Source organism: Acinetobacter sp. YH12249 (assembly GCF_013417475.1).
Taxonomy (GTDB): Bacteria; Pseudomonadota; Gammaproteobacteria; order Pseudomonadales; family Moraxellaceae; genus Acinetobacter.
The window spans coordinates 56,456-147,912 of sequence record NZ_VPDX01000007.1 but is presented as its reverse complement, the minus strand read 5'-3'; the positions used below and the strand labels follow the sequence as shown (position 1 = coordinate 147,912).

Genomic DNA, 91,457 nt, shown 5'->3' with positions numbered 1-91,457 from the left:
TTAAAGCGAAATTTATGAGCGACTTTTGAGTGTTCATAGTATTTAAGCAACTTGTAAAATAGCTGTTGATACAAGGCAGCAGGCTGCTGCTCATTGATTCGTGCCAGCGTGCTTCGGGGAATAGACTTTGCTCCGAGATGACTTAGCTTTTCCTGTTGGCACTCCAAATTGGATTGAATATCTCTCAGACTTTGCCTACAAGAGAATTGAGACATCAATATGGCAATAAACTGATCCCACCGGGAAGCCGCTCTAAATTTCTGTCCAACATGGTGTACTTTAGCAAGTTGTTCAAAATCCTGTCGCACAACAGGTTTAATTAGCTCATGAAATACGGTATTCTGATGTGACAAAACCTGAATCCTGGTCGTTAAAGTGTTTGTTTGCACTCATATTTTAACTGTTAGGACTCAGGTTTTTTTATTTAAAGCAAACTATGGGACAGCAGTGGGCTTAAGGCCCCTTTTCTTCATCCTGAATCTTTAAATCAAGCTTCTGCCGGATTCGTCAATTCTGTCATTGGCCAACGTGGAGTTGTGGTCACAGCCAAACCATCTTGCTGTCCGGCTTTTAGACGTTGATAACCCGCAAAGGCAATCATCGCACCATTATCGGTACACAGCGCAGGTTCTGCATAGTACACGGTGGCTTTGATTTTCGCCAAGTCTGCTTCCAGGCGTTCACGTAAACGCTTGTTGGCACTTACACCACCAGCAATCACCAGACGTTTTAAGCCAGTCTGTTTCAATGCCTTCACTGATTTTTTAACAAGTGTATCGACAATGGCTTCCTGGAAGCTCGCAGCGATATCTGCATCACGTCTTTCTTCACCGAGTTTCTTCATTTGAACAGAAACTGCAGTTTTTAAACCACTGAATGAAAACTCCAAACCTTGATGCAGCATTGGACGTGGGAAAGCAAAGGCGTTCGGATCGCCCTGCTCAGCTAGTCTGGAAATATTCGGGCCGCCCGGATATGGCAGACCCATCATTTTCGCAACTTTATCAAATGCTTCACCCGCCGCATCATCAATCGATTCACCGAGTAATTCATATTGTCCAATACCATAAGCGGCCATGAGCTGTGAGTGACCACCAGACACCAGTAATGCCACAAATGGAAATTCCGGTGGCGTTTTAGAAAGTAATGGTGCCAGCATATGACCTTCCATATGGTGCACACCAATTGCCGGTTTATTTAAGGCAAAGGCCAAAGTCCGACCAAACAGTGCGCCAGTCATTAACGCGCCCATCAGGCCCGGACCACGGGTATAGGCCACCGCATCAATTTCTGATTTTTTGATGCCACTTTGTTCAAGCAGTTCATTCAGTAAGGGAATGAGTTTACGCACATGGTCGCGCGAAGCCAGTTCTGGTACGACGCCGCCATATTCAGCATGCAGTTTAATCTGGCTGTACAGCACCTGTCCGCGCAAACCCAACTCGCTGTCATACAGCGCAAGTCCTGTTTCATCACACGACGTTTCCAAGCCTAAAACGATCATTAAACTGCCTATAACCTGTATCAAATCTATTGCAGCAACTATTATAGACTTGTGATATGAGATGTAAATGAGTAAAATACTGACCTTCACTTGTGATCGAGGGCAATTCGGCCCTGATCTTATCCATAACTTAATGAGGATTCTTCATGCCACAAGTTAAATTGAAAGAAGGCGAACCAGTAGACGTAGCTATCCGTCGTTTCAAACGTTCATGCGAAAAAGCGGGTGTTCTTGCTGACGTTCGTAAACGTGAATTCTACGAAAAACCAACTCAAGAACGTAAACGTAAAAAAGCTGCTGCGGTTAAACGCTACCAAAAGAAATTGGCGCGTGAATCAGTACGTACTACTCGCCTTTACTAAGATTAATTTGTGATTGACTGCTTGGAATAAATAATGACTACTTTAAAAAACCAGATTACTGACGTATTGAAAGCCACCATGCGTGCCAAAGATATGTCAAAGTTGACGGTCATTCGTAGTCTGCAAGCAGCAATTAAGCAAATCGAAGTCGATGAGCGTAAAGAACTTGACGATGCTCAAGTTCTTGCGGTCATTGAAAAGCAAATTAAACAACGTAAAGAATCGATCAAAGCCTTTGAAGGCGCTGGTCGAGATGATTTAGCTAGTAAGGAACAAGCCGAAGTTGAGGTTCTCTCTCAATTTCTACCAGAAGCTATGACTGAGGAAGAACTTGATTCCCTGATTGCGCAAATAATTGAAGCGCAACAAGCTACTAGCATGAAAGATATGGGTAAGGTGATGAATTCTCTGCGTCCGCTCATAGCCGGGCGCGCCGATCCTGCACAAGTTTCAGCAAAAATTAAAGCAAAACTTGCTTAATTCCCCCATTATATTTCAAATCTAAATCTGCGTTGAACTGCCTCCATTCCGGACAGTTCTCAGCATTTTCTTATTTATTCTTACTGTAAATTACAATCCACATTATAACGTTTCAGCAACTGCATCTCTTTTGAAGATTTTACCTGCAGTATGACATCCTGCTTGCCTACATTTTGATACTGACGATCCAGATAAGCCCGGTTCTGGTCTGCCGCTTTATATAAACGATCCACATAGCGCTGTACAATCGCGCAAAACTGCTGATTCTGCGATGCACTAAAACCCTGCTGCTGTGGATTTAAACCTTTTAAAAACTGGCGTGATTCTTTTTGATAATCAGTATTAATCTGTTCAACGGACTGCACGTATTCTGCCGCACTAGCCGCCAATACATTTCCGCCACACCCCAATATCAATAAACCCAATAATATTTTTTTCATAAAATAATTGAAATAAACAACTTAGCTTTGCCCGGATTGTAGCGTGATTTAGTGAACTTCGGCTATATCTACTGAAACTAAAAATTATTAGAAAAATAGACTTAAATTTTAAACTGTCGCGTTTGCTGCATCTGTTTTAAACGTTGACCTATGGTTGCTGACAGAGACTGATTGCCTTTGCTGATGCGTTGAGCATGTATTAAGGACTTAATCGCAGTTTCTTCATAGCCTGACCAGTACTCCACTTCAGCCCGATAACGCAAGACATTCGCGGCTTTTATCGATGAATCAGGTGCTGCATTCGCTGCCAGTTGCATTAATCTCCAGCCACTAACATCACGGGTATTGCTATTTAAAAAGCGCTGCACAATCGTTCTGGCCTGATCAGGCTGTTTAGCACGAATCAGGGTTTCAGCATATTTATAATTTAAAGCACGGTTTTCCGGCATGATCCGTGCGGCTGAACTAATGCTTTTTAGCGCATTATCCAGCTGATTTTGTCCCAGATAAATATCAGTTTGAAATAACACCTGCAAAGGATGCATGTTATTGTGCTTTTTGGCTTGATCCAGTGCGACTTGTGCCGCCTGAAAGTCTCCCTGCTGAAGCTGATAAGCCGTTAAAGCCAGCTGGCCAGGAAAATCATTACGTTGCACCATTAAGTTGAGCTGTTGTTCAGTGGTCTGACGTGATAGCACCCGCGTATACCATTTAATGATTTCAAAATCCTGATCATTTAAATTACGCTTAACCGCAGGCAACTGATTGGCGCGCAAACGCGCTTCACTCATACGCTCAGTAGTTAAAGGATGCGTCAGCCAGAAATCTGGCATAAAGCTTAAACGGCTAGTGGAACGATGCATCACTTCAAAGAAATCCGCCATACTGTGCGGACTATAGCCGGCAGCATACATATATTGCATCCCGATCCGGTCCGCCTCACGTTCCTGATTACGGCTATAAGTCAATTGCTGATCCAGTAGTGCTGCTTGAGAACCCATCATCACTGCTGCACCTGCATCACCATCTGCCTGTGAAGCGACTAATGCCCCCACCAGAATCCCTGCTAAGGCTAATAACCCTTGTCCTTTAAAGGTTTCTTGCGAACGACTGTAATGACGTTGTGTAACATGTGCAATTTCATGTGCCATCACCCCTGCCACTTCATCCGTATTTCGAGCAGAATTAATCAAACCCGCATTTAGGGCAAATAACCCACCGGGTACTGCAAAAGCATTAATTTGCGGATCATTGATTAGCATTAAACCAATCGGTTGCTGTAATTTGGTCTGACTGAGAATGTGGGAAAATACGGAAAGCAACTGATCTTCAAGCCATGGATTCTGAATCACAGGCATTTGTTTCTGGACTTGACGATAGACCTTTTCGCCGATCATTTGTTCTTTTTGCTGATCGATCAATCCGACGCCCGCACCAATATCCGGTACAGAAAATTGTGCAGCAGGCTGATTAAAATAATTATTATCACTATGTCCTGCCGTTGCACACAGACCTAACCCGCACGCCAATACCAAACGTTTCAATGAAAAATCTCTAAAATTCAGTTTCAACCTGTCTCGAATATAGCATCGAAAAATGAGCATTGATGCAGGAAAATGTTATTTAATATTACTTAGATGAACCAATCACTTGAGGATTCACCACATAGCGTGGCACCCGCCCTTCAAGTACATCAACCAGATTCTGATAAGCCAGCTCAGCCATTTTTCGACGTGTCGCCACTGTGGCCGAACCGACATGGGGCAAGGTAATGACATTATCCAGTTCAAATAATTCTGATTCTTTTAAAGGCTCTTTCTCATAAACATCCAGACCTGCAGCAAAGATTTGGTTGGCTTTTAAAGCTTCGATCAAAGCCTGCTCATCAATCACAGGCCCACGGGAGATATTCACCAGCACCGCATGTGGCTGCATTTGTGCCAGTTGTTCGGCTCCAATCAGAGCTTTTGATTCAGCATTTAAATCCACGGTAACCACCACGAAATCTGAACGCTGCAAAAGCTCATTCAGAGAGCAATACTGTGCACTGAGGCCTTGAGCCAATTCCGGTTTTTCATGGCGATTATGGTACAAGATATTCATATTGAAACCGTAAAATCCACGGCGTGCAACTGCTGCCCCAATATGTCCTAGCCCGATTATCCCCAGCGTTTTTCCGAAAATATCCATACCAAACTGTGCTTCACGTGTCGTGCGGTGCCATTGTCCCTGTTTGGTCCAGTGATCCAGATAAGCCACTTTGCGTGCAGCTGCCATTAACAGCGTAAATCCCAGATCTGCCGTGGTTTCAGTCAAGACATGTGGAGTATTGGTCAGATAGATATTTTTTTCATTCAGATAATCAACTTCATAGTTGTCATACCCTACACTGACACTAGAAATGATTTTAAGTCGGGTTGCTGGTGCCAGATTATCGCGATTGAGCAGTCGGCCTGCCCCAATCATGCCATCGGCATCGCGCACATGTTCCAGCAACTGTTCATGTACATTGCCCAGTTTCGGCTGTAAAGTTACTACATTAAAATTTTGTTCGAGTTTTTTCTGGACATCCTGATCGATCTGGCTAAATACAATCACTTTTTGTTTCATATGTCCCTATTCCACATCAATATTATTCTGAGTTCTCTGGCCTGTTTTGCATAAACTGCCATAAGCGTTTTTTAAGTATGGGCTGATCCAGCATTTCCTGTAAAGATGCCAGTTGAATCATTTTATTATGTGTCACATGCGGAATAGAGCCAAGGGAAATGATATTTTTTTCCAGGCTCATCATGTCCAGAAAACCCTGAATATAAGATTCGACACCCCGACCATCTTGCAGATTCACCCAAGGAAAGGGCCAGTTCAGTTCATAAAATTCACTTTGCAGAACACGCTGGATGTTGGTCCATAAAAGCTGGGTTTGCTCGGTCATTTCTGTGGCATCGATGACAATCGTGCAATGTTCCAAGCTTAAAGCCTGCAAGTTGAATGGCGAAATATGAAGAATTTCCCGCTGTTCCTGAATTGGTGCAACCATTACTGGTACTTTACTTTTAACTTCAGCTTTTGCTTCAACTGTAACAGGCTCAGGCGCAATTAAAGGAGCTTTTGCTACCGGAGCAATCTGAGTCGGTTGTGGCAGGATGATTTCGCTATGCAATTCTGCTGGAACCTGATCACGCCAGATCGAAACCTGATGCTGCTGACATACGTCGCCCTTGGGAATCCAGATATCGATTCCTAATGTTGCCAGTATGTCACGCTGATGCCCAATCATCTTTTCTTCATCACCTATTTCAGGTCGAACATTTTAACGGGATTCGCTTTTCTTTGCCGAACTATTTCCAGCTTTTCACTCTCTATCTTGAGTCATTTTAACTCAGAATAGAAATCAATTTATAAGATTACTTTTTTCTACTGCAAGTTTGTTTATAGATCAGTTCTTGAAAGACTGGACTTAAATACATCTTATTAATTTAAAAAATACTAGATAATCATCAAGCTGTTTTTCTTAAGCATTTGCGAGGTAATTTCATTGGATTCAAAGCCCAAGCGCCAGTACAAAAGCTCCATCACATCCAGCTCATCCTGAGTCATGATCCGGTCGCTCCACAGGCAAACTTCTGCAATTCCTAACATGCTCAAACGATCACGTAATAACAATCCGGCAATATCATTTAAAATCTCGGCCAAATCAATCGGCTCATCTGAGATTTCACTATACAGCTCAAGTTCTCGCGGGCTAAGAATACGATTTAAAATCTTTTCCCGAACCTCCAGCTGATTATCGCTATTAATCTGCTGCACATGCAGCAAGGCATCAATCAGACGTACAATCTGTGGTTTGACCTCATCTAAAGACGTTGGCGTATGCATCGGCAGCAAATTCAGTTCATACTTCACCCGCTCTAGCAATAAGGCATCCAGCAAACCGATTTCACCATCTTCCTGAATAATCCTTGCCAGCTTCATTAAAAACTGCCGTGCCACCGTGGTTGGCATTCCACCAATATTTTTACAGGCTTGCTGGAAAATCGAGATATGTACCCGTCCATCCAGATTTAATAATGAATCAATAATCGCACGACTGACTTCTGCCTCGGTTGGAATAAACTCACGATATTGCCGGATCATCAGAATCGCGACCATCACCTCACGTGAACCGGTCGAAGTTTGCAAAGCACGCTCAATCAGTTCCGGACGCGGCATATTGGCACGTAGTTCAGGATTCAATGGCTTGATGGCATCTTTAATGGCGAAGCTAATTGGGGACAAACGCAATAAAGGTAAAGGCTGTGGGGATTCCCAGACTGCTGTGCTTTCAGGTACAACATCTTCCAGTGAGCGAAACAGACTAAACAAAGGCTGATTTTTTAATTTCTTCAGATTTTCAAGCTGCAGATCTTGAATCAAGGCAGGATTTAATTCATAAATACGCTGATTAATATTTGGATGAATATTCAGCCAGTTCTGTGGACTTAAAGAATTGGCAAAACACATATGCGAAATGGATTCGGCATATTCACTATAGATCTGTGATCCTGAATGATGCACATGAATGCGCAATAAAGTCTGAATATTGGCATCATTCTGAATCAGGCGTCGGGTTTTCTGGTCATTTTTATAGGTACGTCCGCCCAATGAAATATATTTAATAAAACGTGTAATCAAAATACCCAAGCTGCCAATCAACCAGATGACTGCTCCGATTGAGACATAGAAGGTTTCAAACTTGTTTTCGCGAGGTACATCATTTCGATAAAACCCCAACTTCGCAATCTTACTGCCCCACTGGCTAAAAGTGGTCAGACTGCTATATAGAATTTTCAGGCGGGTATTTTCAGCTGTTTCACCAGATAGAATCTTGTTAAATTCATGACTGAGCAAGCCATAAAGTTCAATTTCATCAAGAGTTTGTAATGCACCCCAAGTCAGAATAATAGCAGTATCACGTGGACTAAAACCCGCTGTTAATGCATTGACCCCCACTTCATTCGGCAGGACATACATAGCTGGCGGTTCAATCAGGAACGTATCTGCCAGTTGAGTATTGATCCGTAGTGCAGCACTTTCTTCCGGAATACTTTCCATTTGGTTCAGTCGACGCGCGCCCATTTGCTGGGCTAAAGAATAGCCGCCGGCACGAAACGTATAAAATTCATAGATGACCGAAATAATCATCAAGAACAAAACCAGTGCTACCAGATAAGGACTAAGGACATGCCACCATATCGACTGGCCAGGATCAGCATAGAAAACAAACAGGCCAACCACTGTATTGATAATCAGAACTGTTAATAGTATCGCAATCAGACAAAAGCTGGCTAGCAATAGCATATTCTTGTTTTTGACCAAAGCATATCCTACGCTTTTCAATCTACCACCCTAACTGATCTGGTCTTTCCTTGGGCTCATCATAAAACAAAAAAGCGGGAAATTCCCGCTTTTTCATCATGATTTTAATTGCTTAGACTTCGCGTACACCGGTCAGGTCAACTGATGCTGCATCAATATTCACATCAATAAAATTGTCGCCTTTTTTGGCGCCATCACTGCGTTTTTGCTCTAATTGATCGAGGTATTCAGCATTGATTCCACCTGCGACATACACACCATCAAATACAGAACAGTCAAATTCACGCAAATGAGGAACTTTTTTGGTACGTACTGCATCTTTCAGGTCTTCCAGATCTTGGAAAATCAGACGGTCAGCACCAATGATTTCACGGATTTCTTCTACACTGCGTTCAGAAGCGATCAGTTCAGATTTCGCCGGCATATCAATACCGTATACGTTTGGATATTTCACCATAGGTGCCGCAGAAGCGAAGAATACTTTTTTCGCACCCGCATCACGTGCCATCTGAATAATTTCATTACAAGTCGTACCACGCACAATCGAGTCATCGACTAGTAGAACGTTTTTGCCCTGGAACTCGAGCTCAACCGGGTTCAGTTTTTGACGTACTGATTTTTTCCGCAGTTGCTGACCTGGCATAATGAAGGTACGACCGATATAACGGTTTTTCATGAAACCTTCACGGAATTTCACGCCTAGCATATTGGCTAATTCTAATGCCGAAGTACGCGAAGTATCCGGAATTGGAATCACCACATCGATGTCATGCTCATCGCCCCACTCGCGCAGGATTTTTTGTGCCAGTTTCTCACCCATTTTCAAACGGGCTTTATACACAGAGATCCCATCAATAGTTGCATCTGGACGAGCAAAGTACACATATTCAAAAATACATGGACGATATTCTGGATTCGCTGCACATTGCTGGGTAAAGAAATTACCGTCAGAATCAATGAAAACCGCTTCACCCGGTTCGATATCGCGTTCAACTTTGAAGCCTAGTGCCGTAATCGCTACAGATTCAGAAGCAATGATATATTCCATACCATTTTCTGTTTCGCGCGAACCATAAATTAATGGACGGATACCGTTTGGATCACGGAAGCCTACCAGACCTTGACCAGTAATCATCGCAACAACGGCATATCCACCTTTACAACGCTCATGTACACGCGTTACAGCCTGAAAAATATCTTCAGAGGTAGGTACCAGCTTGCCACGTTTTTGTAATTCGTGCGCCAGTACGTTTAGTAGCACTTCTGAATCTGAATCAGTATTCATGTGACGCAGATCAGTTTTAAACAGGTCATCATGAATTTCTTCAGCATTGGTCAGGTTACCGTTATGCGCCAGCGTAATCCCATAAGGTGAGTTTACGTAGAATGGTTGCGCTTCGGCACTGCTTGAAGTACCCGCCGTTGGGTAACGCACATGACCAATACCATAATTACCCTGTAAAGCACGCATATGACGGGTATGGAATACATCACGGACCATACCGACATCTTTACGCAGGAACAGGCGGCCTTCCTGACAAGTCACAATCCCAGCTGCATCTTGTCCACGATGTTGTAACATCGTTAATGCATCAAACAACATTTGGTTAACAGGTGATTTACCAGCTATACCAACTACTCCACACATAGCAACCTCGCAGACAAGCTAGGATTAATAAAAAGGATTATTCGTTGACGCATCTGAACTCTTGGCCTTGGATGCCGGTTCAGATGAGGAATCTGAAGGTTTCTGTGCCCCTTCAGACTTGATATGTTGCAGGGCGCCATTTGCGGCTTCTTTGGAGAGCTCTGTTGCCCAAGGCGCATATGGCAATAAGACCTGTATAAATTTGGACTGCTTCCAGTGCGGCGAACTTTCCACCCAAGGGCCAATCCCCTGCATGGTAATCAGGACAATCAGCAAACCTTTCAGGCTGCCGAAAACACCCCCCGCAAGACGATTCAGCGGACCAAGTTTCAGGGTTTTTAAAATGCGGTTGAGCAGAAAGGTGACAATCCAGGTGAGTACCACAATCATCAGAACGATAAAGGCAAAGGCTGCAATCTTCTGTACCACTGGATCTGTACTGAGAGCAACCATTGAGGGCGCAAGTAGTGTTGAATATTTCGCCGCAATAATCAAGGCAAAAATCCATCCCACTAAGTTCGCAAAGGCTTTAATAAATCCTTGGCGCAAACCGTTGAGCCCTCCAATGAGCAAGATAATCAGTAGAAAGATATCAATGGCATTCATAGGATTTAAAGCGCGGCTACACAGTCTTTAACCAGTTCCGGCCCAGTATATATGAGGCCACTATAGACTTGTACAAGGCTTGCACCAGCTTTTTTCTTGGCCAGCGCATCCGCACCTGAAAGAATACCACCCACACCAATCAATGGAATTTGTCCCTTTAATTCCTCTGCAAATGCAGCCAGACATGCCGTGCTTTTCTCAAAGACTGGCGCGCCTGATAAACCGCCCGCTTCTTCTGCATGCTCCAGACCTTCCACACCTTCACGTGACAATGTGGTATTGGTCACGATCAGACCATCAATCTTGTATTGCAATAACTGCTTGGCAATAAAGGCAATATCTTCAGCTTCAAGATCCGGTGCAACTTTTAATACCAGAGGAACGTAATGCTGATGTTCCTGAGCCAGTTCCAGCTGACGATTCTTCAGCGTTTCCAGCAATTCAGTCAGTGCATCGCCACTTTGTAAACTGCGCAGGTTCTTGGTATTTGGAGAAGAAATATTAACGGTGATATAGGAAGCATAATTATAGACTTTTTCTAAACAAATAAGGTAATCATCTACTGCTTTTTCTACCGGAGTATCAGCGTTTTTACCGATATTGATTCCCAGTACACCTTTAAATTTTGCAGCTTTAACGTTTTCAATCAGTTTGTCCACACCATCATTATTAAAACCCATACGGTTAATAATCGCTTTGGCTTTCGGAAGACGGAATAAACGTGGATGAGGATTACCAGGTTGCGGGCGTGGAGTAATGGTACCAATTTCAATAAAACCAAAGCCTTGACTGGCCAAGGCATCAATATAGGCACCATTTTTATCTAACCCTGCTGCAAGACCGACCGGATTAGGAAATTCGATTCCCATACAGGTCACAGGTTTCACAGCAACATTTTGACGCATCATGCCCATTTTATGGGATGATTTTAATAGTGATAGTGTCAGCTCATGTGCACGCTCTGGTGCTAAAGAAAACAACAAAGGGCGGGCTAGAGAATACAACATATCTAGAAAAGTCTACTGCTTTTTAAGTCGGCATATTATAGGCATAGGCTGACAAAAAAACCATGCTTTGCAAATCTTTATTTTTACCAGTTATTGCACAGTCGCTGTTAATTTAATCTGCCCTGCTTCATTATTTAGTTCCATTTTCTCGATACTTAGCCCCATTTGTGCCAACTGTGTCAGGAAGTTGGCCAGCACAGAATAATTTTCATGAGACAGCATCAACTGAATTTTTCCATCCATTTGCTGTGATGCGACCGACAGCCCTTGTTGCTGAGCAATACGCTGCACTTTTTCTGCTGCATCTAATTGCAAGTCTCCTGCCGGCTTCATAGTAACAGCATTGCTTTGCATCCAGACCAGCGTATCTTTTAGATCATTTAAACGTTTCTGCTGGGTATCTGCTGCCTGATGCATTGCCCAGAGTGCACTCGCAACAGCGGTCACCAGCACAAAGATTGTGGTAAAGATTACCAGAATGCGTTCACGTGCTGACAAACGATCCAGATAATCGGTCAGTTTTTCAATTTGCAGATCCATGCGGTTCTGTAAGGTTTCAATAGCTTTCATTATTGTATTTTCACCAGTCCTACGGCGCCTGTTCCATTCGCCTGTATATTCCCCAATTCTACTTTAAAGCCCTGCTGCCCCAGTTGCTTGGTCAAAGTATTTAAACTTTCAGATGAATTGGACTGTAACTGCAGACTCAATCCAGACGGATCATAATTGACACGCTGTGCCACAATCTGGTTTTGCATCAACACCGGCCCGACTCGGCTAATGAGCTGCAAAGCCTGAGTATCCGCAGTCTGACTTTGACGAAGCTGGGCTTCAAACTGACTTTTAATATTCTGCTCAGTGACCGGATAATTTTGTCCGAACCAATATTTAAACTGGTCAATCGCCTGCATCGCAGTGGTATTGGCGACTTTTTTATATTGATACCAGCGCACCGCATCATAAGTAAACTGTAGTACTAAAATCCCAAGAAAAACCGCCGCACAGGCTTTCCAGTAACCGGAAACAGTATTATCCGATTTACCCTTTGGCAGGATATTAAATGGATGCTGTTTCGGTTTTTTTAGCATTGGCAACGTATATTGGAACGAGTTTAATTGTTCACGTGTTGCTACCGCTTCTAAACTGCTCATTTGTTCAGAGCTGAGATTGCTGACCTGATATTCCAGATCTTTAGACTGAAAATCCAGATAAAGGCTCAGATCATCCACTGACTGGCCGATATATTCAGCTTCACGTACCAGCAAATGCCCACCAATTTGTGCAATAACGCGCTGCTGCGCATGTTCAGGCACTGGCAAAACCAGAAAGTCTGGCAATAACGCAGCGAGTTTAACAGGAATCAAATTCAGGGCATGCTGCAAAGTTTCAACTGTAGAATTTGCAATCCCCAGAATACTGATCTGGTCAGGCTGCTGAAAATGATGCAGCACTTTCATGGTATCGACAGGCAGTACTACATATTCTTCTAACAGATATTTAATGCCATCATTGCCCATTTTTTTATATTGGCTCTTTGGCAAAGTCTGCTGCAAAATTTGCACATGACGACTTGGAAAAAAGACCGTCGCCTCTACACCATGATAAGCCTGAATATCCTGAATCAGCTGCTCAAGTGTTGCAGCAGTGTTCCAGAACTCCCCCTTTGACCATTGCCAAACCCCATTGGCTTCCGGCATCCATAAATACAACATCGATTGTGTTCTACCGTTTTAATTGGTTTTTATACTGTTGGAATAAAGCTTTTAACTTGTGTTGATAAGCCTGGTGCAATCACGGCCTGATCATAAATACGTGCTTCTGATAAATGAAATGGATGAAAAGACTCAGTCACGAGAATGGAGGCAATATGCGCCACAACATTCATATGACAAACCACCGCAATGGACTCATACGGCAGTTGTGACAACCATTCAACTGCAACTTTGGCATCATCATCAGGCTTGATGGTATTACAGATCACCACGGGTACATCTTTAAAATAGTGCTGTAAATGCGCCAGAGTTTCCTGCGCACGCAATAAAGGACTGACCACAAACACTTCCGGTTTAATGATGTCCTTTAAATACTGCGCTGTCTGTTCCGCCTGTTGATGCCCGCGTTCCGTTAGGGGACGTTTGCTATCATTCCCACTCACTGGTGGCGCGGCTTCGCCATGTCGCACTAAAGTCAGTTGCATCTTATTCCCTATTTATTTTGTCGCTACGGTCATCAGTCAGCATTATAATCATCGCTCTTCCTGTTTTATAGATCAGACTTGATGATGTGGCAAGACAAATTCCACATCACTGCGATGACCATTTTTCATCAAAGATAAAGCGATCGTCAGCGGCGGCGCTCCTTCAAAGATCACTTCATACAAGGCAGTTGTAATCGGCATATAAACATCCAGCTCTTCTGAACGTGCTTTTACCTGCACAATGGTGTTGATCCCTTCCGCAGTTTGACCCAGTTCAGTCGTCGCCTGCTCTAAGGTTTTACCCTTACCTAATGCATAACCAACCTGATAGTTACGACTCAGCGGACTGTTACAAGTGGCAAATAGATCACCTACACCAGAAAGCCCCAAGAAAGTTAGCGGATTTGCACCCAGCTTGACTGCAAATCGGCTCATTTCAGCTAGCGCACGAGTTAGAATCATACTTTTGGTATTTTCACCGACATTATAGGCAGCCGCCATTCCCATCGCGACCGCATAAATATTTTTCAATGCGCCACCCAGTTCTACGCCATGCACATCATCACTGGCAAAGACACGAAATAATGCACTATGGAGTGCCTGTTGCACTGCATAACGTACCAGTTCAGATTCACTGGCAATCACCGTACCTGCCGGCTGACCTGCGACAATTTCTTTGGCCAGGTTTGGACCAGACAGCACACCATAAGGCACTTCCGGTAGTTCTTCACGAATGATGTCACTCATAAAGCTGAAGGTATTGGCTTCGATCCCTTTTGTCAGGGAAATCACCGCTTGAGAGGTTATAAAGGGCTTGATCTGCTGCAACACATCACGGAAAGAATGGCTTGGAATCGCGACTAGAATAATATCGCGATCACGAACAGCCTTCTCCAGATCGGACACAGCAAGCAGATTTTCTTCCAGCTTAAAATCCGGTAGATAGCGTTTATTGATATGTGTTGCATTAATATCTTCAGCTACTTCCGGATCACGAATCCAGATCATGGTATCGCAGCCATTTCGAACCGCGGTATTGGCCATTGCAGTACCAAAACTACCACCGCCTAAAACTGTAATTCTTAAAGCCGTATTCTGGTTGACCACTACCGGTTCAATCAAATCGGTAAAATTTAATTCTGACATCTTGTTTTCTAATATCCTGTGTCTTGAAATGCCTTAGTTTTGATTCCAATAACTTACATAATTCTGGGTCTGGATTTCAGCACGTGGTGCAATCGCTTTTGCCGCCGTACCGATATAGATAATGCCAGAAACCAGATCATCCTTACCAATGCCGAGCGACTGCTTGAAAAATTTTGATTCTACTACTGCGCCACTACGCCACATAGTTGAAAAACCTTGAGCCTGCAAAGACAGCAAGAAGTTTTGAATAGCGGCACCTGAACTCAAAATCTGCTCAAAATGTGGCACTTTCGGATGATCCTGCAAACGGGTTAATGCCAGTACCAGCAAAGGTGCACGAAAAGGATGATTCTTGACCCGTTCAATCTGAGCTGATTCAGTTTGACCCAGATCTATCAGTGCTTGCGATAACAGTTCACCAAATGCTTCACGTTGCGCATCCGGGATGATCACAAAAGTGGTAGGTTTTAACCGGTGATGATCCGGTGCTGTCAAAGCAGCTTTAAATGCCATTTCTAACTGTTCTACATTCGGCGCAGGTGCCAGCAAATGTCCTATTGATTGACGTTGGTGAATATTTTGATGAACGATGTCGACCACAGATTCCGTCATTGCTTTATAGATCTATAACTTAAAAACTACGGTCAAGATTAGCATATTCCACTAGTAATACTCTAGAAACTTGCAAATACCTCTACCTTGAAAATATTTAAGGAAGATTACAATATTTTCTATGGAATCAATAAAAGGTCTCTTTCATTCACTTTTCTCTCATAGAGCAACATCAAAAATTGCCAAACTTATACAACAGCTCCTAATTCTGTGCTTTTTACTGTGTTTCAATATTCCCAGTTCTGTTTTCAAGCGAGATTTTATGATGAAAAAAACAATTGCGATCAGCGGATTAGCAGCTTCAGCTCTACTTTTAACTGCCTGTGCATCTAACCCGACTTCAGTGGCGGTTCAAAAGGAAAATAATCAGTTTGAAGTAACAGGATTAGGTAAAAACCAGTTAACCTCTAAAAATAATGCAGTGAATGCCGCCAGCAAAACCTGTGGCTCCAAAGCAACTGCGATTATTCTGGATGAAAAAACTTCTTATGATGGTGCACTAAAAGGTGTAGTCGATGAACAGACCGGACAAATGATTCAGGCTGCTGCGACTGTATTAGGCAATATTGCCGGCACCAACACCAGATTGAACCAGAATGATGATTATCAGACTGTTTTAACGTTCCGCTGTGAAGCAAAATAAGCTTCAACATGTGCAGTAATAAAAAACCGCTCTTGAAGAGCGGTTTTTTTGCAGTTTAGATTAGCAATAGCCTTCTAAACGGGTCAGCGGTAATTTCTGTCCAATCGCTTTTTCAATCTCTGGCAAATAGAACGCATCATCTTCCGCCAGGAAACTGATACTTACACCACGCGTTCCCGCACGACCAGTACGACCAATACGGTGTACGTAATCATCGGACTGTTCAGGTAAAGTGAAGTTAATCACATGAGATACGCCATCCACATGAATACCACGACCGGCAACGTCTGTCGCAATCATGATGTTATGTTTACCATTTTTGAACTGGTCTAACATTTTTAAGCGTTTGTCTTGGGCAATTTCACCTGACAGCATTACCACCTTATAACCATCACGTTTTAAATGATCATATAGCTTACGTACTTGATCACGACGGTTAGCGAAAATCATGACCTTTTCAATCGGCTCATCACGCAGAATGTCTTGCAGCAACTTATATTTGTCTGCTTTCGCCACCATATACACACGCTGTTCTACGTCGGCATTGGTTTTTTTCTCTGGCTCAATTTCGACAGTGACCGGTTCAAATAACCATTGCTGTGCCAGATTCAAGACATCATAGCTAAAAGTTGCAGAGAACATCAGCGTCTGACGCTGCTCTTTGCGTGGCGAGAAACGCACAATACGTTTTACTGATGGAATAAAACCCATATCCAGTAGACGGTCAGCTTCATCAATCACCAGGAATTCAATCTGGTCTAGCCAGACTTCTTTTTGCTCGACAAAATCAATCAGACGCCCTGGAGTAGCAACCATGATATCCACTGGCGCTTTATCCAATTGAGCTTTCTGCTTGTCAAAATCTACACCACCTAGAAGTGTTACGACACTCAGGTCAGTAAACTTGGTCAGCTCATGCGCGTCGCTTTCGATTTGCAGGGCAAGTTCACGTGTTGGTGCCAGAATCAGTGCACGCGGTTCACCACGATAACGCTGTTCTTTTACCGGATTATTCAGCAAGTCATTAATCACGCTAATCAGGAATGCGGCTGTTTTACCCGTACCCGTTTGTGCACGACCAATAGCATCATGTCCTGCCAAGGTGAATTTTAAAACCTTCTGCTGAATCGGCGTCATGGAAGTAAAGCCTAAAGCATCAATTGCCTTTTTCAGTTGGGGATGTAAATTTAAGGTTTCAAAACCAGATGACATAAAGCGCTGCTCTAATTTGATAATCACTAAGATGGAATAGTATAAACAAAAAACGCCCCAATTTATATTGGGGCGTTTATTAGCTTAATCCGAAGATTAGTCTAATGGTTGAACTTCTTCAGCTTGGAAGCCTTTTTGGCCTTTAACTACACTGAATTCAACACGTTGGCCGTCACGAAGTGAACGGTGGCCTTCGCCTTGAATAGCACGGAAATGAACGAATACGTCATCACCACCGTTGCGTTGAATAAAGCCGAAGCCTTTAGTGTCGTTGAACCATTTAACTACGCCTTGTTCACGAGCAGCTGTCATAAGTTAATCCTCATTGATACTAAAAAAAGGACCACCCGGTGTTGCAAACAGCAGAGCAAACAAGTTTGAAAATATTATTTTTAAGCTTGTAATCATTCTGTAAAACTATTAACAAAATCCCGGTTACATCCATTGTGTATAGGGCGAAAAACAATCAATTTGTTTATCTAAAATCCTAAATACACAACGAGCTTAACATGGGTTTATGACAATTAATAGATATTTTTTAGCTTTGTTCCTTTTGATTTAGTTATTTTTTTCATAATATATATCAGAAAAATTATATATATTATTTCATGTAACTTTTTAGCCAAATAGTTGGGTTTTGGCATCCTATTTGCTAATATTTATAGCCTTTTTTTGCGATATGAATAAAACGGAAATGAGTGATAACCACGGTCAAGCGCATATTATAGATGCCATGGGTAAACCCTGTCCGATGCCGCTCCTGATGTTAAAGCGTGCATTAAAAGCAGATCAGGGCAAAACATTCTTGCTAAAGTCATCAGATCCACATAGTCAAACTGATGTTACACGATATTGCCAAATGCATCAGTTAAAATGCGAATCTCAACAGATTTCTGCAACTGAGTATCACTACCTGATTGAATCTTAAAAATTTTCAATTAAACTGGATGCTCTCCATACTCGTATAAAAGTTTACATTTCTCTACCCAAATATCCATTATTTGAGGAGAGTTTGGATTAAGATAAAACCTAGTTAAGGGTTAAATCCCCCGCACTTCAAGGAGAACACATGAGTGACAGCCGCAATCAATTGATGCCCCTGTCATTATCGGCGCCAGGTGTCAATCTTGGTGCTTATATTAGCACTGTCAATCAAATTCCTATTTTGACGGCCGAACAAGAAAAAGAGTTGGCCGAACGCTATTACTACGACCAGGACCTGGACGCAGCAAAAATGCTGGTCATGTCTCATTTGCGTTTCGTGGTACATATTGCACGTAGTTATGCAGGTTATGGCCTGCCTCAAGGTGACTTGATCCAGGAAGGCAACCTTGGCCTGATGAAAGCCGTTAAGCGTTTTGACCCGAGTATGGGCGTACGTCTGGTGTCATTTGCGGTGCACTGGATCAAAGCTGAAATTCATGAATATGTAATTCGTAACTGGCGTATTGTCAAAATTGCGACCACTAAAGCGCAGCGTAAACTGTTCTTCAATTTACGTAGTCTGAAAAAGTCTTCTAAAAAGTTAACGCTTGAAGAAGCTCAGTCGATTGCCAATGACCTGAATGTAACACCAGAACAGGTGTTGGAAATGGAAGGCCGATTGACGGCTTATGATGCAGCATTTGAAGCATCAGGTGACGATGATGACGAAAATTCAACTCACGTTGCTCCAGCCCTATATCTGGAAGACAACCGTTATGACCCGGCACGTCTGATTGAAAATGAAGACTATGAGGAACAAAGCACCTCTGCCCTGCATGAAGCGATGGAACAGTTAGATGACCGTTCCCGTAATATCTTGCAGCGTCGCTGGCTGGATGATGAAAAATCAACCTTGCATGAACTGGCAGCTGAATATAATGTTTCCGCCGAACGTATCCGTCAGCTTGAAAAGAATGCAATGGAAAAGATTAAAGTAGCAATGTCTTCAAACTGATGTATTGAATTAATAAACTACTAATCTTAAGAAAAAGCCTTCATATATGAAGGCTTTTTTTGTCTTTTAATGCCGTGTTTCAGCCTTAGCTTTTATGCTAAGGTTAAGCGCAAACTTTATTGGGAAGGTCAATTCAAATGTGGATTGCGATTTCAGCACTGAATCTTGCGCTTGCAGTCATGCTCGGCGCATTTGGTGCCCATGGTTTAAAGACTCGAGCGACTGAAGCACAGTTGACCTGGTGGCAAACGGCCACAGATTATTTCTTCTACCATGCTCTTGGCTTACTTATTCTAGCAGTGATCAGCCGAGTAATTCCTAAATTGCCAATCAAATGGAGTTTTCTCCTGATCCAGGCGGGGATTTTCCTGTTCTGTGGCTCACTCTATGTCATGGCACTGGGTCTGCCGCGCGGTTTAGGTGCAATTACGCCAATTGGTGGTGCCTTAATGATTGCTGGCTGGTTAATTCTGGCCTGGAATGCCGTAAAATACCTCAAATAGGTCTGATGCTTTAATCAATAATCATGGAGGGTTGCCAAGATGCTGGTGTATATCAATGGCGAACAACAAGAAACTCAATGCAAGAACCTGCTGGAACTGGTTCAAAGTCTGGCGCTTGAGGGTAAACGCTTTGCAGTTGAGGTCAATGAAATGATTATTTCTAAAAGCAGATTGGGTGAAACGCCCATTTGCGAAGCGGACAAAATAGAAATTATTCACGCAGTCGGTGGCGGCTAATAACACTTGGAACAATTATGCAAGATTTATTACAGATCGGTTCACGCCAATTCCAGTCTCGTCTTTTAGTAGGCACAGGCAAATATAAAGATTTAAATGAAACAGATCAGGCCATTCAGGCCAGTGGTGCAGAAATTGTAACGGTTGCTATTCGCCGGGTAAATATTGGTCAGCATCCAGACCAACCGAACCTGCTTTCAGTGGTTCCGCCAGAAAAATACACCATTTTACCAAATACTGCGGGCTGTTTTGATGCCAATAGCGCAATACGCACCTGTATGCTGGCACGTGAACTGCTGGATGGTCATAACCTGGTAAAACTGGAAGTACTGGGCGATGAAAAGACTCTTTATCCAAATATTACCGAAACTTTGAAAGCAGCGCGTACCCTGATTGATGACGGTTTTGAAATCATGGTCTATACCTCAGATGATCCGATCGTGGCACAAGAACTTGAAAGTATGGGCTGCGTAGCAATCATGCCTTTGGGTAGCCTGATCGGTTCTGGTCTGGGGATTCTGAATCCACACACGATTTCGATTATTAAAGAAAATGCCAAAGTGCCTGTGCTGGTTGATGCGGGTGTCGGTACTGCCAGTGATGCAGCGATTGCCATGGAACTCGGCTGTGACGGCGTACTGATGAATACTGCGATTGCTGCTGCACAAAATCCGGTCTTGATGGCCTCTGCGATGCGTAAGGCAGTTGAAGCGGGTCGTGAAGCATTCCTGGCCGGTCGTATGCCACGCAAACGCATGGCCAATGCCAGCTCACCTGAAACCGGTTATTTCTTTAAATAATAATCGAGGCTAGAGGCCCAAAAAATTATTTAAATCATGTCGATCTGTTCAGGAGTTTCCAGCAAACTCCTGGACTTTTAAATTTAGATACCCAATACCCCGGTCAACTTTGAAAATTAAATATTAAAAGTTCACGTCTTGGTTCGGATTAATTCGAATAGGAACTTCAAATCCATAGTTGAATTTATAAAAAAGCTTTAAAGTTCACCATAAATATCTATCCAATATTCAAAGAGATGACTTAACCTATTTTGCTAAACTTATCACTCAGCTTTGATCATCAATAAAATTATAAATAAAAGGAATTTAAACCGATGCTTTATCAGATCAAACTGCCTTTCCTATTTAGCACCCTGCTGTGTCTAGCATTTACACAAAGTGCTTGTGCGAAACCTCAGACAGGTAGTTCTCCTAAATCAAGCTATCAATCTTTTGTTCCGAAAAACTGGAAAGTTCTAGAAAAAGCACAAGGTGATTTAAATCAGGACGGTCAAGCGGATATTGCCCTGATTATTGAAGATACTAATCCCGAAAACTTTGTTGCAAATGCAGGTGTAGGTAATCATGTTCTGAATACCAACAAACGAAAACTTTTGATTTTATTCAAGCAGGCAAATGGTTATCAGCTTGCAGCTAGCAATACTACTTTGCCAACCGAAGGTGATGTAGAGTCGCCTTGCCTCACTGATCCACTTGGTGAATCCGAAGCCTTAAGCATTCAAAAAGGTGTACTTCGGGTTCATTTACACTACTGGCTAAGCTGTGGTTCATGGTATGTCACCAATTATACTTATACCTTTCGATACCAAGATAATGCTTTTAAGTTTATTGGCTATGATGTAGATGATTTTCACCGTGCCTCGGGTGAGAGTACAGCACGAAGCATTAACTTTTTAACAGGCAAGCTAAAAACTACAACAGATGAAAATGAATTTTCAGAACAGACGCAACTTGCCAAAGTTCAATGGTCCACCTTAAAACACCGCTACGCACTGAAACTTGAACAGGTTCAATTTAATCAGCCACAAGAGTTCGAATAAAATTAAATATTACAAACTCTTTCAAACTGAGAATTACAGCTTAAAGTGCTTCTAAAATCCGAATCTTTACACTCGCAACCGCACCTTGAGTGGCTTTAGCATGTTGCTGCATATTTACACTATGCATGTGAGTTTCCAGATGCTGAATACTTTCCCATTTTTCAAACATCATGATTGAAAAAGGCACTTTGGTCTGTAATCGGCTCTCAATTGCAGGATGATCAATATAGACATCATAAAGATGACAGCCCGGCTCTTGTAATACCTGTGCGCGGATGTTATTAAATGAATCCAGCACTGTTTTCAGATCTTGTTCCGAATGACAGATGATTTCAGCAATAACGGTTAGCATGGTCATATCTCCTGGTTAAGCAAAAATTTGAGTTAAATGTTCACGATACTGTGCGATATACGCTTCAACTTCAGGGGCTTTAATTACATCATTCACAATAAATGTCGGTAAAGCCTGCATCCCCAAGAATTGGTTGGCTTTATGAAAAGGTAAGTAAACGCCATCTACACCCACGCCATGAAAAAACTGCTCGGTATCCGTAAACGCATCCATAGGTGCATTCCAGGTAAGAGATAACATATAGTTTTTATCGTGAATCAGGCCACCTGAGCCATATTTTTTTGAAGCATCTGAACGTGAGCGACCATCATTAGCATACAGGCTGCCATGCCCTTTGGTAAAAACATCATCAATATACTTTTTCACTGGCCACGGCGCACCCATCCACCAGCCTGGCATTTGGTAAATGACCGTATCTGCCCAAAGGTATTTTTCTACTTCTGCTTTTGCATCATATTCATTGTCAGCACGAGTTACCTGAACCTGATGCCCCAGCTTTGTTAATACTTCTTTAGCCAGTTCGGCCAAAGTATCATTTAACTGACCATTTGAGTGGGCAAAAGCTTTTGCGCCATTAATTAATAAAATATTTTTCATGGAAAGAACCTGAAACCAAAAATTTATGCAGGCACTATATAGACTCTGCTTATTGCTAAAAAGCAGTGATTTTGCAAAGCATTATTGACTAAATATCAACAATTACTTTGGAAGCAATAAAAAAAGCGCCTTATGACGCTTTTTCAAAATTTTAGTATTAAGGAATCAAACCTTCATCACGCATTGCAATCTGTACAGACTGACGTTCTGCAACCTTATTACGGATATGAATAATATTTTTATATGGACTCAGATCATGTTCAATCTGGTTCGACCAGTTGGTGAGAACAAACAGGTAAGCATCTGCCGGACCGAAATTATCATCGACCAGATAATCATTGTCCGATTCACCAATCGCCTTATCGATATAACTCAATAAACGGTCAATTTCTGCATATGCTTTTTCTTTGGCTTCATCTGATAATTTTCCAGTGAAGAATACAGCATAAGCATCATGCAGTTCTGAATTGAGATAACCTAACCACTCCAGCACTTTGGCACGTCCCATGCCAGAAGGTGGAATCAGATCTTGTTTTGGATCGTGTTGAGCAAGAAACGGTAAAATTGCAACATTTTCTGTAAGAATTAAACCCGGATTAATTTCTAATGCTGGTACATAACCCTTCGGGTTAATTTCGTAATAATCTGCACCTTTTTCTGTTTTATGGGTTTTTAAGTCAACACGTTCCAAATCAAAATCGACATTAATTTCATTTAAAATAATATGAGCTGCCAAAGAGCACGCGCCTGGCGAATAGTAAAGCTTCATTTCTGATCCTTGTTATACACTTCTCAATGTTTTAAATCGCTTCTGACAAACTTTCAAGTGATCAAACCTGTAAATTGCAAAAAAGCGTAACTGTGATTCAGCACAGTTACATATTCAATATTGAGGAATTTACAGGTTTTTGCAAGTCAATCTTGTGTAGATTTTTATCTGTATCTGTTTAAGATACGCAGGTTCTCAAAATTTAGATGATATTTCGTGATTAACCTGAAAAAAGAAGAATGGTTTTCCAATATCCGGACTGATGTACTGGCAGGTTTGGTGGTTGGACTCGCCCTGATTCCTGAATCTATTGCCTTTTCTGCGATTGCCGGTGTCGATCCGCAAGTCGGCTTATATACCTCTTTCTGTATTGCCGTGTCCATTGCCTTTTTCGGTGGTCGTCCTGCCATGATTTCTGCGGCTACAGGTGCAATGGCACTATTGATGATTACGCTGGTCAAGGATCATGGCTTGCAATACCTGCTTGCAGCCACGATTCTGACCGGAATCATTCAGGTGATTGCGGGCTTTTTTAAAGTTGCCAAGCTGATGCGTTTTGTGTCGCAGGCTGTGGTATATGGTTTCTTGAATGCCCTCGCGATCCTGATTTTTGTGGCACAAATCCCGGAGATTAACCGGATGGACAGTACGGGTTATCTGTTCATTTTAGTAGGTTTGATAATTATCTATCTGTTTCCTTATATCCCGAAAATCGGTAAAGCGATTCCATCGCCTCTGATCTGTATCGTCGTACTGAGCGCACTTGCGTTATTGCTTGGTGCAGATATGCGTACTGTGAGCGATCTGGGACAGTTTCCAGATACCTTGCCAGTCTTTCTTCTTCCAGAAATTCCACTGAATCTGGAAACTTTGCAGATTATCCTGCCTTATTCCTTTACTCTAGCCACTGTAGGTCTGCTTGAAAGTATGATGACGACTACAGTGATTGATGAAGTGACTGGAACTGAAGGTGACCGACATCAGGAATGTCGTGGTCAGGGTATGGCCAATATTGTCAGCGGTTTTATGGGCGGAATGGCCGGTTGTGCCATGATTGGCCAGTCGATTATCAATGTCTCATCAGGTGCTCGTACACGTTTATCGACATTAGTTGCTGGCGTATTTTTACTGTGTCTGGTGGTCTTCCTGAAAGACTGGCTGGCTTATATTCCTATGGCAGCACTGGTAGCTATTATGATTATGGTATCATTTACCACCTTCCAGTGGGGTGCAATCAAACAGTTTGGCAAGCATCCGCTAGAATTTAATACCGTGATGATTGCAGTGATAATTGTCGTGCTTGCTACTCATAATCTGGCGCTCGGTGTATTTGTCGGTGTATTGCTCTCTGCTCTGTTCTTTATTAATAAGCTGGAAAGAACTGTACATGTCTCGACTTATTTGCATAAGCCTAATTCACGTAGCTATATAATTTCTGGTCAGATCTTTTTCAGTAGTACAGAAAAGTTCTACCAATTTTTTGATTTTAAAGAAAAACTGGATCATGTTGAGCTGGATCTGACACATGCACATATCTGGGATGTGACTTCAGTAAATATGCTCAATAACGTCATCCAGAAGTTTAAAGCCCAAGGCATAGACGTGACTGTGATTGGCTTAAACGAAGCCAGCAGTACTTTGATCGACCGTTTTAGTACCTGATATCAAGCCCGATTTATAAAAGAGCCGGCTGGCTCTTTTATTTTGTCTGAGATCTCTGGCTCGATTTTATGGAGAAATACCGAGAAAAGTTTGACTTGCACCGCTTAGGACTTAAAATACCGCATTCTGAATTTTTAGATTTGCCAAAATTATGTCGAACGATCAATTAGACCAGCAAGTCGTGGAGCTGGACAATTTAAGCGAGCACCGTGAAATTGTGACGTTTATGCGCCGCTCAGCGCCATTAAATACCTCTCAACGTACTGCGCTTGAACAATATGGTCACTTAATTTTGGAATATCCGGTAGGTGATTTGCGTCAGCATTTTGAACACCCTGAACGTCCGCTGACTGTAGAAATCGGTTTCGGTATGGGTCGTTCACTGGTACTCATGGCGAAAGCGAATCCTGAGCGTAACTTTGTCGGAATCGAAGTGCATGTACCGGGTATTGCGCAGTGCGTGTATGAAGCAGGTATGGCAGGCGTAACTAACTTACGTGTACTGGATGCTGATGCGATTCAGGTACTTCGTGAAATGCCGGACAATAGCATCAACACCGTTCAGCTGTATTTCCCTGATCCATGGCAGAAAAAACGTCACTTTAAACGCCGTTTTGTATCTCATGACCGCATGCCATTGGTTGAGCAAAAACTGGAACTTGGCGGTACTTTCCATGCTGCAACAGACTGGGAACCGTATGCTGAGTGGATGCTGGAAGTTCTGGAAGAACGTCCACGTTTAGAAAATCTCGCAGGTAAAGGCAACAGCTACCCTCGTCCTGAATGGCGCCCACAAACCAAGTTTGAGCGTCGCGGAATCGAAGCCGGCCACAAGATTAATGATTTTATCTTTAAGAAAATTTCTTAATACGCAGATTCAAATCCCAAGTGCAACACATTTGTAGTTAGTTGAAAAAGTTAGGTGTATTCATAGAATCATTAGACTTTTTCAACTCGCAATTGGAAAGCACACAATGAAGAAATACACCCAACTTTCTCAAGATGAAAGATACGAAATTTATGCTACTTTGAAAAGTAAAAGTTCAATCGCTACCCTTGCTCGGGAATTAGGACGTTCACGATCAACCATCTACCGTGAATTAAAAAGAAATACTGGGCAACGTGGATATAGAGCTCAACAGGCAGCTAAATTTGCAAGTCAAAGACGGTACCGTCCTTCATCATCAATGACAGCATTTGCCTTCGCTTATATTGATTATTTGATTGGTTTGGACTGGTCACCCGAACAAATTTCAGGTGCTTTAACACAACGCGGTTGGCTGGATATACCTTCACATGAGTGGATTTACCAGTACATTTATCAAGATAAATCAAAAGGCGGTAAACTTCATCTACATTTAAGGCATCAGAAGAAATATCGAAAACGCGGTTACAAAAACACGGATCGTAGGGGTCAAATCATTGATAAAACAAGTATTCACTGCCGAGACCAGGTCATTGATCAACGACAACGTTTAGGAGATTTCGAAGGTGACACGGTGATTGGTAAACATCATAAAGGTGCTTTATTGACTCTCGTTGATCGAAAGAGCCTGTATGTACATATTGTTCATTTAGGGCCAACAAGAGCATCCTCTCCAACGATTACTTGTGCATTAGATCGTTTACAAATGAGCCATGCTTATAGTGTGACATTTGATAATGGCAAAGAATTTTCCGAACACAAAAGAATTACTGATGCTGGCATAGAGACGTATTTTGCTGATCCTTACAAGTCTATTCAGCGAGCTAGAAATGAAAATACGAATGGTTTAATCCGTCAATATCTGCCAAAATCATCATCGTTTGATGGCGTGTCAAACGAACAAATAGAGCAGATAGAGTTTGCACTCAACCATCGTCCTAGAAAAACACTAGGTTGGTATACACCGAGTGAAGTTATGGCTGGTTTTTATACTGTTGCACTTGCCGCTTGAATCCGCCATATCTATAAGTCTAAAAAGCGCTGATTATTCAGCGCTTTTTTATTAGCTATGACGGCGTTCTAAAATCTGCTGACTGAGTAATTTATACACACCTGCCAAGTCTTGTCGTTGAGATTGCTCTAGCATCTGCTGATGCATATTCAGAATATTCTGATCACCACGCATCGCAGGTCCAGTCTGCCCCTGACGAGGATCATTTTTCGTCGCTTTATTGGCTGTTTCCAGAATCAATGGATAAAGCAGGCTAAAGTCTACCTGCTGTGCATCCACAATCTGCTTGGCCATGTCATAACAGTAGTTGCTAAAATTGCAGGCAAACACCGCAGCTAGATGCAAGCTCAAACGTTGTTCTGAACTATATTGATAAACTCGTTTACTTAGGCTATTTGCTAAATGAATTAGAATTTTTTGATCTTCTGGATCAGATGCTTCAATAAATAAAGGTGTATTTTCCCAGTCGATTTCACGTTCCAGACTAAAGGTCTGCAGTGGATAAAAGACACCAGACTTTACATGTACATCTGCTAGAACATTTAGATGAGTACTACCCGAAGTATGGACAATCAGCACATCTTGCAAGTAAGAATGGACTTGTCTGATGACCTCAGCAATTGATTGATCACTCACGGCAATGATCATCAAATCTATATTCTGATTCAGATTTTCAGGTTGAGCGATGGCTTGCGCTTTAAATTGATCAGCCAGTTGCTGTGCTTTATCCAGAGTCCGGCTGTAGATCTGTACAATTTCATGTTGTGCTGACAATGCACGGGCAAGATGATAAGCCACTCGCCCTGCCCCAATAATACTAATCCGCATTCATCAATATTCCTGAACCATTGCGCACAGCATGCCAATAAAAAAAGGATGAATCAATTCATCCTTTTGCTTTTGAACCAGATTTAGAATTTACGTAAGGTCAAAATCTGTTCACTGCGACCGAAAGGCCCGTGAATATCGTGCAGTACACCGCTTGTGAGACCAATCCCATCTTCACCATACTGTTGCACCACTTCAAGCCCCAGCCATTCACCTTGCGGCAGACGGTGCATATGAATCTGCAAATCCAGATTTGGGAATCCCCAGCCCGCATTTGGATCCTGACGTGGCACAATGCCATTGGCGGTATCGACCATACCGAGTAAACGACTAAAATCTGTAGTCGGTTGTCCTTCGACCATATCCAGTGAGTTTCTAAGCCAGACAATGCCTTTGCCTGCACGATGATCAGGATGTGCACGGGTTTCAATACTTTGAATATAACCACCCGGCCAGCAACTCATACCCTCCCAAACCGGTAAAAACTCAGGACTTTTGATCGGAAAATCTTCAATGCCTGCAATGGCCCGGCTATCCGAAGTCAGCATCCTCCAGGCACGTGCAACAATACAGGTTTTTCCATTGGCACACATTTCCGCCTCAATCAGTTCAATAGTTTTGCCAGGACGGATCATGCGTGTAGTAATAGAAAATTCACCAAATGCAATCAGCCCAAAAATATCCAGTCCAACCCGGCCAATGCGCATTTCTGATCTAGGCTGAAACTGTTCCAGTTCAACACATAGAATACCGGTTGCTGGCGCCATGTGCTGTTCATGAGGATTCCACGCACCTTGAGCATGAATATTGGAACGATAATAGGCAGTAGTACTGCCATCTGTATGCTGCTCGCGCTGGATCAAACTATAATATGCTGACATTCTTCTTAAACTTCCTTGATTATTCTCTTAAACTTTAAAATTCATATAAAGTTTCATGATCTTTATTTTCTAAGTAAAAAACCATAATAATTCATGATTTGACTATAAATTTTGTGCTGTTTAAATCCGACTTTTGTTAAAAGTTCATTTGAATCTTCCGCTGAAATCAGAAAAAAGTCCTGCTGCAATCTGGCCAGCATATTTTCGCTTTGCTGCACACTAAGTCCGGTTTGCTGTGCCATTTTTTGCATCACCTTTAATTCATTCTCACCTTCTGGCTGCATCAGATCATAGGTCAATGCGATCCGGCCAGCTTTAAGGCTCTGATAGATAGCCTGAAAAAAATCAGATTTCTGAGGTTCAGGAATAAAATGGGCGACTAAAATAGCAAGTGCAGCATCGAAAGTATCCTGCTGATCCAGTTCCTGAGTGGTGCACTGTATAAACTGAACTCGTTGTTCAGCTCCAATAGAAGCCAGATGCTTCCTTGCCTGTTCAAGCATCGCAGCGGAAGGATCAATCGCAGTAAATGTCCAGTTGGGATGCTGCTGCAATAAATAAGATAGCTCATAACCAGTACCGCAACCCACGATCAGGATATGTGCATTTTCTGGAAGCTCAGTACTGAGTATTGCTTCAATCTGTTGATGCACCAGTTCATAGCCAGGAATCAGTTTACGGATATGATCATCATAACTGGCGACCACCACTTCACTGTGAAAGTTTTTTGCCATCTGTTTACTCTGATTTATATAGAAATAGATTTTTATCTATTTAAAGAAATTGCTAAATACATGACCTCAATTTGCAAGATGGATTCTTCTTCCATTGTGCAGGTGCTTCGTTACTTTGACTGGGCAAAGTAACCAAACCCCTCTGTTTCATTGATATGGCATCCTTGCCATACAATGAAACGGCGGCATCCATGCCGCCAGGTCATCTGATCAAATACTATTCAAACTTAGCTTTAATTAATTTAAGCAATCTCTTTTAAATTTAATTCTTCACGCATAAATTCACGCAACTTGAACTTCTGTGCCTTACCTGAAGCTGTCATCGGGAATTCATGGAAGAAACGCACATAACGCGGCACTTTGTTATGCGAGATATGCTCGGCACAATACTGGCGAATGGCTTCTTCGGTACATGGGTCATTTTCATGCAAGATGATGCAAGCACAAAGCTCTTCACCATATTTATGGTCTGGCACGCCAATCACCTGCACATCCGACACCGCTGGATGGGTATAAAGGAAATCTTCAATTTCTTTCGGGAACAGGTTTTCACCGCCACGAATGACCACATCCTTGATACGACCTTTGATTTTGACAAAGCCTTCATCATCCATTTCGGCAATATCACCGGTATGCATCCAGCGCGCAGCATCAATGACTTCCTGCGTCTTGTCCTGGTCCTCCCAATAACCGAGCATCACGGAATAACCACGCACACAGAGTTCACCCAGTTGACCGCGCGGCACCACCTTGCCATTTTCATCGACAATTTTCACTTCCAGATGCGGATGGACACGGCCAACTGTACTGACACGACGTTCAACACTGTCTTCAGTAGAACTCTGGGCACTTACCGGAGCAGTTTCAGTCATGCCATAACAGATGGTAATTTCGGACATATGCATCCGCTCAATCACGCGCTGCATAATTTCCTGCGGACACGGGCTACCCGCCATAATGCCGGTACGCAGGCTAGACAGATCAAAATCGTCAAACTGCTCATGTTCCAGTACGGCAATAAACATGGTCGGTACGCCATAAGCTGCCGTACATTTTTCCTGCTGAATGGCTTTTAAGGTTTCCAGCGGATTAAATACGGCAGATGGATAAATCATGGCTGAACCATGGGTAATACAGGCCAGATTGCCCATTACCATGCCAAAGCAGTGGAATAGTGGAACAGAAATACAGACACGGTCTTCCGGACTTAAGTGAATCGCCTCACCGACAAAGTAACCATTATTTAAAATATTGTTATGGGTCAGCATTGTACCCTTAGGGTTACCTGTAGTGCCTGACGTAAACTGGATATTAATGGTTTCATCGAACTGCAAATCAGTGGAGATCTGTTGCAGTTGTTCCAGTTCTTGAGCACTTGGTGTAGGCATTAAATCCTGAAAACGATGAATACCCGTATGCTGCTGCTCATCAATTTTAATGACATGCTTTAAATGTGGGAGACGCTCTGCATTCAGTAATTTATTTTCAGCCTGTTTTAATTCAGGCGCAATTTTGGTCAGAATTTCCTGATAGTCCGTTGTTTTAAACTGCGATGCAATGACCAGTCCCTTACAGGACACTTTATTCAGGACATATTCCAGCTCATTGCTTTTATAGGCCGGATTCAGGTTAACCAGAATAATGCCTGCCTTGAAAGCTGCGAACTGGGTAATAGTCCATTCCACACAGTTCGGCGACCAGATCGCCAGACGGTCACCTTTTTGCATACCCAATTTCAGCAGCTGACAGGCAAAGGCATTGACCTGATCCTGTAGCTGCCGATAACTCAGGCGTATGTTCTGATGCATGCTGACAACTGCATCGCGATCTGCATATTGTTCGCAAGCCTGATCAAATTTTTCACCAATCGTCATGCCCAATAAAGGCTGGCTGCTGGTTCCATAGGCATAGCTTAACCGTACTTGTGTCATTGAATCGATCTCCTTGATTCTTTGTAATTCTGATTTTCAACTTTACTAATTGTTTTATGACTACGACGACCTTGTCTATGTGCCTGTTTTTGTGTGTCTATGCTGCTGAATTTCCCTCCTGTCGATGTACTGCGTTAACACAAAAATCGGCAATCTGTTTGACAAAGTGATCCTTGTAGTTCTGATCAAACATCACATTACGGGACGGATTCAAAGGTTCAATCACGACAAAGGTCATGGCACCAACCACGCCCAAAGCTGCCGTATTTAAATCTTCAAACTCGAACTCTCCATTCACCTTTCCTTCGGCCAGGATTTCCTTAATGCTTTGTTTAAGCAGCTGTTTACTGCGAAAACGCTCATGTTCCATTTCCGGATCAACCGGTTCAAACATAAGTGAATACGCCAACTGGGGGCTATTCATGGCACGTTTCACAAAAGTTGTAACAGATTTTTGCAATTTCAGTTTTGGCGACAAATCCGACCCGGCAATGGAAACAAGAATTCCAACTTCGTGCTGAATCGCTGCCGACAAAACCTCAATCAAAATCTGGCTTTTGTTTTCAAAATATCGATATACCAGCCCTGTAGAAACGCCTGCGCGTTCTGCAATCGCCTGAATCGACGCCTCTTTAAAGCCCCCTTGAGTAATCAGTTCACGAGCAGACTGTAAAATCGACAAACGATTTTGTTCCATTCGTTCCTGCATCAGTGATGATCTTTTATAACTCATAATCTTATTCTCAACCAGATAAAATGAATTGTAAATCATTTTGTGAATATAGGTTCACTTTTTTAATTTTTCGTTGTATGTTAAAAAAACAAGCACAACAAAAATGCTTTTGGACACAACAAATATAATCTCAGGATGGATGAAGAATGAATTTACAAAGCTTAGATTTCGGTTTGGATGAAACTCTTATTGCGCTTCGTGATTCAGTGGCCGCATTTTGCGCCAAGGAAATTGCCCCAATTGCCCAGCAAGTTGACCGTGACAATGAATTCCCGGCTCACCTCTGGAAAAAATTTGGTGATATGGGCCTACTTGGTTTAACGGTCAGTGAAGAATATGGCGGTACCAATCTGGGGTATCTGGCCCATATTATTGCCATGCAAGAAATTTCCCGTGCTTCAGCATCCATTGGTTTGTCCTATGGCGCCCATTCTAACCTATGTGTAAACCAAATTAAGCGAAATGGTAATGAAGAACAAAAGCAGCGTTATCTGCCAAAACTGATTTCTGGTGAATATGTCGGTGCATTAGCAATGTCTGAGCCGAATGCCGGATCAGATGTGGTCAGCATGAAACTGAAAGCTGAAGATAAAGGTGATCATTATCTACTCAACGGTTCCAAGATGTGGATCACCAACGGCGGCGATGCTGATGTACTTGTGGTCTATGCCAAAACCGATTTACAAGCTGGCGCCAAAGGCATGACCGCCTTCCTGGTTGAGAAAAATATGCCAGGTTTTAGTCACGGCACTCATTTAGACAAACTGGGTATGCGTGGTTCCAATACTTATCCCCTGTTTTTTGACAATGTCGAAGTTCCTAAAGAAAACGTCCTTGGCGGTGTCGGCAATGGGACTAAAGTGCTGATGAGCGGTCTTGACTATGAACGTGCTGTTCTCAGTGCTGGTCCATTGGGCATTATGGATGCCTGCATGGATACCGTGATTCCTTATATTCATGACCGCAAACAGTTTGGTCAGGCACTCGGTGAATTCCAGTTGATGCAAGGCAAAATTGCTGACATGTACTCTACCTGGCTGGCATGTAAGGCGCTGGTGTATGCCGTTGGTGCTGAATGTGACAAGGCTGATCATAGCCGTAGCCTGCGTAAAGATGCTGCCAGTGCCATTTTATATGCCGCTGAAAAAGCTACATGGATGGCGGGTGAAACCATTCAGACCCTAGGTGGGAACGGTTATATCAACGAATTTGCTGCAGGCCGTTTGTGGCGCGATGCCAAACTCTATGAAATTGGCGCCGGAACTTCCGAAATCCGCCGTATGCTAATTGGCCGTGAGCTCTTCAACGAAACAGCCTAAACATTAACACTTAGAATAAAACAAGGATGTTCGTCATGAATCAGTTACAGAGCAAAATCAATATACGTAGTGAAGAGTTTAAGACCAACCAGGCTGCCATGCTGCAACTGGTGGATGATCTGAAACAGAAAGTAGAAAAAATTGCCTTGGGTGGCGGAGAAAATGCCCGCCAGAAACATCTGGATCGCGGCAAATTACTGCCGCGTGAACGGATTAATCATTTAATTGATCCAGGCACGGCTTTTCTGGAAATCGGTCAACTGGCTGCCTATCAGGTTTATCAGGATGATGTTCCTGCAGCAGGTGTGGTCGCAGGTGTAGGTCAGGTCAATGGTGTGACCTGCATGATCGTGGCCAATGATGCCACAGTCAAAGGCGGGACTTATTATCCCCTTACGGTGAAAAAGCATTTACGTGCCCAGGAAATTGCCGAACAGAATCATTTGCCATGTATTTATCTGGTCGATTCTGGCGGTGCTTATTTACCTTTACAGGATGAAGTCTTCCCGGATCGTGATCACTTCGGTCGTATCTTTTACAATCAGGCACGTATGTCGAGTCTAGGTATTGCCCAGATTGCAGTGGTGATGGGTAGCTGTACGGCAGGTGGTGCTTATGTGCCAGCGATGTCAGATGAAACCATTATTGTGCGTAATCAAGGCACGATTTTCCTCGGCGGCCCTCCTCTGGTGAAAGCGGCAACCGGTGAAGTGGTTTCTAGTGAAGACTTAGGTGGTGGTGATGTACATACCCGTTTATCTGGGGTTGCCGATCATCTGGCAGAAAATGATGAACACGCAATTGCCATTGCCCGCAACATTGTGGCGAACCTGAATAAAAAGCCAAATAAAACTGCAGATGAAATTGAAGCACCGCGTTTTGACAGTTCAGAACTATATGGCATTGTGCCGAGCGATGCACGTAAACCGTTTGATATCCGTGAAGTGATTGCGCGTATTGTCGACGGTTCACGCTTTGACGAATTCAAGGCACGCTTTGGGACTACCCTGGTCACTGGCTTTGCCAAGCTCTATGGAATGCCAGTTGGAATTATTGCCAACAATGGAATTTTATTCTCTGAGTCTGCACAAAAAGGCGCGCATTTTATTGAACTATGTACCCAGCGCAATATTCCGCTGATCTTCCTGCAAAACATCACCGGCTTTATGGTGGGTCGTCAGTATGAAAATGAAGGTATTGCTAAAAATGGTGCCAAGCTGGTGATGGCCGTCGCGACAGCCAATGTGCCTAAACTGACTCTGGTGATTGGCGGTTCTTTTGGTGCCGGTAACTATGGCATGTGTGGCCGTGCTTACTCGCCACGCTTTATGTGGACCTGGCCAAACTCACGTATTTCGGTGATGGGCGGTGAACAGGCCTCTAGCGTATTGTCGACTTTGAAACGCGATCAGATTGAGCAAAAAGGTGGAACCTGGTCAGCTGAAGAAGAAGACCAGTTTAAACAGCCAATTCGTGACCAATATGAACGCCAAGGCCATCCTTATTATGCTTCTGCGCGTTTATGGGATGACGGTGTCATTGATCCAGCGCAATCGCGTGAAGTCCTGGCCCTAAGTCTGGCTGCAGCGATGAATGCACCAATCCAGCCAACCAAATTCGGCGTGTTCCGCATGTAAGAGGTGACAAAAATGGACTATCAATTTTTACAGCTCGAACAGCAGAATCAGGTGGCAACGGTCTGGATTAACCGGGCTGAACTGCATAATGCGTTTAATACCCAGGTCATTGAAGAGCTACATGCCTGTTTCCAGTCTTTAAATCAGCGTGATGACGTACGCGTGGTGATTCTGGCAGGCCGAGGCAAAAGCTTCTCTGCGGGTGCAGATCTGAACTGGATGAAACAGGCCGGTCAGGCCTCACAGGCAGACAATGAAGCCGATGCTCTCAAACTGGCAAAAATGTTGCAAAGTCTGGCGACATTAAAACAACCGACGATTGCCCGTGTCCATGGAATTGCTTTTGGCGGCGGTATGGGTCTGGCAGCCGCTTGTGATATCTGTATCGCCAGCACTGATGCCAAGTTTGCAACGTCTGAAGTACGTTTAGGATTAGCCCCTTCGACCATTAGTCCGTATGTGATTCGTGCGATTGGCGCCCGTCAGGCGTCACGTTATTTCCTGACTGCTGAGCGAATCTCAGCTGAACAGGCGAAAACCATTGGTCTGGCACATGAAGTGACTGCACCAGAACAGCTCGACAGCAAAATTGATGAGATTGTGGAAGCGCTCTTACTCGGTGGACCAGCAGCGCAAAACGCCTCAAAACAGCTGATTCAACTGGTCGATCAACAGGTCCTGACTGAAGATCTGCTGTTTAAAACCGCACAGCATATTGCCCATGTTCGCCAGGGAGATGAGGCGAAAAATGGACTGAATGCATTTTTAAACAAACAAAGCCCGGCCTGGATTAAGACCACGGCATAACAACAAGAAGGATCGTAGGATGTTTGAAAAGATTTTAATTGCCAATCGTGGTGAAATTGCCTGCCGTGTGATTCGTACAGCGAAAAAGTTAGGGATTGCCACCGTTGCCGTATATTCCGATGCCGATGCACAGGCACAGCATGTCAAACTGGCAGATGAAGCCATCCATATTGGTGAATCGCCTGCTGCACAAAGTTATTTACAGATTGAACGTATTATTCAGGCAGCAAAAACTACCGGTGCTCAGGCCATTCATCCAGGTTATGGTTTCCTGTCTGAAAATGACCAGTTTGCCCTGGCCTGTCAGGATAACAACATTGTCTTTATTGGTCCGCCAGTGGATGCGATCTTAGCAATGGGTCTGAAAGCGACCTCTAAAGCCTTAATGGAAAAAGCTGGTGTACCTTTAACCCCCGGCTATCATGGTACCAATCAGGATGCCGATTTCTTGAAACAACAAGCTGACAGTATTGGCTATCCAGTACTGATCAAGGCTAGTGCTGGCGGTGGCGGTAAAGGCATGCGACTGGTCGAGCGTAGTGAAGATTTCCTGAGTTCACTCGCCTCCTGTAAAAGCGAAGCACGTTCCAGCTTCGGCAATGAAGATGTGCTGATTGAACGCTATGTCGTGCAGCCACGCCATATTGAAGTTCAGGTCTTTGGTGATACACATGGCAATTATGTGCATCTGTTTGAACGTGATTGCTCCGTGCAGCGTCGTCACCAGAAAGTTCTGGAAGAAGCACCTGCACCTAAAATGCCAGAAGACAAACTTGAGGCGATGCGCCAAGCCGCAATTGATGCTGCACGTGCTGTAAATTATGTCGGTGCCGGTACAGTCGAGTTCATCGTTGAGCAAGACGGTACTGCTTACTTCATGGAAATGAACACCCGTCTGCAGGTTGAGCATCCAGTCACTGAAATGATCACCGGTCAGGATCTGGTGGAATGGCAGTTACGTGTAGCGTTCGGTGAACCTTTACCGAAACAGCAGCATGAATTACAGATACACGGTCATGCACTGGAAGCCCGTGTTTATGCCGAAGAACCAGAAAAAGGTTTTATTCCTGCCATCGGTCAGATCAGCTATTTGCACTATCCAGAACAAAATGACAGCGTGCGTGTGGATAGTGGCATTGTCGAAGGTGATGAAATCAGCACCTATTATGATCCGATGATTGCCAAACTTATTGTTTGGGGCAAAAACCGTGAAGCTGCTTTAACCCAGATGCATCATGCCTTGGGTCAGTTTCATGTCGATGGTCTTGGCAATAACATCGCTTTTCTTGATCGCTTAGTATTATGTGATTCATTTAAAAATGCCCATCTCGATACTGGCCTGATTCAACGTGAAGAAGAGTTCCTACTCAAACCATCTGCTGATATCAGTGCAGAATTAGTGGTCACTGCAGCCTTGGTTGAACTGTTATCGCGTCTGGCTCAAAACCCGACTAGCAATAATCCCGTCTGGCAGCAAAAGGCATTTTGGCGTCTGAATCAGCAAAATAGCTACACAATTAAATTACAATGTAATGACGTTTTACGTGTGGTGAGCTTTAAAGCGCTAGAAAATAGTTTCCTGGCAAATTATGAAGGCCAGACACTTACCATCCAGGGTGAGCTGCTTGATCAACACCTACTCCAGTTAAATCTTGCGGGTCAGCAGCAGAAACTGGCATTTAGCCAGACTGAGCATGGCATTACCCTGTTCCAGAATGGTCAAAGTTACAAGTTTACTTATCTGAAGTCTGATTTTAATAGCCAGGATGAACAAGGTACTGAAAACAATCTAACTGCGCCAATGCCTGGCGTGATTACTCAGGTTCTGGTCGCGGCAAATGACAAAGTGAAAAAAGACGATGTACTGCTGACCTTGGAAGCAATGAAGATCGAATATACCATTCGTGCTCCGCATGATGGCATTATCGCAAACTCATACTTCCAGAAAGGTGATCAGGTTAAAGCCGGTGATGAACTGGTTGAGTTTCAGCCTCTAGCGGAGGAAGTTGCATGACAGATTTCGTTAAAATCGTAGAAGTCGGGCCACGCGATGGCCTGCAAAACGAAAAAACACCTTTAACACTAGATGACCGTAAAAATCTGATTCTGGACCTGATGAAAACAGGTTTGCAGGCGATTGAGGTCGGCTCCTGTGTTTCAGCCAAATGGGTTCCACAGATGGCAGATAGCGATACGCTATTTGCCAGCTTGCCTAAAGATCCGAATATCCAGTTCAGTTTGCTGACGCCAAACATGAAAGGTTTTGAATCAGCGCTGGCTGTGGATTGTAAAGAAGTTGCGGTATTTACCGCAGCTTCTGAAAGCTTTACCCACAAGAATATCAACTGCTCGATTGATGAAAGCTTTGAGAAGTTTGCAGATGTGATGGCCGCTGCCAAAGCTAATGATGTCAAGGTTCGTGGCTATGTCTCCTGCATGGTGGACTGCCCTTATGAAGGTGCAATTGATCCGAAGCAGGTCGTAAAAGTTACGCAGCGCTTACTAGATATGGGCTGCTATGAAGTGTCATTAGGTGAAACCATTGGTACGGCAACTCCAGATCGCGTGAAGAACGTCTGGGATGCCTGTCTTTCAGAAATTGATAGTAAAGTGCTGGCTGGCCATTTTCATAATACCTATGGTATGGCGATTGCCAATATTTACCAGTCATTGTTGCAAGGTATCCGAGTATTTGACTCCTCTATTGCCGGTCTCGGTGGCTGTCCTTATGCCAAAGGTGCTTCCGGCAATGTTTCAACTGAAGACCTGTATTACCTGCTCTCCAAGATGGGCTTTGAAACCGGTATTCAACTGGATGCCCTGATGCAGGCCAGCCGTAATATCAGTGAGGTTCTACATCGCAATAATCCCTCCAATTATGCCAATGCCTATTGGCAAAAAGCCTGTGCTTAAAAACTTGAAATAGCCGGACACTCTATAAGTCCTCATGGATAGAAATCAGCAGATCTTTAGATGAAAGAGATCTGCAAGAGAAGAATAAATCGAGGTAAAAATGTCAAATAAAGTGTATGACAGTGCAAAAGCCGCTTTAGACGGCGTGGTTCAGAATGGACATACCTTGGCGGTAGGCGGTTTTGGTCTATGTGGTATTCCAGAAGCCCTAATTGCAGCTTTAAAAGAAACCGGTGCCAAAAGTCTCACCTGTATTTCCAATAATGCCGGTGTCGATGGCTTTGGCTTGGGGCTATTGCTGGAAACCAAACAGATTAAAAAGATGATCTCTTCCTATGTGGGCGAGAATAAGGAATTTGAACGCCAATACTTAAGCGGTGAACTTGAAGTTGAACTGACCCCGCAAGGAACTTTAGCTGAAAAATTACGTGCCGGTGGTGCAGGTATTCCCGCTTTCTATACCGCGACCGGTGTTGGAACCGTCATTGCTGAAGGTAAAGATGTCCGCGAATTCAATGGCAAGTCTTATATTCTGGAAGAATCCTTAACTGCTGATGTAGCTTTGGTTAAAGCTTATAAGGCCGATAAAGCCGGCAACCTGATTTTCCGTAAAACTGCCCAGAACTTCAATCCGGTCTGTGCCATGGCTGGTAAAGTGACCATTGCTGAAGTTGAAGAAATTGTCGAGATCGGTGCCCTTGATCCAGATGAAATTCATCTTCCCGGCATTTATGTGAACCGGATTGTACAGAATACCCAACCGGAAAAACGGATTGAACAGATGACTTTAAAGGCGGAGGCTTGATCATGGCTTGGACACGTAATGAAATGGCGCAGCGCGCCGCACAGGAACTTGAAGATGGTTTCTATGTGAATCTGGGTATTGGTCTGCCAACCTTAGTCGCAAATTATATTCCAGAGAATATTAATGTCTGGCTTCAGTCTGAGAATGGTCTGCTGGGTATTGGAGAATTTCCAACGGCAGAGACTGTGGATGCCGACCTGATCAATGCTGGCAAACAGACGGTAACTGCCCGCAAAGGTGCATCTTTCTTTTCCAGTGCCGACTCCTTTGCCATGATCCGTGGCGGTCATGTCAATATCGCCATTCTGGGGGCTATGGAAGTCTCAGCAAATGGTGATCTGGCCAACTGGATGATTCCAGGCAAGAAGGTCAAAGGCATGGGTGGTGCCATGGATCTGGTCGCAGGTGTGCAAAAAGTTGTGGTGCTGATGGAACACTGCGCCAAAGATGGTACGCCTAAAATTGTCTCACAATGTAGTCTTCCGCTTACTGGTCAGGCCGTAGTGAACCGGATTATTACTGACTTAGGTGTATTGGATGTCACACCTGAAGGTATTCAACTTGTAGAACTGGCACCCGATGTCAGTTTTGATGAAATTCAGAAAGTCACCGGCGTACCTTTACTCCGTAAAGCAGCCTGATTTTTCCCAACCCTTAAAATGAAAATTTTTAAGGGTTTCTTTTTGGCTGAAGAAAGCCACTTCTTAATAACAAATGCAGAATAAATGGATTTTAATCATGCAAACTCAACAAAATATCTTGCAGCGCTTTGCCATGCGCGTCAGCGACTGGTCTGAAAAATGGTTTCCGGACTCTTATATCTTTGCCCTACTCGGTGTCATCATCGTTGCGATTGCCGCGATTGGCATTGGTGCGCCGGCACAAGACGTCGCGATTTCATTTGGTGACGGATTCTGGAGTCTGATTCCCTTTACCTTACAGATGTGTATGCTGATCGTGGTGGGTTATGTAGTTTCGGTTTCCAAACCGATGCAATTATTGATTCAGAAAATGGCGCGCATTCCTCATTCTGGACGTGGAGCCATCGTTCTCGTCGCCACTGTTAGTCTACTGATTTCCCTGATTAACTGGGCGATGAGTACAGTGCTAACTGCACTTCTGGTGATCGCACTGGCACAGCGTAAAGAACTGAACATGGATTACCGTGCGGCTGCCGCAGCAGCGATTATCGGGATGGGTGCAACCTGGGCACTCGGCATCAGTTCTTCAGCAGCGCAATTACAGGCCAACAAATCCAGCCTGCCAGAACCTCTGTATAATCTGACCGGTGTGATTCCATTTACTGAAACGATTTTCCTGCCGCAATCCATGATCATGACAGCAGTCTTGATCATCGCTTCGATTGCCATTGCCTACTGGTCTGCGCCCAAAGGCAATCATATTAAAACCATTGATCACTTCCCGATCCAGATTGAAAAAGAAAAGACTGAAACCGTGACCCATAAACGGCCGGGTGACTGGCTGGAAAACTCGCCAATCTTAAGTATTCTGATTGTGGTTCTGGGTCTGGTCTGGATGTTTAACGAGTTTTCTAAAAGCAATCCGATTCTGGCGATCTCCAGCTTAAACACCTATAACTTTATCTTTCTGATTTTAGGTGTAGCCCTACATGGTACACCACGTAATTTTCTCAATGCTGTGTCCAAAGCCGTGCCGGCCATTTCAGGGGTACTGATTCAATTCCCGCTTTATGGCAGTATTGCCTTTATGATGACCAATGCCTTGAATTCTGCTGACCTGTCCCTATCGCACTATATCGCCGAGTTCTTCGTTTCGATTGCCTCGCAGGAAACCTTTGCGGTGGTGATGGGAATTTATTCAGCTATTCTAGGCTTCTTCATTCCTTCTGGTGGAGGAAAATGGATTATTGAAGCGCCTTATGTGATGCAGGCCGCACATGACCTGAAAGTGCATCTGGGCTGGTCTGTCCAGATTTACAATGCAGCCGAAGCCTTACCCAATCTGATTAATCCTTTCTTTATGCTCCCCATGCTGGGGATCCTGAAGTTAAAGGCTAAAGATGTGATCGGTTTTACAGTGACCCAACTGGTCTTTCATCTTCCGTTAGTACTGTTCTTGCTCTGGTTCCTGGGAAGAACCCTGACCTATACCCCACCTGTTTTCTCTTAATTCATAACAAATAAAAAAGGACGAATCATTCGTCCTTTTTTATGATGAAAGAATTATTTAGCTGGCTTTCTTTTCAACTACGCCTTCATTATCTACAGTATGTACACGACCATCTTCGGTACTCATAACTTCAAAAGTTACACGACGATTTTGATACTGACCGTTCGAGGTTGCATTCGGTTGAGCAGGCTGATTCGCCGCCATACCTACAGGTTGTAATTGTGCCGGATTCACCCCTTTCTGTACCAGATAATTCACAATGGCTTGAGCACGTTTTAAAGATAGCTCCTGATTTTGAGTGCTGCTGCCTTCCGTATCAGTATGGCCTATTACGGTTAGACGTACATCTTTGGCATATTGCAATAAAGCTGCGGTCTGATCCAGCAAGCTTTTATTCACTTCAGGAATTTCTGTAGAACCTGTCACAAAATGAATAAGTTGCAGGTTTAAGGCAGTTGCAACATCCAATGCCTCAATATTCTCCATCTGAAGTTCGTCTAAAGCTTTTTTAGCCTCGGTATTGGCTGTATTGATCGCCTCATCCATATCCACTGGTTTTTGGGTCACGACTTCTACATTTTTAGCTAAGCCACGAATTTGACCTGCCAAACGCTGTGCATCTGCACTGTTCGCTGCCTGCACAGATACCTGATTACCTGCCCAAGTTAAAGTCACATTTGACATGCCTTGCAGTAATTTCAATACGGATGGAATTGTATCCTGATCAATAAATTCTGAGTGGTAATTTTCATTGGCTACTGCACCACAGCCAATACTGTAATTAAAGATCTGTTTGATTTCATTTTGCAAAATCTGCATATATTTCGGATCATTCATCTGTACCTGACAGTTGACAATTTCACCCTGACTACCTGTGCTGATTTTTAGAATTGCAGGGTTTGTTGCAGCAGCTTCGCTTACCGCCTGAGCATTTCGTAATTCATCCGGATCATCATCACGCAGGCATCCACGGAAGAAGAATAAGATAATCACCGCAATAATCACGAGGAGAATAAAAGGCCAGAACACCACTGCCTTTTTCTCTTCAGTCAGTACTGGTTCTGCTTCCGGTTCGGAAGCCAGACCCGGTGCGCGGTTCAGATTTTGTCCCGCCAGCGGAGATACGCCTAGAGATGCCAGTATGGGGCCAGCCCAGACTGGTAATGCCCGTTGAATCGAGTCTGCATGGGTATCTAGTAAATGCCCTACTGCTTCAGCAGTGGGTGCACCCGCTTCTGCCTGCAAGAAATTCATGGTTGGAACAATTGCCCGGTTCAGGGTCTGTTCAATTTCATCTTGAGGTGCAGTTGAATCTAACTGAGCCAGGAATTGTTGTTTTAGGGTCGGATTATTATTAAATAATTCATCAATCTTGGGATTAAGTTGCTGACCCAGACTTTCAATCCAGGCCGGTCTTGCACGAAGAATACTTAACAATACAGGATAGAATTGGGCTAAGGCCTGATCCTTGGCAAATAGATGTTCTGTTTCACCTTGCAGCACAATGGCGGTCACATCACTCTTTAAACGTTCAATTAAATCTGTATTCATCAAGATCACCATTATTCTGATTTATAATGTTTAATATTTAATCAGTGTAGCGATCCACCCTCTTTGGAATGTTAATAATTGTACTGATATCATAAAGTTTCACTGTTTATGTAGGGCTAACTTTTCTACTATTTTATTTAAGATATAAAAAAGTCAGCCGAAGCTGACTTTTTGTAAACGCAAAATGTAAGCGTTATGCGACAATAAAAGTTTGCAGCACTTTACCTTTCACTTTTTGATTGAGCAGTGGTGTATTTTTACCTTGAGAAACGATCGTTTCTTTGCTCAACGTCCATTCCTGTTCTGGATCAACCAGTACCCAGCCAGCTTCTGCCTTCCAGCGATCAAACATGCTGGCGACTTTTGCAGGAGCAACTGTGACTTTCTCCACCCATTCCAATGGCGTAAAGAAACCTTCATTCACCAGTTGGATACCGAACGATACATAGGTATCAAACGCAGTAAATCCAGGCAGTGTTTCCGCAAAGGGTGCCATTTTGGCAGAGCTGCTCAGGGGTTCATGATGGGTACAGATCGCATCAATTACACCAGATTTCACGCCCTGACGCAGTAATTCTTTGTCAGATTCAGAACGTAATGGTGGACGTACGTGTGCAAGAGAGTTAAAGCCATCAATCAGATGGTCAGTCAGATGCAATTGGTGCATAGCGACATCACAAGTTACTGGCAAGCCTTTTTCTTTGGCAATACGAATCAGTTCTACTGATGCACCACAAGATAACAAGCCAAAATGAGCACGTACTTTAGTTGCTTCAATCATGAGCAGGTATTTGGCAATGGCCACAGTTTCAGCTAGCGATGGAATCATTGGCAAGCCTTGGCGTGAAGCAATAAAGCCTTCATGCACACAACCATCTTTGGCGATTTGAGGTTCTTCTGCATAGAACACTACAGTCAGGTCCAAGCCCGCTGCATATTCAAGTGTACGCAATACCACATCATCATTGGCAAACGGCGCACTGGCATTAGAAACCGCAGTACATCCGCCCTTTTTCAAACCTGCCATATTGGCCGGTTGCTGACCTTGCAGACCTTGAGTCTGTGCACCGATCACCTGCAGATAAATACCACCATCCAGCATAGCTTTTTCAACCAGACCATGAATCAGCGCACCATTATCCTGCACAATCGGTTTAGAATCTGGCGGGGTAAATACATGCAGAATCCCGTTTTCACGTGCAGCCTTACCTTCAGACTTTAAAGTCCCGTGTTGCTGCTGACCCGGTTCACGTAAACGTGCGCATAGATCCACCATAGTGGGCATCAGCCATTTGCCCTGCCCATCAATGGTTTCAGAGACGTTAGCAGTTTCTGCAATACGTTTACCATTTTCCAGATAAACCGTTTCGACTGAATCAGTGTTTTGGATTGGGTCAAGAACACGGACATTTTCAATTTTTACAATAGACATGACTTATTCCTTATACCGCAATCGCTTCAATCAAACCCTGTTCCTGTAACTGACCCTGCATCGCAAGAGCCAGTACCGCCATACGTACTGCAATCCCGTTAGTAACCTGTTTCAGAATCACGGATTGCGGACCGTCTGCAATACTGGAATCAATTTCCACACCACGGTTCATTGGTCCTGGATGCATCACGATACAATCCGGCTTGGCCATGGCGAGACGTTCTTTATTCAGGCCATACATTTTGTAGAATTCAGCCTGAGAAGACAGCGCTGGCGAATCAATACGCTCGTTTTGAATACGCAAGGTAATGATCACATCACAGTCTTTGATGCCATCTTCCATATTATTGAACAGGCGTACATCTTCACTGTAGTCATCAAAACCGTATGGCAACAACGTATTCGGTGCAATCACGCGAATATCTTTACAGCCTAAGGTTTGCAGTGCCGCCACATCTGAACGTGCTACACGCGAATGCTTGATATCGCCAATAATAGCAATCGACATATCTTCGAATTTTTTATTGGTCTCGCGGCGAATAGTCAGCATATCCAGCATCGCTTGAGTTGGATGGGCATGACGGCCATCCCCTGCATTAATAATAGCGACATTTGGACATACATCTTTGGCAATAAAGTGTGCTGCACCTGAAGATGAATGACGTACTACGAAGATATCTGCCGCCATGGCTTCAAGATTCCACAAGGTATCACGTAAAGTTTCACCTTTAGAGGTACTTGAACGGGCAATATCGATATTCAGCACGTTGGCAGACAGACGTTTGGCCGCTGCCTCAAATGTAGTACGCGTTCGGGTAGAATTTTCAAAAAATAGGTTCATCACCGTTTTGCCTTCGAGCAAATTATTGGTGATCAGCTGATTTTGGTCATTAAAAAAGGACAACGCAGTGTCCAGTATTTTTGTAAGAGTTTCTTTAGAAAGACCTTCGATGGTCAGGAAATGTTTAAGATTACCTGCTTTGTTGAGTTGAATCTGGCTCGGTGTATGCAATGCCGCCAAGTGCATGAGAGATTCCTTATACGTTAAGTCAACGTATTATACAGAGATTAGCGAATCTTTATAGTTGATAAAGAGCTCGGTTGTACAAAAACCATCTCGGTAATAAGAATGGAAATTTAAATTCCCATGTATTTTTTCAATAAGATAATTTAACCTGTCTATCTATATGCTTGTTTTTTCATTTAAACATGAGTGCTTCAGTCTGGAGCATCCACACCCAATCCCCCAATTAGCGCAATGCGCCAATATAATGATGTGAAACCTGTGCGCGATAGATATCTTCTTCACTTGGTTCCACAGAAATCAGTTCCTTTTCCGCCTGTTCTTCAGCCTGCAGTTCTGAAAATGACGATAAATCCAGAGTGGTTTTTAAACGATTGACCAGATGTAATAACTCAGGATCTTCAGTCTGCTCTGCCAGCCCAATCACATGCTTTGCATAGTGGATATTTTCTGCAAGATACATGGCATCAATTACTCGCCCAGTCACTCGTCTTAAACGTGCATAGATCAAGGTAGCGATTGAAAATGCCTCATTCCTGCGTAATTGAAGATCCAACATCTAAGCCCCTCCGAAATAATAATTAAGAATAAAGATGAAGCTGTAATGATTCCCCTCAGCATTACAGCTTCATTGATATTAGATAGAGCAATAAACGTACCAAAATTAATAAATAAGTTATGTGAGTTATAAATTGATATGAATGAAAATTGTTCTACCTCGAGCAATCGTAGATCAGTGTCTTTTTTGTTTTAGATTCACTCCTCGTCTGGCTAATCAATTCTTAGTCTCGATCACTTGACATGAGTGACCAAATTTTAGCTTTTACTTTTAGAGTAATGTTGATGCCATATGGTGCATATAAACGATCCGGCATCAGATCCATCACATCAATAACCCGATTATTTATTTTTTAAATCACACATACAACATGGCTGCAATTGAAGATCTAGATTGCGAATTAGTTTAATACCCATTACATATCCATCTGTAAAATAAAAGTTTTATTCAAAATATTTTCATTCTTGGTATTTTGTAATTTTACATCTCTCGTCAATTTTTAGTTTACTTTTTAAGTCAACATTTAGCGCTTTTTAGGATGAGTAAAACTAGGCTGTATATGCTCGAATTTAAAAAATTTCCAAAGCTTTAACAGGCAAAATACGCTAAACTGAGCGCAGTTTTTTATTTATTCTTTTCCGGTCTCTCTATTTTATGAATACCTCTTCACGTTTAAGCAATTATTGGGTCACCTGTGCCGATGGTCTGGAAACCTTATTAGAAGAAGAAATCAAAGGTTTAGGTGTTCAGGATATCGAACGTTTCCCAGGTCGTCTGACCTTCAAAGGCACGCTTGAAAATGCTTACCGCATCTGTATGTGGTCTCGTCTGGCTTCTCGTGTCCTGATGCCAATTCACACGCATGAAATCGAATTCTCCCACGATGCGCGTGATGTTGCAGAAGAGCTTTATGAAGGTGCGATGAGCTTCGACTGGTCACTGATTTTTGCACCACAAAGCACCTTCGCAATTCGTCTGCACGTTGAACGTGATATTAAGGTCAATACCCAGTTTGCAACTCTACGTGCCAAAGATGGCGTCGTCGATTCCTTTATGGAAGCTGTGGGCAAGCGTCCAAGTATTGATACCAAACAGCCAGAAATCACCATGTATATTCTGGCCGGTAAAAAAGAACACACTTATTGTTTAGACTTATCCGGTGATTCCCTGCATAAACGTGGCTATCGCCGCTTTATGACTGAAGCACCAATCAAGGAAAATCTGGCGGCTGCGATCCTGCAAAAAGGCGGCCTGAAAGACATCAACCCGGATATTGTGGTTGATCCAATGTGTGGTTCAGGGACGTTTATCATTGAATCACTGATGATTCTGACTGATCGTGCCCCAGGTCTGGTGCGTCGTTTCGGATTTAATGGCTGGAATGGTCATGACCATGAATTATGGATGGGGATTAAAGCTGAAGCGGCTGAACGTCATAAAGCTGCGCTAGAAAACCCATTACCAAAATTCTATGCCTTTGATGCCGACTGGGAAGCGGTAAAAGCCACTAAACAGAACATTATTGCTGCAGGTTTTGAATCTGCGCTTGACCAGATCAAGATCGAAGAGCGTACTTTAAATGACTGGCCAGATTTCCAGGCGGAAGGCAAAAAAGTCTTCTTCGTCACCAACCCGCCGTACGGTGAGCGTCTGGGTGATAAGGCATCTAACCGTGCCTTGTATCTGGGTCTGTCTAATCTGCTACAAAAGAATTTCCCGAATCAGAAAGCGGCAGTCATTGCTGCTCAGGTGGAACAGGCCGATGTCTTGGCGTTCAATGACCCGCAAATTCTGCGTTTGATGAACGGTAAACTGCCAATCTATATCCGTTTTGGTACAGTAAAACCGGCAGCAGTCACACGTCCTTTCCTGGAAAGCTGGCAGCCGCAACAATTCGAGCCGATTGAAGGTGCGATGGAATTTGCTAACCGTCTGACCAAGAATATGCAAACCCTGAAAAAATGGGCGGTAAAAGAAAATATTCACTGCCTGCGTTTGTATGATGCCGACCTGCCGGACTTTAATGTAGCAGTTGATCTATACGGCGAACGTCTGCATGTTCAGGAATATGCACCACCGAAAAAAATCGATCCTGAAAAAGCAAAAAAACGTTTTAACCTGGCTCTACAGGCAATTCGTGCCGTGACCGGTTTGGGCCGTGATGCGATCTTTATCAAGACGCGTGCCCGTCAGGAAGGTAAAAACCAGTACACCAAACAAAGTACAGCATCTAAACGTTTTATCGTCCAGGAAGGCCAAGCCAAGATTCTGGTCAACCTGACCGACTATCTGGATACCGGTTTGTTCCTGGATCACCGTCAGATACGTTTGCGTATTGCCAAAGAAGCCAAAGGCAAGCACTTCCTGAATCTGTACAGCTATACCTCTACCGCGAGCTTACATGCAGCTTTAGGCGGTGCAGCGAGTACCACCAGTGTCGATTTATCTAATACTTATTTGAACTGGTCAAAAGAGAACTTTGTTCTAAACGGCCTGACTGTAGACCATGCCGATCAACAACATCAATTCTTTGCATCTGACTGTTTTGAATGGCTGAAAGAAGGTCATGAACAATATGACCTGATCTTTATCGATCCACCGACATTCTCTAACTCGAAAAAATTCTACGGGACTTTCGACGTTCAGCGTGACCACGTCTCTTTATTGAAACGTGCCATGAACCGTTTAACCACTGACGGTACGTTGTATTTCTCGAACAACTACCGTGGTTTCGAAATGGATGAAATGATTGAAGGTTTATATGACTTGGAAGAAATCACGCATGAAACCATTGGTCCAGACTTCAAGCGTAACCAGAAAATTCACCGTGCCTGGAAAATTACTCATCCAAAAATGTAAGGTGTGAATATAAGATAAAGAAAAACCCAGCCTAGGCTGGGTTTTTTTGTTGCGAAGAGAACTTCTATTAGCTGAGTTTCATTTTTTCAAAGACCAGCTCGCCACTTTCACCACGAACGACGATGGTATCACCAGGGCCAAACTCACCTGCCAGGATGCTTTGTGCCAAACCATTTTCAATACGTTGCTGGATCGCACGTTTTAATGGACGCGCACCATACAACGGATCGAAACCAGCTTCGATTAACTGATCGAAAGCACTGTCATCCACAGACAGACGCATATCGCGTTCTGCCAGACGTTGACGCAAGCGGTTCAACTGGATATCGGCAATACCACGGATCTGGTCTTTTTCCAGTGCATGGAACACCACTAGCTCATCAATACGGTTGATAAACTCTGGACGGAAATGTTCCGATACCGCATTCATCACCACTGTACGGACTTCTTCACGAGTTGCTTTATCGCCCAGTTCACGGACATCCTGTGAACCCAGGTTCGAAGTCATCACAATCACGGTATTTTTAAAGTCCACCACACGACCTTGCGAGTCAGTCAAACGACCATCATCTAGCACTTGCAGCAGAATGTTAAATACATCCGGATGCGCTTTTTCGACCTCATCGAATAACACCACGCTATATGGTTTACGGCGCACCGCTTCAGTCAGCACACCACCTTCTTCATAACCGACATAGCCCGGAGGTGCACCGACCAAGCGGCTCACCGAATGTTTTTCCATAAATTCGGACATGTCGATTCGGATCATGGCATCGTCACTGTCGAACAGGAAGTTCGCCAAAGCTTTAGTCAATTCTGTTTTACCCACACCTGTTGGGCCTAAGAACAGGAATGAACCGCTTGGACGATTTGGATCTGACAAGCCAGCACGTGAACGGCGCACAGCGTTAGACACAGCCACTACGGCTTCTTCCTGCCCAACAACACGGTTATGTAGGAAGTTTTCCATATGCAGCAGTTTGTCACGCTCACCTTGCAGCATTTTCGCCACAGGAATACCGGTCGCAGCACTGACTACTTCAGCGATCTCATTGTCAGTGACTTTGTCACGTAACAGTTTTGGTGCTTCACTTTCTTCAGCCGCTTCAATACGTTCCAACTGTTTTTGCAGTTCAGGAATCACACCGTATTGATAACGTGCTGCTTCAGCCAGATCACCTTCACGCTGGGCTTTTTCCAGCGCAATGCGAGCCTGATCCAGTTTCACCTGAATATCTTTGTTGCCTGCTACCAGCGCTTTATCGGCACGCCAGATTTCTTCCAGTTCGCTGTACTCTTTCTCTACAGTGGCAATCTGCTCTTCCAGATGTTTCACTTCGCCTTGTGCACCAGAGTCTGCATCTTTTTTCACCGCTTCAAGCTGCATCTTCAGCTGAATCAGACGACGTTCGAGTTTATCCAGCGCTTCAGGTTTAGAATCCAGCTCCATTTTGATACGAGATGCTGCTTCATCAATCAGGTCAATGGCTTTATCCGGCAATTGACGATCTGTGATGTAACGATGCGACATTTTCGCCGCAGCAATGATTGCAGAATCCAGAATCTGCACACCATGGTGAGTTGCATAACGATCTTTCAGACCACGCAGAATCGCAATGGTATCTTCCACGCTTGGTTCATCCACCAGCACTTTCTGGAAACGACGCTCTAAAGCTGCATCTTTTTCAATGTACTGACGATATTCATCCAGAGTCGTTGCACCGACACAGCGTAGTTCACCGCGCGCTAATGCAGGTTTCAGCATGTTACCCGCATCCATGGCGCCATCGCCTTTACCGGCACCGACCAATGTATGCAGCTCGTCAATGAACAGGATGATTTCGCCTTCATGTTTAGCCAGATCTTTCAGAACGGCTTTCAGACGTTCTTCGAACTCACCACGATATTTGGCACCTGCCAGCAATGAACCTAAGTCCAGTGATAATACACGTTTGCCTTTCAAGCCTTCAGGAACTTCACCGTTAACAATACGTTGTGCCAGACCTTCGACAATCGCAGTTTTACCGACACCTGGCTCACCGATCAGTACCGGGTTGTTTTTGGTACGGCGTGACAGCACCTGAATTGTACGACGGATTTCATCATCACGACCAATCACCGGGTCCAGTTTGCCAGCCATGGCACGTTCAGTTAAATCAATCGTATATTTATTCAGTGAGTCCCGTTGATCTTCATGATTATTGCTCATGACTTTTTCATCGCCTCGAATTTGATTAATGACCTGTCGTAAAGTTTCAGTTTTTACGCCAACACTATTTAATAAGGTTTTGGTGGCACCCGTTTCTGCAAGTGCCAGTAATACCCAGTCAGTGGACAGGAACTCATCTCCTGCTTTTTGTGCATAACTGTCCGCTAGATGCAGGGCTTTGGCTGCTTCCTGACTGATATTGATATCGGCAGAGGGATTACCGAGCGTAGCTACATTGTTCAGCGCAGTTTGTACTTTGCTTTGCAGGTCACGCAGGTTCGCTCCTGCCTGTTGCAGCAAGCTCACATTCGATGCTTCTTCCATCAAGGTGGACAAGATGTGAATCCCTTCAATGGCAGCATGATCCTTGCTCATTGCCAGAGATTGCGCATCGGAAAGGGTTTGCTGTAAGCGATTGGTAAATTTCTCAAAACGCATTCTTGTTATTCCTCACAACAAATTTTCTACTTGATGGATATATGGGTGCTGGAAATAAAATTTCAAATAATTTTTTATATATTTTTCAAAAATTTAATTAAATAAAAGACAGAGTTATCAGTATTAATATTGGTATTCAATGAAAATATTTCAAGTGAGCGAAAGTAGAATTTTTAAAGTGAAGATCAATAATGAATATCTGATTTAATTTACTCTGCTATTTTTCGGATGGGTAGAAAATAGAGAAAGACCTTTAGTGCGGTTGCAAGCGTCCTAGTAATCGCAATACTGCACTCAAACCATATTCTGTTTGCATCAAGGATCTTGGTATTTGCTGATCCAAAAGCTTGTTAGGTGAATTGATAAACTGGCGCATCCAGCTCAGATCCCCACCATTCAGACCAAATAACGCTTGATAGATATTGATTAAAGTTATTGCTCTTTTACCTGCGCTAGTATCTGGTTCTAATTCTTTTTGATTTATGATTGACGATAATTCTGCTTCAGATAGATCCAGAACTAATGCAAGCTCGGATTCTTGCAATTGCAACTGTTCAGCTAAGTTGAATATAGCTTTGGCTAATACTTGGGATTTAGAAATATCCGTTTCATTATTCATTTTTATTAAATCCTATTGATGAATCTTGTTTTGATTATGCTGCCTTTATCCTTTTCTCGCTATGTTGTTTATCATTAAATTTGATCCTTTATTGAAACAAAAATGCCCTCACTTGAAGGGCATTTAAAGAGAACACTTGAACAATTATGGTGCCGGATTGGGTTGCTGACGGTGAATGGTTTCAATGCCCTGCAAGACTTCTTCAGAAAGATTCACGTCAAACGCCTGAATGTTTTCCTTGAGCTGATCCAAGTTGGTCGCACCAATAATAGTACTGGTCACGAAGAACTGCTGTTTAATGAAAGCCAGTGACAACTGGGTTAAGGTCAGGCCATGCTGCTCAGCCAGTTGTGCATACTGCTCGACGGCCCACTCGCTTTCCGGATTGCTATAACGGCTAAAACGTGAAAATAAAGTCACACGTGCATTGGCTGGACGTGCACCATTGCGGAATTTACCAGTCAGATAACCGAATGCCAGTGGAGAATAAGCCAGCAAACCTATACCTTCGTATTTGGCAATTTCCGACATACCAATTTCATAAGTCCGATTCAGCAAGCTATACGGATTTTGCACGCTAACAAATTTAGAAAGTCCCAATTTCTCTGCCAGATGCAGGAACTTCATGGTGCCCCAAGGGGTTTCATTGGACAAGCCAATATAACGGATACGACCTTTCTTAATTTCGTCATGCAAAGCAGTCAGGGTTTCTTCCAGATTCGTTACGGCACGATCATCTGCAGCTTCTGCATTGCCATAACCCAACTTGCCAAAGAAATTGGTCGCACGCTGTGGCCAGTGCAATTGGTACAGATCGATATAATCAGTTTGCAAACGCGACAATGAATTATCAATTGCTGATGTAATTTCCGAAGCCACAAACCGGGTCTGACCATCACGGATATGGCTCCCACCTTGTGACGGACCCGCAATTTTCGAAGCTAAAAACAGTTTGTCACGACCACCCCGTGAAGCAATCCAGTTACCAATGATGCGTTCAGTTGCACCTTGGGTTTCCGGCTTGGGTGGCACTGGATACATTTCTGCGGTATCCCAGAAATATAAACCTTGCTCCAAGGCATAGTCTAATTGCTGAAAAGCCTCTTCCTGAGTATTCTGCTCACCAAAAGTCATGGTGCCCAAACAGATTTCTGGCACTAAGATTCCCGTATCCGCCAATGGTCTGAATTGCATAAAAATGTCCTTTAAGTTTATCTGTTATTTATCAAGAGCAAGTGTGCTATAGCCTATCGGAATTATAAGACGGACTTAAATCATCTTTTCTAACAAGCTTGTGCCAATTTGTTATGTTCTGAATCAGGCTGAAATTTTTAAACAGGAATAAAAAAAGCAAACCCGAAGATTTGCTTTTTATCGTGCTTTTGGCTTATTCGTCTTCGAACTCGCCAGCACCCACTGCTTCAGGTTCTTCCAGCGATGCATCAAAAATCAGAATCGCCTTACCATCGGTTTCAATCATGCCCTGTTCTTCTAGAGTTTTTAGAACACGACCGACCATTTCACGTGAACACCCAACAATACGGCCAATTTCCTGACGGGTAATACGGATCTGACGACCATTTGGCAAGATCATCGCTTCTGGCTGAGATGACAGGTCAATCAGACAACGTGCAATACGACCAGACACATCGATAAATGCCAGGTCAGTCACTTTACGTGTGGTATTTTTCAGACGGCGAACCAGCTGGGCAAAAACTGCATAGCTAAGGTCTGGATATTGTTTGCTAATTTCATGAAAGTTTTCATAGGTAATTTCAGCAATTTCACAGACATCACGAGTACGCACTTCTGCAGTACGCTGTGGATTTGCTTCGAAAAGACCCATTTCCCCAAAGAAGTCTCCCGCATTTAAATAAGCTACCACAATCTCACGTTCATCATCTTCACGAAGAATGATAGACACAGACCCCTTCAGAATTAAATACAGAGATTTAGATTCTGATCCTGCATCCACGATCGTGGTACGTTTTGGATAGCGATTGATATATGCACGTTTTAATAACGCCTTCACTGATTCAGGTAGTTGCCCCGGCGAAAGTGCGTCTGTGCTTAATTGTGAAAAGTTTGAAGTCATGCTTACAGTTCCGAATATGGATAATTTATAGATCGCACAAGACCTAATGTGAACTTGTCACACAGTGGGATTGAAATTCCTTATCAACCCAATTTATGTTAGTGTACAGTTACTTCGTAAATTTATAGCTTTTTTTAGGTAGTTGCAATGCAAACGAGTGTTCATTGGCTAGAGAATGTTGCTTTTGAAGCAAAAACTCAAAGTGGTCACAGTATCATCATGGATGGTTCACCTGAATATGGCGGTGAAAACCGTGGTCCTCGCCCAATGGAACTGATTTTAACCGGTCTGGGCGGTTGTGCTTCTTTTGACATTGTGACAATTTTAAAGAAAGCACGTCAGGAGATTACTGATGTTCGCTGTGAATTAAAAGCAGAACGTGCCGATACAATTCCTGCGGTATTTACCAAAATCCATCTACACTTTGTGGTCAGCGGTAAAGGCATCAAAGAGAAACAGGTCGCTAAAGCCGTAGAACTTTCTGCTGAGAAATACTGTTCTGCCAGTAAAATGCTATCTGACGGTGGGGTCGAAATTACTCACGATTTTGAAATTGTAGAAGTGGAATAATCCGCTAATTTCAATAAAAAAGCAGTCTTCGTGGCTGCTTTTTTTACGTCATTTTTTGAGTGAAATACTGCTGGCCATCTTCAAAAATCACCAGATTTTCAGGCCATCTTAAAGCCCCGAGATGATGGGCAAACTCAGCCTGTTGCTGACGATCGCGATAACGCCTACCCACTGAATAGTCGACACAAAATACATTCTGCTGCTGACCAAACCATTGCAAGGCATCAATATGCTTAAACAGACCGGATTTTTCTTCGGTGGTTTTAAAGTTTCTCCAATAATGGCCAATCACCACAGGTATCCTATCTGTATAACGCTCCCACCATGGCAAACGGTCAATCATACGCCAGCGCCCCCCTGCATAGACTGGACGTTGTGCAATTTTTTCTGCGCCTGAGCTTAAGGTACGAATCGGATTTTGCATCTGGTCGCGTAACTCTTTTTCAGCGATATATTTTAATAAGGGAATACTGGCTGCTGGATCCTTGAATTGTCCCTGATATTGCTGCTGTTCACTCTGGATATATTCATCAAAGCCTAAAGTCTGTAACTCAAGCTCATTTTTCAGGACAAAATAATCATAAGCCTGTCTGATTGAATTAAAAGGAACAGATTTCAATTGTTGAATTGCCTGCGTATCCCAGCAAGCATGCACAATTCTTAAATGGGGTGCATCTAGAGCCAAAGGCAGGCTGTTTAGAAATTCTAGAATCCATGCACGATCCTGAATTGAAGCCTGAACTGAATCAAAAGTTTTGAGATCATCCTGATGCGGTGAACCAAAAAACCAGCCATTGCCTTCCCGTAGCGTATCGGTTAACAAGTTGATTTCATGATTACCCAGAATGCATTGCGCATTGCCATTTTCTATTAAGGTTTTAACCTGTCTGATGACAGCGATACTGTCTGGTCCACGATCACACAGATCTCCGACAAAAATCAGTTTACGCTGTTCAGGATGACGACCTTGCAGATCGTAGCCCAATACTTCTAACAATTGTTGTAGCGCATCAATCTCACCATGAATATCGCCAACAATATCCACCGGACCATCAAAAGTCTGCTGTATGAATATCTGATTACTCATGGCTCTACCCTACCCAGGTCAATAAAACCTTTTTTTAATATAGCGCTTATACTTTAAATCAATATAACAAGTTCAGAATTATTTTTTAATCATTTCGATTATTCAATCAAATGACGATAGATCAGAAACTTAACTGAAATCTCATTTCTTCATTTCTTATCTAAATGTATATCTAAAAACAATAAAAAACCGGCGCCTAAGCACCGGTTTTATTCACTTTACGAGCTTTAAAGCTAGTACAGCCTGATTAAGCGTTTAGTGATTCAATGATTTGGTTCAATGTAGCACTTGGACGCATTACAGCATTTACTTTTGCAGGATCAACCGCATAGTAACCACCGATATCTACAGATTGGCCTTGAACTGCATTCAATTCGCTTACGATCTTCTCTTCATTTTCAGCAAGAGACTGAGCGATCGGTGCAAATTTCGCTTTCAATTCTGCATCTTCGTCTTGCGCTACAAGTTCTTCAGCCCAGAATTTAGCCAGGTAGAAGTGGCTGCCACGGTTGTCTAGCTCGCCAGTACGACGTGATGGAGACTTGTCATTGTCAAGCAATTTACCAGTCGCAGCATCCAGTGTTTTCGCGAGCAGTTTCGCACGTGCATTGTTTTCTTTAATACCCATTTCTTCCAGAGAAACAGCCAATGCCAAGAACTCACCTAGAGAATCCCAACGTAAGTGGTTTTCTTCTACCAATTGTTGTACGTGTTTAGGCGCAGAACCACCAGCACCAGTTTCGTACATACCGCCACCTGCCATTAGAGGCACGATAGACAGCATTTTCGCAGAAGTACCAAGCTCCATGATTGGGAACAGGTCAGTCAGGTAGTCACGCAGGATGTTACCTGTTACTGAAATGGTATCTAGGCCACGAGCAACACGTTCAAGTGTATAACGCATCGCACGTACCTGAGACATGATTTGGATGTCCAAGCCTTCAGTATCGTGATCTTTCAGGTAAGTTTGAACTTTTTTGATCAGTTCGTTTTCGTGTGGACGGTACGGGTCAAGCCAGAAGATTGCTGGCATGCCAGAGTTACGTGCACGAGTTACAGCCAGTTTCACCCAGTCGCGGATCGGTGCGTCTTTCACCTGGCACATACGCCAGATATCACCTTCTTCCACGTTTTGAGACATCAACACTTCACCAGTTTCAAGGTCAGTGATGTTCGCAACACCCGCTTCTGGAATTTCGAAAGTCTTGTCGTGAGAACCGTATTCTTCAGCTTTTTGAGCCATCAGACCAACGTTAGGAACTGTACCCATAGTACGTGGGTCGAAGTTACCATTCCATTTACAGAAGTTGATCATTTCCTGATAAATACGTGCGAATGTAGATTCAGGCATAACTGCTTTACAGTCGTAAGGTTTACCGTCAGCACCCCACATTTTACCGCCAGTACGGATCATTGCAGGCATAGAAGCATCTACAATCACGTCGTTTGGAGAATGGAAGTTGGTAATACCTTTTGCAGAATCAACCATCGCAAGTGCTGGACGGTGTTCTTGACATGCATGAAGATCTTCAATGATTTCTTCGCGTAAAGAAGTTGGTAAAGATTCGATTTTTTCGTAAAGACCAGCCATACCGTTATTTACGTTAATGCCTAGCTCGTCGAACAGTTTACCGTGTTTCTCAAACGCATCTTTGTAGTAAATACGCACACAGTGACCGAATACGATCGGGTGTGACACTTTCATCATGGTCGCTTTAACGTGTAAAGAGAACAGGATGCCAGCTTCTTTACAATCTTCTAATTCTTTTTCATAGAAGTCGCAAAGGGCTTTTTTGCTCATGAACATTGAGTCGATGATTTCGCCGTCTTGAAGCGCAACTTTTGGCTTAAGAACGATAGTTTCACCAGACTTGGTGATCAGTTCCATTTTCACATTACGTGCACGGTCTAAAGTCATAGACTTTTCGCCATGGTAGAAGTCGCCTTCTTGCATGTGAGAAACGTGAGTTTGTGACCAAGGTTTCCATTCACCCATAGAATGTGGGTGTTTTTTCGCGTAGTTTTTCACTGCTGTCGGCGCACGACGGTCAGAGTTACCTTCACGAAGTACTGGGTTCACTGCTGAACCTAGGCACTTGCTATAACGCGCTTTAATTGCTTTTTCTTCTTCAGTAGTCGGATTTTCCGGATAATCAGGCAGTGCATAGCCCTTAGACTGAAGTTCTTTAATGCATGACGTCAACTGAGCAACAGACGCACTAATATTAGGGAGTTTAATGATATTAGTATCTGGGTCCTGAGTAAGACGACCTAATTCTGCCAGGTTATCTGAAACTTTCTGCTCATCGCTTAGATAGTCTGCGAATTCTGCAAGTACGCGTGCGGCTACAGAGATGTCTGTCTTAACAATCTCAACGCCCGCCGGCTTAGTAAAGGTCTCAATGATCGGCAGTAGAGAGTAAGTCGCCAATAATGGCGCCTCGTCGGTCAGTGTGTAAATGATTGTTGACTTTCCACCAGCCATATATAGCCCCTTGCTTTGGATTGAGTTTCTGATCATCAGGCTTTTGGCCTAATTTCAGCGAACCGGTTACTTAAATAAACTTTGAAAGTAGTGGTGCTGGTTGCACCTCAGTCAAAGGAATATCAATACATATTCAACTTTGCCTGAAAAATTCATAAAAATTGTCAGCGTGATTCACCGACAGCAGTATTCTACGTGAAAATGAACCTTTTTTCGAATCGGCACATTGCCAAACCATGCGATTTGTGCATTAGAAGGTTAATTTGCAGATTTTGCTTAATTTTACCAAAAATTATAATTTAATCATTATAATTCAATTACTTAAATTAAAAATCAGACAAATTCACCTATAAACTTAATGTGTGCTTAATTCGGTTTTTTGCCATCAATTTTTATCTACATGTTGGGTATCATGAAAATAAATTATCAATGGCCGTAATTTCCATAAGTATGGGTTAAAAAGCGAATTGAAACAGATCTGCTATTCCCTATCGAAATTTATGATCTGCACCTGATAAATTGATAGTTAATCCTAAAGGCTTAAGACAACCTAAATAATAGTCACCTTTCTACTCTTTGTTCAGTTTAAATTATGTGCATTTTTTTAATTACCTTTACAAACACTGGAAATGTATCGACCGTAATTCAAATAAAAAAAATGGTTCTATTGGTTTAATAGGCTTTAGATAATGCCAGTATGTTGGTTTAATTAATAAGAATCTTCTAATTAAATTTGGGTAGAATGCTGATTAATTTACAATAAGGACTTATTTTATGCTGAATTATTTAGTTAGTTTTTCGACATGGGCTGAGAGCAATTCAGGACAGATTCAGATTCTGATAGGCATATTAGCGCTAAGTCTTGCAATTTTTGGTTATAGACAAATAATTGAACAGATAAAAATTGCAAAAAACAGGAAGATCGTGCAGATGAACAAAGAAAATTTGAATTTAAGATACAATCCCTTAATATGTCACTCATAGCTTTAGATAAAAACGCATTAAAAATAAATAATTTTAAAAAAATATTGAAATTGTCGGAAGGGTCTATCAAATCACTCGATCAGAATAGCGAAGTAATAGAAGGTGATATTCGAAAGTTAATTACACTCACTAAAGAAAAAATTAACCATGCTGAAGAAGTCCAAGAAGATATTTTTGATATGTGTAAGCGTATAAACAGAAAGAGCGCTTTCCATAGTCTAGATGAGCTAACTGCTATATATGATGTATTAATTTCTATAATAAATGATGCAAATAATACTGACTTAATGAGACATCACTTTACGATAACTGAAGATTAACAATCTCATATCACACAAAAATCCTCAGCCTCACTACTCACCCTACCCCATTAACTGAATAAGGCTTTTCGTATGCAGCCTCTAACATGTCAGCAATATCTTCGATCCCGGGTGTAGTAAGTATTTGCCAGCACTTTGATATACGCCCAGTGATCAGGGCCAGCACATCAATCGATAATTTCTATTTATTCACAAAGGGTTGAGTGCTTTATGTCGCGTGTCATAAAAATGAATATCTGGAAGCCCTGCCTTTTGCTTTCTACGTTTCCATATCAACTTAAATGAATTCTCTTTTTGAGGGATTAATATTAAGTCCGTCATATTGAATCAAATCCAGAAGCTCTATAGCCTTTATAGTTAACGGCATATTAAGTGCATCACCATTTTTAGTCTTTGGCAGATGAACATTTCTATCGTAAATATTTTTTATCTTTATACCCATTTCCCCCATCACATTGCAGTTTTAAGTGCAAACCGAAATGTCCATATAACAGAATGATCTGACCTTATTCATAGCATTATTTTATTATCAAAAGATTCAATGTACTTTCTTATTCTTGGCTCAGTTAATTTCATGACGTACTTTCCAAAATTCTTGTCGTAACCTTGACGTAAATTAAGCTGTATAATCGGTAAAAAGCAGCGATTTTAAGGATAACGCGGATAAAGATACTTTTTATTGTAGGTATAAAAAAAGGGTTTTAAGCTACTGTTTTCGCTTAAAACCCTTATAACATTAGTTTTTGAATCCTGGTAGGTATATCCAGACTCGAACTGGAGACCTCTACGATGTCAAAGTATGGAAAAATTAATTAAATTATATACTTATAGTTAATTGGCGTAAATTTGGAGTAAATGCAAAGTTATCCACAGGAAAACAACTACTTGCAAGCGTCTATTATATCATCTATTTTGCCTTAAAAAAGGAGAATAAAAATGAAAGACTGGCTCTACTTTTATATATTGCACACGATTCAGAAAGGAAGTGTTTTTAAGAAGGATCCGGGTTGGGCGGTAAATAAGTAAATGTGGCTAAAGCCCTCACTTAGAGGGCCATGCATCACCTAATCGTTTTGCATCAGCTGCGTGTTCATCAGCTCGTTGCGCCACTGTTCGATATTCATTGACGCATTTTTCGAGTACGACACCGCTGGCACTGGCGTACTCAATGATGGTTTCTCGGGTAGCTGTGGACATACGACTTGAGGCTGTATCGATTTGCTTTGACAGCCGATCAATAGCGGACTTAGCGCTATTGCTATCAGCAATGATGTGTTTGATATCTTCACGATGTTGGATCTCCGCATTTAATAGCTTTTCAGACCATTGTTTTTCTTTAGCAAGGGCATCCGCTTTTGCTTTTTCAGTTAATGCCTCAGCCTTGGCTAAATCAGTTTGATATTTAGCATCGAGAGTGTCGTAATACTTCTGCCAAGTTGATGCACGCCATGTCTGAACTCCAAATCCAATGAGCGCAAGTAATAAAAAAGCCGCCAAAAATATAATGACAGCTTCGTAAAATTTAGCGATGAAGGCTTTTATCATATCCAGCCCCTCAACTTAGCCAGATGAGCTTTGCGATCTGCAAAACCATTAGTACCGCCATTGATCCGGCGCGTAATAGCCAACACATCATCTTTATCGGCTAAAGCATTCAAGCCATTGTCAGACCAGAACTTGCAAGCGACCATTAAACCAATGCTTGGAATCGCTACAATCGCAGGGTTGTTCTCAAAGTCAGTGCCAAGCTGCTGACCGTACTTGCGATAGTTTGTGCGACCAGTTAATTGAATTGGTCCACGGCCTTTATATCGCTTTCCATCGCCCGGTTGTGTGTTACCTAAATCCTTTCGGCCTTCGTACGCGGCACCAGATGCAATTTCTTCCATATAGCGAAAGTTGCCCGACTCATGTGCAAGTTGTGCAAGGAAGTGAATAAAGCGAAGCGAGTTATCCAGGATGCCATAGGTCCGCATGTGAATATTGGCAGCCAGACCAAGTTCTTCAGCACGCGCTTGACTGGCACCTAGTTTTTTAAATACTGCAGTCAAGGTGCCACGACCAATAATGCCGTCATCATGCACACCGACTGACTTTTGGAGTTTTTTAATTTGAGTGGTGTTCATCATCTTTATCCGTATTAAAAAATTTAGGACGTGCACCACCCTTACCCCAAATATAGAGTTGTCGGGTAAAGAGTGCGAATAAAATACTTACTGTGGTGAAAAAAAGGGTTCCAGCTGGACTGGGCGAATACTCATCTTTTACAAAGAGTGCTACCCCAAAAATAATTGACAGCATCAAAAGAAAATCGATGTGCTTTGGTAATTTAATTTTTGGGTGAAATACCATGATTGCAAACGAAACCAGAAACAATACCAATGCCGTCTTACTTATGATTAGCAGCATCTTCATTCTCCTTTTTGACTAAACCAAGAAGTCTTGATCGAGTCAAACTTAATAATGCTTCAGCTGTACTCTTACCAGCAGCACCTAAGACAAAACCAAACAGCTCAGGGTACTTGCCATTTGCAAGAAATAAGCTTGCTGGCTCAGCAAAGACCACACATAAAATGAAGCCTGCGAAGAATCCTATCCAGCGATCCCGGGCTGGCTCCTTGCTTAATAGAAAGCCAAAGGTTGCGCCCAGCACACCTGTAAAAAGGATGTGTGAATGGTTCTTTATGCTTTCCAATACTTGACTAAGAAAGTCCATATACATCCCCTTTAGTCATACATTCCCCTATAAAATTGGCATTAAAAAAGAGCCTTTCGGCTCTACTGGTGGGTCAGATGAGTAGTCATTTGACATTGTGCCCCCTAAATTTTGGTAATAAAAAAACGCCCTTTCAGACGCTTGCTTCAATTTAAATTTTTACACTTCGATTGTTAAATCGCCTGAATTCTAGCAGCGAAAGCAGACCAGTTTGGCGCTGCTTGATATGCTGCAACAGATGCAGCAGGGACTTTAAAAACACATGATGCATTTAGGTTTTGAAAAGTTGATGATGATATGGTTGGTGGTGTTATTGCTCTGCAAGTCACTTCAGTGCATGCAAGCCAATTTCCAAACGAGGTATTCCCAATGCTCAAAATTGTTGATGGTATATCTAAGTAGGTGGCAGCTTGCCAATATCTAAATGCGCTATCAGCAATAGTTTCAACGCCTTCTGGCAGAACTAAAAAATCAGCCATTCGCCAATTTTCAAACGACCAAGCATTAATATATGATAGTGTTGCAGGTAAGTTTAAGAATTTAGCATTTCGCCAATCTGCAAAAGCATACTGATTGATTCGAGTTACATCCCCGACTATTGTTAATCCAGTTGCATAGTGACCAATTGATCTAGCAGATGTGTCGTCATGGCGGCGAAGCGCTGAGTGCTGAATAATGCCTGTTATACCATCACCAAGCGTTACATCTCCAATTGCTAATGGAAAATCAACCAAGCTGCCACTAAACTGAATTGCACCACCGCCAGCAACTTCCGATGGTGCATACAACTCAATAGATTTTGTTGCGCTATCTTTTTCAGCGGTCACAGTAACCTTTTGACCGCCTGTGTAGTTTGTGGAAAACGGGATATTAAAATCACCGTTTGCATCTGCAACACCTGTATAAATCGCCATAACTTACTCCTGAATTTCGATTGTAATTGTTGCGCCTGCCTCAGCTTTTCCTGAAATTGCAGAACCATCAAACTTCATATTTGCGCTAAGTGACTCGTCAACATTTACAGAAATGTTAGCTACTGGCACAGTATTTCCTGTGACGCTTGAGCCGTCTGTCGATGCAGTCAAAACCAAGCTTACTGACTCAGCAAAAAAGCTATGTTCAAAAACCTGATAAGAATCATACCCATCACGCACAGACCATAATTTCAATGTATGTGGCTTATTTGGAATTAACACGCTGGACAGAATGGTTGCTGTATTGCCAGTTATTGCGCTTGCGCTGTCCAAAACAACATCCTCAGAAGCAAGCTCATAAGAATAATTAACACCTTGCTCAACCGTCACGCCCCCATCAAAGAAACCCAATGGCGTACCACCTGTTTGCTGCAAACGATTTCGATCAACCCACGTCAGAACAATATCATTGGTTACAATGATTGTTTCTGGATAGTAAGCATCATTAATTTTCACATTTGCTGGCGGATATGGTCGAATAGCGCGTGACCGAATCTCGATAGCCCGACTATTTCCTGATAGCTCTTGAATCCCGCTTGGCGTTGTTGTTAAAACTTGCGCTTCAACAATTTCACTTTGAGAGTATTGCGTAGAATCAAAAGCAACATCAGGTAAATCAAACACAAATAAAGACCCACCACTATGCTTTTTCGGCACAGTATCAAGCACACCACGCTTCACGGTTAAAACCTTCGTTTCATTATCAAAACTCACAAACCCCATTAGTTCATCATTTAATAAAATTAAATTATTTGAGTTTGCTACCTGGGTTAATGATCCAGCCACTGTAAATGATGATGTAGTTTCAATGATTGACTGATCAAGCTGCAGAATATCGCAGTAATCAAGCCGAGAAACCTGCTCAAATTCACCCATTCCACCATCTGTAAACAACAAAGCATTAAGTGAATTATTTTGCGGTTTTGCCGCAATTGCTGCTACATAGCCAATATCTGGATTGTTTGATAATTCCAAATCCACATTTATCTGACCAGCGCGAAGCACGGTTAGATAATGCGGAGCCTCGAATACTGCGTTAATGCTTGGCTGTGGGGGCTGTGGTGCTGATTCAACGAGAGCATCAACCACAATACTGGTATTCATTTCGCCTGAATACGGAATCACTTCCTCAAAATCAATCGTCACAGTATTATCAGTGCCGTTGCCTAAATTGATTTTCATGATTCGAGCTAAAATCGTGCCATTCCATTTGCTCGACCACGGCAAACGGATTAAGTCGTAACGATTCCATTTCCGCGCCTCTTTCCAGCCTGTGCTAAAACTGCCCGACCATGCAGGAGTGGAAAACTGCTTCAACTTCCAGTTCGCTACAACTTCAGCATTTCGCATATTCATGAAATATGGAAATTCAATAGACTCAGCATTCGCTTTACCCATCGTTAAGATTGAGCCGTTTTCATAAACTGAGAAAGTTGAGTTTTTGATGCGCTTGCGGTCGTAATATGTGACATTGAGTTGATTCACAATGTCATCGCTATTCATGACCTCAAGCGATAAATCTTTGATTTTGTTTTCAGCAATAGTATGAATTTCATTTTCAGCAAACCAATCATCACGGAATAAAACCATTTCATAAAGACCAGTTTGGCGATTTACGCGAATACCAGCTTCAATGTGATAGCAAAGCTCCTCGATAGCATCAATACATGATTTTTCATCAATCGCCCATGATACACCCAAGCCTTCATCCCAAATTCTATCAGCGGCTTTCATAAAATTAATGTCGTTTACATCAATTTCAGGCTTAGCCATAGCTGTGTCATCGGTTAATATTTCACGGATTTTATGAATTGGATTAATATCTGGAGTTTCTGTATCATCCTTGAAATTGCCGTCCGTCCTGTATAGTGAAAAACTCAAACACTCATAGCTAACACCATACACATTGTTTTGGGAAAGATCAGGCTTTAAGCACTGAGTTGTTATACCCACAACACTACCAGCTTCGATCACACCTGAAACGCTAATCTTCCTAACCGCTGTTTCATTGTTTTTAACTTCGGAAACATTAAATATGAGCCAGTTCCCCAGATTAGATGTGATCACTGATTCACCCCTAACCAAGAAAGAGGCCTTTACCTCGTGAAGCCCTGTGATGCCACTTAAATCAAAACTTATCGTTACTTTTAGATTTCTGTCATCATAACTGCCACCAATAACAAACATTCCAGCAAAACTTGTTGATACTGTATTTTTCCTATCTGGGTTATAGTATGCTGTATCGTTGTATACCCCTTGCTCATTGCTTCCAAATGAGTTTACTTTTGTCGAGACGTATCTCGGTGAGTCAATATAGTCGGATTCAGTTTGAAAAAAAATAGTTTGCGGAACCTCACAAACCCACGGTCTCGCCTCTGTTGATGCGTACCACTGCCCCCGCCCGTCATTTCTAACGCGCGTGCGCTTCACCCATAGCAGCATCTCTTTCATGTAGCCTGAGTTGCCGAGGTAGAAAGAATCGTGTCGATGTGCTTGCAGTGATCCAATTACACCACCAATTAATCCACCGTCTGTCTTCACTCCACCAAGGCCACGAAAGACTAAGTATGATTGATATGGATAACCCGAAACCAAAGGGAAATGCTTTTGGTATGTGCTATTCGGCTCCTGATCTGGGTAGCCAAAATGTATATCGATCTGCCCGGATACTCCCCCTTCATTTTCACCAAAAAGATTGTTCTCTAGCACGGGAAGTAGATTTGGTGGGTGCTTTAACGGATCATGAATAACCCATTTTCGATTATCAAAATTGATTCCGATCAGTTTTTCAATACGATTGCCAATAAAAGCCGCGAATTTGGCGTAGTAACGATAGCCAACAACCTGCGAACTACTTTTTCCCATTTCTCGCCACCTCTACCACCTGCAAAGCCATTGCATCTTTTGTATTAATAAAGTCCTGAGCATCACGACCATTTTTTAAGAAATCCTGCCAATCCCAACCTTGACGTAAAAAAAATGCCCGGGTTCCGCCCGAGCACATTTTTGCTTTCCGAATATCAGACATATAAATCTTCATTTTTTACCGCCTTTTTGTTTAATCGGTGAAGTCGTCTTACCCCAGATATCCGTGATGTTTGCATGCACGTGTGGGCTTCCTGCAATGTCGCAAAATGAAGTACCTTCATCAGCAATTGTACCGTCCAGCTGATTTGGCTTTGGTCGGTTTTTCTTCTGCATTTTTTTCATTTCAAGGAAGGTATATACACCTACCGCGACAGATAGAGCTGCAATCCCAATAGCAACCCATATTAGTGGCGCCAAAGAAACCAGATGCTCTAACTGAGTCGCATCAAAACCAGTCAGCAAAATATCAATATTCATTTTTATCCTACTTAATCAGCTGAGTTTCTAACGGATTTTCGGTCGGCATATTTGGATGACCGCCAAAGCGCTTGTGGTTGTTGAATTTTTCATGGCACATTTTTAGCGACTGATCACAGCCAGGTGCTACTCGCACCACATCACCAACTTCCAGACCGATATGCTGGCGATATAAACGAATGTTGCCATTTGCACCATTGCCGACAATGAAAGTGAATACACCCTCTTTTTTCAGCACACCACGATTCAGCCAGCCAGGCAGATAAGATTTGGTTTCCATGACTGGATCACCATCTTCAAAAGTGGGATTACCCTGGCTATCCAAAACAGGCTGATCCAGCTCGTCGAGTACCGGGATCTGTTCAAATACCGGATTACCCTCTGCATCTTTGACTTGAGTCGGATTGACAGCAAAAGTCACATCAAGACCATTGATCGCAGTCACTGTTACATCGAATGACCATTCATTAAAATTAAGGCCGCAGTACTTGTCATAAATTGTATTTGGGCAGGTACGTTGATATTTACGGGTCAAGATCTTGCGACGCATAAAGCTTTCTGCAGTCGAGCAGACCAGCGTCATTGTATTGTCGCGATCATCAAATTTTGGCTGAGTCACTCGGCCTTTAAACAGCACCAGTGATTCAGATCCATCCAGTTCAATCAGGGTGAAATACACCGATTCCAGATAAATCTTATTTAAGAACACCTGGGTAAAGCTGTCATCTGCCTCATTGAATAGCGGATATGGATGCGGAAAAGTCAGCTCGACTTCGCACTTATCAATATCTGCATCTTCGATATTTCCACGGCTTAAGCCTTTCACCGGGTAATATGTGATGTCATTATGAATGATCGCTTTGCGTGCACTGGTGAAATACCACTGCTTGTTCCCATGTGTAAATTGATAAAGTTCTGAACGTGCCATTAGTTATCAATCTCCACGACTGGAACGGTGACTTGTGATTTTCCGGCACCTAAAAATTGAAATTCGATCTGATCAGCATCAAGGCGATGCAGCCCCAGGTAATAAATGCCCTTAATGTCTTTTCGCTGGGCGTTGATTGCCGGTGAAACCGCAAATGAACCGCTTGTTCGGCCAGTAATTTCATGCGCTGACCAGGTTCCATCCTTGCGTTTGACTGCGATATGCTTACGATTAGCCTCAACAATATATTGGGTTCCTACAATCAGACTGGTAGTAATATTCCCGGTATTTAAAATATTGAGATGCTGTTCATACAAAGGCATCCAGAAAGCACGTGAACGACCGGACCGGCGAAATAGAAAGTGTTTATACTCATGGTATTCGAACCATGTTTTTAGTAATGATCTAAAAGGCTTTAAGTATTTTGGCTTCTCGTGATGGGTATATGGCTGAAAACCACCCACCGCACCATCCACAATGTTCTGATGCTGGGTCAGTGTCATTTCCAGTGAGTCGCCATCAAGCAGCAAGGGCTTCCAGTAAATATCCTCGCCCTTGTATTGCTCTGGCATGTCACCCTCATGTTCTGGCAAATCCTCAGCCAGCACCCGAAAAACGATTGAAGTATTTGACCAAAAGCCACCAGCATTGATTGAGGCATCACCATCAATGATGCAGATCCGCAGTGGCATAATCACAGCATTGGTCGCTGTGATGTTTTCAGCAAGTCGAAAGCCATCCTGATATTCAGTTTCGAGTTCCTGAATCACTTCATCTGTTTCCGGGTCCCGAATTTCTTCCTGGATAATGATGTAGCGGCCACGATCAATGATCTCGACCACCTGAGCACCTTCACTGCTCTCAATAAAAGCAAAACCGACTCTGAGGTCGGCTATGGTGTCTGCTGCATCGAGAATAATGTAATCATCATCAACAATATCTGGAATGGCTCGTTTTACCTGGCGCAGCGGAATGCCCCATTGTTTGCGTAGATTGGCATAAAGCATATGAAATAGATCACCCATGGCTTTACGCAGCTGGGTGTAATTGAAATTCAGGATCTGACGCGGAGCATCACGTAAAGGATGGCGGATTTCATCACCACCAAAGCTTTCATGCACTTCAGTCAGCCATTCCAGGCTTTCAGTCGAATCTAATAGAGGGCAATTTGTTAATACGTGCACCTCACCATATGACGTTTGTATTTTCATTTTGTCCTCAAATTGATAAAAATAAAGCCCACCGAAGTGAGCTTATGCAAATCCTAATTCCCGTCGATTCTGCTTAAAGAACTTCACAAAGGCTTTCTTGCCATCTGGCCCAAACAGGTAATCCCCGAGTTTTTCGCGCTCATCTACGATGACAAAGTTTGGATTCAGGTTGACGTTTGGTGAAGAATTGCTTTCACGCGCCTCAGCTATATATTTTCCAACATCCTGTCCTTTATCGAAACTCAAGACTTTTGGAGCATCCAAGGCTATACCACCATCCGCAAAACCATTCTTAATAGATTGGCGAAGCGCGTAGAATCCTGAAGGCCCGCCTAATGCGGCGATCTCCTCTTGAGTTAAGACACCTTCTCCCTTATGGACAATGCCAGCGGGTTCATATTTGCCACCGTAACCGGTAAATCCTCCATCCGCATAACCAACTGGAGTAAGGGCCGAAACGGCTGCCTGTAATAGCCCTGTTTCCATTGTAGCCATTGCAACGGCCGGCAAGTTGTAGGGGAAAGGTGCTGATGCCCAAGCTGCCGAAATAGCCGTGTAACTATTCATAGCAGTTGAGAATAAAGCTGCTCCCTTCTGAATACCGCCAAGAATTGCATAAGCAGAACTTGAGGAATCCACAAGGCCCATCATCATGCCGGCAAAGTCGGCACCATACTGAGCACCATACGCCATTTGCATTTGAAGTCTTTGCTGCTGATATTCCTCCTCTGTAATCAGCATTTGCTTGCGTGCTTCAGCAAGTAAATCCATATCTTGCTGATAGGGTGATTTATCCAAACCCATCATGGATTTGTAGTCTTCCCACACGCCTTCACGCTCAGCATTTTGTTCCATGCCTTGCTGAATATTGGCTTGCTTTACCAGAGAATTTTTCATCTCTGGTGAGTATTCAGCTGTGTTAAGGATTTCCTCTCGAACTAATGCGTAGTATTGCTCAGCATAATCGCCAGCAGACATCCAGTGACGTTTTGCTTCAAGCAGTTGCTTTTTATCGCTCAGCTCTTTTTGTTTCTGAGCCTCCTGATATTCAGCAACATCTTTTTCGTATGCGGATTGTTGAAGAGTTAGGTATTTTTTAATGGCAGCATCATCACCAGCATAAGCCACATTGATTGCTTTGATGGATTCTGAGTTTTCGTACTCTAACTTTTGCAGTTCACTGTAATATTGACTTGCAACAGACTGTTGCGCCCTGAGTCTTTCATCATGGATTCGTTTAGCCTCTTCATTTGTAGATGCAATTATGCCCAATTCGGCTTGAGCATCCTTAAGCATCTCACTTGTTCCTTTGTAACCAAGAACAGAGACATGCACGTGCCCACCAGTAGATCGGGCGGATGGCTTTGCGTACTCATTGATAGCATTGATTGTGAAGCCATATTTTTTGGCTACTTCTTGTAGTCGCTTAATTGAAGCATTAGCCTCGCCCGCATCTTTAACAGTAAAGTCAAATGCCTGACCAATTGCATGCTTGCTGTTAGTTCCCTTGTGATAGCTATCATTGAAAGCTGTAAAACGATTAAGCTGAGAACCCAAAGCATCTTGAGCCAGTTTGGCAAATTCCGCTGTGTAGCCTCTTACTTTGCCACCAGCAATGGATTCACTAGATTTAATACGCAGCCCATTTAATGCTGAAGCACCAACAAGACCATTAAGCTTTGCTTGTTCTTTCGCTAACTTTTCAGCTGCTTTTGCCTGCTTTTCTTTAGCTTTAGTGTTTTCATCGGCCGTCTTGGTGTCTAGAGCAATGCCTTTTGCCGACTTGGTAGAAGCTGAATTGACAGCCAGAATAGCATTGACTAGATTGTTAGATGATTTACTTGCAGTGGAACTAGATTCACTTAATGAATTTATGCGAGTTCCATAGTCATCAAGAGTGGCAGTAATATCATCAAACATAATATTGATGGTATTGATCTTTTCACCCTTAAGGGCAGCAATTGCAGCAGCTACGCCACCAATCAATTTGCCAGCAATACTAAAAGCCGCCGAGACTCCAAGAGCAACTTTGGTAACACTTCTAAGTACAGAGCCTATACCCTCACCAACCTGTTGAAGTTGAATGCCGTTTTTTGATGTGCCGAAAATCGCATTTGCTACATCCACGATGGCGGGCATAAATCCTGAGACCAGTTGGTTTTTCCAACCCTGGAATTGCAGATTAACAGCCTGTGTTTGTGCTGCTAAAAGTTGAGACTGCTTGATAGCTTCTTCTGTTTTGAGGATGCCCGCATCTTCCAGCGCCCTTCCGTAGTCATCTAGAAGCCGGCCATTTTCCGCAAATAGTGGTGCAAGGTTGCCCAGATCTGATGCCAAGCTCTCAAATACAAACCGACGTTCTTGCGATGTTACGCCAAGCTCATCCAGTTTATCGTTAAGCATTTGAATGGCTTCAATACCATCTTTGCCTTGAAGTGTTTTGGAGAATGACTTGATCTGATCTTCAGATAGTTTTGTATTATTTTTTAGTGCGTCAAAGAAATCAGCAGCCCCGCCACCTTGAGTTGCGCTAAATTCGCCAAGTTTTTCTTGGGTATCAGCCAAAATAGAACCAAGTTGATCTTGGGAAACACCCAAACCTTGGGATGCATATTCTAATATCTGAAAACTTTTAACACTTGTATTGGCTCGATTTGCCAGAACTAGCAACTGACTATCCGCTTTAGCTGTTTCAATCGCCAAGTGGGTTAATCCACCAATAGCAGTAGCTATACCACCCACAGTCATGCCTGAAAGTGCTGCACCGGCAACAAGAACCCCGCCTTTTAAAGACCCAATTTTTGTATTAAAAGAATCAACAAGTGAACCCAGCTGGGTGCCACCCAAAGCATCCGCTACCTGATCCTTGAATCCACCAAAAGCCTTGCTCATGTTATCAGTGGTTTGCTTTGTCTTGCGTTCTGCCTGCGTCATACCCTGTTCAAATGTAAGCGTCCGCTGAACACACCTTCTGAATTCATCCTATAAGCCTTAATTTAGTCCCCACTTAGAAACAAGTGGGGACTTAAATTTATGACTACAAATCATCAGACATCCATCGCATCTCTTGCGAAAAAACGAAGAACATACAGTGCTGAATTTAAACAGCAGATCGTTCAGGCTTGTAAAGCACCGGACGTTTCAATTGCTTCAGTCGCTTTGCAACATGGATTGAATACAAATCTTGTATCCAAATGGATTCGCTTAATTGATGCTAAGCCAGGGAGTGATCGCTCACCACTACCGAATAAACCTGCATTTATTGCCTTATCTTGCTCTGCACCATTAGATCCTACTCCTACTGACATGTTAAAAGTTCAAATTACTTTACCCCACTCAAAAGCAGAAATTGGCTTGAAATGGCAAGTATCAGAAATACCTGCCTTGGCAGAATTACTCAAGGTGCTGGCAACATGATCCGTATCGATGAAATCTGGCTTTCTACCCAACCTCTGGATATGCGAGCAGGGATGGATACTGTCATGGCTCAGGTGGTGAGAGCCTTTGGCTACATTAAACCGCATTGTGCTTACCTGTTCTGTAATAAACGTGGCCATCGCATGAAAGTGCTGGTACATGATGGACTGGGCATCTGGCTGTGTGCCCGGCGTTTGGAACAGGGAAAATTCCACTGGGCTAAAGTTCACCAGGGTGAAAGCGTAGCTCTCAACCCGGAACAGTTACAGGCATTAATCCAGGGTTTGCCTTGGCAGCGCATTGGACGACAGCAGGTGGTCACGATGCTCTAAACCAAGCTCGGCTATTCTGCCATCCTCCAAACGTTCTATTTCATTCTTCTCATGACCTCAGGCATACTGCGGTCATGAATACGCTGCCAGATTTAAGCCAACTGACCCATGAACAACTGCTGGAATTCACCCGGCAGTTGGCGATGCAGCATCAACAACTCGCAGAAGATAAACAACAATTAGATGCTCAAGTTCAACATCTGGAAGTATCAAATCAACAATTAGATGCCAAAGTTCAACATCTTGAAGTCACCAATCAGCAATTAGATTCTAAAGTTCAGCATCTTTCTATTCTCAATCAAAAATACGAGCATGAACTGGCGCTGTTTAAACAGCATAAATTCGGCAGTAAAAACGAACATCTCACCGCAAAACAAATCCATCTGTGGGATGAGGCGGTCGAAGAAGATATCGCAGCCGTTGATCTGGAATTAGAACGATTAAATGCAGATAAAACCCATGCAGCGACACAGAAAGCCACAGTCAACAAACCTAAACGTCGACTGCTGCCAGATCATCTACACACCATCCGTATTGAGCATGAACCTGCATCAACCCAATGCAGTTGTGGCTGCCAGTTACGTCGTATCGGCGAAGATATCAGTGAAAAACTGCATTTCAGACCGGCACAGTTCTATAAGGAACAGCATGTGCGTGGTAAATGGGTCTGTGATCAGTGTGACACTCTGACTCAGCAAGCGATGCCCGCCTATGTGATTGATAAAGGCATTGCTTCACCTGAATTGCTCAGCCATGTGCTGGTATCGAAGTATGCCGATCATTTGCCGCTGTACCGTCAACGTCTGATCTATCAGCGGGCGGGAATCGAACTTTCTAGATCAACTTTATCTGACTGGATAGGTCGCTGCGGTGTGGAACTGGAACCTCTGGCCAATGCCTTAAAAGAGGTGGTACTACAACAGCAGGTGCTGCATGCAGATGAAACACCAGTCACCATCATGCGGATGGGTGAGAATGATAAAAAACCGAAGAAAGGTTATGTCTGGGCCTATGCCACCACACAGTACAATCCAGTTCAGGCGGTGATCTATGACTTTCAGGATAGTCGTTCAGGCCAGCATGCTGCAGAGTTCTTGAAAGGCTGGCAGGGCTATCTAGTCTGTGATGATTACAGTGGTTATAAAGCACGCTTTAAATCAGGCCAGGTCATAGAGGTGGGCTGCATGGCCCATGCACGTCGTAAATTCCATGAACTGCATGTAACTGGGAAAAGTCAGGTCGCTGAACAGGCCTTAGTGCTGATTCAGAAACTGTATGCGATAGAAGCAGAACTCAGGAAAAAGACCGATGGTACAGCGGAAGACCGCCGCGAATACCGACAACAGCATAGTCAACCAGTGATGCAACAACTATATGAATGGCTCAACCAACATCATCTGACAGTGCCATCGAGTTCTCCTACCGCCAAGGCCATCAATTACACTCTGAAGCGTTGGCCAGCCTTAAGCCGCTATCTGGATGATGGCAATCTACCGATTTGCAATAACTGGGTGGAAAACCAGATGCGCCCCTGGGCGTTGGGACGTAAGAACTGGTTATTTGCAGGTTCGCTGCGCAGCGGTCAGCGAGCAGCCAATATTATGACATTAATCCAGTCAGCAAAGCTGAATGGGCTGGATCCCTATGCCTATTTAAGTGATGTGCTGAAAAGGTTGCCGACACATAAAGTGACTCAGATTGAAGAATTACTGCCACATCGCTGGAAATCCAACTCAAATTAAAAAATAGGCATGGGGTTCAGCGGACGCTTACGTTCAAATGAACCGAGTTTTACTGCTAAATCTAGGGTCAATCGACCAAGGGATGCTGCTGCCATAACTTTTCCTCAAGCAATAAAAAACCGCCCATAAGGACGGTTTTATTTAAGATAGGAGTTACCCTACACAGTATTTATTCCAGTATTTTGCAAATTCGTTTTCATTTGGGCCATTTTCAAAATATGCTTTCTGTGTTTTCTCCACAGCCACAAAACCCTTATATCCAGCATAAGCGCCAAATGAGTTTTTAGCATTGTATTGCCCGCATGCCACTGCACCCACATCGGTATTGTTGTTTATTTTTTCATTTCTAAACTGTACAGAATCGGGGTCTTTGGCATTCTGCTTAATTTGAGTTTGCACATAAAATAGCATTACGCCCGCTTTGTTTTCTTCCTTTTTAGCCGTCACCGAATTATCTGTATCAGTAGGGTCGCTTTTAAATAGCTCCACGAAGACAAAGATAAGAACTAAGCCCGCAAAAATTAATGCCAAATTAGATGTTTTCTTCTTTTGCTTTACACCACACATTGGGCAAGTTTCTGCCTTATCACTTACTGGCGCACCGCATTCCTTGCAAGGCTGTATAGCCATAATCTACCCCAAATATTTGCTATTTAGGACAAGATACTAATTATTAAGTGAAAAAGAAACCTCTCGAAGGAGGCTTGCTTTTAGAAATTGTATCGAAGACCAGCTTTATAAGTCATCCCATTAAAGCTACCAACATAATTTTCATCATCATACACCCAGTCACGATCAGCAACACCACCATGCCATGAGCAAGTTCCAGATCCAATGCTGTCACTCCACGTTCCATCATTACAAAGTGTTCTTCCGCCAGACGAGTCATCTGATGCACTTATATCTACATTCCACTTATATCCAAGACCACCGAACAGTGACAGATTTCGAGTTATATTTACACCAGCCTCAAGGCCTACAGGAACTGTGAAGTAAGCAGTTTCATCGAAGCTAGGCACATCAATTAGACCGATACCCATACCCAAAGTACCAATGGCATAAAAACGCTCGGTACTCAGAAGGTTAAGGTGTCCGCCAAATGAAAACTCATAGTAATCAGCATCAAAGTCGCTGTTACTCAAGAGTTCAAACTTAGTCCATAAACCATTTCGCTGTGGAGTGGTAGATAATCCTATCGCAAAGCCATCAAGGTCAGCATCAATATTTTCTGCAAACTCTCCTTTATGAGACAAATACTCTAAAGATAGAGACGCAGTTGGTGTTAATAATGCATTATTTGGCTGAACATAAGTATATGGAACTGGTTGTTCCGTTTGGTACATCGGTGCCGGCTGACCAGACTGTATTGCTAATGGAGTATTCGCCCCTGCAATCGTTGAAATAATCCCAACAACCCCAGCTAAAATTAATTTTCTCATTATATTTCCCCTATTATGGTGGGGATAAGATAATCATTTTTAGGGTGAAAAGAAACCAACCCAAGTCAGCTCCCCCCGAAACTTTGCATCATATATTCTTCAAGAGAGATTTCTTTTGGCTGATCCTCGTGAGGCATAAAAGATATTGCTTTCACGTTTTTAGCACCTTTAGACCCCATGTAAGTCGCCATTAGATTACCAAAGCCTTGTTCTATACGTCTGCCAGTAAAAAAAGAGCCGCGCTTATTTCTAAACGCAGCCCATTGAGAAACCTCAGCATTAGTCATATTGGATTTAGCTTCAGCAATTGTGCGACCACCAACCCCATTGAGAACCAACTCACACCAGAATTCATCATCTGGCGTTAATCGAACTTTCCCTCTTCATCCTTTGGCGGTTTTTCAATACCTAGAATTTTATTAAATACAGCACCTGCCAAAGATGGCGTGAAGTTTGTTGATACTTGCTTTTGGGTTAGATAAACATTGCCGTCATCATCAACCAATGCTTTAGAGATCCACTCAGCAACCACATCTTCACCTTTATTTAATCGCTTAAATAATGGCTCGGTAACCGCGTAGGGCAATTGCTTGATGCGAATATCAACAGTTTCAGTTTTCCCATGATGCTTGAATTCAACCTCAGCCTCATGAATATCATTAACCAATGCACCTTGTGCAATATCACTTAGATTTAATTTAGCCATTATGGAGTCACCACTGCTGGATCACGGAAGATTGTAGTTACACCTGATGTGCGCACCAGAGTGAATGAATAAGTCACCAATGAATCTTGAGCAAGATCATCAGGTGAAGTTGGGTTTAAATAACCTTCAAAAGTCCACCAGATACGGTCACCCGGTAAATCAATTGTATCGGTCGCAGTGTCATAATCAGGCGCTGTTTCTGCATGGCTTGAGCCAATATACCATTCAACTTTTTCACCAGACTCGGCCAATTGAATAAGCTTGATATGGCTTGCATTTTCATCATCCAACTGAATAGCAATAGAGCCTTCACCCGGATCACGCATACCGCGCTCATAGTTTTTAGTGTCAGAATCAAGGCATGTCGCATCAATCTTGCCAAAAGAGTCTTGACCAAAGCCAAAACCTGAATAACAACTGAAGCGAACAACTTCTTTATTTACGACCGCATATACATGCGTTTTGTTTGTCTTAACTGCCATGAGTAGCTACTCCTCAATTTTAGGCATAAAAAAAGCACCGGTTGGGTGCTATGTGGAAAATTTAAAAGCTATCTATCCAAAAACCAATTCGCATCAAAGCCACGACCAAAAATATTGGTGTCGGCAATGCGCTCAAAATGGTTCGGGTGAATATTGGTGACATAGCAATGTGGTTCTAAAGCTTTTCGTATTGCAGCACGAATATCAGATGCTCTTTTCTGCTGAGTGTCATAAACCACAATCTGAAATGAAACATGATCCATAGCGGCTGGGCAATCCAAGTGATTTTCAGGATTTGCTGTGACTACTGACCAGACCGCATAGGGGAATGGAGTTTTCTGTGGTGCAATATCTTCCCAGACTTTTAAAGGATTGGTGCCAAGTAAATCCGTGACTTCCTTGCTGGCCTTCAATGTCGGAACTACTGGTAAAATGTTCATAATTTTGCGAGTTCCTTGTCGATTTCTTTATTGAAGTTTTCAGCAAAGCTATTGGTCACGGCTTGGATGTTGTTTTGTAAGGCTGGACGCATGAATGGAGTACCTGGATTATTAACACTAGGGAATTCAATAAACCTCCAATGTCGGGTGTCCCCACCCGGTGTATTGGGTGGATTCTTGTTTGAGAATGACGCACCACCACGCACACCGACACGCATCACTACTTCATTTGGATTTCGGGTCTTGCCAGCAGCAATCGCAATATTTTTCCAAATCTTTTCGGCTGTCTGCGGATCATCCAGAGTTTTTGCATTGGCCCGGGCTGCATCCCGGACAATCGCCATGGCTTTACGAGCAGAACGCCTTGCAGCATTCTTCATCAAGCGAGGATTTGCCAGTCTTTTAAGTCTCTCTTGAACTGGCTCCAAGCCCTGAATGTTAAATTCTACCGTCATGACCTACTCCACTAATGACAACTCCAGCGTCATGTAAATCCGACCATTTTCATTGTCTGGTTTAGGTGGGGAAACGATCTGGAAGGTCTGGCCATCAAACAAAACACGCATACCAGTATCAATATCTTTACGCTTTCGAAGTTTGAGCCGAGCTGTGGTTTCTGATCCGGCAGCTTTGGCTGTAAGCCCATCTTTTACCGACAGGAAGGTGATTCGCCCCCAAAGCGGCTTGAAATCAGCCCAAGCTTCAGTTTCATAGTTGTATTCATCATAGACCGTGGTTTTTTGCTGAATCGTCACACGGTGGCATAGTTCGCCGGCACGTTGGGCCATAAATCACCTCAAATCGCTGTAGGCTTACGATATGGATAAAGCAGGCTTTGCACAGGCATCGGCAGAAAGTTACCGTTTACCGGCATTTCCTGCTCAGCATTGCGGTACTGGTCCCAATATCCACACAGTAATAAAATTGCCTGATGAATTGCTTTGGGGTAATTGGATTCAAGCTCATCGGTGATATAGCTCAATACCACTGAATCCGCTGCATCTAAATAACCCTGAAGCATCATGTCATTTGAATCATCGTCATATCGAAGGTGGAGCTTAAGTGTCTCTAAATCCACAATACTCATTCTTCACCCCATTTTTTCTGCGCTAGTTTGAAGTTTTCATGGCTAAATTCGCCTAAGTGATCCTTTTCACAGTGCCACAATGAGCCTTTGTGCGTTACAAACTGGCCTGATTTATACTGGTTTTCAGTCTTAAAAACGCCTTGATACTGGCCTTTTTGGTCTGAATTTTCGGTATCTTGCGGTGTATTTGGTGCAGATTTACCAAAAGGATCATCCATCTGGTCACGTTTAGACAGCGCTTCAAGCGAGAAGTTCTGCTGCTGCATGTAAACCGTGTCACCACCCTCTAATGGGCCTAAACCAAGCTTTTGACGCGCTTCATTCGGTGTCATGATTGCTGCACCAACGCCTTCTTTAAGTCGCTGCATCTGAGATACCGAATCCATACGGATCAAGGTATCCAGATCAAGAAAGGCTTCTAATTGCGAATCTTTAAGACCGAGGCTTTGATCGAGCAGGTTTTCACGCGCTTCAATCAGGCTTTGCAAACAGTCTGAATAATAGATTTCATTCAGATCGGAAACTTTTTGACCTGCCGGAATGGTGCCAATACCCAACTTGAATTGCGGCACATGGAAAACAGCACAAATGACTTCATTGCTCATTCGCATCTGTTCAATTAGTTGAGAATCGGCAGCTGAAACTGAAATGGCTTCAAATTTCATATTGTCACCAACAACTGCTGTGCACCCAGCATTGGCACCACTGTAGTTTTCATTCCATTGCTTTTTGATCGCTGCTGCTTTTTCTGGATCAATAGGTCCGGGAGCAATCAGGATTCCACCTGGCCGACTGTTGTTTTTAAAGTGCTGACGCTGACTTTTTTGGATCTCTAGACCATGCCCTGCCGCCACCGCACACGCTGTGATTGGCGATAAGCCCACAAGTGGATGGTAAAAGCAGTTAATGCGGTCATGAATGATTTCAGATGCTGGCACCACTTCATGAGAAATCTGATTGAGTCGATCATCGTTGAGTTGATAAAAGACATCACCAGCATCACTGATCAATGGTTTTGTCAGGTCAGGGTTTAATACCTTTAGCCCAACAACTTTACCTGAGAAGATATCCCGAACCTTCATCACATAGGTATTGCCGCGAAGCAGTAATGATGTGGTCCACTGTTCGCTGAATTGCTGCCATGTCTGGTAGTGGTTTGGCTTGTTTAGAACACTGAAACGCTCTGGAATCTCTTGATCAATCCAGACACCTTGCTGCTTCTTCTTAAGCAAAATCGGCATCTTTCCGATATCTTGAGAAATCAGTGAAACACAGCTAAATACTGCATGATGTGCTGCCAAATCTTCCCGGGTCAGTTCATCATTCTTTTGCCAGGCACCAGAATAAGGCTCGTGCACAAATAAAGAAGTCCACCCTTGATTTGAATGGACTCCTTGGAGGGATTTCTTTTTACCAAATAAATTTCCGAAAAAGCCCATTCTTTACATCCTATTCTTTGGTTTTATCTTCTTTTTTCGCTTTTGGCGCTGTCTTTTTCGGCTCAACATAAGCCTCTGCAACGCCAATTTTGAGCAATACATTTGCCTGAAAATCAGGAATCTCTTTAATATCCCCGACATTGGAATCGTGGGTCATTTTTAAATATTTAATCTTCATAGACTGTTCCTATAGCTAAACAATTGTGATGCTTAGATATAAAAACAGCCCCGATTAAGGAGCTGTTTTTGAATAATCGATTAGGCGATTAAGGGGTTGAATAGTCGATCCATGCAGCAGCAATTGGACGACGTTTCGCCCAAGTGATGAACTTCTCAACACGTACAGCAAATTTGTTTTCTTGCCATAGGTTGATGATGGTTCCATCCGCATCTTCTAGGGTTGCCTGATCAGAGTAAGACACATCCACACCACCATCCTGAGCAAGTAACAACTCAGAAGTTTTGATGAGGGCGATCTTGTCACCGACAGTTTGCGAAGTGATAACCGGACGGCCATTCAATTCTTTATTAATGCCCTGCATGCCCGGGAAGTAATAATTACCTAATGCATCACGAATACGCCCCATACGAGCAGCTCGTGTTTCTGACATCAAGTAATAAGATCCATCCAAAGACAGGTTTGCTTCTAGGAAGTTGTCTTCAAGCTGTTGTAGATCTGCATCATAGGCTGCTGCTGTAGTGCCGCTGGCAGTAATTGCAGTTACACCACTCAGAACACCAGCAGGAATTACATCCGTTTCTACCTGATCACCCAGGAAGGTTTCATCAATAAGGATTTGTGATGCTTCAATCAAGTCATCACGAACCAAAATATCTACTGCAGGATCGGAACGACGCATTAATTCCTGTGTATATACAGTAATTGCTGCGAGCTTGTGTTCTTTGATTTTTACATCACCAAATTCAGGATTGGTTAAAGGTTTTTTAGCGCCCTGACCTACCCAGCTTGCTTTACCGCGCTTAGTTTTAGCTGGAATTGTGCTATTAAATGGGACATTTCGCATGCCTTGCAGCTTGTCAAAAACTGTTGCAGCCTTAAGCAAGTCTACAAACTCGCCCACTAAGCGGTTTTCTTGAACCAGCGCTGAAGCAAAATTAGCATCCGTGGTGGTGCCAACTGTTGCTTTCTGAACCAGGTCCTGTACTTCGTCACTGAAGCCCATTTGCTTAGCCATATCCACAGGAGCAATAAAGTTGCCATTCTTAGCCGCTAAAGCAGAAGCTAATTTTGCTCGAGCATATTGAGCAAAGCCGATACCCTTATCTAGGGTTTTTACGATTTCAATTTTCGGCGCCGGATCTTGACCAGGTGTTGGCTCTGGCTCTTGAAGACCTTTCTTTTCAGCCTCTTCAACAGCTTTGATTTGCTTTTTAGTGCGCTCAATATTTACTTCGAGCGCTGCGATATCTTTTTCAATCGCCTGAATTTCTGCTTCAGTTGCTTCATCAGGCGTACTGCCCTCACCCGCTGACTTTGATAACGCTGTTTGCATTGCTTGGTTTTTTTCAGCCAATGCTTTAAGCAGCTTTGCTAAATACTCTTTCATAGTTTCACTCCACCCTTTGTTGGGCTATTAAGTTTTACGACAACGTGTTTTTGTTCAGATGAAGCGCCACCTGGAACGTCTTGAGGTTTTTCGCCCAACGCGGCTTTGTGTTCCTCAAATGCTTTTGAAAATTCTGTTTCTGATTCACGGTTACAAGGGATAGTCACCAATGAAAGCTCATACCATTCCCATGAGTTGAACTGGATGCCACCGCCCTTGATCATTTCCGCCTCATCCCAATTCGGGATAAAACCAACTGATAAGCCTTTGACCAGACCGTATTTCAGTGATTGATATGCCTTATCAACTTCGCGTTTCAGGTCGCCTTCTTCCTCGATTTCAGGGATATGGATTTCCACTTCGATACCATTTGCTGTGACTTTTGCGCTTGTCACATGACCAATGGCTGATCGTGGGTCATGGTGAAATAGCAAAGGCATAGGCAGATCGAAATCTGCGCCTTTTGGCACCATCACATCCTTGGCGCGATCTTGATTTGGTGTGCTGGCGATTCCTTTGAAGGTTCGCTTTTGCTCATCAAGGCTCTTAATTTCGACAGAGCCAAAGGTTTTATGTAGAGCAGACATAAGGCTCTCCCAATAAAAAAGCCCGCGTAATGCGAGCTTTGGAAAATGAATAAATTAAACAAAGTAGATGTTGTATTCTTTCTCAGCCTGTTCCGGATTCATCGACATCAAGGCCACCGCGTTAAACGTGGCAATCAATGGGTCAATCTTCCCGACACCTGATTCCTGTTTGCTGATCATCATGCCGTTGCCTTTCACGACGGCACGCGCATTCCCAACACACCAGGTCATTAAGCCTTGGCCTGCATGGTAAAGATTTCCTTCAGCTAGTTTTCGTTCAGTAGTGAGGATATAACCCATCAACTTAAAACCTTGCTGAACCGCAATAAGCTTGTCTTCAGGAATGCCAGCATCGAGCAAGCCATCTAATAGGCCACCCAGACCAAGTGGATCCAGTCCTATTTTGTCGAGCTTGCCAGAGTCGAAGCATTTCTTTGCAATGGCTGCCAACTGGTCAATGTCATCACCGATACGCTCAACAATGGTCAGGCTGCCTTCTTCCACATAATCCGCATACTTTGGCGCATTCTCTTTGCGTCTTTCGACTGCAGTCTTATTGCACCAGGCATGATTCCAAAGCCACCATTTACGGCTTTTTGCGTGCCGACCCAGTACAGCAAAACCGAGCAAGTCATCAAGGCCACCACCATCAATACCGCAAGTAATAACGTCTGATTGCTCGATGAGTTTGTCCAAGGTGAATTTTTTAGATTGCTGTAGCCAGTATTCAGCACCTGCCCACCGATTGGCTCGGAGGTTTAGGCCAATTGGTACGTTTAAGTGTTTTGCAAGAAAGTCACGAAGCGATTCTTCACCAGCATCTTTAACCTTCTCAAATTCGTTAATCAGGTAATCCAGATCAACCGATGCACCCAAGTTTGGATTGGTAACATAGAAGTTTTCAGGTTTTAAGTGCTCACCTGCCTCAAGCATCCACTCAGGAAACTCGTAAATCAGTGGCAGGAACTGAGGATTGACCTTTACACCGTCCCGAATATCACGCGCATAGTCCAGCAATTGCTTGAACACACCGCATGGCGTTTCATCTGACATGGTAGACAGATAAATCACACAACCTTCAGGCCGTGATGCCAGACCACCTTTTGCTTCACGAAACATCGATTCAGCGTTTGATCGTTTCCCGAACAACCAAACTTCGTCAATGAGGATGATCGTGGCTTTCTTACCCGCAGCAGCATTGCTTTCCGCAGCAATCACTTTTAAGGTTGTATTCGTACCTAAGTGAGTGACTGTTTTGGTGTGCTCAGAGATATTGAACATTTCCTGAAGCTCAGGATCTGCTTTGATGAAGTCTCGAATCGGGTTAAAAGAGTTATCAGCAACTTCTTTGGTTGGTGCCAGAATAATAAGCTCAGCTGACATACGATCATTTAAGATCAAGGCCACCATCATGATTCCAGCCGCAATCGTCGACTTGGTGTTTTTCTTAGAGATCAGCAGGAAGAATTCGCGAATTAAACGCTTCTTCTGCTCTGGGTCATAAGCACCAAAGATTGCTCGGACAAATTCAATAACCCAATCAAGTGTGACCTCGCCCATTTTTGGGCTACTCATCACATCGACCAGGATTAATTCTTTAAAAATCCGCTCTGCTACATCGGCCACTTCTGGAAAAAGCGGCTCACATGGCATGAGTGACTTTTTAGCGACAATACGCTCCTCCCAGTCTGGGCAGGATGTTGTCCATTCTGGGAGCATTGCTGACATAAATTTAACTCGTTAAAAAACCGCCCGTAGGCGGCTTAAATTATTTCTATTGAAAATCCTGTATTTTTAAACTTAATCGTTTGGTCTTTCTTTTCAGAGCAATCAATACCAACCCAAATTGGCTGACTTTCTTGTTTTGCTTTGAACTCACCAAACAAAAACTGCTGTCTCCCTTGCGGTGTCATTGCAAAGTATTTGTCTGATAATTCACTTATCAAGTCTTCAGGATTAAAAGGCATGATTAGCTCCTCAACTGTGAACCCAATGTTCCAAACTTCCCGCCTTGAGTGGCTTTTTTGGCTTCATCGGCTTTGGTTTCTTTCTTGCCTTTTTCAGCGACCTTGCCGTGTACATATGGAAGCGCAGCTTTTGCGGCATTGAAGCGTAAGAACATATCATCACTCTTATTCATAACATCAATCAGGAATTGCAGCGGATCATCCTTTGCATAATCCTCATCATCCAAAGGGTTGTCATCTTCATGAGTGCTGATCGTTTTAACTTTCGGTTTTTCAGAAGTTAAACTTCGACCTTCTTTATCAGCCTTTAACTTTTCAATGTGGACGATAATTTCAGGATCTTTTCTTAATTTTGAGCCTGCCTGTGATGCTGTCTTTTCAGCATAACCTGCTGAAATTGCAGCTTCTTTGTTGCTTAAGCCGTCAACAACGGCCTGAGCAAACTTTTTCATTTTTTCGCTTAGTGCCATTGGTTAACCTTTAACTTTTCGCTTTAACTTTTGCTGAAATGGGAAATTTTTTTATAAGTGGGATGGGCGGCGGTGTCCGCTGGCTCAGGGTTTCAAACTTTTTGCCTCCCCCTACCATCTGCGACGACGCTCATCTTCCTGAACATCTCTCTGCACAACCTTCGCCACACCTTTTAACTGGGCTGCCATCTTGCAGTAATTCTCTATATCTTCGCGCTGAATGACCTTGCCGGCCTGTAGTGATGCGACAAGATAGTCATGCACCATATCTTCAATACTTTTGTCAGTCATACTCGACTCTCCATCTGTGTCTTCTTCTTATGACAAAGCACACACAACGACTGAAGGTTTGATTCATCATCCGTACCACCTTGAGCCACATTAACGATATGGTCCAACTCAAGCTCCATGGTCACACGACCACATGAACAACAGGTCCACTCATCACGTGTATGAATCTTCTGCTTGAGTCTGCGCCATGGTCTGCCACCGCGGCCTTGACCCCAATTGTTCTTAGGTGGTCTCGGTGCCTTCGGTGTCATCACCTGTAGTTTGTTTTGCAGTCTGGGTAGTTTCATTATCCAATCCCTTCAGCCATTCTAGTTTGCCCTGAAGATCAGCTATTTGATTCTCAATGTTGTGTATTAGGTTTGGCGTGCTCTGACGCTTTACCATCTCAACATTAGCCAATACAGCCTCAAGTGTTTGCTGGTCCATAAAATCAGGAACCATATCAAGACTCAGTGACCATAGTTGTGACTCGGTATCACCACGAAGGGAGATAGAATGAATACCAGTAAGATATTGGCCGTTGCTCAACTTAACCTTGGTTCCTTGGCATACACCGCCTTTCGGAATCTCAATAGCAACCACTTTTAATATTTCATCTTTATTGCTCATGTTTAACCATCCAAATACTGTGACTTAGGCTGCTCATCCTCACCACCTTCCAACTGAATCAATAGCTCATTAATCTGAGCGTTCTGTTCATTGTTGATCTGGATGACTTGGGCCATTTGGTTTATTAGTTGATTGTTCTGTTCGATTAGCTTTAGGAGTAAGTCGTTCGATGCACAACCGCATTCTTTCTCTTGATCGCTCATATTGTTCTTTCATCCATTTACGTCTTACTTCACAGCCTTGGCATGTCATGTAAACCACCTTACTAAAGTATCCAACCACGTACTCTCACGAAGCTTGATAAACATCTCGGGATTGCTCAGGTCATCATTGCTGTGAATTGAATACACCCAGTACCATCTGTCTGCATAAAAGTCGTAACAAAAAACATCTGCCGACCCATTACTGCCAACACGAAAATATTCACCATTCTTAATGAGTTGATGTGTGCAGAACTTTGGTCTGCGCTTCCACTTCCATGCTTCAGCAGTTATGTCGCGCTTCTTAAACATATTTAACCCTTATAACACCACTTCAAATCATCCGGCACAGTTAAATGCACACCCAACTGAGTCACCGCAAAATCATGCACATAATTCAAATACTCGGTCATTTGTTTAACTGTCGCCTTGGTTGTACTGCAAAGCCTGATGACCTGTTCACCGATAGCCTTATACTCATCTGGTTCGGTTTGCTTTACCTTAGCAATGGCATGACACATTTCACCAAACTGCTGGTCATCTCGACGATAGATATAAATCAGAAACTTCTTCTTGAACTCGTAATGGAGTGAATCTTCATCCTGACCAGTCTTTCTTCTAATCTCACCAATCCATTTCCAGTAAAGCCTATTCTGCGCTGCTGACCGTTCATCTGGTGTTTGATTGATCCTCACCACCAACGGCTTACCCTCATTAATCGCCTGAGTGTAATGGGTATGCATGTAGCTAATAGCTTTGGTGATGTCGGCATGTGACTGGATAGGAAACACGGCTTTTTGCATTTCCTATCCTCCTTAAAATTACTTCACGATTTCTACTGTTGCACCATATCGATTGGTCACATACAGCTGATCGCCTTTGTATAAAAACAACTTGGCAAAACCAAAACCATCACTTCCTTTTTCTGGAATAGCTGGAGCGATCTGACAAGTCTCATTGAGACAAAGAATGCCAATGCATTGCTCTTTTGCAACACCACTCACACCCTCACGATCAACAACATTGGTGTATTCATTCATCAACTTATTGTCTTGTGGATCTGGTGTGCAATAACACTCGATTAAGTCAGGCGCCTCGCTGTTATAAGCTTTAGCCATATCCCAATCTTCATCCCATGATTCCGAACCCTGTCGAGCAATCACGATATCTTTTAACTCGGTTACCGAAGTAACACCATTTTGGATAAGTTTTACTGTAAACATTTCTGTTTCTCCTGTTTCTACTTGCAATAAAAAAGAGCGCCTTAGCACCCTTTCGGTTTAAAAAATCTCTTTATCTGTTTGATTCAACATCCGATTCACTCTCACCAGCCACCGATCAAACATTGCTTCACTCTCTGCCCGATCACCTAATTCAAAACGGTCGAATGCAGCATGGCATTTAAAACAAAGGGAAACTGTGAATTCATCACTGGCTTTAATCGATCTACCCTTACCATGCTTTGCTGAATTTGAATGAGCAGCCTGGCTATGTGGGTTACCGCATCGAATGCATGGCAGCTTTCTGATTGCTGCTAATCGTTTAGCATCACGCACAACCAATGACTCCTAATCGCATTAATCAGCATTAAAAGAGACATAATGAATATCAGCCTCTTTAGCCATGCCATTCACACGAACCCCATCCTTTTTAAGAATAAAGTTTAAAAGCCCCTTCTCAGGCTGAGTATCACAAACCAAAATCAAATGATCTTCTTGACTCTCCACTACAACCCTACCAAGTGACATCTTAGAGCCAGCTTTGATGACCGCTTCCTTCTTACATGCAGTATTTGAGCTTAAATAGGCGGTACTAGCTACTATTACAAATAAAACTATAAAAAGAGATGTGGTTTTCATTCTTGAGCCTCATTGAACCTTAGATGCGAGTCTTTTTGGATTCCGCATTTAACTGTTCTTCTATGCCTGCAATCTGCTTATTCACTTTGCGAAGTTCAGCACCACACATTTCTTTAAATGCATAGCTTGAATACAGATGGTTGTAATTCATTAATCGACTGCGGTTCTTTTCGAGCACTTCTAAATTCCGTTTTGCTTCTACTGTATCCATAACCCATCCCAACCTTCAGATATTGCAGCCTTCATTCACATTCACCACCAATAAGAAAAGAAAAACCCCTCAACACCTAGAATGCAAGGGGTTTTGATTGCCGTAATACGTCCGGCTAGAGTCACCGAAGTGACAAGGGTTTATTTAACTTCTTTCAAACAATTCCGACACACCTTGATTTCTTCATCATCAACCGTGTAATCGATTTCAGTCACACCATGCAGGCCGAATAAGCACATTAACAATTGGAGCATGTGGATCTCCTTTTGATCTCATAAGTAAAGCAAACCACCGGATGCCTCGGCGCAATATTTCCGGTAATGCGCTATCTATGACAGGTTTGCTTTCTTTTGAAATCTGGCACGCCATGCAGGACTCGAACCCGCACCACCGATTTTGGAGACCGATGCTCTACCAGTTGAGCTAATGGCGCTTTATTTTAGGCAACAAAAAAGCCCACCATTTGGCGAGCTTTTAAATCAATCTAGTGCTTTAACGTACACTTCGATCACTATAACAGAAATATGCCATATCCTGTCCGGACAGTCAAATACTTAATCAATCTAATTTCAAGCGCTTATCATGACCAGCTAAATAAAATTTTCCAGCATATACCATCCCCTCAATCGAAGTCTTACCCATGCCTCGTTCATGTGCCAACTGACGCAACGACATCCCACGTACGCATTTATCAATAAAGATCTCAACCGCTACCTTTGCCGAAGCACAAACCGAACTAGACTTATTGAAATCCACAATCAACTTCCGCACTTGTTCAGCCTCAAAATCATTAATCTTGCAAATGATCTGATCCTTACGCGGTGCCACCCCTTTGTTATTTTCAAGAATCAGCCAGTAAATCTGATTTACCCCAAGCGAATCCGGCTGATGTCCTGACTTCATACGTGAAATCTGGATGTATGCCCCATACTGCTTAAGCCAATCTTCAATACTAAAACGATCCCAATCCATCACTTCCGCCTTCACCATCGCATTCATCCCTATTCCCTCTCAAACCCTTAACTTTTCAACTTGAATAATCAGCTTCCCGCCTTTTTCTGATGGCAACCGCTTTACAAGCAATTCATCCACCTGGGAATCATCCAGAATCAATCCACCTTTCGATAAAGCGTCAAAGCATGGTTTTACGATGTTATCGATGTCGCGTATTTTCGCATCAGGTGGCGCGTATTCGATCTTTACGCGAACTCTGCCCTGATACCCTGCCGGCTCGATAAAACGCTTCATAACGTCAATAAAGTGGATTGCACGCTTACTTAATCGATTGGTCTTGTTAGCTCCACGAATCCAGTAGTGATTCACCGAAGGAGGTGTGATTAAAACCTCACACCAGAGCAATTCATCATTCATCACACCAAATCCTTTCCCTTCGACCAGATGAGCTGGAACCTTTGGCATTGGATCTGGATTGGATTTCTTTTTCCCCGACTTGGTTGTTACACCAAATCGAGGGCCAATACCGGCTTTTCGTGCCTGTGCTGCGGTGATACGGAGATTAGTCATTGGCACCTCGCTTCTTCAACTGGTGATAAAAGGCGTAAATGAATAAACCCGGCAGGCAAACGAGATAGATTAAAAATCTGATCCAGAAAATGGTTGTTGCCAGTAGCGCCTGAAGTCCATTTCTAATAAACATCCAGTTGTGCTTAGTTGCACTTACCGTGTCATCCAGAACATTGGCTGTGGTGATTGATAATTTGCTTAATGAAGCTGTAATTGCTTTAGTTGTTTTCATGACCCACCTCGCAGGGCTTCTAAATTCTCAATTTGATCCTCGATAACATCCGCAAACTCACTATCGTCAGACCACAAATCAAATTCATTTCTTATACTGGTGGTAAGTTTCTTGTATTCATCAATCCGCTTTTGAAGTTCAATATTTTTACCGAGCAACTTCTGTTTATTTTTGGAGTTCTTCCGCAAGCCAGCCTCTAGGCTAATATTGGTTTTTTGCAACTCCTCAACCTCCTTCTTCTTCTCGATATAACAAGCCTCCATGTTGTTGAGCTGCTCTTTCAGCCCCTCAATCTGCTTCTCATACTTCCGCAGGTCAGCATCCTGCAGCTTGATTACTTCATCCATTTCTTTAATACCTGCCCGACCAACCAGCCAAGCTAGATAAGTCATCTGAACCGGCAGCACCCGATAAGCACCACCATCCTTATCAAACAGCTTGTCACCATGGATGAATCGCATGTTTGTATAGAAGTCTTGATCCTCAAACCACACCTCAAAGGCAGTGAAAGGCAGTTCATTAAGATTGATAACTACTCCTTCCATCTCCTTTATTGCTTCATCAAAATTCATCCCAATCACCCCGAATCAAATCCTCAAACTGCTTACTTTCTTCATCTGCCACTTGATGCATCATTTCAAACTGCTGCTGAAGTAATTCCTTTTCCTGTAAATCGGTCGTCCGATTGATCTGATCTCTTAATTCTGTGAATCCTGTCATGCCGCTCTCCCTAGTGCATCAACCCACTTATCCAATTCAATCTGAGCAAACTGCTTAATTTCACGATCCTTGCTATGGCTTAAATGAGCTGCCTTAATGATGATTTGCTCAATCTTTTTCTGATTACTTTTCTCGTCCAGCTCAATAATCGAAATGCCATAACTGATTGCATTCCACTGGCTTTCCGAAATCCCTTTTTCCATCAGTGAAACCTTGCTAACGAACTGCTGTGAACAATCCAAAACCTTAGCTAGAGCACTGGTCCGACCCACTCCCATCTCAAGCCAAGCACGTATTTTTTTATTTCTGCTCATCCCTGCACTCCAAATAACTGCTTGGTCTTTTCTGTAGCCACATACAGCCTGGTGCAGTGATTACATCTAAAAGCCAGGTATCCCGCCTGAACCAGACCGCGTAATTTCTGATTTAAAGAAGATCTGGTTTTGTCACACACATGTTCTTCAAGCTCAGCTGATGTGACCTCGTGTTTGGAGAAGGCCACATACACTAGGATGTCCTTGATTTCTTCGAAACGCTGGATGCTTGGTATGTTCATGCCGCACCCCCGTCATAACAGTCACATGGCATATCTGGAACAAAGTGATCCATGAATGCGTCCTGTTGTTGGTAGATAGACTTCCAAGAAAAGTTACGCCCTAGACCAGCAATGTCTGTCAGATCCGCTTGTTCTTCCATTTTTAAGGCTTTAGCTAAAAGCTCTGGCTGGTACTTCTCAAGCCATTTAATTTCACTTGGGCGTGAATTTGGGCAGAAGTAGCAAGAAGATTTACCCGGTAAAACCAATCCAGCTTCTTTGATAGCCTCGATACATTCATCTCGCCCCATATCCCAATCAATCAACGGATAGATCCGGGTGTATTTATCTTCGTATTTGCGGTTCGCACGATGTGGTTCATCAGCGTCATACCCAATTAGCTT

105 protein-coding genes and 1 tRNA gene (1 of these 106 cut by a window edge) are annotated in these 91,457 nt (G+C 43.1%); 26 read left to right on the top strand and 80 right to left on the bottom strand.

The genetic code is table 11. The features are described 5' to 3' along the window. Both FTV25_RS06370 and tsaD read right to left on the bottom strand, forming a co-directional pair. The coding region (locus tag FTV25_RS06370; RefSeq protein WP_180009795.1) for a DUF4372 domain-containing protein at positions 1–353 on the bottom strand (353 nt) is incomplete at its 3' end. Between the two features lie 134 nt (positions 354–487). Continuing rightward, positions 488–1,504, bottom strand: coding sequence for a tRNA (adenosine(37)-N6)-threonylcarbamoyltransferase complex transferase subunit TsaD (tsaD, locus tag FTV25_RS06365; protein WP_004782431.1), 1,017 nt, complete (start codon positions 1,502–1,504; stop codon positions 488–490). A gap of 146 nt (positions 1,505–1,650) precedes the next feature. Between tsaD and rpsU the strand changes: the two genes are divergently transcribed. Both rpsU and FTV25_RS06355 read left to right on the top strand, forming a co-directional pair. Beyond that, positions 1,651–1,866: a 30S ribosomal protein S21 gene (gene rpsU, locus FTV25_RS06360; protein WP_001136722.1), complete on the top strand. Its 216-nt coding sequence runs from the start codon at positions 1,651–1,653 to the stop codon at positions 1,864–1,866. Positions 1,867–1,899: 33 nt separating this feature from the next. Continuing rightward, positions 1,900–2,346, top strand: coding sequence for a GatB/YqeY domain-containing protein (locus FTV25_RS06355; RefSeq protein WP_004782432.1), 447 nt, complete (start codon positions 1,900–1,902; stop codon positions 2,344–2,346). Positions 2,347–2,426: 80 nt separating this feature from the next. Here FTV25_RS06355 and FTV25_RS06350 read toward each other — a convergent pair whose 3' ends face one another. The 13 genes from FTV25_RS06350 to FTV25_RS06290 form a co-directional block, all read right to left on the bottom strand. Then, the gene (locus tag FTV25_RS06350; protein ID WP_180003691.1) at positions 2,427–2,786 is read right to left on the bottom strand and encodes a hypothetical protein; all 360 of its coding nucleotides are present in this window, start codon (positions 2,784–2,786) and stop codon (positions 2,427–2,429) included. 101 nt (positions 2,787–2,887) lie between these two features. Then, entirely contained in the window at positions 2,888–4,330 is a 1,443-nt protein-coding gene (locus FTV25_RS06345; RefSeq protein ID WP_171521883.1) for a M48 family metalloprotease, read from the bottom strand. A gap of 85 nt (positions 4,331–4,415) precedes the next feature. Then, positions 4,416–5,396: a D-glycerate dehydrogenase gene (locus tag FTV25_RS06340; RefSeq protein ID WP_004782439.1), complete on the bottom strand. Its 981-nt coding sequence runs from the start codon at positions 5,394–5,396 to the stop codon at positions 4,416–4,418. Positions 5,397–5,418: 22 nt separating this feature from the next. Beyond that, positions 5,419–6,066, bottom strand: coding sequence for a hypothetical protein (locus FTV25_RS06335; protein WP_180003689.1), 648 nt, complete (start codon positions 6,064–6,066; stop codon positions 5,419–5,421). A gap of 209 nt (positions 6,067–6,275) precedes the next feature. Beyond that, complete coding sequence (locus FTV25_RS06330) at positions 6,276–8,165, bottom strand: M48 family metalloprotease (protein ID WP_034169988.1); 1,890 nt, start codon at positions 8,163–8,165, stop codon at positions 6,276–6,278. 91 nt (positions 8,166–8,256) lie between these two features. Further along, positions 8,257–9,792 carry an amidophosphoribosyltransferase gene (gene purF / locus FTV25_RS06325; protein ID WP_004782444.1) on the bottom strand — a complete coding sequence of 512 codons (1,536 nt, stop codon included), beginning with the start codon at positions 9,790–9,792 and terminating at the stop codon, positions 8,257–8,259. 24 nt (positions 9,793–9,816) lie between these two features. Further along, on the bottom strand, positions 9,817–10,398 hold the full coding sequence (locus FTV25_RS06320) for a CvpA family protein (protein WP_005235088.1): 582 nt from the start codon (positions 10,396–10,398) through the stop codon (positions 9,817–9,819). A gap of 5 nt (positions 10,399–10,403) precedes the next feature. Continuing rightward, a complete protein-coding gene (locus FTV25_RS06315; RefSeq protein WP_005235085.1) occupies positions 10,404–11,405 on the bottom strand; it encodes a quinone-dependent dihydroorotate dehydrogenase in 1,002 nt (333 codons plus the stop codon). 90 nt (positions 11,406–11,495) lie between these two features. Then, positions 11,496–11,975 (bottom strand): type II secretion system protein GspM, encoded by a 480-nt coding sequence (gene gspM, locus FTV25_RS06310; RefSeq protein ID WP_004782448.1) that lies wholly within the window; start codon positions 11,973–11,975, stop codon positions 11,496–11,498. Further along, complete coding sequence (gene gspL, locus FTV25_RS06305; protein WP_180003687.1) at positions 11,975–13,117, bottom strand: type II secretion system protein GspL; 1,143 nt, start codon at positions 13,115–13,117, stop codon at positions 11,975–11,977. Before gspL ends, gspM begins: the two co-directional genes overlap by 1 nt. A 29-nt stretch (positions 13,118–13,146) precedes the next feature. Continuing rightward, positions 13,147–13,602, bottom strand: coding sequence for a histidine phosphatase family protein (locus FTV25_RS06300; RefSeq protein WP_159123892.1), 456 nt, complete (start codon positions 13,600–13,602; stop codon positions 13,147–13,149). Between the two features lie 72 nt (positions 13,603–13,674). Next, positions 13,675–14,748: an NAD(P)H-dependent glycerol-3-phosphate dehydrogenase gene (locus tag FTV25_RS06295; protein ID WP_034704062.1), complete on the bottom strand. Its 1,074-nt coding sequence runs from the start codon at positions 14,746–14,748 to the stop codon at positions 13,675–13,677. 33 nt (positions 14,749–14,781) lie between these two features. Continuing rightward, positions 14,782–15,360 (bottom strand): nitroreductase family protein, encoded by a 579-nt coding sequence (locus tag FTV25_RS06290; protein ID WP_180003685.1) that lies wholly within the window; start codon positions 15,358–15,360, stop codon positions 14,782–14,784. Between the two features lie 265 nt (positions 15,361–15,625). Here FTV25_RS06290 and FTV25_RS06285 point away from each other — a divergent pair, with 265 nt between their 5' ends. Next, entirely contained in the window at positions 15,626–16,003 is a 378-nt protein-coding gene (locus FTV25_RS06285; RefSeq protein ID WP_180003693.1) for a hypothetical protein, read from the top strand. A 60-nt stretch (positions 16,004–16,063) separates the two neighbouring features. Here FTV25_RS06285 and rhlB read toward each other — a convergent pair whose 3' ends face one another. Both rhlB and FTV25_RS06275 read right to left on the bottom strand, forming a co-directional pair. Then, positions 16,064–17,215 carry an ATP-dependent RNA helicase RhlB gene (gene rhlB / locus FTV25_RS06280; RefSeq protein WP_004782458.1) on the bottom strand — a complete coding sequence of 384 codons (1,152 nt, stop codon included), beginning with the start codon at positions 17,213–17,215 and terminating at the stop codon, positions 16,064–16,066. A 96-nt stretch (positions 17,216–17,311) separates the two neighbouring features. After that, positions 17,312–17,527, bottom strand: a complete 216-nt coding sequence (locus FTV25_RS06275; RefSeq protein ID WP_004782461.1) for a cold-shock protein — start codon at positions 17,525–17,527, stop codon at positions 17,312–17,314. Positions 17,528–17,909: 382 nt separating this feature from the next. On the opposite strand from FTV25_RS06275, the gene FTV25_RS06270 reads away from it, so the two are divergent. The 6 genes from FTV25_RS06270 (at position 17,910) to FTV25_RS06245 (ending at position 21,734) form a co-directional block, all read left to right on the top strand. After that, entirely contained in the window at positions 17,910–18,143 is a 234-nt protein-coding gene (locus FTV25_RS06270; protein WP_175968201.1) for a sulfurtransferase TusA family protein, read from the top strand. Positions 18,144–18,284: 141 nt separating this feature from the next. Beyond that, positions 18,285–19,154, top strand: a complete 870-nt coding sequence (gene rpoH / locus FTV25_RS06265) for an RNA polymerase sigma factor RpoH (protein ID WP_004782464.1) — start codon at positions 18,285–18,287, stop codon at positions 19,152–19,154. A gap of 137 nt (positions 19,155–19,291) precedes the next feature. Then, on the top strand, positions 19,292–19,657 hold the full coding sequence (locus tag FTV25_RS06260; RefSeq protein WP_180003683.1) for a DUF423 domain-containing protein: 366 nt from the start codon (positions 19,292–19,294) through the stop codon (positions 19,655–19,657). Positions 19,658–19,696: 39 nt separating this feature from the next. Further along, the gene (gene thiS, locus FTV25_RS06255; RefSeq protein ID WP_005235073.1) at positions 19,697–19,894 is read left to right on the top strand and encodes a sulfur carrier protein ThiS; all 198 of its coding nucleotides are present in this window, start codon (positions 19,697–19,699) and stop codon (positions 19,892–19,894) included. Positions 19,895–19,911: 17 nt separating this feature from the next. After that, positions 19,912–20,694, top strand: a complete 783-nt coding sequence (locus FTV25_RS06250; protein WP_180003681.1) for a thiazole synthase — start codon at positions 19,912–19,914, stop codon at positions 20,692–20,694. Between the two features lie 314 nt (positions 20,695–21,008). After that, positions 21,009–21,734 carry a hypothetical protein gene (locus FTV25_RS06245; protein WP_180003679.1) on the top strand — a complete coding sequence of 242 codons (726 nt, stop codon included), beginning with the start codon at positions 21,009–21,011 and terminating at the stop codon, positions 21,732–21,734. Between the two features lie 40 nt (positions 21,735–21,774). Here FTV25_RS06245 and FTV25_RS06240 read toward each other — a convergent pair whose 3' ends face one another. The 3 genes from FTV25_RS06240 to FTV25_RS06230 form a co-directional block, all read right to left on the bottom strand. Beyond that, a complete protein-coding gene (locus tag FTV25_RS06240; protein ID WP_180003677.1) occupies positions 21,775–22,086 on the bottom strand; it encodes a putative quinol monooxygenase in 312 nt (103 codons plus the stop codon). 15 nt (positions 22,087–22,101) lie between these two features. Continuing rightward, positions 22,102–22,683, bottom strand: coding sequence for an NAD(P)H-dependent oxidoreductase (locus FTV25_RS06235; RefSeq protein ID WP_180003675.1), 582 nt, complete (start codon positions 22,681–22,683; stop codon positions 22,102–22,104). 157 nt (positions 22,684–22,840) lie between these two features. Next, positions 22,841–23,452: a glutathione binding-like protein gene (locus FTV25_RS06230; RefSeq protein ID WP_004782472.1), complete on the bottom strand. Its 612-nt coding sequence runs from the start codon at positions 23,450–23,452 to the stop codon at positions 22,841–22,843. A 216-nt stretch (positions 23,453–23,668) separates the two neighbouring features. On the opposite strand from FTV25_RS06230, the gene FTV25_RS06225 reads away from it, so the two are divergent. From FTV25_RS06225 to FTV25_RS06215, 3 genes are all read left to right on the top strand, one after another. Further along, positions 23,669–25,114 carry a SulP family inorganic anion transporter gene (locus tag FTV25_RS06225; protein ID WP_180003673.1) on the top strand — a complete coding sequence of 482 codons (1,446 nt, stop codon included), beginning with the start codon at positions 23,669–23,671 and terminating at the stop codon, positions 25,112–25,114. A 151-nt stretch (positions 25,115–25,265) separates the two neighbouring features. Beyond that, the gene (gene trmB, locus FTV25_RS06220) at positions 25,266–25,982 is read left to right on the top strand and encodes a tRNA (guanosine(46)-N7)-methyltransferase TrmB (protein ID WP_004782474.1); all 717 of its coding nucleotides are present in this window, start codon (positions 25,266–25,268) and stop codon (positions 25,980–25,982) included. A 106-nt stretch (positions 25,983–26,088) separates the two neighbouring features. Beyond that, the gene (locus tag FTV25_RS06215) at positions 26,089–27,051 is read left to right on the top strand and encodes an IS30 family transposase (RefSeq protein WP_180003671.1); all 963 of its coding nucleotides are present in this window, start codon (positions 26,089–26,091) and stop codon (positions 27,049–27,051) included. 51 nt (positions 27,052–27,102) lie between these two features. Here the strand turns inward: FTV25_RS06215 and FTV25_RS06210 are convergent, their stop codons facing one another. The 5 genes from FTV25_RS06210 to FTV25_RS06190 form a co-directional block, all read right to left on the bottom strand. Further along, positions 27,103–27,879 (bottom strand): Rossmann-like and DUF2520 domain-containing protein, encoded by a 777-nt coding sequence (locus FTV25_RS06210; RefSeq protein ID WP_180003669.1) that lies wholly within the window; start codon positions 27,877–27,879, stop codon positions 27,103–27,105. Between the two features lie 83 nt (positions 27,880–27,962). Beyond that, entirely contained in the window at positions 27,963–28,760 is a 798-nt protein-coding gene (locus tag FTV25_RS06205) for a thioesterase family protein (RefSeq protein WP_180003667.1), read from the bottom strand. 62 nt (positions 28,761–28,822) lie between these two features. Beyond that, positions 28,823–29,494 (bottom strand): class I SAM-dependent methyltransferase, encoded by a 672-nt coding sequence (locus FTV25_RS06200; protein ID WP_180003665.1) that lies wholly within the window; start codon positions 29,492–29,494, stop codon positions 28,823–28,825. Between the two features lie 242 nt (positions 29,495–29,736). Next, positions 29,737–31,425 (bottom strand): AMP-binding protein, encoded by a 1,689-nt coding sequence (locus FTV25_RS06195; protein ID WP_166137244.1) that lies wholly within the window; start codon positions 31,423–31,425, stop codon positions 29,737–29,739. A 97-nt stretch (positions 31,426–31,522) separates the two neighbouring features. Then, positions 31,523–32,158, bottom strand: coding sequence for a TetR/AcrR family transcriptional regulator (locus FTV25_RS06190; protein ID WP_004782481.1), 636 nt, complete (start codon positions 32,156–32,158; stop codon positions 31,523–31,525). A 146-nt stretch (positions 32,159–32,304) separates the two neighbouring features. Between FTV25_RS06190 and FTV25_RS06185 the strand changes: the two genes are divergently transcribed. From FTV25_RS06185 to FTV25_RS06150, 8 genes are all read left to right on the top strand, one after another. Then, on the top strand, positions 32,305–33,477 hold the full coding sequence (locus tag FTV25_RS06185) for an isovaleryl-CoA dehydrogenase (protein ID WP_004782484.1): 1,173 nt from the start codon (positions 32,305–32,307) through the stop codon (positions 33,475–33,477). A 35-nt stretch (positions 33,478–33,512) separates the two neighbouring features. Then, positions 33,513–35,114, top strand: a complete 1,602-nt coding sequence (locus FTV25_RS06180; protein WP_005235052.1) for a carboxyl transferase domain-containing protein — start codon at positions 33,513–33,515, stop codon at positions 35,112–35,114. A 12-nt stretch (positions 35,115–35,126) separates the two neighbouring features. Further along, the gene (locus FTV25_RS06175) at positions 35,127–35,921 is read left to right on the top strand and encodes an enoyl-CoA hydratase/isomerase family protein (RefSeq protein WP_180003664.1); all 795 of its coding nucleotides are present in this window, start codon (positions 35,127–35,129) and stop codon (positions 35,919–35,921) included. A gap of 19 nt (positions 35,922–35,940) precedes the next feature. Beyond that, positions 35,941–37,935: an acetyl/propionyl/methylcrotonyl-CoA carboxylase subunit alpha gene (locus FTV25_RS06170; protein WP_180003661.1), complete on the top strand. Its 1,995-nt coding sequence runs from the start codon at positions 35,941–35,943 to the stop codon at positions 37,933–37,935. Continuing rightward, a complete protein-coding gene (locus tag FTV25_RS06165; protein ID WP_180003659.1) occupies positions 37,932–38,834 on the top strand; it encodes a hydroxymethylglutaryl-CoA lyase in 903 nt (300 codons plus the stop codon). Before FTV25_RS06170 ends, FTV25_RS06165 begins: the two co-directional genes overlap by 4 nt. A gap of 100 nt (positions 38,835–38,934) precedes the next feature. Further along, positions 38,935–39,639, top strand: a complete 705-nt coding sequence (locus tag FTV25_RS06160; RefSeq protein ID WP_180003657.1) for a CoA transferase subunit A — start codon at positions 38,935–38,937, stop codon at positions 39,637–39,639. Positions 39,640–39,641: 2 nt separating this feature from the next. Further along, the gene (locus FTV25_RS06155; RefSeq protein ID WP_125279247.1) at positions 39,642–40,280 is read left to right on the top strand and encodes a CoA transferase subunit B; all 639 of its coding nucleotides are present in this window, start codon (positions 39,642–39,644) and stop codon (positions 40,278–40,280) included. A 97-nt stretch (positions 40,281–40,377) separates the two neighbouring features. Next, positions 40,378–41,790, top strand: a complete 1,413-nt coding sequence (locus FTV25_RS06150; protein WP_180003655.1) for a short-chain fatty acid transporter — start codon at positions 40,378–40,380, stop codon at positions 41,788–41,790. Positions 41,791–41,847: 57 nt separating this feature from the next. On the opposite strand, the gene FTV25_RS06145 is transcribed toward FTV25_RS06150, so the two are convergent. The 4 genes from FTV25_RS06145 to FTV25_RS06130 form a co-directional block, all read right to left on the bottom strand. Then, the gene (locus tag FTV25_RS06145) at positions 41,848–43,341 is read right to left on the bottom strand and encodes an OmpA family protein (RefSeq protein WP_257218959.1); all 1,494 of its coding nucleotides are present in this window, start codon (positions 43,339–43,341) and stop codon (positions 41,848–41,850) included. A gap of 193 nt (positions 43,342–43,534) precedes the next feature. Continuing rightward, positions 43,535–44,773, bottom strand: coding sequence for a dihydroorotase (locus FTV25_RS06140; protein WP_180003651.1), 1,239 nt, complete (start codon positions 44,771–44,773; stop codon positions 43,535–43,537). A 10-nt stretch (positions 44,774–44,783) separates the two neighbouring features. Continuing rightward, complete coding sequence (locus FTV25_RS06135; protein ID WP_004782500.1) at positions 44,784–45,800, bottom strand: aspartate carbamoyltransferase catalytic subunit; 1,017 nt, start codon at positions 45,798–45,800, stop codon at positions 44,784–44,786. Between the two features lie 223 nt (positions 45,801–46,023). Beyond that, positions 46,024–46,356 (bottom strand): hypothetical protein, encoded by a 333-nt coding sequence (locus FTV25_RS06130; RefSeq protein WP_034170006.1) that lies wholly within the window; start codon positions 46,354–46,356, stop codon positions 46,024–46,026. A 654-nt stretch (positions 46,357–47,010) separates the two neighbouring features. Here FTV25_RS06130 and rlmKL point away from each other — a divergent pair. Continuing rightward, positions 47,011–49,215, top strand: coding sequence for a bifunctional 23S rRNA (guanine(2069)-N(7))-methyltransferase RlmK/23S rRNA (guanine(2445)-N(2))-methyltransferase RlmL (gene rlmKL, locus FTV25_RS06125; protein WP_180003649.1), 2,205 nt, complete (start codon positions 47,011–47,013; stop codon positions 49,213–49,215). A 67-nt stretch (positions 49,216–49,282) separates the two neighbouring features. Here the strand turns inward: rlmKL and clpB are convergent, their stop codons facing one another. From clpB to crp, 4 genes are all read right to left on the bottom strand, one after another. Then, entirely contained in the window at positions 49,283–51,862 is a 2,580-nt protein-coding gene (gene clpB / locus FTV25_RS06120) for an ATP-dependent chaperone ClpB (protein ID WP_180003647.1), read from the bottom strand. A gap of 253 nt (positions 51,863–52,115) precedes the next feature. After that, positions 52,116–52,481 (bottom strand): antitoxin Xre/MbcA/ParS toxin-binding domain-containing protein, encoded by a 366-nt coding sequence (locus FTV25_RS06115; RefSeq protein ID WP_180003645.1) that lies wholly within the window; start codon positions 52,479–52,481, stop codon positions 52,116–52,118. A gap of 144 nt (positions 52,482–52,625) precedes the next feature. After that, positions 52,626–53,675, bottom strand: coding sequence for an NADP(H)-dependent aldo-keto reductase (locus FTV25_RS06110; protein WP_180003643.1), 1,050 nt, complete (start codon positions 53,673–53,675; stop codon positions 52,626–52,628). A 193-nt stretch (positions 53,676–53,868) separates the two neighbouring features. Then, a complete protein-coding gene (gene crp, locus FTV25_RS06105; protein ID WP_004782527.1) occupies positions 53,869–54,576 on the bottom strand; it encodes a cAMP-activated global transcriptional regulator CRP in 708 nt (235 codons plus the stop codon). Between the two features lie 147 nt (positions 54,577–54,723). Here crp and FTV25_RS06100 point away from each other — a divergent pair, with 147 nt between their 5' ends. Beyond that, positions 54,724–55,146 carry an OsmC family protein gene (locus FTV25_RS06100; RefSeq protein WP_004782528.1) on the top strand — a complete coding sequence of 141 codons (423 nt, stop codon included), beginning with the start codon at positions 54,724–54,726 and terminating at the stop codon, positions 55,144–55,146. 43 nt (positions 55,147–55,189) lie between these two features. Here the strand turns inward: FTV25_RS06100 and FTV25_RS06095 are convergent, their stop codons facing one another. Together FTV25_RS06095 and FTV25_RS06090 are read right to left on the bottom strand one after the other, a co-directional pair. Continuing rightward, a complete protein-coding gene (locus FTV25_RS06095) occupies positions 55,190–56,233 on the bottom strand; it encodes a metallophosphoesterase (protein ID WP_180003641.1) in 1,044 nt (347 codons plus the stop codon). 247 nt (positions 56,234–56,480) lie between these two features. Then, the gene (locus FTV25_RS06090; RefSeq protein ID WP_034170011.1) at positions 56,481–58,718 is read right to left on the bottom strand and encodes an NADP-dependent isocitrate dehydrogenase; all 2,238 of its coding nucleotides are present in this window, start codon (positions 58,716–58,718) and stop codon (positions 56,481–56,483) included. Positions 58,719–59,689: 971 nt separating this feature from the next. On the opposite strand from FTV25_RS06090, the gene FTV25_RS06085 reads away from it, so the two are divergent. Next, positions 59,690–60,022: a hypothetical protein gene (locus tag FTV25_RS06085; RefSeq protein ID WP_180003639.1), complete on the top strand. Its 333-nt coding sequence runs from the start codon at positions 59,690–59,692 to the stop codon at positions 60,020–60,022. A 1,041-nt stretch (positions 60,023–61,063) separates the two neighbouring features. On the opposite strand, the gene FTV25_RS06080 is transcribed toward FTV25_RS06085, so the two are convergent. From FTV25_RS06080 to FTV25_RS06030, 11 genes are all read right to left on the bottom strand, one after another. Further along, positions 61,064–61,567, bottom strand: a complete 504-nt coding sequence (locus FTV25_RS06080) for a hypothetical protein (RefSeq protein WP_180003636.1) — start codon at positions 61,565–61,567, stop codon at positions 61,064–61,066. After that, complete coding sequence (locus tag FTV25_RS06075; protein WP_180003634.1) at positions 61,564–62,148, bottom strand: glycoside hydrolase family 19 protein; 585 nt, start codon at positions 62,146–62,148, stop codon at positions 61,564–61,566. The genes FTV25_RS06080 and FTV25_RS06075 overlap by 4 nt, the downstream gene beginning before the upstream one ends. Then, entirely contained in the window at positions 62,129–62,431 is a 303-nt protein-coding gene (locus tag FTV25_RS06070; RefSeq protein ID WP_180003632.1) for a hypothetical protein, read from the bottom strand. The genes FTV25_RS06075 and FTV25_RS06070 overlap by 20 nt, the downstream gene beginning before the upstream one ends. Next, positions 62,412–62,738 (bottom strand): hypothetical protein, encoded by a 327-nt coding sequence (locus tag FTV25_RS06065; protein ID WP_180003630.1) that lies wholly within the window; start codon positions 62,736–62,738, stop codon positions 62,412–62,414. Before FTV25_RS06065 ends, FTV25_RS06070 begins: the two co-directional genes overlap by 20 nt. Positions 62,739–62,911: 173 nt before the next feature. Continuing rightward, positions 62,912–63,652: a leucine-rich repeat protein gene (locus FTV25_RS06060; RefSeq protein ID WP_180003628.1), complete on the bottom strand. Its 741-nt coding sequence runs from the start codon at positions 63,650–63,652 to the stop codon at positions 62,912–62,914. Between the two features lie 3 nt (positions 63,653–63,655). Further along, entirely contained in the window at positions 63,656–66,577 is a 2,922-nt protein-coding gene (locus FTV25_RS06055) for a hypothetical protein (protein ID WP_180003626.1), read from the bottom strand. Further along, positions 66,564–66,740 (bottom strand): hypothetical protein, encoded by a 177-nt coding sequence (locus FTV25_RS06050; protein WP_225215699.1) that lies wholly within the window; start codon positions 66,738–66,740, stop codon positions 66,564–66,566. The genes FTV25_RS06055 and FTV25_RS06050 overlap by 14 nt, the downstream gene beginning before the upstream one ends. An 8-nt stretch (positions 66,741–66,748) precedes the next feature. Next, positions 66,749–67,057 carry a hypothetical protein gene (locus tag FTV25_RS06045; protein ID WP_180003617.1) on the bottom strand — a complete coding sequence of 103 codons (309 nt, stop codon included), beginning with the start codon at positions 67,055–67,057 and terminating at the stop codon, positions 66,749–66,751. A 7-nt stretch (positions 67,058–67,064) separates the two neighbouring features. Then, the gene (locus FTV25_RS06040; protein ID WP_180003624.1) at positions 67,065–67,985 is read right to left on the bottom strand and encodes a phage BR0599 family protein; all 921 of its coding nucleotides are present in this window, start codon (positions 67,983–67,985) and stop codon (positions 67,065–67,067) included. After that, a complete protein-coding gene (locus FTV25_RS06035; protein ID WP_180003621.1) occupies positions 67,985–69,196 on the bottom strand; it encodes a hypothetical protein in 1,212 nt (403 codons plus the stop codon). The genes FTV25_RS06040 and FTV25_RS06035 overlap by 1 nt, the downstream gene beginning before the upstream one ends. A gap of 42 nt (positions 69,197–69,238) precedes the next feature. Continuing rightward, positions 69,239–72,130, bottom strand: a complete 2,892-nt coding sequence (locus tag FTV25_RS06030; protein WP_180003619.1) for a hypothetical protein — start codon at positions 72,128–72,130, stop codon at positions 69,239–69,241. Between the two features lie 99 nt (positions 72,131–72,229). Between FTV25_RS06030 and FTV25_RS06025 the strand changes: the two genes are divergently transcribed. The 3 genes from FTV25_RS06025 (at position 72,230) to FTV25_RS06015 (ending at position 74,687) form a co-directional block, all read left to right on the top strand. Then, on the top strand, positions 72,230–72,613 hold the full coding sequence (locus FTV25_RS06025; protein ID WP_004828545.1) for a transposase: 384 nt from the start codon (positions 72,230–72,232) through the stop codon (positions 72,611–72,613). Further along, on the top strand, positions 72,610–72,945 hold the full coding sequence (tnpB, locus tag FTV25_RS06020) for an IS66 family insertion sequence element accessory protein TnpB (RefSeq protein WP_004828548.1): 336 nt from the start codon (positions 72,610–72,612) through the stop codon (positions 72,943–72,945). Before FTV25_RS06025 ends, tnpB begins: the two co-directional genes overlap by 4 nt. 74 nt (positions 72,946–73,019) lie before the next feature. Beyond that, entirely contained in the window at positions 73,020–74,687 is a 1,668-nt protein-coding gene (locus FTV25_RS06015; RefSeq protein ID WP_180009710.1) for an IS66 family transposase, read from the top strand. A gap of 153 nt (positions 74,688–74,840) precedes the next feature. Here the strand turns inward: FTV25_RS06015 and FTV25_RS16060 are convergent, their stop codons facing one another. From FTV25_RS16060 to FTV25_RS05845, 34 genes are all read right to left on the bottom strand, one after another. Continuing rightward, positions 74,841–75,317, bottom strand: a complete 477-nt coding sequence (locus tag FTV25_RS16060) for a hypothetical protein (protein WP_257218942.1) — start codon at positions 75,315–75,317, stop codon at positions 74,841–74,843. A gap of 80 nt (positions 75,318–75,397) precedes the next feature. Beyond that, entirely contained in the window at positions 75,398–76,126 is a 729-nt protein-coding gene (locus tag FTV25_RS06005) for a hypothetical protein (protein ID WP_180003321.1), read from the bottom strand. A 65-nt stretch (positions 76,127–76,191) separates the two neighbouring features. After that, complete coding sequence (locus FTV25_RS06000) at positions 76,192–76,464, bottom strand: hypothetical protein (protein WP_306669826.1); 273 nt, start codon at positions 76,462–76,464, stop codon at positions 76,192–76,194. Positions 76,465–76,490: 26 nt separating this feature from the next. Then, complete coding sequence (locus FTV25_RS05995) at positions 76,491–76,832, bottom strand: phage tail assembly chaperone family protein, TAC (RefSeq protein ID WP_180003323.1); 342 nt, start codon at positions 76,830–76,832, stop codon at positions 76,491–76,493. Continuing rightward, positions 76,832–77,314, bottom strand: coding sequence for a phage tail tube protein (locus FTV25_RS05990; RefSeq protein ID WP_180003325.1), 483 nt, complete (start codon positions 77,312–77,314; stop codon positions 76,832–76,834). The genes FTV25_RS05995 and FTV25_RS05990 overlap by 1 nt, the downstream gene beginning before the upstream one ends. 68 nt (positions 77,315–77,382) lie before the next feature. Beyond that, complete coding sequence (locus tag FTV25_RS05985) at positions 77,383–77,754, bottom strand: DUF3168 domain-containing protein (protein WP_180003327.1); 372 nt, start codon at positions 77,752–77,754, stop codon at positions 77,383–77,385. Then, on the bottom strand, positions 77,751–78,209 hold the full coding sequence (locus FTV25_RS05980; RefSeq protein ID WP_180003329.1) for an HK97-gp10 family putative phage morphogenesis protein: 459 nt from the start codon (positions 78,207–78,209) through the stop codon (positions 77,751–77,753). The genes FTV25_RS05985 and FTV25_RS05980 overlap by 4 nt, the downstream gene beginning before the upstream one ends. A 3-nt stretch (positions 78,210–78,212) precedes the next feature. Beyond that, entirely contained in the window at positions 78,213–78,542 is a 330-nt protein-coding gene (locus FTV25_RS05975) for a phage head closure protein (protein ID WP_180003330.1), read from the bottom strand. Between the two features lie 8 nt (positions 78,543–78,550). Continuing rightward, positions 78,551–78,841, bottom strand: a complete 291-nt coding sequence (locus FTV25_RS05970) for a head-tail connector protein (protein ID WP_180003331.1) — start codon at positions 78,839–78,841, stop codon at positions 78,551–78,553. After that, entirely contained in the window at positions 78,838–80,280 is a 1,443-nt protein-coding gene (locus FTV25_RS05965) for a phage portal protein (protein WP_180003332.1), read from the bottom strand. Before FTV25_RS05965 ends, FTV25_RS05970 begins: the two co-directional genes overlap by 4 nt. Positions 80,281–80,290: 10 nt before the next feature. Further along, entirely contained in the window at positions 80,291–80,458 is a 168-nt protein-coding gene (locus FTV25_RS05960; protein ID WP_180003333.1) for a hypothetical protein, read from the bottom strand. Between the two features lie 88 nt (positions 80,459–80,546). After that, entirely contained in the window at positions 80,547–81,848 is a 1,302-nt protein-coding gene (locus FTV25_RS05955; RefSeq protein WP_180003334.1) for a phage major capsid protein, read from the bottom strand. Then, entirely contained in the window at positions 81,845–82,435 is a 591-nt protein-coding gene (locus FTV25_RS05950; RefSeq protein ID WP_180003335.1) for an HK97 family phage prohead protease, read from the bottom strand. The genes FTV25_RS05955 and FTV25_RS05950 overlap by 4 nt, the downstream gene beginning before the upstream one ends. Before the next feature lie 54 nt (positions 82,436–82,489). Then, positions 82,490–84,163, bottom strand: a complete 1,674-nt coding sequence (locus FTV25_RS05945; protein WP_180003337.1) for a terminase large subunit — start codon at positions 84,161–84,163, stop codon at positions 82,490–82,492. A 35-nt stretch (positions 84,164–84,198) separates the two neighbouring features. Then, positions 84,199–84,402, bottom strand: a complete 204-nt coding sequence (locus FTV25_RS05940; protein ID WP_180003339.1) for a hypothetical protein — start codon at positions 84,400–84,402, stop codon at positions 84,199–84,201. Between the two features lie 2 nt (positions 84,403–84,404). Then, positions 84,405–84,872: a terminase small subunit gene (locus tag FTV25_RS05935; RefSeq protein ID WP_180003341.1), complete on the bottom strand. Its 468-nt coding sequence runs from the start codon at positions 84,870–84,872 to the stop codon at positions 84,405–84,407. Positions 84,873–84,983: 111 nt separating this feature from the next. Beyond that, positions 84,984–85,163, bottom strand: coding sequence for a hypothetical protein (locus FTV25_RS05930; RefSeq protein WP_180003343.1), 180 nt, complete (start codon positions 85,161–85,163; stop codon positions 84,984–84,986). Continuing rightward, on the bottom strand, positions 85,160–85,450 hold the full coding sequence (locus FTV25_RS05925; protein ID WP_180003345.1) for an HNH endonuclease: 291 nt from the start codon (positions 85,448–85,450) through the stop codon (positions 85,160–85,162). The genes FTV25_RS05930 and FTV25_RS05925 overlap by 4 nt, the downstream gene beginning before the upstream one ends. Continuing rightward, entirely contained in the window at positions 85,386–85,772 is a 387-nt protein-coding gene (locus FTV25_RS05920; protein WP_180003347.1) for a hypothetical protein, read from the bottom strand. Before FTV25_RS05920 ends, FTV25_RS05925 begins: the two co-directional genes overlap by 65 nt. Before the next feature lie 2 nt (positions 85,773–85,774). Further along, complete coding sequence (locus tag FTV25_RS05915; protein WP_180003349.1) at positions 85,775–85,975, bottom strand: hypothetical protein; 201 nt, start codon at positions 85,973–85,975, stop codon at positions 85,775–85,777. 311 nt (positions 85,976–86,286) lie between these two features. Further along, entirely contained in the window at positions 86,287–86,775 is a 489-nt protein-coding gene (locus FTV25_RS05910) for a recombination protein NinB (protein WP_180003351.1), read from the bottom strand. 18 nt (positions 86,776–86,793) lie between these two features. Then, positions 86,794–87,195 carry a hypothetical protein gene (locus FTV25_RS05905; RefSeq protein ID WP_180003353.1) on the bottom strand — a complete coding sequence of 134 codons (402 nt, stop codon included), beginning with the start codon at positions 87,193–87,195 and terminating at the stop codon, positions 86,794–86,796. 57 nt (positions 87,196–87,252) lie between these two features. Further along, entirely contained in the window at positions 87,253–87,528 is a 276-nt protein-coding gene (locus FTV25_RS05900; protein ID WP_180003355.1) for a hypothetical protein, read from the bottom strand. Between the two features lie 21 nt (positions 87,529–87,549). Beyond that, on the bottom strand, positions 87,550–87,831 hold the full coding sequence (locus FTV25_RS05895) for a hypothetical protein (protein WP_180003357.1): 282 nt from the start codon (positions 87,829–87,831) through the stop codon (positions 87,550–87,552). Between the two features lie 19 nt (positions 87,832–87,850). Continuing rightward, a complete protein-coding gene (locus FTV25_RS05890) occupies positions 87,851–88,042 on the bottom strand; it encodes a hypothetical protein (RefSeq protein ID WP_180003359.1) in 192 nt (63 codons plus the stop codon). A 358-nt stretch (positions 88,043–88,400) separates the two neighbouring features. Beyond that, positions 88,401–88,475, bottom strand: a tRNA-Trp gene (locus FTV25_RS05885). 125 nt (positions 88,476–88,600) lie between these two features. Then, on the bottom strand, positions 88,601–89,041 hold the full coding sequence (locus FTV25_RS05880; protein ID WP_180003361.1) for a hypothetical protein: 441 nt from the start codon (positions 89,039–89,041) through the stop codon (positions 88,601–88,603). Between the two features lie 12 nt (positions 89,042–89,053). Continuing rightward, positions 89,054–89,566 carry a RusA family crossover junction endodeoxyribonuclease gene (locus FTV25_RS05875; protein WP_180003372.1) on the bottom strand — a complete coding sequence of 171 codons (513 nt, stop codon included), beginning with the start codon at positions 89,564–89,566 and terminating at the stop codon, positions 89,054–89,056. Then, the gene (locus FTV25_RS05870; RefSeq protein WP_180003374.1) at positions 89,559–89,798 is read right to left on the bottom strand and encodes a hypothetical protein; all 240 of its coding nucleotides are present in this window, start codon (positions 89,796–89,798) and stop codon (positions 89,559–89,561) included. Before FTV25_RS05870 ends, FTV25_RS05875 begins: the two co-directional genes overlap by 8 nt. Next, positions 89,795–90,343: a hypothetical protein gene (locus tag FTV25_RS16055; protein WP_373683621.1), complete on the bottom strand. Its 549-nt coding sequence runs from the start codon at positions 90,341–90,343 to the stop codon at positions 89,795–89,797. The genes FTV25_RS05870 and FTV25_RS16055 overlap by 4 nt, the downstream gene beginning before the upstream one ends. A gap of 16 nt (positions 90,344–90,359) precedes the next feature. Beyond that, positions 90,360–90,518 carry a hypothetical protein gene (locus FTV25_RS05860; protein ID WP_180003376.1) on the bottom strand — a complete coding sequence of 53 codons (159 nt, stop codon included), beginning with the start codon at positions 90,516–90,518 and terminating at the stop codon, positions 90,360–90,362. Beyond that, positions 90,515–90,832, bottom strand: a complete 318-nt coding sequence (locus FTV25_RS05855; protein ID WP_180003378.1) for a hypothetical protein — start codon at positions 90,830–90,832, stop codon at positions 90,515–90,517. Before FTV25_RS05855 ends, FTV25_RS05860 begins: the two co-directional genes overlap by 4 nt. After that, positions 90,829–91,074, bottom strand: a complete 246-nt coding sequence (locus tag FTV25_RS05850) for a hypothetical protein (RefSeq protein ID WP_180003381.1) — start codon at positions 91,072–91,074, stop codon at positions 90,829–90,831. The genes FTV25_RS05855 and FTV25_RS05850 overlap by 4 nt, the downstream gene beginning before the upstream one ends. Continuing rightward, positions 91,071–91,457, bottom strand: partial view of a phosphoadenosine phosphosulfate reductase family protein gene (locus FTV25_RS05845; protein WP_180003390.1) — the 3' end only. Its footprint extends 399 nt past the window's final position; the window shows 387 of its 786 coding nt (coding positions 400–786); its start codon lies off the right edge, out of view; the stop codon is at positions 91,071–91,073. Before FTV25_RS05845 ends, FTV25_RS05850 begins: the two co-directional genes overlap by 4 nt.

What these genes read in the sequence shown, in the direction of transcription:
- FTV25_RS05855 (WP_180003378.1), bottom strand. Translation starts at nt 90,832, where the DNA reads ATGAGCAGAAATAAAAAAATACGTGCTTGGCTTGAGATGGGAGTGGGT.
- FTV25_RS06075 (WP_180003634.1), bottom strand. Translation starts at nt 62,148, where the DNA reads ATGAACACCACTCAAATTAAAAAACTCCAAAAGTCAGTCGGTGTGCAT.
- FTV25_RS06080 (WP_180003636.1), bottom strand. Translation starts at nt 61,567, where the DNA reads ATGATAAAAGCCTTCATCGCTAAATTTTACGAAGCTGTCATTATATTT.
- clpB (WP_180003647.1), bottom strand. Translation starts at nt 51,862, where the DNA reads ATGCGTTTTGAGAAATTTACCAATCGCTTACAGCAAACCCTTTCCGAT.
- tsaD (WP_004782431.1), bottom strand. Translation starts at nt 1,504, where the DNA reads ATGATCGTTTTAGGCTTGGAAACGTCGTGTGATGAAACAGGACTTGCG.
- FTV25_RS05965 (WP_180003332.1), bottom strand. Translation starts at nt 80,280, where the DNA reads ATGGGCTTTTTCGGAAATTTATTTGGTAAAAAGAAATCCCTCCAAGGA.
- rpoH (WP_004782464.1), top strand. Translation starts at nt 18,285, where the DNA reads ATGAGTGACAGCCGCAATCAATTGATGCCCCTGTCATTATCGGCGCCA.
- FTV25_RS06110 (WP_180003643.1), bottom strand. Translation starts at nt 53,675, where the DNA reads ATGCAATTCAGACCATTGGCGGATACGGGAATCTTAGTGCCAGAAATC.
- tnpB (WP_004828548.1), top strand. Translation starts at nt 72,610, where the DNA reads ATGATCCGTATCGATGAAATCTGGCTTTCTACCCAACCTCTGGATATG.
- purF (WP_004782444.1), bottom strand. Translation starts at nt 9,792, where the DNA reads ATGTGTGGAGTAGTTGGTATAGCTGGTAAATCACCTGTTAACCAAATG.
- FTV25_RS05940 (WP_180003339.1), bottom strand. Translation starts at nt 84,402, where the DNA reads ATGCCTTTTAATCCTGAAGACTTGATAAGTGAATTATCAGACAAATAC.
- FTV25_RS05945 (WP_180003337.1), bottom strand. Translation starts at nt 84,163, where the DNA reads ATGTCAGCAATGCTCCCAGAATGGACAACATCCTGCCCAGACTGGGAG.
- FTV25_RS06260 (WP_180003683.1), top strand. Translation starts at nt 19,292, where the DNA reads ATGTGGATTGCGATTTCAGCACTGAATCTTGCGCTTGCAGTCATGCTC.
- FTV25_RS06130 (WP_034170006.1), bottom strand. Translation starts at nt 46,356, where the DNA reads ATGTTGGATCTTCAATTACGCAGGAATGAGGCATTTTCAATCGCTACC.
- FTV25_RS06200 (WP_180003665.1), bottom strand. Translation starts at nt 29,494, where the DNA reads ATGGCAAAAAACTTTCACAGTGAAGTGGTGGTCGCCAGTTATGATGAT.
- FTV25_RS06150 (WP_180003655.1), top strand. Translation starts at nt 40,378, where the DNA reads ATGCAAACTCAACAAAATATCTTGCAGCGCTTTGCCATGCGCGTCAGC.
- FTV25_RS05870 (WP_180003374.1), bottom strand. Translation starts at nt 89,798, where the DNA reads ATGAAAACAACTAAAGCAATTACAGCTTCATTAAGCAAATTATCAATC.
- FTV25_RS06180 (WP_005235052.1), top strand. Translation starts at nt 33,513, where the DNA reads ATGAATCAGTTACAGAGCAAAATCAATATACGTAGTGAAGAGTTTAAG.
- FTV25_RS06315 (WP_005235085.1), bottom strand. Translation starts at nt 11,405, where the DNA reads ATGTTGTATTCTCTAGCCCGCCCTTTGTTGTTTTCTTTAGCACCAGAG.
- FTV25_RS06190 (WP_004782481.1), bottom strand. Translation starts at nt 32,158, where the DNA reads ATGAGTTATAAAAGATCATCACTGATGCAGGAACGAATGGAACAAAAT.
- FTV25_RS06185 (WP_004782484.1), top strand. Translation starts at nt 32,305, where the DNA reads ATGAATTTACAAAGCTTAGATTTCGGTTTGGATGAAACTCTTATTGCG.
- FTV25_RS06055 (WP_180003626.1), bottom strand. Translation starts at nt 66,577, where the DNA reads ATGGGAAAAAGTAGTTCGCAGGTTGTTGGCTATCGTTACTACGCCAAA.
- FTV25_RS06100 (WP_004782528.1), top strand. Translation starts at nt 54,724, where the DNA reads ATGCAAACGAGTGTTCATTGGCTAGAGAATGTTGCTTTTGAAGCAAAA.
- FTV25_RS06210 (WP_180003669.1), bottom strand. Translation starts at nt 27,879, where the DNA reads ATGCGGATTAGTATTATTGGGGCAGGGCGAGTGGCTTATCATCTTGCC.
- FTV25_RS05860 (WP_180003376.1), bottom strand. Translation starts at nt 90,518, where the DNA reads ATGACAGGATTCACAGAATTAAGAGATCAGATCAATCGGACGACCGAT.
- FTV25_RS05850 (WP_180003381.1), bottom strand. Translation starts at nt 91,074, where the DNA reads ATGAACATACCAAGCATCCAGCGTTTCGAAGAAATCAAGGACATCCTA.
- FTV25_RS06355 (WP_004782432.1), top strand. Translation starts at nt 1,900, where the DNA reads ATGACTACTTTAAAAAACCAGATTACTGACGTATTGAAAGCCACCATG.
- FTV25_RS06145 (WP_257218959.1), bottom strand. Translation starts at nt 43,341, where the DNA reads ATGAATACAGATTTAATTGAACGTTTAAAGAGTGATGTGACCGCCATT.
- FTV25_RS05910 (WP_180003351.1), bottom strand. Translation starts at nt 86,775, where the DNA reads ATGCAAAAAGCCGTGTTTCCTATCCAGTCACATGCCGACATCACCAAA.
- rpsU (WP_001136722.1), top strand. Translation starts at nt 1,651, where the DNA reads ATGCCACAAGTTAAATTGAAAGAAGGCGAACCAGTAGACGTAGCTATC.
- FTV25_RS06035 (WP_180003621.1), bottom strand. Translation starts at nt 69,196, where the DNA reads ATGAAAATACAAACGTCATATGGTGAGGTGCACGTATTAACAAATTGC.
- rhlB (WP_004782458.1), bottom strand. Translation starts at nt 17,215, where the DNA reads ATGTCATCTGGTTTTGAAACCTTAAATTTACATCCCCAACTGAAAAAG.
- FTV25_RS05920 (WP_180003347.1), bottom strand. Translation starts at nt 85,772, where the DNA reads ATGAGCAATAAAGATGAAATATTAAAAGTGGTTGCTATTGAGATTCCG.
- FTV25_RS06165 (WP_180003659.1), top strand. Translation starts at nt 37,932, where the DNA reads ATGACAGATTTCGTTAAAATCGTAGAAGTCGGGCCACGCGATGGCCTG.
- FTV25_RS06015 (WP_180009710.1), top strand. Translation starts at nt 73,020, where the DNA reads ATGAATACGCTGCCAGATTTAAGCCAACTGACCCATGAACAACTGCTG.
- FTV25_RS06085 (WP_180003639.1), top strand. Translation starts at nt 59,690, where the DNA reads ATGTCACTCATAGCTTTAGATAAAAACGCATTAAAAATAAATAATTTT.
- FTV25_RS06270 (WP_175968201.1), top strand. Translation starts at nt 17,910, where the DNA reads ATGAGTGATAACCACGGTCAAGCGCATATTATAGATGCCATGGGTAAA.
- FTV25_RS06215 (WP_180003671.1), top strand. Translation starts at nt 26,089, where the DNA reads ATGAAGAAATACACCCAACTTTCTCAAGATGAAAGATACGAAATTTAT.
- FTV25_RS05905 (WP_180003353.1), bottom strand. Translation starts at nt 87,195, where the DNA reads ATGTTTACAGTAAAACTTATCCAAAATGGTGTTACTTCGGTAACCGAG.
- gspL (WP_180003687.1), bottom strand. Translation starts at nt 13,117, where the DNA reads ATGTTGTATTTATGGATGCCGGAAGCCAATGGGGTTTGGCAATGGTCA.
- FTV25_RS05930 (WP_180003343.1), bottom strand. Translation starts at nt 85,163, where the DNA reads ATGACTGACAAAAGTATTGAAGATATGGTGCATGACTATCTTGTCGCA.
- FTV25_RS06250 (WP_180003681.1), top strand. Translation starts at nt 19,912, where the DNA reads ATGCAAGATTTATTACAGATCGGTTCACGCCAATTCCAGTCTCGTCTT.
- FTV25_RS05970 (WP_180003331.1), bottom strand. Translation starts at nt 78,841, where the DNA reads ATGAGTATTGTGGATTTAGAGACACTTAAGCTCCACCTTCGATATGAC.
- FTV25_RS06205 (WP_180003667.1), bottom strand. Translation starts at nt 28,760, where the DNA reads ATGTCAGCATATTATAGTTTGATCCAGCGCGAGCAGCATACAGATGGC.
- FTV25_RS06350 (WP_180003691.1), bottom strand. Translation starts at nt 2,786, where the DNA reads ATGAAAAAAATATTATTGGGTTTATTGATATTGGGGTGTGGCGGAAAT.
- rlmKL (WP_180003649.1), top strand. Translation starts at nt 47,011, where the DNA reads ATGAATACCTCTTCACGTTTAAGCAATTATTGGGTCACCTGTGCCGAT.
- FTV25_RS05925 (WP_180003345.1), bottom strand. Translation starts at nt 85,450, where the DNA reads ATGAAACTACCCAGACTGCAAAACAAACTACAGGTGATGACACCGAAG.
- FTV25_RS06135 (WP_004782500.1), bottom strand. Translation starts at nt 45,800, where the DNA reads ATGCACTTGGCGGCATTGCATACACCGAGCCAGATTCAACTCAACAAA.
- FTV25_RS06290 (WP_180003685.1), bottom strand. Translation starts at nt 15,360, where the DNA reads ATGACGGAATCTGTGGTCGACATCGTTCATCAAAATATTCACCAACGT.
- FTV25_RS06230 (WP_004782472.1), bottom strand. Translation starts at nt 23,452, where the DNA reads ATGAAGCTTTACTATTCGCCAGGCGCGTGCTCTTTGGCAGCTCATATT.
- FTV25_RS06160 (WP_180003657.1), top strand. Translation starts at nt 38,935, where the DNA reads ATGTCAAATAAAGTGTATGACAGTGCAAAAGCCGCTTTAGACGGCGTG.
- FTV25_RS06090 (WP_034170011.1), bottom strand. Translation starts at nt 58,718, where the DNA reads ATGGCTGGTGGAAAGTCAACAATCATTTACACACTGACCGACGAGGCG.
- FTV25_RS05880 (WP_180003361.1), bottom strand. Translation starts at nt 89,041, where the DNA reads ATGAATGCGATGGTGAAGGCGGAAGTGATGGATTGGGATCGTTTTAGT.
- thiS (WP_005235073.1), top strand. Translation starts at nt 19,697, where the DNA reads ATGCTGGTGTATATCAATGGCGAACAACAAGAAACTCAATGCAAGAAC.
- FTV25_RS05890 (WP_180003359.1), bottom strand. Translation starts at nt 88,042, where the DNA reads ATGGATACAGTAGAAGCAAAACGGAATTTAGAAGTGCTCGAAAAGAAC.
- FTV25_RS05950 (WP_180003335.1), bottom strand. Translation starts at nt 82,435, where the DNA reads ATGTCTGCTCTACATAAAACCTTTGGCTCTGTCGAAATTAAGAGCCTT.
- FTV25_RS06170 (WP_180003661.1), top strand. Translation starts at nt 35,941, where the DNA reads ATGTTTGAAAAGATTTTAATTGCCAATCGTGGTGAAATTGCCTGCCGT.
- FTV25_RS05895 (WP_180003357.1), bottom strand. Translation starts at nt 87,831, where the DNA reads ATGAAAACCACATCTCTTTTTATAGTTTTATTTGTAATAGTAGCTAGT.
- FTV25_RS06300 (WP_159123892.1), bottom strand. Translation starts at nt 13,602, where the DNA reads ATGCAACTGACTTTAGTGCGACATGGCGAAGCCGCGCCACCAGTGAGT.
- FTV25_RS06065 (WP_180003630.1), bottom strand. Translation starts at nt 62,738, where the DNA reads ATGGACTTTCTTAGTCAAGTATTGGAAAGCATAAAGAACCATTCACAC.
- FTV25_RS06240 (WP_180003677.1), bottom strand. Translation starts at nt 22,086, where the DNA reads ATGCTAACCGTTATTGCTGAAATCATCTGTCATTCGGAACAAGATCTG.
- FTV25_RS06115 (WP_180003645.1), bottom strand. Translation starts at nt 52,481, where the DNA reads ATGAATAATGAAACGGATATTTCTAAATCCCAAGTATTAGCCAAAGCT.
- FTV25_RS06060 (WP_180003628.1), bottom strand. Translation starts at nt 63,652, where the DNA reads ATGGCGATTTATACAGGTGTTGCAGATGCAAACGGTGATTTTAATATC.
- FTV25_RS05935 (WP_180003341.1), bottom strand. Translation starts at nt 84,872, where the DNA reads ATGGCACTAAGCGAAAAAATGAAAAAGTTTGCTCAGGCCGTTGTTGAC.
- FTV25_RS06140 (WP_180003651.1), bottom strand. Translation starts at nt 44,773, where the DNA reads ATGTCTATTGTAAAAATTGAAAATGTCCGTGTTCTTGACCCAATCCAA.
- FTV25_RS05985 (WP_180003327.1), bottom strand. Translation starts at nt 77,754, where the DNA reads ATGAACATTTTACCAGTAGTTCCGACATTGAAGGCCAGCAAGGAAGTC.
- FTV25_RS16060 (WP_257218942.1), bottom strand. Translation starts at nt 75,317, where the DNA reads ATGGCTATACAGCCTTGCAAGGAATGCGGTGCGCCAGTAAGTGATAAG.
- gspM (WP_004782448.1), bottom strand. Translation starts at nt 11,975, where the DNA reads ATGAAAGCTATTGAAACCTTACAGAACCGCATGGATCTGCAAATTGAA.
- FTV25_RS06155 (WP_125279247.1), top strand. Translation starts at nt 39,642, where the DNA reads ATGGCTTGGACACGTAATGAAATGGCGCAGCGCGCCGCACAGGAACTT.
- FTV25_RS06050 (WP_225215699.1), bottom strand. Translation starts at nt 66,740, where the DNA reads ATGTCTGATATTCGGAAAGCAAAAATGTGCTCGGGCGGAACCCGGGCA.
- FTV25_RS06340 (WP_004782439.1), bottom strand. Translation starts at nt 5,396, where the DNA reads ATGAAACAAAAAGTGATTGTATTTAGCCAGATCGATCAGGATGTCCAG.
- FTV25_RS06335 (WP_180003689.1), bottom strand. Translation starts at nt 6,066, where the DNA reads ATGATTGGGCATCAGCGTGACATACTGGCAACATTAGGAATCGATATC.
- FTV25_RS06040 (WP_180003624.1), bottom strand. Translation starts at nt 67,985, where the DNA reads ATGGCACGTTCAGAACTTTATCAATTTACACATGGGAACAAGCAGTGG.
- crp (WP_004782527.1), bottom strand. Translation starts at nt 54,576, where the DNA reads ATGACTTCAAACTTTTCACAATTAAGCACAGACGCACTTTCGCCGGGG.
- FTV25_RS05915 (WP_180003349.1), bottom strand. Translation starts at nt 85,975, where the DNA reads ATGAGCGATCAAGAGAAAGAATGCGGTTGTGCATCGAACGACTTACTC.
- FTV25_RS06095 (WP_180003641.1), bottom strand. Translation starts at nt 56,233, where the DNA reads ATGAGTAATCAGATATTCATACAGCAGACTTTTGATGGTCCGGTGGAT.
- FTV25_RS06045 (WP_180003617.1), bottom strand. Translation starts at nt 67,057, where the DNA reads ATGAATATTGATATTTTGCTGACTGGTTTTGATGCGACTCAGTTAGAG.
- FTV25_RS05960 (WP_180003333.1), bottom strand. Translation starts at nt 80,458, where the DNA reads ATGAAGATTAAATATTTAAAAATGACCCACGATTCCAATGTCGGGGAT.
- FTV25_RS05955 (WP_180003334.1), bottom strand. Translation starts at nt 81,848, where the DNA reads ATGAAAGAGTATTTAGCAAAGCTGCTTAAAGCATTGGCTGAAAAAAAC.
- FTV25_RS06175 (WP_180003664.1), top strand. Translation starts at nt 35,127, where the DNA reads ATGGACTATCAATTTTTACAGCTCGAACAGCAGAATCAGGTGGCAACG.
- FTV25_RS06195 (WP_166137244.1), bottom strand. Translation starts at nt 31,425, where the DNA reads ATGACACAAGTACGGTTAAGCTATGCCTATGGAACCAGCAGCCAGCCT.
- FTV25_RS06025 (WP_004828545.1), top strand. Translation starts at nt 72,230, where the DNA reads ATGACTACAAATCATCAGACATCCATCGCATCTCTTGCGAAAAAACGA.
- FTV25_RS05990 (WP_180003325.1), bottom strand. Translation starts at nt 77,314, where the DNA reads ATGGCAGTTAAGACAAACAAAACGCATGTATATGCGGTCGTAAATAAA.
- FTV25_RS06245 (WP_180003679.1), top strand. Translation starts at nt 21,009, where the DNA reads ATGCTTTATCAGATCAAACTGCCTTTCCTATTTAGCACCCTGCTGTGT.
- FTV25_RS05975 (WP_180003330.1), bottom strand. Translation starts at nt 78,542, where the DNA reads ATGGCCCAACGTGCCGGCGAACTATGCCACCGTGTGACGATTCAGCAA.
- FTV25_RS06030 (WP_180003619.1), bottom strand. Translation starts at nt 72,130, where the DNA reads ATGACGCAGGCAGAACGCAAGACAAAGCAAACCACTGATAACATGAGC.
- FTV25_RS05995 (WP_180003323.1), bottom strand. Translation starts at nt 76,832, where the DNA reads ATGGCTAAATTAAATCTAAGTGATATTGCACAAGGTGCATTGGTTAAT.
- FTV25_RS05980 (WP_180003329.1), bottom strand. Translation starts at nt 78,209, where the DNA reads ATGACGGTAGAATTTAACATTCAGGGCTTGGAGCCAGTTCAAGAGAGA.
- FTV25_RS06275 (WP_004782461.1), bottom strand. Translation starts at nt 17,527, where the DNA reads ATGACAGCTGCTCGTGAACAAGGCGTAGTTAAATGGTTCAACGACACT.
- FTV25_RS06070 (WP_180003632.1), bottom strand. Translation starts at nt 62,431, where the DNA reads ATGCTGCTAATCATAAGTAAGACGGCATTGGTATTGTTTCTGGTTTCG.
- FTV25_RS06235 (WP_180003675.1), bottom strand. Translation starts at nt 22,683, where the DNA reads ATGAAAAATATTTTATTAATTAATGGCGCAAAAGCTTTTGCCCACTCA.
- FTV25_RS06285 (WP_180003693.1), top strand. Translation starts at nt 15,626, where the DNA reads ATGAAAAAAACAATTGCGATCAGCGGATTAGCAGCTTCAGCTCTACTT.
- FTV25_RS05875 (WP_180003372.1), bottom strand. Translation starts at nt 89,566, where the DNA reads ATGACTAATCTCCGTATCACCGCAGCACAGGCACGAAAAGCCGGTATT.
- FTV25_RS16055 (WP_373683621.1), bottom strand. Translation starts at nt 90,343, where the DNA reads ATGGAAGGAGTAGTTATCAATCTTAATGAACTGCCTTTCACTGCCTTT.
- FTV25_RS06320 (WP_005235088.1), bottom strand. Translation starts at nt 10,398, where the DNA reads ATGAATGCCATTGATATCTTTCTACTGATTATCTTGCTCATTGGAGGG.
- trmB (WP_004782474.1), top strand. Translation starts at nt 25,266, where the DNA reads ATGTCGAACGATCAATTAGACCAGCAAGTCGTGGAGCTGGACAATTTA.
- FTV25_RS06295 (WP_034704062.1), bottom strand. Translation starts at nt 14,748, where the DNA reads ATGTCAGAATTAAATTTTACCGATTTGATTGAACCGGTAGTGGTCAAC.
- FTV25_RS06005 (WP_180003321.1), bottom strand. Translation starts at nt 76,126, where the DNA reads ATGAGAAAATTAATTTTAGCTGGGGTTGTTGGGATTATTTCAACGATT.